General features: G+C 68.1%; 130 protein-coding genes and 2 tRNA genes (2 of these 132 cut by a window edge). 40 read left to right on the top strand and 92 right to left on the bottom strand.

The window, feature by feature from the left end:
- The 3 genes from AC07FA_RS11950 to AC07FA_RS11940 all read left to right on the top strand — a co-directional run.
- On the top strand, nucleotides 1–305 hold the 3' portion of the coding sequence (locus AC07FA_RS11950; protein ID WP_479074919.1) for a hypothetical protein. It extends 10 nt beyond the left edge of the window; only the last 305 of its 315 coding nucleotides appear in the window; its start codon lies beyond the left edge, outside the window; the stop codon is at nucleotides 303–305.
- A 132-nt stretch (nucleotides 306–437) separates the two neighbouring features.
- Nucleotides 438–1,556 (top strand): lipid II:glycine glycyltransferase FemX, encoded by a 1,119-nt coding sequence (locus AC07FA_RS11945; RefSeq protein ID WP_479074917.1) that lies wholly within the window; start codon nucleotides 438–440, stop codon nucleotides 1,554–1,556.
- A 130-nt stretch (nucleotides 1,557–1,686) separates the two neighbouring features.
- Nucleotides 1,687–2,718 carry an alanine racemase gene (locus tag AC07FA_RS11940; RefSeq protein WP_479074915.1) on the top strand — a complete coding sequence of 344 codons (1,032 nt, stop codon included), beginning with the start codon at nucleotides 1,687–1,689 and terminating at the stop codon, nucleotides 2,716–2,718.
- Between the two features lie 24 nt (nucleotides 2,719–2,742).
- Here AC07FA_RS11940 and AC07FA_RS11935 read toward each other — a convergent pair whose 3' ends face one another.
- Together AC07FA_RS11935 and AC07FA_RS11930 are read right to left on the bottom strand one after the other, a co-directional pair.
- The gene (locus tag AC07FA_RS11935; protein ID WP_479074914.1) at nucleotides 2,743–4,245 is read right to left on the bottom strand and encodes a glycosyltransferase family 87 protein; all 1,503 of its coding nucleotides are present in this window, start codon (nucleotides 4,243–4,245) and stop codon (nucleotides 2,743–2,745) included.
- Nucleotides 4,246–4,401: 156 nt separating this feature from the next.
- A complete protein-coding gene (locus AC07FA_RS11930; protein ID WP_479074912.1) occupies nucleotides 4,402–6,762 on the bottom strand; it encodes a transglycosylase domain-containing protein in 2,361 nt (786 codons plus the stop codon).
- Nucleotides 6,763–7,479: 717 nt separating this feature from the next.
- On the opposite strand from AC07FA_RS11930, the gene AC07FA_RS11925 reads away from it, so the two are divergent.
- From AC07FA_RS11925 to AC07FA_RS11915, 3 genes are all read left to right on the top strand, one after another.
- The gene (locus AC07FA_RS11925) at nucleotides 7,480–8,187 is read left to right on the top strand and encodes a PadR family transcriptional regulator (protein WP_479074910.1); all 708 of its coding nucleotides are present in this window, start codon (nucleotides 7,480–7,482) and stop codon (nucleotides 8,185–8,187) included.
- Between the two features lie 62 nt (nucleotides 8,188–8,249).
- Nucleotides 8,250–9,332: an inositol-3-phosphate synthase gene (locus AC07FA_RS11920; RefSeq protein ID WP_479074909.1), complete on the top strand. Its 1,083-nt coding sequence runs from the start codon at nucleotides 8,250–8,252 to the stop codon at nucleotides 9,330–9,332.
- A gap of 122 nt (nucleotides 9,333–9,454) precedes the next feature.
- The gene (locus AC07FA_RS11915) at nucleotides 9,455–10,735 is read left to right on the top strand and encodes an MFS transporter (RefSeq protein WP_479074907.1); all 1,281 of its coding nucleotides are present in this window, start codon (nucleotides 9,455–9,457) and stop codon (nucleotides 10,733–10,735) included.
- A gap of 90 nt (nucleotides 10,736–10,825) precedes the next feature.
- Here AC07FA_RS11915 and AC07FA_RS11910 read toward each other — a convergent pair whose 3' ends face one another.
- Entirely contained in the window at nucleotides 10,826–12,268 is a 1,443-nt protein-coding gene (locus AC07FA_RS11910; protein WP_479074905.1) for a CCA tRNA nucleotidyltransferase, read from the bottom strand.
- A gap of 183 nt (nucleotides 12,269–12,451) precedes the next feature.
- On the opposite strand from AC07FA_RS11910, the gene AC07FA_RS11905 reads away from it, so the two are divergent.
- The 7 genes from AC07FA_RS11905 to trxA all read left to right on the top strand — a co-directional run bounded on the left by AC07FA_RS11905 (nucleotide 12,452) and on the right by trxA (nucleotide 21,925).
- On the top strand, nucleotides 12,452–14,746 hold the full coding sequence (locus AC07FA_RS11905; protein WP_479074903.1) for a DUF6049 family protein: 2,295 nt from the start codon (nucleotides 12,452–12,454) through the stop codon (nucleotides 14,744–14,746).
- A gap of 49 nt (nucleotides 14,747–14,795) precedes the next feature.
- A complete protein-coding gene (gene murJ / locus AC07FA_RS11900; RefSeq protein WP_479074902.1) occupies nucleotides 14,796–16,952 on the top strand; it encodes a murein biosynthesis integral membrane protein MurJ in 2,157 nt (718 codons plus the stop codon).
- A 129-nt stretch (nucleotides 16,953–17,081) separates the two neighbouring features.
- Nucleotides 17,082–18,779: a protein kinase family protein gene (locus tag AC07FA_RS11895; RefSeq protein ID WP_479074901.1), complete on the top strand. Its 1,698-nt coding sequence runs from the start codon at nucleotides 17,082–17,084 to the stop codon at nucleotides 18,777–18,779.
- 25 nt (nucleotides 18,780–18,804) lie between these two features.
- The gene (gene sigM, locus AC07FA_RS11890) at nucleotides 18,805–19,509 is read left to right on the top strand and encodes an RNA polymerase sigma factor SigM (RefSeq protein WP_479074899.1); all 705 of its coding nucleotides are present in this window, start codon (nucleotides 18,805–18,807) and stop codon (nucleotides 19,507–19,509) included.
- Entirely contained in the window at nucleotides 19,506–20,450 is a 945-nt protein-coding gene (locus AC07FA_RS11885; RefSeq protein WP_479074898.1) for a hypothetical protein, read from the top strand. Before sigM ends, AC07FA_RS11885 begins: the two co-directional genes overlap by 4 nt.
- A gap of 124 nt (nucleotides 20,451–20,574) precedes the next feature.
- Nucleotides 20,575–21,546, top strand: coding sequence for a thioredoxin-disulfide reductase (trxB, locus tag AC07FA_RS11880; RefSeq protein WP_479074897.1), 972 nt, complete (start codon nucleotides 20,575–20,577; stop codon nucleotides 21,544–21,546).
- Between the two features lie 46 nt (nucleotides 21,547–21,592).
- Nucleotides 21,593–21,925, top strand: coding sequence for a thioredoxin (trxA, locus tag AC07FA_RS11875; RefSeq protein WP_328911253.1), 333 nt, complete (start codon nucleotides 21,593–21,595; stop codon nucleotides 21,923–21,925).
- A gap of 77 nt (nucleotides 21,926–22,002) precedes the next feature.
- Here trxA and AC07FA_RS11870 read toward each other — a convergent pair whose 3' ends face one another.
- From AC07FA_RS11870 to rpmH, 9 genes are all read right to left on the bottom strand, one after another.
- Entirely contained in the window at nucleotides 22,003–22,620 is a 618-nt protein-coding gene (locus AC07FA_RS11870) for a GNAT family N-acetyltransferase (protein WP_479074895.1), read from the bottom strand.
- A 304-nt stretch (nucleotides 22,621–22,924) separates the two neighbouring features.
- Nucleotides 22,925–24,010 carry a ParB/RepB/Spo0J family partition protein gene (locus tag AC07FA_RS11865; RefSeq protein WP_479074894.1) on the bottom strand — a complete coding sequence of 362 codons (1,086 nt, stop codon included), beginning with the start codon at nucleotides 24,008–24,010 and terminating at the stop codon, nucleotides 22,925–22,927.
- Nucleotides 24,007–25,083 (bottom strand): ParA family protein, encoded by a 1,077-nt coding sequence (locus AC07FA_RS11860; RefSeq protein WP_479075173.1) that lies wholly within the window; start codon nucleotides 25,081–25,083, stop codon nucleotides 24,007–24,009. Before AC07FA_RS11860 ends, AC07FA_RS11865 begins: the two co-directional genes overlap by 4 nt.
- Before the next feature lie 304 nt (nucleotides 25,084–25,387).
- Complete coding sequence (rsmG, locus tag AC07FA_RS11855) at nucleotides 25,388–26,104, bottom strand: 16S rRNA (guanine(527)-N(7))-methyltransferase RsmG (RefSeq protein ID WP_479074892.1); 717 nt, start codon at nucleotides 26,102–26,104, stop codon at nucleotides 25,388–25,390.
- Between the two features lie 109 nt (nucleotides 26,105–26,213).
- Nucleotides 26,214–26,723: a Jag family protein gene (locus AC07FA_RS11850; protein ID WP_479074891.1), complete on the bottom strand. Its 510-nt coding sequence runs from the start codon at nucleotides 26,721–26,723 to the stop codon at nucleotides 26,214–26,216.
- Between the two features lie 14 nt (nucleotides 26,724–26,737).
- Nucleotides 26,738–28,015 carry a membrane protein insertase YidC gene (gene yidC / locus AC07FA_RS11845; protein WP_479074889.1) on the bottom strand — a complete coding sequence of 426 codons (1,278 nt, stop codon included), beginning with the start codon at nucleotides 28,013–28,015 and terminating at the stop codon, nucleotides 26,738–26,740.
- Nucleotides 28,016–28,018: 3 nt separating this feature from the next.
- A complete protein-coding gene (yidD, locus tag AC07FA_RS11840; protein WP_479074888.1) occupies nucleotides 28,019–28,378 on the bottom strand; it encodes a membrane protein insertion efficiency factor YidD in 360 nt (119 codons plus the stop codon).
- The gene (gene rnpA, locus AC07FA_RS11835) at nucleotides 28,375–28,746 is read right to left on the bottom strand and encodes a ribonuclease P protein component (RefSeq protein WP_479074887.1); all 372 of its coding nucleotides are present in this window, start codon (nucleotides 28,744–28,746) and stop codon (nucleotides 28,375–28,377) included. The genes yidD and rnpA overlap by 4 nt, the downstream gene beginning before the upstream one ends.
- Before the next feature lie 19 nt (nucleotides 28,747–28,765).
- Nucleotides 28,766–28,903, bottom strand: a complete 138-nt coding sequence (gene rpmH / locus AC07FA_RS11830; RefSeq protein ID WP_003967884.1) for a 50S ribosomal protein L34 — start codon at nucleotides 28,901–28,903, stop codon at nucleotides 28,766–28,768.
- A 380-nt stretch (nucleotides 28,904–29,283) separates the two neighbouring features.
- Between rpmH and dnaA the strand changes: the two genes are divergently transcribed.
- From dnaA to AC07FA_RS11775, 11 genes are all read left to right on the top strand, one after another.
- Nucleotides 29,284–31,071, top strand: a complete 1,788-nt coding sequence (gene dnaA, locus AC07FA_RS11825; RefSeq protein WP_479074885.1) for a chromosomal replication initiator protein DnaA — start codon at nucleotides 29,284–29,286, stop codon at nucleotides 31,069–31,071.
- Between the two features lie 917 nt (nucleotides 31,072–31,988).
- Complete coding sequence (dnaN, locus tag AC07FA_RS11820) at nucleotides 31,989–33,119, top strand: DNA polymerase III subunit beta (RefSeq protein ID WP_383789515.1); 1,131 nt, start codon at nucleotides 31,989–31,991, stop codon at nucleotides 33,117–33,119.
- 130 nt (nucleotides 33,120–33,249) lie between these two features.
- Nucleotides 33,250–34,128: a phosphogluconate dehydrogenase (NAD(+)-dependent, decarboxylating) gene (gene gnd, locus AC07FA_RS11815; RefSeq protein WP_479074884.1), complete on the top strand. Its 879-nt coding sequence runs from the start codon at nucleotides 33,250–33,252 to the stop codon at nucleotides 34,126–34,128.
- A gap of 46 nt (nucleotides 34,129–34,174) precedes the next feature.
- Complete coding sequence (gene recF / locus AC07FA_RS11810) at nucleotides 34,175–35,305, top strand: DNA replication/repair protein RecF (protein WP_479074883.1); 1,131 nt, start codon at nucleotides 34,175–34,177, stop codon at nucleotides 35,303–35,305.
- A complete protein-coding gene (locus AC07FA_RS11805) occupies nucleotides 35,302–35,922 on the top strand; it encodes a DciA family protein (RefSeq protein ID WP_479074881.1) in 621 nt (206 codons plus the stop codon). The genes recF and AC07FA_RS11805 overlap by 4 nt, the downstream gene beginning before the upstream one ends.
- 411 nt (nucleotides 35,923–36,333) lie before the next feature.
- Nucleotides 36,334–38,403, top strand: coding sequence for a DNA topoisomerase (ATP-hydrolyzing) subunit B (gene gyrB / locus AC07FA_RS11800; RefSeq protein WP_479074880.1), 2,070 nt, complete (start codon nucleotides 36,334–36,336; stop codon nucleotides 38,401–38,403).
- A 46-nt stretch (nucleotides 38,404–38,449) separates the two neighbouring features.
- Nucleotides 38,450–41,065 (top strand): DNA gyrase subunit A, encoded by a 2,616-nt coding sequence (gyrA, locus tag AC07FA_RS11795; RefSeq protein ID WP_479074878.1) that lies wholly within the window; start codon nucleotides 38,450–38,452, stop codon nucleotides 41,063–41,065.
- A gap of 105 nt (nucleotides 41,066–41,170) precedes the next feature.
- Nucleotides 41,171–41,752, top strand: a complete 582-nt coding sequence (locus AC07FA_RS11790; RefSeq protein WP_479074877.1) for a DUF3566 domain-containing protein — start codon at nucleotides 41,171–41,173, stop codon at nucleotides 41,750–41,752.
- Nucleotides 41,753–41,822: 70 nt separating this feature from the next.
- A tRNA-Ile gene (locus tag AC07FA_RS11785) sits at nucleotides 41,823–41,896 on the top strand.
- Nucleotides 41,897–42,695: 799 nt separating this feature from the next.
- Nucleotides 42,696–43,472, top strand: a complete 777-nt coding sequence (locus tag AC07FA_RS11780; protein ID WP_479074875.1) for a hypothetical protein — start codon at nucleotides 42,696–42,698, stop codon at nucleotides 43,470–43,472.
- A gap of 390 nt (nucleotides 43,473–43,862) precedes the next feature.
- Nucleotides 43,863–44,102, top strand: coding sequence for a helix-turn-helix domain-containing protein (locus tag AC07FA_RS11775; RefSeq protein WP_479074873.1), 240 nt, complete (start codon nucleotides 43,863–43,865; stop codon nucleotides 44,100–44,102).
- Nucleotides 44,103–44,119: 17 nt separating this feature from the next.
- On the opposite strand, the gene AC07FA_RS11770 is transcribed toward AC07FA_RS11775, so the two are convergent.
- From AC07FA_RS11770 to AC07FA_RS11760, 3 genes are all read right to left on the bottom strand, one after another.
- Nucleotides 44,120–44,773 carry a class I SAM-dependent methyltransferase gene (locus tag AC07FA_RS11770; protein WP_479074872.1) on the bottom strand — a complete coding sequence of 218 codons (654 nt, stop codon included), beginning with the start codon at nucleotides 44,771–44,773 and terminating at the stop codon, nucleotides 44,120–44,122.
- A 78-nt stretch (nucleotides 44,774–44,851) separates the two neighbouring features.
- The gene (locus AC07FA_RS11765) at nucleotides 44,852–45,343 is read right to left on the bottom strand and encodes a hypothetical protein (protein ID WP_479074870.1); all 492 of its coding nucleotides are present in this window, start codon (nucleotides 45,341–45,343) and stop codon (nucleotides 44,852–44,854) included.
- A 266-nt stretch (nucleotides 45,344–45,609) separates the two neighbouring features.
- On the bottom strand, nucleotides 45,610–45,759 hold the full coding sequence (locus AC07FA_RS11760) for a hypothetical protein (RefSeq protein WP_479074868.1): 150 nt from the start codon (nucleotides 45,757–45,759) through the stop codon (nucleotides 45,610–45,612).
- Between the two features lie 196 nt (nucleotides 45,760–45,955).
- On the opposite strand from AC07FA_RS11760, the gene AC07FA_RS11755 reads away from it, so the two are divergent.
- From AC07FA_RS11755 to AC07FA_RS11745, 3 genes are read left to right on the top strand one after another with little or no spacing between them, the layout of a single operon-like run.
- The gene (locus AC07FA_RS11755; RefSeq protein WP_479074867.1) at nucleotides 45,956–46,210 is read left to right on the top strand and encodes a hypothetical protein; all 255 of its coding nucleotides are present in this window, start codon (nucleotides 45,956–45,958) and stop codon (nucleotides 46,208–46,210) included.
- Nucleotides 46,188–46,718, top strand: a complete 531-nt coding sequence (locus tag AC07FA_RS11750; protein WP_479074866.1) for a DUF6879 family protein — start codon at nucleotides 46,188–46,190, stop codon at nucleotides 46,716–46,718. Before AC07FA_RS11755 ends, AC07FA_RS11750 begins: the two co-directional genes overlap by 23 nt.
- Nucleotides 46,719–46,737: 19 nt before the next feature.
- Nucleotides 46,738–47,589 (top strand): helix-turn-helix domain-containing protein, encoded by an 852-nt coding sequence (locus AC07FA_RS11745; RefSeq protein WP_479074865.1) that lies wholly within the window; start codon nucleotides 46,738–46,740, stop codon nucleotides 47,587–47,589.
- 58 nt (nucleotides 47,590–47,647) lie between these two features.
- Here the strand turns inward: AC07FA_RS11745 and AC07FA_RS11740 are convergent, their stop codons facing one another.
- The 39 genes from AC07FA_RS11740 to AC07FA_RS11550 form a co-directional block, all read right to left on the bottom strand.
- On the bottom strand, nucleotides 47,648–47,905 hold the full coding sequence (locus AC07FA_RS11740) for a hypothetical protein (protein WP_479074864.1): 258 nt from the start codon (nucleotides 47,903–47,905) through the stop codon (nucleotides 47,648–47,650).
- 23 nt (nucleotides 47,906–47,928) lie between these two features.
- The gene (locus AC07FA_RS11735; RefSeq protein WP_479074863.1) at nucleotides 47,929–48,159 is read right to left on the bottom strand and encodes a holin; all 231 of its coding nucleotides are present in this window, start codon (nucleotides 48,157–48,159) and stop codon (nucleotides 47,929–47,931) included.
- 36 nt (nucleotides 48,160–48,195) lie between these two features.
- A complete protein-coding gene (locus AC07FA_RS11730; RefSeq protein WP_479074861.1) occupies nucleotides 48,196–48,501 on the bottom strand; it encodes a hypothetical protein in 306 nt (101 codons plus the stop codon).
- 11 nt (nucleotides 48,502–48,512) lie between these two features.
- Entirely contained in the window at nucleotides 48,513–49,397 is an 885-nt protein-coding gene (locus tag AC07FA_RS11725; protein ID WP_479074860.1) for a peptidoglycan-binding protein, read from the bottom strand.
- Nucleotides 49,397–49,597, bottom strand: a complete 201-nt coding sequence (locus AC07FA_RS11720) for a hypothetical protein (protein ID WP_479074858.1) — start codon at nucleotides 49,595–49,597, stop codon at nucleotides 49,397–49,399. The genes AC07FA_RS11725 and AC07FA_RS11720 overlap by 1 nt, the downstream gene beginning before the upstream one ends.
- 102 nt (nucleotides 49,598–49,699) lie before the next feature.
- A complete protein-coding gene (locus AC07FA_RS11715) occupies nucleotides 49,700–50,194 on the bottom strand; it encodes a hypothetical protein (RefSeq protein ID WP_479074856.1) in 495 nt (164 codons plus the stop codon).
- Nucleotides 50,191–50,643 (bottom strand): hypothetical protein, encoded by a 453-nt coding sequence (locus tag AC07FA_RS11710; RefSeq protein ID WP_479074854.1) that lies wholly within the window; start codon nucleotides 50,641–50,643, stop codon nucleotides 50,191–50,193. The genes AC07FA_RS11715 and AC07FA_RS11710 overlap by 4 nt, the downstream gene beginning before the upstream one ends.
- 11 nt (nucleotides 50,644–50,654) lie before the next feature.
- Complete coding sequence (locus tag AC07FA_RS11705) at nucleotides 50,655–53,090, bottom strand: hypothetical protein (RefSeq protein WP_479074852.1); 2,436 nt, start codon at nucleotides 53,088–53,090, stop codon at nucleotides 50,655–50,657.
- Nucleotides 53,091–53,093: 3 nt separating this feature from the next.
- The gene (locus tag AC07FA_RS11700; protein WP_479074850.1) at nucleotides 53,094–56,717 is read right to left on the bottom strand and encodes a hypothetical protein; all 3,624 of its coding nucleotides are present in this window, start codon (nucleotides 56,715–56,717) and stop codon (nucleotides 53,094–53,096) included.
- 106 nt (nucleotides 56,718–56,823) lie between these two features.
- Nucleotides 56,824–57,357, bottom strand: coding sequence for a hypothetical protein (locus AC07FA_RS11695; RefSeq protein WP_479074849.1), 534 nt, complete (start codon nucleotides 57,355–57,357; stop codon nucleotides 56,824–56,826).
- A gap of 8 nt (nucleotides 57,358–57,365) precedes the next feature.
- Nucleotides 57,366–57,878: a hypothetical protein gene (locus AC07FA_RS11690; RefSeq protein ID WP_479074847.1), complete on the bottom strand. Its 513-nt coding sequence runs from the start codon at nucleotides 57,876–57,878 to the stop codon at nucleotides 57,366–57,368.
- An 11-nt stretch (nucleotides 57,879–57,889) separates the two neighbouring features.
- Entirely contained in the window at nucleotides 57,890–58,876 is a 987-nt protein-coding gene (locus AC07FA_RS11685) for a phage tail tube protein (RefSeq protein ID WP_479074845.1), read from the bottom strand.
- A gap of 4 nt (nucleotides 58,877–58,880) precedes the next feature.
- Nucleotides 58,881–59,096, bottom strand: coding sequence for a hypothetical protein (locus tag AC07FA_RS11680; RefSeq protein WP_479074843.1), 216 nt, complete (start codon nucleotides 59,094–59,096; stop codon nucleotides 58,881–58,883).
- Nucleotides 59,097–59,127: 31 nt separating this feature from the next.
- Complete coding sequence (locus AC07FA_RS11675; RefSeq protein WP_479074841.1) at nucleotides 59,128–59,595, bottom strand: hypothetical protein; 468 nt, start codon at nucleotides 59,593–59,595, stop codon at nucleotides 59,128–59,130.
- Nucleotides 59,595–60,407 (bottom strand): hypothetical protein, encoded by an 813-nt coding sequence (locus tag AC07FA_RS11670; protein ID WP_479074839.1) that lies wholly within the window; start codon nucleotides 60,405–60,407, stop codon nucleotides 59,595–59,597. The genes AC07FA_RS11675 and AC07FA_RS11670 overlap by 1 nt, the downstream gene beginning before the upstream one ends.
- 10 nt (nucleotides 60,408–60,417) lie before the next feature.
- Nucleotides 60,418–60,882, bottom strand: coding sequence for a hypothetical protein (locus tag AC07FA_RS11665; protein ID WP_479074837.1), 465 nt, complete (start codon nucleotides 60,880–60,882; stop codon nucleotides 60,418–60,420).
- Nucleotides 60,882–61,286 carry a hypothetical protein gene (locus AC07FA_RS11660; RefSeq protein WP_479074835.1) on the bottom strand — a complete coding sequence of 135 codons (405 nt, stop codon included), beginning with the start codon at nucleotides 61,284–61,286 and terminating at the stop codon, nucleotides 60,882–60,884. The genes AC07FA_RS11665 and AC07FA_RS11660 overlap by 1 nt, the downstream gene beginning before the upstream one ends.
- 67 nt (nucleotides 61,287–61,353) lie before the next feature.
- Nucleotides 61,354–62,595 (bottom strand): phage major capsid protein, encoded by a 1,242-nt coding sequence (locus tag AC07FA_RS11655; protein WP_479074834.1) that lies wholly within the window; start codon nucleotides 62,593–62,595, stop codon nucleotides 61,354–61,356.
- A gap of 77 nt (nucleotides 62,596–62,672) precedes the next feature.
- Complete coding sequence (locus tag AC07FA_RS11650; RefSeq protein WP_479074832.1) at nucleotides 62,673–63,485, bottom strand: HK97 family phage prohead protease; 813 nt, start codon at nucleotides 63,483–63,485, stop codon at nucleotides 62,673–62,675.
- Nucleotides 63,482–64,726, bottom strand: a complete 1,245-nt coding sequence (locus tag AC07FA_RS11645) for a phage portal protein (RefSeq protein ID WP_479074831.1) — start codon at nucleotides 64,724–64,726, stop codon at nucleotides 63,482–63,484. The genes AC07FA_RS11650 and AC07FA_RS11645 overlap by 4 nt, the downstream gene beginning before the upstream one ends.
- A gap of 262 nt (nucleotides 64,727–64,988) precedes the next feature.
- Nucleotides 64,989–66,536 carry a terminase gene (locus AC07FA_RS11640; RefSeq protein WP_479074829.1) on the bottom strand — a complete coding sequence of 516 codons (1,548 nt, stop codon included), beginning with the start codon at nucleotides 66,534–66,536 and terminating at the stop codon, nucleotides 64,989–64,991.
- Entirely contained in the window at nucleotides 66,496–66,744 is a 249-nt protein-coding gene (locus tag AC07FA_RS11635) for a hypothetical protein (RefSeq protein ID WP_479075172.1), read from the bottom strand. Before AC07FA_RS11635 ends, AC07FA_RS11640 begins: the two co-directional genes overlap by 41 nt.
- 270 nt (nucleotides 66,745–67,014) lie before the next feature.
- Nucleotides 67,015–67,455, bottom strand: a complete 441-nt coding sequence (locus AC07FA_RS11630) for an AAA family ATPase (protein ID WP_479074828.1) — start codon at nucleotides 67,453–67,455, stop codon at nucleotides 67,015–67,017.
- Nucleotides 67,456–67,459: 4 nt separating this feature from the next.
- The gene (locus tag AC07FA_RS11625; protein ID WP_479074826.1) at nucleotides 67,460–67,984 is read right to left on the bottom strand and encodes a hypothetical protein; all 525 of its coding nucleotides are present in this window, start codon (nucleotides 67,982–67,984) and stop codon (nucleotides 67,460–67,462) included.
- A gap of 2 nt (nucleotides 67,985–67,986) precedes the next feature.
- Nucleotides 67,987–68,271, bottom strand: a complete 285-nt coding sequence (locus tag AC07FA_RS11620) for an HNH endonuclease (protein ID WP_479074825.1) — start codon at nucleotides 68,269–68,271, stop codon at nucleotides 67,987–67,989.
- Nucleotides 68,272–68,288: 17 nt separating this feature from the next.
- Nucleotides 68,289–68,765 (bottom strand): hypothetical protein, encoded by a 477-nt coding sequence (locus AC07FA_RS11615; RefSeq protein ID WP_479074823.1) that lies wholly within the window; start codon nucleotides 68,763–68,765, stop codon nucleotides 68,289–68,291.
- Nucleotides 68,766–69,686: 921 nt separating this feature from the next.
- Nucleotides 69,687–70,091 carry a hypothetical protein gene (locus tag AC07FA_RS11610; RefSeq protein ID WP_479074821.1) on the bottom strand — a complete coding sequence of 135 codons (405 nt, stop codon included), beginning with the start codon at nucleotides 70,089–70,091 and terminating at the stop codon, nucleotides 69,687–69,689.
- A 143-nt stretch (nucleotides 70,092–70,234) separates the two neighbouring features.
- A complete protein-coding gene (locus AC07FA_RS11605) occupies nucleotides 70,235–70,627 on the bottom strand; it encodes a hypothetical protein (RefSeq protein ID WP_479074820.1) in 393 nt (130 codons plus the stop codon).
- Nucleotides 70,628–70,777: 150 nt separating this feature from the next.
- Entirely contained in the window at nucleotides 70,778–71,146 is a 369-nt protein-coding gene (locus AC07FA_RS11600; protein WP_479074818.1) for a hypothetical protein, read from the bottom strand.
- A 152-nt stretch (nucleotides 71,147–71,298) separates the two neighbouring features.
- Nucleotides 71,299–71,670 carry a hypothetical protein gene (locus tag AC07FA_RS11595; protein WP_479074816.1) on the bottom strand — a complete coding sequence of 124 codons (372 nt, stop codon included), beginning with the start codon at nucleotides 71,668–71,670 and terminating at the stop codon, nucleotides 71,299–71,301.
- 147 nt (nucleotides 71,671–71,817) lie between these two features.
- The gene (locus tag AC07FA_RS11590) at nucleotides 71,818–72,027 is read right to left on the bottom strand and encodes a hypothetical protein (protein ID WP_479074815.1); all 210 of its coding nucleotides are present in this window, start codon (nucleotides 72,025–72,027) and stop codon (nucleotides 71,818–71,820) included.
- 5 nt (nucleotides 72,028–72,032) lie between these two features.
- The gene (locus tag AC07FA_RS11585; protein WP_479074814.1) at nucleotides 72,033–72,374 is read right to left on the bottom strand and encodes a hypothetical protein; all 342 of its coding nucleotides are present in this window, start codon (nucleotides 72,372–72,374) and stop codon (nucleotides 72,033–72,035) included.
- Between the two features lie 4 nt (nucleotides 72,375–72,378).
- Nucleotides 72,379–72,501, bottom strand: coding sequence for a hypothetical protein (locus AC07FA_RS11580; RefSeq protein WP_479074813.1), 123 nt, complete (start codon nucleotides 72,499–72,501; stop codon nucleotides 72,379–72,381).
- Nucleotides 72,502–72,582: 81 nt separating this feature from the next.
- Entirely contained in the window at nucleotides 72,583–72,753 is a 171-nt protein-coding gene (locus AC07FA_RS11575; protein WP_479074812.1) for a hypothetical protein, read from the bottom strand.
- Between the two features lie 89 nt (nucleotides 72,754–72,842).
- Entirely contained in the window at nucleotides 72,843–73,445 is a 603-nt protein-coding gene (locus AC07FA_RS11570; RefSeq protein ID WP_479074811.1) for a hypothetical protein, read from the bottom strand.
- Nucleotides 73,442–73,945 (bottom strand): hypothetical protein, encoded by a 504-nt coding sequence (locus tag AC07FA_RS11565; protein ID WP_479074810.1) that lies wholly within the window; start codon nucleotides 73,943–73,945, stop codon nucleotides 73,442–73,444. Before AC07FA_RS11565 ends, AC07FA_RS11570 begins: the two co-directional genes overlap by 4 nt.
- Nucleotides 73,942–74,508 (bottom strand): hypothetical protein, encoded by a 567-nt coding sequence (locus tag AC07FA_RS11560; protein WP_479074808.1) that lies wholly within the window; start codon nucleotides 74,506–74,508, stop codon nucleotides 73,942–73,944. Before AC07FA_RS11560 ends, AC07FA_RS11565 begins: the two co-directional genes overlap by 4 nt.
- A complete protein-coding gene (locus tag AC07FA_RS11555; protein ID WP_479074807.1) occupies nucleotides 74,505–76,046 on the bottom strand; it encodes a hypothetical protein in 1,542 nt (513 codons plus the stop codon). Before AC07FA_RS11555 ends, AC07FA_RS11560 begins: the two co-directional genes overlap by 4 nt.
- A gap of 11 nt (nucleotides 76,047–76,057) precedes the next feature.
- The gene (locus tag AC07FA_RS11550; protein ID WP_479074805.1) at nucleotides 76,058–76,510 is read right to left on the bottom strand and encodes a hypothetical protein; all 453 of its coding nucleotides are present in this window, start codon (nucleotides 76,508–76,510) and stop codon (nucleotides 76,058–76,060) included.
- A 140-nt stretch (nucleotides 76,511–76,650) separates the two neighbouring features.
- On the opposite strand from AC07FA_RS11550, the gene AC07FA_RS11545 reads away from it, so the two are divergent.
- The 4 genes from AC07FA_RS11545 to AC07FA_RS11530 all read left to right on the top strand — a co-directional run bounded on the left by AC07FA_RS11545 (nucleotide 76,651) and on the right by AC07FA_RS11530 (nucleotide 78,668).
- Nucleotides 76,651–76,902 (top strand): hypothetical protein, encoded by a 252-nt coding sequence (locus AC07FA_RS11545; protein WP_479074804.1) that lies wholly within the window; start codon nucleotides 76,651–76,653, stop codon nucleotides 76,900–76,902.
- Nucleotides 76,903–76,965: 63 nt separating this feature from the next.
- On the top strand, nucleotides 76,966–77,301 hold the full coding sequence (locus AC07FA_RS11540; RefSeq protein WP_479074803.1) for a DUF6233 domain-containing protein: 336 nt from the start codon (nucleotides 76,966–76,968) through the stop codon (nucleotides 77,299–77,301).
- A 26-nt stretch (nucleotides 77,302–77,327) separates the two neighbouring features.
- On the top strand, nucleotides 77,328–77,528 hold the full coding sequence (locus tag AC07FA_RS11535; RefSeq protein WP_479074802.1) for a hypothetical protein: 201 nt from the start codon (nucleotides 77,328–77,330) through the stop codon (nucleotides 77,526–77,528).
- 636 nt (nucleotides 77,529–78,164) lie between these two features.
- Nucleotides 78,165–78,668: a hypothetical protein gene (locus AC07FA_RS11530; protein WP_479074801.1), complete on the top strand. Its 504-nt coding sequence runs from the start codon at nucleotides 78,165–78,167 to the stop codon at nucleotides 78,666–78,668.
- A 17-nt stretch (nucleotides 78,669–78,685) separates the two neighbouring features.
- Here AC07FA_RS11530 and AC07FA_RS11525 read toward each other — a convergent pair whose 3' ends face one another.
- The 32 genes from AC07FA_RS11525 to AC07FA_RS11370 form a co-directional block, all read right to left on the bottom strand.
- Entirely contained in the window at nucleotides 78,686–79,039 is a 354-nt protein-coding gene (locus tag AC07FA_RS11525) for a hypothetical protein (protein ID WP_479074799.1), read from the bottom strand.
- Between the two features lie 78 nt (nucleotides 79,040–79,117).
- Nucleotides 79,118–79,309 (bottom strand): hypothetical protein, encoded by a 192-nt coding sequence (locus AC07FA_RS11520; protein ID WP_479074797.1) that lies wholly within the window; start codon nucleotides 79,307–79,309, stop codon nucleotides 79,118–79,120.
- Between the two features lie 151 nt (nucleotides 79,310–79,460).
- Entirely contained in the window at nucleotides 79,461–79,631 is a 171-nt protein-coding gene (locus tag AC07FA_RS11515) for a hypothetical protein (protein WP_479074796.1), read from the bottom strand.
- 100 nt (nucleotides 79,632–79,731) lie between these two features.
- Entirely contained in the window at nucleotides 79,732–80,478 is a 747-nt protein-coding gene (locus AC07FA_RS11510) for a hypothetical protein (RefSeq protein ID WP_479074794.1), read from the bottom strand.
- 92 nt (nucleotides 80,479–80,570) lie between these two features.
- Nucleotides 80,571–81,080: a hypothetical protein gene (locus AC07FA_RS11505; RefSeq protein WP_479075195.1), complete on the bottom strand. Its 510-nt coding sequence runs from the start codon at nucleotides 81,078–81,080 to the stop codon at nucleotides 80,571–80,573.
- A 152-nt stretch (nucleotides 81,081–81,232) separates the two neighbouring features.
- A complete protein-coding gene (locus AC07FA_RS11500) occupies nucleotides 81,233–81,484 on the bottom strand; it encodes a hypothetical protein (protein ID WP_479074792.1) in 252 nt (83 codons plus the stop codon).
- Nucleotides 81,481–81,654: a hypothetical protein gene (locus tag AC07FA_RS11495; protein WP_479074791.1), complete on the bottom strand. Its 174-nt coding sequence runs from the start codon at nucleotides 81,652–81,654 to the stop codon at nucleotides 81,481–81,483. The genes AC07FA_RS11500 and AC07FA_RS11495 overlap by 4 nt, the downstream gene beginning before the upstream one ends.
- Nucleotides 81,647–82,213, bottom strand: coding sequence for a hypothetical protein (locus AC07FA_RS11490; RefSeq protein ID WP_479074790.1), 567 nt, complete (start codon nucleotides 82,211–82,213; stop codon nucleotides 81,647–81,649). The genes AC07FA_RS11495 and AC07FA_RS11490 overlap by 8 nt, the downstream gene beginning before the upstream one ends.
- Nucleotides 82,210–82,647 carry a hypothetical protein gene (locus AC07FA_RS11485; RefSeq protein ID WP_479074789.1) on the bottom strand — a complete coding sequence of 146 codons (438 nt, stop codon included), beginning with the start codon at nucleotides 82,645–82,647 and terminating at the stop codon, nucleotides 82,210–82,212. The genes AC07FA_RS11490 and AC07FA_RS11485 overlap by 4 nt, the downstream gene beginning before the upstream one ends.
- Nucleotides 82,648–82,717: 70 nt before the next feature.
- Nucleotides 82,718–83,251 (bottom strand): 3'-5' exoribonuclease domain-containing protein, encoded by a 534-nt coding sequence (locus AC07FA_RS11480; RefSeq protein WP_479074787.1) that lies wholly within the window; start codon nucleotides 83,249–83,251, stop codon nucleotides 82,718–82,720.
- Between the two features lie 11 nt (nucleotides 83,252–83,262).
- Nucleotides 83,263–83,961: a VWA domain-containing protein gene (locus tag AC07FA_RS11475; protein WP_479074785.1), complete on the bottom strand. Its 699-nt coding sequence runs from the start codon at nucleotides 83,959–83,961 to the stop codon at nucleotides 83,263–83,265.
- The gene (locus tag AC07FA_RS11470; protein ID WP_479074783.1) at nucleotides 83,958–84,581 is read right to left on the bottom strand and encodes a hypothetical protein; all 624 of its coding nucleotides are present in this window, start codon (nucleotides 84,579–84,581) and stop codon (nucleotides 83,958–83,960) included. Before AC07FA_RS11470 ends, AC07FA_RS11475 begins: the two co-directional genes overlap by 4 nt.
- The gene (locus tag AC07FA_RS11465) at nucleotides 84,578–84,766 is read right to left on the bottom strand and encodes a hypothetical protein (protein WP_479074782.1); all 189 of its coding nucleotides are present in this window, start codon (nucleotides 84,764–84,766) and stop codon (nucleotides 84,578–84,580) included. The genes AC07FA_RS11470 and AC07FA_RS11465 overlap by 4 nt, the downstream gene beginning before the upstream one ends.
- On the bottom strand, nucleotides 84,766–85,065 hold the full coding sequence (locus tag AC07FA_RS11460; RefSeq protein ID WP_479074781.1) for a hypothetical protein: 300 nt from the start codon (nucleotides 85,063–85,065) through the stop codon (nucleotides 84,766–84,768). Before AC07FA_RS11460 ends, AC07FA_RS11465 begins: the two co-directional genes overlap by 1 nt.
- Nucleotides 85,066–85,081: 16 nt before the next feature.
- On the bottom strand, nucleotides 85,082–85,591 hold the full coding sequence (ssb, locus tag AC07FA_RS11455; protein ID WP_479074780.1) for a single-stranded DNA-binding protein: 510 nt from the start codon (nucleotides 85,589–85,591) through the stop codon (nucleotides 85,082–85,084).
- 59 nt (nucleotides 85,592–85,650) lie between these two features.
- Complete coding sequence (locus AC07FA_RS11450) at nucleotides 85,651–86,103, bottom strand: hypothetical protein (RefSeq protein WP_479074778.1); 453 nt, start codon at nucleotides 86,101–86,103, stop codon at nucleotides 85,651–85,653.
- A gap of 115 nt (nucleotides 86,104–86,218) precedes the next feature.
- Complete coding sequence (locus tag AC07FA_RS11445; RefSeq protein ID WP_479074777.1) at nucleotides 86,219–86,686, bottom strand: zinc finger domain-containing protein; 468 nt, start codon at nucleotides 86,684–86,686, stop codon at nucleotides 86,219–86,221.
- Nucleotides 86,686–87,384: a hypothetical protein gene (locus tag AC07FA_RS11440; protein WP_479074775.1), complete on the bottom strand. Its 699-nt coding sequence runs from the start codon at nucleotides 87,382–87,384 to the stop codon at nucleotides 86,686–86,688. The genes AC07FA_RS11445 and AC07FA_RS11440 overlap by 1 nt, the downstream gene beginning before the upstream one ends.
- Nucleotides 87,381–88,370 (bottom strand): hypothetical protein, encoded by a 990-nt coding sequence (locus tag AC07FA_RS11435; protein ID WP_479074773.1) that lies wholly within the window; start codon nucleotides 88,368–88,370, stop codon nucleotides 87,381–87,383. Before AC07FA_RS11435 ends, AC07FA_RS11440 begins: the two co-directional genes overlap by 4 nt.
- Before the next feature lie 66 nt (nucleotides 88,371–88,436).
- Nucleotides 88,437–89,282, bottom strand: coding sequence for a DUF2303 family protein (locus tag AC07FA_RS11430; protein WP_479074772.1), 846 nt, complete (start codon nucleotides 89,280–89,282; stop codon nucleotides 88,437–88,439).
- Nucleotides 89,282–89,668, bottom strand: a complete 387-nt coding sequence (locus tag AC07FA_RS11425) for a hypothetical protein (protein WP_479074771.1) — start codon at nucleotides 89,666–89,668, stop codon at nucleotides 89,282–89,284. The genes AC07FA_RS11430 and AC07FA_RS11425 overlap by 1 nt, the downstream gene beginning before the upstream one ends.
- Nucleotides 89,669–89,744: 76 nt before the next feature.
- A complete protein-coding gene (locus AC07FA_RS11420) occupies nucleotides 89,745–90,032 on the bottom strand; it encodes a WhiB family transcriptional regulator (protein WP_479074769.1) in 288 nt (95 codons plus the stop codon).
- A complete protein-coding gene (locus AC07FA_RS11415; RefSeq protein ID WP_479074768.1) occupies nucleotides 90,029–90,307 on the bottom strand; it encodes a hypothetical protein in 279 nt (92 codons plus the stop codon). The genes AC07FA_RS11420 and AC07FA_RS11415 overlap by 4 nt, the downstream gene beginning before the upstream one ends.
- Nucleotides 90,304–91,782, bottom strand: a complete 1,479-nt coding sequence (locus AC07FA_RS11410; protein ID WP_479074767.1) for a UvrD-helicase domain-containing protein — start codon at nucleotides 91,780–91,782, stop codon at nucleotides 90,304–90,306. The genes AC07FA_RS11415 and AC07FA_RS11410 overlap by 4 nt, the downstream gene beginning before the upstream one ends.
- A 73-nt stretch (nucleotides 91,783–91,855) precedes the next feature.
- Entirely contained in the window at nucleotides 91,856–93,247 is a 1,392-nt protein-coding gene (locus AC07FA_RS11405) for an AAA family ATPase (RefSeq protein ID WP_479074766.1), read from the bottom strand.
- The gene (locus AC07FA_RS11400; protein ID WP_479074765.1) at nucleotides 93,244–93,543 is read right to left on the bottom strand and encodes a hypothetical protein; all 300 of its coding nucleotides are present in this window, start codon (nucleotides 93,541–93,543) and stop codon (nucleotides 93,244–93,246) included. The genes AC07FA_RS11405 and AC07FA_RS11400 overlap by 4 nt, the downstream gene beginning before the upstream one ends.
- Entirely contained in the window at nucleotides 93,540–93,794 is a 255-nt protein-coding gene (locus tag AC07FA_RS11395; RefSeq protein ID WP_479074764.1) for a hypothetical protein, read from the bottom strand. The genes AC07FA_RS11400 and AC07FA_RS11395 overlap by 4 nt, the downstream gene beginning before the upstream one ends.
- Nucleotides 93,794–94,438, bottom strand: coding sequence for a hypothetical protein (locus AC07FA_RS11390; RefSeq protein WP_479074763.1), 645 nt, complete (start codon nucleotides 94,436–94,438; stop codon nucleotides 93,794–93,796). Before AC07FA_RS11390 ends, AC07FA_RS11395 begins: the two co-directional genes overlap by 1 nt.
- Nucleotides 94,438–95,187: a BN159_2729 family protein gene (locus AC07FA_RS11385; protein ID WP_479074762.1), complete on the bottom strand. Its 750-nt coding sequence runs from the start codon at nucleotides 95,185–95,187 to the stop codon at nucleotides 94,438–94,440. The genes AC07FA_RS11390 and AC07FA_RS11385 overlap by 1 nt, the downstream gene beginning before the upstream one ends.
- Nucleotides 95,184–95,492, bottom strand: a complete 309-nt coding sequence (locus AC07FA_RS11380) for a hypothetical protein (RefSeq protein WP_479074761.1) — start codon at nucleotides 95,490–95,492, stop codon at nucleotides 95,184–95,186. Before AC07FA_RS11380 ends, AC07FA_RS11385 begins: the two co-directional genes overlap by 4 nt.
- A complete protein-coding gene (locus AC07FA_RS11375; RefSeq protein ID WP_479074759.1) occupies nucleotides 95,489–96,085 on the bottom strand; it encodes an RNA polymerase sigma factor in 597 nt (198 codons plus the stop codon). Before AC07FA_RS11375 ends, AC07FA_RS11380 begins: the two co-directional genes overlap by 4 nt.
- Before the next feature lie 79 nt (nucleotides 96,086–96,164).
- Nucleotides 96,165–96,671, bottom strand: coding sequence for a hypothetical protein (locus AC07FA_RS11370; RefSeq protein WP_479074757.1), 507 nt, complete (start codon nucleotides 96,669–96,671; stop codon nucleotides 96,165–96,167).
- Nucleotides 96,672–96,882: 211 nt separating this feature from the next.
- Between AC07FA_RS11370 and AC07FA_RS11365 the strand changes: the two genes are divergently transcribed.
- From AC07FA_RS11365 to AC07FA_RS11355, 3 genes are all read left to right on the top strand, one after another.
- Nucleotides 96,883–97,314, top strand: a complete 432-nt coding sequence (locus AC07FA_RS11365) for a helix-turn-helix domain-containing protein (RefSeq protein WP_479074756.1) — start codon at nucleotides 96,883–96,885, stop codon at nucleotides 97,312–97,314.
- Nucleotides 97,315–97,525: 211 nt separating this feature from the next.
- On the top strand, nucleotides 97,526–97,693 hold the full coding sequence (locus tag AC07FA_RS11360) for a hypothetical protein (protein WP_479074755.1): 168 nt from the start codon (nucleotides 97,526–97,528) through the stop codon (nucleotides 97,691–97,693).
- A gap of 13 nt (nucleotides 97,694–97,706) precedes the next feature.
- Entirely contained in the window at nucleotides 97,707–99,068 is a 1,362-nt protein-coding gene (locus tag AC07FA_RS11355) for a tyrosine-type recombinase/integrase (RefSeq protein WP_479074754.1), read from the top strand.
- Between the two features lie 484 nt (nucleotides 99,069–99,552).
- Here the strand turns inward: AC07FA_RS11355 and AC07FA_RS11350 are convergent, their stop codons facing one another.
- On the bottom strand, nucleotides 99,553–99,909 hold the full coding sequence (locus AC07FA_RS11350; RefSeq protein ID WP_479074753.1) for a DUF6344 domain-containing protein: 357 nt from the start codon (nucleotides 99,907–99,909) through the stop codon (nucleotides 99,553–99,555).
- Between the two features lie 272 nt (nucleotides 99,910–100,181).
- Between AC07FA_RS11350 and AC07FA_RS11345 the strand changes: the two genes are divergently transcribed.
- The 3 genes from AC07FA_RS11345 to AC07FA_RS11335 all read left to right on the top strand — a co-directional run bounded on the left by AC07FA_RS11345 (nucleotide 100,182) and on the right by AC07FA_RS11335 (nucleotide 102,333).
- Complete coding sequence (locus AC07FA_RS11345; protein WP_003958712.1) at nucleotides 100,182–100,316, top strand: DLW-39 family protein; 135 nt, start codon at nucleotides 100,182–100,184, stop codon at nucleotides 100,314–100,316.
- Nucleotides 100,317–100,573: 257 nt separating this feature from the next.
- Nucleotides 100,574–100,996 carry a hypothetical protein gene (locus AC07FA_RS11340; protein ID WP_479074752.1) on the top strand — a complete coding sequence of 141 codons (423 nt, stop codon included), beginning with the start codon at nucleotides 100,574–100,576 and terminating at the stop codon, nucleotides 100,994–100,996.
- Nucleotides 100,993–102,333: a hypothetical protein gene (locus AC07FA_RS11335; RefSeq protein WP_479074750.1), complete on the top strand. Its 1,341-nt coding sequence runs from the start codon at nucleotides 100,993–100,995 to the stop codon at nucleotides 102,331–102,333. The genes AC07FA_RS11340 and AC07FA_RS11335 overlap by 4 nt, the downstream gene beginning before the upstream one ends.
- A gap of 33 nt (nucleotides 102,334–102,366) precedes the next feature.
- Here the strand turns inward: AC07FA_RS11335 and AC07FA_RS11330 are convergent, their stop codons facing one another.
- Together AC07FA_RS11330 and AC07FA_RS11325 are read right to left on the bottom strand one after the other, a co-directional pair.
- The gene (locus AC07FA_RS11330; RefSeq protein ID WP_479074749.1) at nucleotides 102,367–103,791 is read right to left on the bottom strand and encodes a serine/threonine protein kinase; all 1,425 of its coding nucleotides are present in this window, start codon (nucleotides 103,789–103,791) and stop codon (nucleotides 102,367–102,369) included.
- A gap of 72 nt (nucleotides 103,792–103,863) precedes the next feature.
- Complete coding sequence (locus AC07FA_RS11325; protein WP_479074747.1) at nucleotides 103,864–104,412, bottom strand: helix-turn-helix domain-containing protein; 549 nt, start codon at nucleotides 104,410–104,412, stop codon at nucleotides 103,864–103,866.
- 170 nt (nucleotides 104,413–104,582) lie between these two features.
- Between AC07FA_RS11325 and AC07FA_RS11320 the strand changes: the two genes are divergently transcribed.
- A tRNA-Ala gene (locus AC07FA_RS11320) sits at nucleotides 104,583–104,655 on the top strand.
- 185 nt (nucleotides 104,656–104,840) lie between these two features.
- Here the strand turns inward: AC07FA_RS11320 and AC07FA_RS11315 are convergent.
- From AC07FA_RS11315 to AC07FA_RS11305, 3 genes are all read right to left on the bottom strand, one after another.
- Nucleotides 104,841–105,230, bottom strand: coding sequence for a peptidase inhibitor family I36 protein (locus AC07FA_RS11315; RefSeq protein WP_479074745.1), 390 nt, complete (start codon nucleotides 105,228–105,230; stop codon nucleotides 104,841–104,843).
- 157 nt (nucleotides 105,231–105,387) lie between these two features.
- On the bottom strand, nucleotides 105,388–106,341 hold the full coding sequence (locus tag AC07FA_RS11310) for a hypothetical protein (protein ID WP_479074743.1): 954 nt from the start codon (nucleotides 106,339–106,341) through the stop codon (nucleotides 105,388–105,390).
- Between the two features lie 355 nt (nucleotides 106,342–106,696).
- On the bottom strand, nucleotides 106,697–107,407 hold the full coding sequence (locus tag AC07FA_RS11305; protein ID WP_479074741.1) for a DUF5324 family protein: 711 nt from the start codon (nucleotides 107,405–107,407) through the stop codon (nucleotides 106,697–106,699).
- A 270-nt stretch (nucleotides 107,408–107,677) separates the two neighbouring features.
- On the opposite strand from AC07FA_RS11305, the gene AC07FA_RS11300 reads away from it, so the two are divergent.
- Nucleotides 107,678–108,205, top strand: coding sequence for a peptidylprolyl isomerase (locus tag AC07FA_RS11300; RefSeq protein ID WP_479074740.1), 528 nt, complete (start codon nucleotides 107,678–107,680; stop codon nucleotides 108,203–108,205).
- A 154-nt stretch (nucleotides 108,206–108,359) separates the two neighbouring features.
- Nucleotides 108,360–108,977, top strand: partial view of a rhomboid family intramembrane serine protease gene (locus AC07FA_RS11295; protein ID WP_479074739.1) — the 5' portion only. 273 nt of this gene lie beyond the right edge of the window; the window shows 618 of its 891 coding nt (coding positions 1–618); it begins with the start codon at nucleotides 108,360–108,362; its stop codon lies off the right edge, out of view.

Below are 108,977 nucleotides of genomic sequence, written 5' to 3'. Positions count from 1 at the left end.
CAATGCGACGCCGTTCTTCCGTCTCCCTCTTCGCCACAGACGGCAAGGTTCATCCACTCCAGGACAGCCTCGTGGCGGTGACCCTGGTGCTGGGGGCCCTCGCCTTCGTGACGGCGATGTTCCACCACCTGCACCTGATCAGCTCGTGGGCCGGACTGATCGGAATCCTTACGGGTGCCTACGGGCAGTACGTCTCGGTGACCACACGCGAGAGGTTCCCGCTGATCATCGGACTCGGTGCGTCGGCCATCGGGTTCTTCCTCGGTATGGCTCACGGCGGCCTCTTCGGCGGCGTGATCGGCTGAGGGGTCTCTCACCCGGCTGCCGAGCCGGGCCCGTAGTGCCGTCAGACGGGGCGCTCCCCGGTCACAGTAGGCTTCGGCGCGAGAGCCGGAGCCCCTGACCGATGGGGACACACCTGCCGAGGAGCGCCCCGCATGAGCCTGACCCTGAGGACCATCAGCCGAGAACAGCATCTGGCGTACATCCAGAGCCTGCCCTCGGCCAGTCACTGCCAGGTCCCGGCGTGGGCTGACGTGAAGACCGAGTGGCGCTCGGAGAACCTGGGATGGTTCGACAAGAGCGGGGAGATGGTCGGCGCCGGCCTGGTCCTGTACCGCCAACTCCCCAAGATCAAGCGGTATCTCGCGTACCTCCCCGAGGGCCCGGTGATCAACTGGTACGCCCCGAACCTGGACGACTGGCTCCAGCCGATGCTCGCCCACCTCAAGCAGCAGGGTGCCTTCTCCGTGAAGATGGGCCCGCCCGTCGTCATCAGGCGCTGGGACTCGGCCGCCATCAAGTCCGGTATCCAGGACCCCGAGGTGAAGCGCCTGCGCGACGTCGAGGCCACTCACATCGAGCCCCGCGCCTTCGAGGTCGCGGACCGGCTGCGCAAGATGGGCTGGCAGCAGGGCGAGGACGGCGGCGCCGGATTCGGTGACGTACAGCCCCGCTACGTCTTCCAGGTGCCGCTGGCCAATCGCTCCCTCGAGGACGTGCTCAAGGGCTTCAACCAGCTGTGGCGCCGCAACATCAAGAAGGCCGACAAGGCCGGTGTCGAGGTCGTCCAGGGCAGCTACGAGGACCTCGCCGAATGGCAGCGGCTCTACGAGATCACCGCGGTCCGCGACCACTTCCGGCCCCGCCCGCTCTCCTACTTCCAGCGCATGTGGAAGGTCCTCAACTCCGAGGACCCCAACCGCATGCGGCTGTACTTCGCGCGGCACAACGGGGTGAACCTGTCCGCGGCGACGATGCTCGTCGTCGGCGGGCACGTCTGGTACTCGTACGGCGCGTCCGACAACATCGGGCGTGAGGTCCGGCCCTCGAACGCGATGCAGTGGCGCATGCTGCGCGACTCGTACGCGATGGGCGCGACGGTCTATGACCTGCGCGGCATCAGCGACTCGCTGGACGAGACCGATCACCTCTTCGGTCTGATCCAGTTCAAGGTCGGCACCGGCGGCGAGGCGGTCGAGTACGTCGGTGAGTGGGACTTCCCGCTCAACAAGCTGCTGCACAAGGCACTCGACATCTACATGTCGCGCCGCTGATCCCGGCGGCGGAGCCGGCACCGCTGCCGAATCCGGTGTCATTTCGCTTCAATGGACGCTTCAGCAAGTTCCCCATAGGTTCCCCATACCTCTGATACACCGCAGCCACAAGAAAGGTTCCGGGCCGGCCATGGCGCTCTCCCTCTACGTAGACTCCGCGCGCTGGCGGGCGCACCAGAAGTCCGTGCTCGACCAGTTCCCCGGTCTCGTACCGGTCTGCAAGGGCAACGGATACGGCTTCGGCCACGAGCGGCTCGCCGACGAGGCGATCCGCTTCGGATCCGACACGCTCGCCGTCGGAACCACCTACGAGGCAGCTCGTATCAAGGACTGGTTCAGCGGCGACCTGCTCGTCCTGACTCCTTTCCGCCGGGGCGAGGAGCCGGTACCGCTCCCCGACCGCGTCATCCGCTCGGTCTCCTCCGTGGACGGTGTGCACGCGCTCGTGGGTGCGCGGGTCGTCATCGAGTGCATGAGCTCGATGAAGCGCCACGGTGTGAAGGAGGAGGAGCTGGGGCAGCTGCACGCCGCCATCGAGGACGTACGGCTCGAAGGCTTCGCCCTGCACCTGCCGCTGGACCGTACGGACGGCTCGGACGCGGTCGAAGAGGTCATCGGCTGGATGGACCGCCTGCGCGCGGCCAGGCTGCCGCTGCACACCATGTTCGTCAGCCATCTGCGGGCCGAGGAACTGGCACGCCTGCAGCAGCAGTTCCCGCAGACCCGCTTCCGCGCCCGCATCGGTACGCGGCTGTGGCTCGGCGATCACGAGGCGACCGAGTACCGGGGTGCCGTCCTCGACGTCACGCCGGTCGTCAAGGGTGACCGTTTCGGCTACCGCCAGCAGAAGGCCGCGTCCGACGGCTGGCTGGTCGTCGTGGCCGGCGGTACGTCCCACGGCGTCGGCCTGGAGGCCCCCAAGGCCCTGCACGGCGTGATGCCGCGTGCCAAGGGGGTGGCCCGTGCCGGCCTGGCCACGGTCAACCGGAATCTCTCGCCGTTCGTCTGGGCGGGCAAACAGCGCTGGTTCGCGGAGCCCCCGCACATGCAGGTGTCGATCCTGTTCGTGCCGTCGGACGCGCAGGAGCCGAGGGTCGGCGACGAGCTGGTGGCCCATCTGCGTCACACGACCACCCAGTTCGACCGCCTCGTCGACCGCTGATCCAGGAGGCCCGGCCGCCACGCCTCAGTCGGCGGCCGGGCCCCGCGCGGTTCCCCACTCCACGCGCGGCGCCTGGGCCATGTGGGCCGCGTGCCGTGCCGGATGCGGCGCCTCTCCGAGTACGAACACGTCCGGCGCGTTGTCGAACACACCGCCCGACGGATCGTCCGATCCGTCGCGCCGTACAGGATCGCGTTCCGGCATGAGAATGTCCCGGACGACGACGGCGCAGATGTACAGCGTCCCCAGCAGGTGCAGGACGATCGCGATCTGATAGCCCTCCTCCGGCAGCCCCTGGTGCTTGTCGCCGCTGGTCGTGTACGCGAGGTACAGCCAGATCCCCAGGAAGTACATGCACTCGCATGCCTGCCAGATGAGGAAGTCGCGCCAGCGCGGCCTGGCCAGCGCGACCAGCGGAATGAGCCAGAGCACGTACTGCGGTGAATACACCTTGTTCGTCAGGACGAACGCCGCGACCAGCAGCAGCGCGAGCTGCGCGAAACGCGGACGGCGCGGGGCGGCCAGGGTCAGCCCGGCCAGCGCCAGGAGCGCCACCATCATCAGCAGCGTCGAGCCCAGGTTCACCATCTCGACATCGATGGCCACGCCCGTGCGCTGGGTGATGATCAGCCAGAAGGACCCGAAGTCGAGCGGCCGTTCCTGGTTGAAGGTGTAGAACTTCTTCCACCCCTCAGGGGCGAACACCATCACGGGCAGGTTCACCGCCAGCCAGGCGGCGGCCGCGCCCAGCGCCGCATGGAAGAACGCCTTCCATTTCCCCGCCCGCCAGCACAGCAGCAGGACGGGCCAGAGCAGCAGCGCTGGATAGAACTTCGCGGCCGTTGCCAGGCCGATGAGGACGCCGAACGCGAGGGCGCGCCCCCGGGACCACATCAGCATCGCCGCGGCCGTCAGGGCGACGGCCAGCAGGTCCCAGTTGATCGTGGCGGTGAGCGCGAGGGCGGGCGCCAGGGCGACCAGCAGGCCGTCCCAGGGGCGACGCCGGTGCGTACGGGCGACGCACACCGCGGCGATGACGGCGCAGACCATCAGCATGCCCGCGTTGACCATCCAGTACATCTGCTCGCGCTGCTGGGCGGGGTCGCTGTCGGGCGTCAGCGTCAGCCACGCCGCGACCTGCATGAACAGGCCGGTCAGGACCGGGTACTCGAGGTACTTCATGTCGCCGGGAAGCTGATCGAAGTACGGCAGGAGGCCTTCGGCGAAGCCGCGTCCGATGTACAGATGCGGAATGTCGGAGTAGCAGGCGTGCGTGTACTGCGAGGTGGTGCCTCTGAACCAGGCCCATTCGTAGCAGGGGATCTTCTGCACCATGCCGAGCGCGAACATCCCGATCGCGACCAGCGCGATGACCCGCACGGGCGTCAGCGGGCCCTTGCCGAGCAGCGCCCAGCGTCCCACTCGCCCACCGATCAGCTCGCTGCCGGCCGCGGCGATCTCGTCCTGACGCGTGGGCCGTACGACGGGCCGCTCCGGATCCACGCTCGTGTCTTCTGCGCTTGGCATGCCGCACATCCTGCCGTACGGGACTGTGCGCGAGGGGTGGCCCGCCCCGGGACACGGCGAGGGCCGCCGCACCGGGTGGTGCGGCGGCCCTCGTTGTCGTCCTGGGCACGCCCGGCTGCCCTCCAGGGGAGCAGCCGGGTGCTGTCCTGTCGGTGGCTATCCGCCGCCCCCGAAGAACCCGCCGTTCCCGTTGCCGTTCGCACCGTTCTCGTTGCCGTCCGTGGTCTCCCCGGTCGCCCCGGTCGTATCGGCTCCGTCGGTGGTTCCGGCCGTATCGCTTCCGTCGGTCGTCCCCTCGGTGGTGCCACCGTCATCCGTACCGGCGTTGGCACCGCCGTTGTCCTTGCAGTCCTCTGAGCCCCAGATGCCGCAGGTGTCACTCGGCTTGGGGGTCGGGGAAGAGGACGACGGCGAAGGAGACGCGGTCGTCGGATCGGCGGAAGGCGTCGGGGAAGCGGTCTTGGTCGGCGTCGGCTTCGGGCTGGCGGCACCGCCGCCGTACATCTTTTCGCCCCACGGCTGCGGCTTCGGGAAGTTCTTGACCTTCTGGCCCTTCATCGCCTCGGCCATGTAGTCGTGCCAGATCTGCGCGGGGAACGAGGCACCGTGGATCTTCTCCTCACCACCGGTGCCGAACATCTTCAGGAACTCTCGCTCCTTGTTCTTCTCGTTGTCGTCCAGGCGGAACATGCTGATGGCGGTGGACAACTGCGGCGTGTAGCCGACGAACCACGCCGACCGGTTGCCATCGGTGGTACCCGTCTTCCCCGCCACGTCGCGGCCGGGCAGCTGTGCCGGCGTACCCGTTCCGTTCTCGACGACGTTCTTCAGCACATCGGTGACGTTGTCCGCGATGATCGGGTCGAGCGCGCGCTTGGGCCGCGACTTGTGCTGGAAGATCGGCGCGCCCTCCTTCTTCACCTCGGTGACCGAGAAGGGCTCGCGCTGCATGCCGCTGGTGGCGAACGTCGCGTAGGCACCGGCCATCCGGATGGCGCTCGGTGAGGACGTACCGATGGAGAACGACGGAACGGTCGAATCAGCCATGTAGTCGTCGTCGCGCAGCCCGACAGCCATGGCGACGTCCTTCACCTTGTCGGTTCCGACGTCCATACCCAGCTGTACGTAGGGGGAGTTGGCGGACTGCTCCATGGCCTTCCGCAGGTCGATGTCACCGTAGGACCAGTCGCCGTCATTGGTCTGGTGCCAACTGTCCCCGTCTTCGTTCTTCCACACCTCGCCGTTGTACTTCTTGATCTCCAGCAGGTTGTCACCGTTGTAGATGCTCTTCGGGGAGACCGGCGTACGGTCCGACGCGCTCTGCTCCTCGCCGAGCGCGGGGTTGCGCTTCCCGTACTGCATCGCGGCGGCCAGCACGAACGGCTTGAAGGTCGAGCCGACCTGCGCACCGGTCGGGTCGGCGTTGTTGGTGTAGTGCTCGGTCGCGTCCCGGCCGCCGTAGGTGGCCACGATGGCACCGGTGCTCGGGTCGACCGACGCACCGCCGAACTGGACGTGGGTGTCCTTGGTGGGGCGCTTCTTTGGGTCGATGTGCGCGGCGTCCACGTCCTCGACCGCCTTCTTGAGCTGCTCGACCTTCTCCTTCTGGAAGGTCGTGTGGATCTCGTAGCCGCCCTGGGCGAGTTCGTTGGAGGTGACGTCGGTGTTGTTGAGGACGTACGACTTGGCGAGGTCGACCAGGTAACCGGTCTGACCGCCCAGCTGAGCGTTCTGGCGGGGCGGAAGCGGCATGGGGAACGTGTCGTACGTGGCGCGCTCCGCCTGCTCCATCCTGTTGTCCTTGACCTGCTCGTCAAGGATCCACTTCCAGCGGTCCTCCGCCCGCTTCCTGTTCTTCTCCTTCGTGGCCTTCACCGGGTCGACCTCGGGAGCGCCGGCCGGGTCGAAGTAGGTCGCGCCCTTGAGCAGCGTGGCCAGGAAGGCGCACTCGCTCGGGTCCAGGTCCTTCGCGTCCTTGTTGTAGTACGTACGGGCCGCGGCCTGGAGTCCCCAGGCTCCGCGGCCGTAGTACGAGACGTTGAGATAGCCGGCCATGACGTCCCGCTTGTCCATCTCCCCGCCGACCTTGAGGGTGATGAAGAGTTCCTTGAACTTGCGGCTGAGGGTCTGGTCCTGGGAGAGCATCGAGTTCTTCACGTACTGCTGGGTGATCGTCGAGCCGCCCTGGGTCTCACCGCCCTTGGCCATGTTGAACACGGCGCGGGCGATACCCATCGGGTCGATGCCCTTGTCGTCGTCGAACGTCTTGTTCTCGGCCGAGATGACGGCGTCCCGCATGGCCTCCGGGATCTGCTCGTAGCTGATCTCCTGGCGGTTGACCTCACCGCCGGTAGCGACCAGCTGCGTGCCGTCCGCCCAGTAGTAGACGTTGTTCTGCGCCTTGGCGGCATCACTGACCTTGGGCGGCACGACCATCGCGTACGCGACTCCGGCAATGCCCATCAGCAGGCCGAGGAAGCTGAGGCACACACCGGAGACGAGCTTCCACGACGGCACCCACCGGCGGAAGCCGTACTTCCCGGAGCGCGGGTAGTCGATGAAGCGCTTCTTGCCCGGGCGGTCACCGCCTCCCCCGCGGCCGGGACCTTCGTGGCCACCTCCGGCGCCTCCACCACCGCGGCGGCGTCCGCCGCCGCGCTGGGCGGCGCGGCGCGCCTCGGCGCGGCTGCCGTACTGGCGTTCCTCGCCATACCCATCAGCAGGTGACCCATTTGTAACACTGCGTGACGACGCTTCGCGACGTCCTGCAGGCTGGGCGGCTCGTCTGGCCGCTGCGCGTCCGCCACCTTGCGGTTGCGACGTTTTGCGACGGTGCTCGCTCATCGAACGACTACTCCTCGGGCAGGCGAGAGCGCCTGGAAGCGGCAGTTGAGATCCGGTCCCCCCGAATTACGGACAAACCCTGCGGAGGGCTCACCCGCAGCGCATCCGGCAGTCCGCGAAGACTGACGCTCGGGAGCGCCGCACGGTTCCCGGTGGTCTGCATGCCGCCCAGACTACGCACGGTCAAAACGCTCCTAGCGCCGAAGTTCACCCCAAATGACGCAAGTCGCTTCCTACGAATTGGCGATGTGACGCCGCTCACGAAGGCCCCCCTTGTCGAAGCGAGCCGGTCGATCTATCGTGCTGATGTATCGAGTCGATACATCAGCACGGCATACGTTCCACTCAAGAGCTCCGCGGGAGCATCCGGAGAAGGAAGAGGAGGCGAAGGTGAGCAGACGCTCAGGCATCCTCGAATTCGCCGTTCTCGGTCTGCTCCGCGAGTCCCCCATGCACGGGTACGAGCTGCGCAAGCGCCTCAACACCTCCTTGGGGATCTTCCGCGCCTTCAGTTACGGCACTCTCTATCCCTGCCTCAAGACGCTGGTCGCCCATGGCTGGTTGATCGAAGAACCGGGAAATGCTCCGGCAGACCTTCCTCCCACCACGGGCCGGGCGGTCGCTCCCGCGTCTTCACTCGCAGGACGCCGCGCCAAGATCGTCTACCGGTTGACGGCAGAAGGTAAGGAGCACTTCGAGGAGCTCCTCTCGCACACCGGCCCGGACTCCTGGGAGGACGAGCACTTCGCCGCTCGCTTCGCCTTCTTCGGGCAGACGGAGCGCGAGGTGCGGATGCGCGTGCTGGAGGGCCGTCGCAGCAGGCTCGAGGAGCGTCTTGAGAAGATGCGCGCCTCGCTCGCCCGCACCCGTGAACGACTCGACGACTACACGCTTGAGCTGCAGCGACACGGCATGGAGTCCGTGGAGCGCGAAGTGCGCTGGCTGAACGAGCTCATCGAGAGCGAGCGCTCTGGACGGGACCAGCGAAGGTCCCCGACCGAGGGTTCGTCTCAACAGGACACATCAGGAGAGACGGGCGGCCTGCCCCGGCACCGGGATTCCACCCGGCCGGATCCGTCCGACGACACCACCAAGTGAAACCCCCGCAGGACCGCGAGGTCCCACCGGGGAACACCGAGAACACACAGGGAGCAATCGGCATGGGTTCGGTTCGCGTAGCCATCGTTGGTGTAGGCAACTGCGCCGCCTCGCTGGTGCAGGGCGTCGAGTACTACAAGGACGCCGATCCGGCCGGCAAGGTGCCCGGTCTGATGCACGTCCAGTTCGGCGAGTACCACGTCAGCGATGTCGAGTTCGTCGCCGCCTTCGACGTCGACGCGAAGAAGGTCGGCCTCGACCTCGCGGACGCCATCGGCGCCAGCGAGAACAACACCATCAAGATCGCCGATGTGCCGAACACGGGCGTGACCGTTCAGCGCGGCCACACCCACGACGGTCTGGGCAAGTACTACCGCGAGACGATCGAGGAGTCCACCGAGGCCCCGGTCGACATCGTCCAGACCCTCAAGGACAAGCAGGTCGACGTCCTCGTCTGCTACCTGCCCGTCGGTTCCGAGATCGCTGCGAAGTTCTACGCGCAGTGCGCCATCGACGCCAAGGTCGCATTCGTCAACGCTCTCCCGGTCTTCATCGCCGGCACCAAGGAGTGGGCCGACAAGTTCACCGAGGCCGGTGTCCCGATCGTCGGCGACGACATCAAGTCCCAGGTCGGCGCCACCATCACGCACCGCGTGATGGCGAAGCTCTTCGAGGACCGCGGTGTCATCCTGGACCGCACGATGCAGCTGAACGTCGGCGGCAACATGGACTTCAAGAACATGCTCGAGCGTGAGCGCCTTGAGTCCAAGAAGATCTCGAAGACGCAGGCCGTCACCTCGCAGATCCGTGACCGCGAGCTGGGTGCGGACAACGTCCACATCGGCCCGTCGGACTACGTGGCGTGGCTGGACGACCGCAAGTGGGCGTACGTGCGCCTTGAGGGCCGCGCGTTCGGAGACGTTCCGCTGAACCTCGAGTACAAGCTCGAGGTGTGGGACTCCCCGAACTCCGCCGGTGTCATCATCGACGCCGTGCGCGCAGCGAAGATCGCCAAGGACCGCGGCATCGGTGGCCCGATCCTCTCCGCGTCCTCGTACTTCATGAAGTCCCCGCCGGTGCAGTACTTCGACGACGAGGCCGCCGCCAACGTCGAGAAGTTCATCGCGGGCGAGGTCGAGCGCTGAGCAGCCGTTCACGGCGTACAGCCTGACCGGGGTGATAAGCGTTAGCGCTCCTCCCCTTCCACATGTTGAGGGTCCCTGGGCAATCCGCCCAGGGACCCTCAACATGTGTGACGCTTGCTCACATGCCTGTCGTGCGTGACCTGCGCGTACTTCTGCGCCTTCGGAACTTCCGTCGTCTCCTCGCCGTACGGCTCCTTTCCCAGTCGGCCGACGGCGTCTATCAGGTCGCTCTCGCCACGCATGTCGTCTTCTCCCCGGAGAACCAGGCGACACCCGGCGCCATCGCCTCCGCCATGGCGGTGCTGCTCCTGCCGTACTCGTTCGTCGGCCCCTTCGCCGGCGTCCTCCTGGACCGCTGGCCGCGCCGTCAGGTCTTCCTGTACGGGAACCTGCTCCGGGCCGGGCTCGCCTGTTGCACGGCCCTGCTGATTCTCAGCTCCGTACCCACCTGGCTCTTCTACGTCTCCGCTCTCTGTGTCACGGCTGTCAATCGCTTCGTGCTCGCCGGCCTGTCGGCGTCACTCCCGCGCGTGGTGGACGCCGACCGGCTCGTCGTCGCCAACTCCCTCTCACCGACAGCCGGCACGCTGGCTGCGACCGCGGGTGGCGGCCTCGCCTTCGCCGTACGCCTGCTGGCCGACGGGTCCGACGCCGCGGTGGTCCTGCTGGGTGCGACGCTCTACCTCGTATCGGCGGTGGCTTCACTGAGCCTGCCGCGAAGACTTCTCGGCCCGGACGCCGACGTGAACCACCTACGGCTGCACGAGGCGCTGGCCACCACCGCCCGTGGGCTGGCAGCCGGCCTGCGCCATCTGGCCGAACGGAGGGAAGCGGCCCGCGCTCTCGCCGCTGTGACGGTGATGCGCTTCTGCTACGGAGCGCTGACCGTGATGGTGCTGATGCTGTGCCGGTACGCGTGGTCCGACACCGAGTCGGATGGGCTGGCCCTGTTGGGGCTGGCCCTGGGGGCCTCCGCGACGGGGTTCTTCGTGGCTGCGGTGATGACCCCCTGGGCGGTGGGGCGGCTGGGCCGGTTCGGCTGGATGGCGTTGTGTGCGGGCGCCGCCGCCGTCCTGGAACCGGCGCTGGGGCTGTCCTTCGTACTTGAGCCGATGTTGATCGCGGCGTTCGTACTCGGGCTTGTCACGCAGGGCGCGAAGATCGCCACGGATACGGTGGTGCAGACGTCGGTGGACGATTCCTTCCGCGGCAGGATCTTCTCCCTCTACGACGTGCTGTTCAACGTCGCCTTCGTCGTCGCTGCGGCGTTGGCCGCTCTGCTGCTGCCCGCTGACGGACGTTCGGTCGCCGTGGTGACGGGAGTGGCCGCCCTCTACGCGGCCGTCTCCGTAGCGGCCTTCCGATGGGGGCGCACCGGGGGAGTGCTGCGCGGAACGCCGTAACGCCGAAGGGCGCTGTTTCACGTGAAACAGCGCCCTTCGATGCACCCAGTGCCGGTCATGTTTCACGTGAAACATGACCGGCAACCGGTTTCAGCTCTGCGTTGCCCACCACTCCTTGAGTGCGGCGATGGCCGCACCGCGCTCCATCGGACCGTTCTCCAGACGCAGCTCCAGCAGGAACGTGTACGCCTTTCCGATCACCGGCCCCGGGCCGACGCCCAGGATCTCCATGATCTCGTTGCCGTCCAGGTCGGGCCGGATCGAATCCAGCTCCTCCTGCTCCTGCAACTGGGCAATGCGTTCCTCAAGGCCGTCATACGTCCGCGAGAGAGCGTTCGCCTTGCGCTTGTTCCGCGTCGTGCAGTCCGAACGCGTCAGCTTGTGCAGACGCTCCAAGAGGGGACCGGCGTCGCGCACGTACCTGCGAACCGCGGAGTCGGTCCACTCCCCGTCGCCGTAACCGTGGAAGCGCAGATGCAGCTCAACGAGCTTCGAGACGTCCTTGACCATGTCGTTGGAGTACTTGAGGTCGGTCATCCGCTTCTTGGCCATCTTCGCGCCGACCACCTCGTGGTGGTGGAACGAGACACGACCGTCCTTCTCGAAACGGCGCGTCCTCGGCTTGCCGATGTCGTGCAGGAGAGCGGCAAGCCTCAGTACGAGGTCGGGCCCGTCCTCTTCCAGGTCGATGGCCTGCTCAAGGACGGTGAGTGAATGCTCATAGACGTCCTTGTGGCGGTGATGCTCGTCACTTTCCAGACGCAGCGCGGGAAGCTCCGGCATCACATGGGCCGCCAGGCCCGTATCGACCAGCAACCCCAGTCCCTTGCGCGGGTGCGCGGAGAGAAGGAGCTTGTTGAGCTCTTCGCGGACCCGCTCGGCAGAGACGATCTCGATACGGCCGGCCATGTCCGTCATCGCTGCGACCACATCGGGAGCGACCTCGAAGTCCAGCTGCGCGGCGAACCGCGCCGCACGCAGCATGCGCAGCGGGTCGTCGGAGAAGGACTCCTCCGGAGTGCCAGGGGTGCGCAGGACGCGCTCCGCGAGGTCCTTCAAGCCGTCGTGCGGGTCGATGAACTCCTTCCGCGGCAGCGCGACGGCCATCGCGTTGACCGTGAAGTCCCGGCGCACGAGGTCTTCCTCGATGGAGTCGCCGTAGGAGACCTCGGGCTTGCGCGAGGCCCTGTCGTACGCCTCCGACCGGTAGGTCGTGACCTCGACCTGGTATCCGTCCTTCTGGGACCCGACCGTGCCGAAGGCGATCCCGACCTCCCACACCGAGTCCGCCCACGGCCGGACGATCTTGAGTACGTCCTCGGGGCGGGCGTCGGTCGTGAAGTCCAGGTCGTTTCCGAGCCTGCCGAGCAGGGCGTCGCGGACCGAACCACCGACCAGGGCGAGGCTGAACCCAGCCTCCTCGAATCGGCGGGCGAGGTCGTCGGCGACCGGGGACACTCGCAGCAATTCACTGACTGCGCGGTGCTGCACCTGGCTCAGTGCACTGGCGTTGTCTTCGTTGGCGTTCGGCACAACAGAAAAGGGTACGTGCACCGACCGGCCCGAGCGTCATCGTTTCTTGTGACCCTGCGAGACTCTCCCGATCATGTGGCGCAGTCCCCAGCACTTAGCTCCGGCGCACATCGTTACCATGCGGGGACGCAGGGACGGACAACGATCGACAGCAGTTGACAACGACGAGGGACGGGTAGGCGCGTGGCCGAGGCGGCAGACTTTCAGGGGATGAGTCCCGCTCCTGCCCGCCGGTGGTTGCGGCGCACGGCCTCCTTGCTCGTCGGGGCACCGCTGCTGGCCGGCCTCCTCGGCGGTCTCACGGCACCCGCGGCGCAGGCGGCGGGGCCGGCAAAGGCCCCCGCCAGCAGCACCGTCGCAGTGTCGCTCGACACACTGACTCCCAGCGCGCCGGTGAAAGGGGACACCCTCACCATCTCCGGCACGCTGACGAACACCGGCAGAGAGACGATCACCGGCGCGAAGATTGACCTGCGGGTGGGACCCACGCTGTCCGGCAGGACCGCGATCGACGATGCCGCCAAGCGCACGGGGTACGTACCGGGAGTCGATCCGGCTCCGCTCGGCGGCAAGTACACGGTGAAGACCGCGAACCTGCGGTCCGGGCTCAGCCAGGACTTCGAACTCTCCGTGCCCGTCGGAAAGCTGCCGCTCGACGACGCGGGGGTCTACCAGCTCGGCGTCTCGCTCTCAGGTCAGACCGCCCGCGCGCGCTACGACCACGTGCTGGGCATCCAGCGCACCTTCCTTCCCTGGCAGCCCAAGGAAAGCGCCGCCAAGACGAAGCTGACCTACCTCTGGCCGCTCATCTCCTCGGCCCACGTCAGCGCCGAGACGGGCTCGGACGAACAGCAGACCCCGGTCTTCGCCAACGACGATCTCGCGGCCGAGCTCGCCCCGGGTGGCAGGCTCGAACAGATGGTCTCGCTGGGCAGCCGCCTCCCGGTGACCTGGGTCATCGACCCGGATCTGCTCGCCACGGTCGACGCGATGACGAAGAACTACCGGGTCAAGGTCGGGGACACCACGGTCGCGGGAAAGAACCAGGACGTCGCCAAGGAGTGGCTGACGGCACTCGAGACGGTGGTGGAGGACGGCAAAGTGATCGCGCTGCCGTTCGCCGACCCCGACCTGGCATCGATCGCACACCGTGGCAAAAGCGTCTCGGGCACCCTCAGCCATCTGCAGACCGCCACCGAAGTGGCGACTGCGACGGTGGAGACCGTCCTCCATGTGAAGCCGTCCACCGACTTCGCCTGGCCCGTGGACGGCGCGGTCGATCCCTCGATCGTCGACGTCGCCACCTCGGCCGGCGCACACAACGTGATCGCCCGCAGCGACAGCCTCGCGGAGACCAACAGCCTCCCCTACACACCGACCGCGGCCCGGCCGATCGGCGGCGGCACCACCGCCGTCGTGGCGGACTACCGGCTCTCCACGGCGTTCAAGGGCGACATGTCGCAAGCCGGGGACTCCACGCTCGCCGTCCAGAAGTTCCTGGCGCAGACGCTGGCACTCACTGAGCAGGACCCCAAGAAGCAGCGCAGCATCGTCGTCGCCCCTCAGCGGACCCCCAGTGCCTCCCAGGCCCAGTCCATGGCCGACGCCCTGCACACGCTCACCGACGAGCGGTGGACACAGCCTCTCGATCTGGCGGCCGCGGCCGAGGAGAAGCCCGACGCGCAGGCGACGGCCAGGGTGCCCCGCTCCTCCCAGTACCCGAAGAAACTGCGCAGCCAGGAACTCCCCACCCAGGCGTTCCAGGACATCAGGACCACCAAGGACTCGCTCAACAGCTTCCAGGTCATCCTCACCCAGCCCGACCGGGTGGTGACCCCCTTCGGCAACGCGATCAATCGCTCCATGTCGACCTCATGGCGCGGCAGGCCGCTGGAGGCGCAGCGGTACCGTGACGCGGTACGCATGTATCTGCGTAGTCTCACCAGCGAGGTGCAGCTCATCGCGAAGTCGGATGTCACACTGTCCGGCCGGAGCGCGACGATTCCCGTCACGGTCCAGAACAAGCTGGTGCAGGGCGTCGACAACCTGGTCCTCCGGCTGACGTCGGAGAACGCGACCCGGCTGAAGCTCAACGACGACGGCGCCGTGGCGGAGCAGCCCGTCAAGATCGCGGGCGGCCACAGCCAGTCCGTGAAGTTCGACGCCGCCGCCAATGTCAACGGGCAAGTGCAGGTCACGGCAAGGCTCTTCACCGAGGACGGCACACCGTACGGCGAGGAAATGACCTTCACGGTGAAGGTCTCGGAAGTCACGCCGACCGTGCTGCTCGTCATCGCCGGCGGACTGCTGCTGCTGGTCCTGGCAGGCATCAGGATGTACACACACCGCAAGCGCACCATCGCAAGCGACACAACGGAGGACAACGGCGGCGAACCCGAGCAGCCGAGTGACCCGACGCCGGACACTGGTCCGGAAAGCGGGGACCCGTCAGGAACGGGTGAGAAAGTGGACCGTTGAGCGATGTCTGTCGTGGCCGGTCGGCCGGGGACGATGAGGTGGGGTTTCGATGAACGCGCCGTACGACGGTGACCGCGGCCAGGGCGCGGGCGGAGGTGGGTCCCCCGGTGGGCCTGCGGTCCCTCAGGACGGCTACGAGAGCCCGACGCCCCCCGATCCGTATCTTCAGCAGGCCTACGACCATGATCCCTACCAGGCCCAGGATCTCGCGGCCCAGGACCCGGTGACCGAAGCGCTCTACGACCGCGCCTCGCACCCGCCGCCGCCTCCGGGCACGTTCCAGGAGCCGCAGCCCCTCTACCAGCAGCCGCCTGCGGCCCCGTACGCGCCCGATCCGCGGCTGTGGGCCCAGACGCCGGCCCCGGAGCCCTCGGGCCCCTCCCGGCACCTCCCGTACGGCGACAACGCGGCGACCACCCAGTTCGTCGGAGTGGACGACCTGGTCACCCGCGCGTCCGACGACCGCGAGGAGCCGGATGCCTTCGCCCACCTCTTCCGGGACCAGGAGGGTTCGGGAAAGCCCCCGGGTCCGCCTTCGCCCGAACCGGCGCCGGCTCCCGTACCGCCCAAGTCCGGCGGCCGCGCCTCCGGCCTGCTGAAGTCCAGTGCGCTCATGGCGGCCGGCACCCTGGTGTCACGGCTCACCGGCTTCGTACGCAGCCTGGTGATCACCGCCGCGCTGGGCGCGGCGACGCTCGGTGACGCCTTCACCATCGCGTACACCCTGCCCACCATGATCTACATCCTCACCGTGGGCGGCGGACTGAACTCGGTGTTCGTCCCCCAGCTCGTCCGGTCCATGAAGGAGGACGAGGACGGCGGCGAGGCGTTCGCGAATCGCCTGCTGACCCTCGTGATGGTCGCCCTCGGCGTGATCGTCGCGCTAGCGGTGTTCGCCGCCCCCTGGCTGATCGGCATGATGTCGCGGACGATCGCGACGAACGCCGAAGCCAACAGCGTGGCTGTCACCTTCGCCAGGTACTGCCTGCCGACCATCTTCTTCATGGGCATCCATGTCGTGATGGGCCAGATTCTGAACGCCCGCGGAAAGTTCGGCGCGATGATGTGGACCCCGGTCCTCAACAACATCGTCATGATCTTCACGTTCGGTCTGTTCATCTGGGTCTACGGCACCTCGGCCGAGTCAAAAATGGGCGTGGCCACGATTCCCGACGAGGGCATCCAGCTCCTGGGCGTCGGCACACTGCTCGGACTGGTCGTCCAGGCCCTCGCCATGATCCCGTACCTGCGCGAGGCGGGCTTCCGTTTCCGCCCGCGCTTCGACTGGAGGGGACACGGGCTCGGAAAGACGATCAAGCTGGCCAAGTGGACCGTCCTGTTCGTCCTGGCCAACCAGGCCGGCGTACTGGTCGTCACACAGCTGGCCACCTCGGCGGGCCACGCGTCCGGCAAGGACGGCGCCGGTTTCCTCGCCTACTCGAACGCCCAGCTGATCTGGGGCATGCCGCAGGCCATCATCACCGTCTCGGTCATGGCCGCGCTCCTCCCCCGTATCTCCCGGGCCGCTCATGACAACGACCCCGGTGCGGTCCGCGACGACATCTCGCAGGGCCTGCGCAACTCGGCCGTGGCCATCGTGCCGGTCGCCTTCACCTTCCTGGCGCTCGGCCTCCCCATGTGCACCCTGCTGTACGCGTCCAGCGGCACCGAAGCCGCCCGGTCCATGGGCTTCATCCTGATGGCGTTCGGCCTCGGCCTCATCCCGTACTCCGTGCAGTACGTCGTGCTGCGCGGTTTCTACGCGTACGAGGACACCCGCACCCCCTTCTACAACACCGTCATCGTCGCCGCCGTCAACGCTGCGGCCTCCGCCCTCTGTTACGTGGTCCTTCCGGCCCAGTGGGCAGTCGTCGGCATGGCCGCCTCGTACGGGCTGGCCTACGCGGTCGGCGTCGGTATCGCCTGGCGCCGCCTGCGCAACCGGCTGGGCGGCGACCTGGACGGCGCCCACATCGTGCGCACCTACGCCCGTCTCTGCCTGGCGGCGGTGCCTGCCGCCGTCGTCGGCGGCGGCGTCGGATACGCCCTCCTGACGGCCCTCGGCGAGGGCGTCCTCGGTTCGCTCGCCGCCCTGGTCTGCGGTGGTGTCGTGCTGCTGGGAGTCTTCTTCCTGGCAGCGAAGAAGATGCGCATCGAAGAGCTCAACGGCATGGTCGGCATGGTCCGGGGGCGGCTCGGACGGTAACGGGGAACCGGACCGCACAACCATCGCCCGACACCGCGTGTCGTGCATAGCGCCGGAGTGTGGGCACAATTGGCGTGACTGTGCAGAGCCGGCTGGCATCGCTCAACGGATGGGGAGGCAGGAACGACGGTGGCGGAACGTAGCACGGCTGCCGTCGACGTGGCCGACAACAGCGGCGACGAGCCGCTGACCGCCAAGGCGGACGAGGCCACGACCGACGGGACCGCGGAACCCCAGGACACAGCAGGCGCGAGCCCCGAGGACGCGGATGGTGGGCGAGAGGGCTCACATGGCATTCCTCCGGCACCCGATTTGCACAGTGGCCACAAACTCGCCGGACGCTATCGCCTCGAAGAGTGCGTCACCCGTCTGGACGGATTCAGCAGCTGGCGCGCTGTGGACGAGAAGCTGCGCCGTGCGGTGGGAGTGCATCTCCTCCCCGCCGACCACCCGCGTGCCCGCTCCGTGCTGGCCGCCGCCCGGTCCTCCGCTCTGCTCGGTGACCCGCGCTTCGTGCAGGTCCTGGACGCCGTCGAGGAGGACGACCTCGTCTATGTCGTCCATGAATGGCTTCCGGACGCCACCGAGCTCACCGCTCTGCTGGCCTCGGGACCGCTGGAGGCCCACGACGCCTACCAGCTCGTCAGCCAGATCTCCCAGGCGATGGCAGCCGCTCACCGTGAGGGTCTCGCCCATCTGAGGCTCACTCCCGGAGCCGTGCTGCGCAGTTCGACCGGGCAGTACCGCATTCGCGGCCTCGCCGTGAACGCCGCCCTGCGCGGCATCACCGCGGAGCGCCCGCTGCGCACGGACACCGAAGCCATCGGGGCGCTGCTCTATGCCGCACTGACCCATCGCTGGCCCTATGAGAACGATGCCTACGGGCTCTCGGGGCTCCCCAAGGGCGTCGGGCTGATCGCTCCCGACCAGGTGCGGGCCGGTGTCCACCGCGGGCTCTCGGAAATCGCCATGCGGGCGCTCGCCAACGACGGCGCGACCGCCTCCCGGCAGGAGCAGCCCTGCACCACTCCGGACGAGCTGGCCAAGGCCGTCGCGGCCATGCCGCGCATCCTGCCGCCGGAGCCGACGTTCACCGCACCGCCCGAGTACCAGCGCACGACGTACCAACAGGGCACCTACGGACGCCCGTCATCCCGTCCGACCCGTACGACGCAGCCCGTCATGGCGCCGCCTCCCCCGCTGCAGAGCCGCACCGGCAGGGCCCTGAAATGGGCCGTGTCCGCTCTGCTGATCGCTGCGCTCGGCCTGGGCAGCTGGCAGCTGGCCGAGACCGTCCTCGACCGGGGCAAGGACCCCGTGGACCCGGGCACGACGCAGACGACGCCGGAAGACGACGAGAAGAACAAGGTGATCGAAGGCGGCAAGCCCCTCTCCATCGCCGGGGCCAGGGACTACGACCCGCTCGGCGTGGACGGGTCGGAGAAGCCCGCCGCCATAAGGAACGTGCACGACAGCGATCCCAGCACCTTCTGGCACACGGACGGCTACTACACCGCCGACTTCGGCAGGCTCAAGGAAGGCGTCGGGGTCGTTCTCGACCTGGGCAAGGTCCAGCAGGTCGGCACCGTGGACGTCTCCTTCCTCGGAGGCACCACGTCGGTCGAACTCCGGACGACAGAGAGCTCGTCCGTGCCGGCGCTCCCGGGTGATTTCACCAAGGTCGCCGACGGATCAGGTACGAAGGTCTCCCTCAAGCCCGACGAACCGGTGAAGGCACGGTACGTTCTGGTCTGGCTGACCAATCTGCCGTTGAGCGACGACGGAAGATTCCGCGGCAAGGTCTCGGACATCAAGATCACCAGCTGACGGCACCAGGGGAGGGGGCTCACCGTTGGACAACGCCAGATTCGCCGACACGAACGACCAGGACCTCCTGGCCCAGCACGTCGCAGGCGATCCGGATGCCTTCGGCGAGCTCGTACGGCGGCACCGTGACCGGCTCTGGGCCGTGGCACTGCGCACGCTCGGCGACCGCGAGGAGGCAGCTGACGCGGTGCAGGACGCCCTGATCTCCGCCTTTCGCGCCGCCCACACCTTCCGGGGCCACTCCGCCGTCACCACGTGGCTGCACCGCATCACCGTCAACGCCTGCCTCGACCGTGCACGCAAAGCCGCCTCGCGAAAGACAGCCCCGGTCGACGATGCCGAGCGGCTCGACCAGCTCCTGGAACCGCATGAGTCCGCCGAGGCACCCGCCGTACGCCAGGATCTGCACCGTGAGCTCCTGGCCGCGCTGGCCAAGCTGCCGGCTGAGCAACGCGCCGCGCTCGTCCTCGTCGATATGCAGGGCTACCCGGTCGCCGAGGCCGCCCGCATACTCGATGTCCCGACCGGCACCGTGAAAAGCCGCTGTGCCCGGGGCCGCGCGAGATTGGTCCCCATGCTCACTCATCTGCGCGGTGATGCCGGGGATAGCGGCGACCGCACGAGGGGAAGGAACCGCTCGCAGGGGGCATCCGTCCCACCGGCGTCGGGACCTAGAGATGCAGGGGCAAATGATCCTGCTGCTGCGAAGGGAGGAGGTGGGCGCTCGTGACTTCCACGGCCGACATGGATCAGCATCCGGACGTCTCGGAGATCTCAGATCTCACTGAGGGACTCCTCTCCGCCTCCCGCACGGCGGACGTCCGTCATCACATCGACGGCTGCGCGCTCTGCGACGAGGTCCAGAGCTCGCTGGAAGAGATCCGCAGCCTTCTCGGGACCCTGCCCGGTCCCCCACGGATGCCCGACGACGTCGCCGGACGTATCGACGCCGCGCTCGCCGCCGAAGCACTCCTCAACTCCACCGCGCCCGCTGAAGCGGCCTCTGTTTCACGTGAAACGGAGCCCGCTGCCGAGGAGTCGGCCACATCGAAGACCGGGCCGGGGGACCGCCCCGCCGGGCATCCCCGGGGCGCGACCGGCCCCAGCCGCCGCTCCGCCCGCCGTCGGCGTCGCACGGCAGTGCTCGGTGCGGCCTTCGGTGCAGCAGTTGTCGGTGTGAGCGTCTTCCTGCTGCAAGCGGTTCAGCCCTCCCAGAACTCGGACTCGGCCTCCAAGATGGCGGACAGCAGCTCCAGCGCAGCCGAGGACGGTGCCCACACCTTCTCGGAAGGCACACTGGAGGGTCGCGTCGACGCGCTTCTCAGCAAAGCGACGGCATCCGAGCTTCCGGGCGGCGAGAAGAGGGAGCCGACCGCCGACTCGCAGTTGACCCCCGAGGTGTCGTCTGCGGACCCCTCCTCGCCCACGAACCCTCTGCGCACGCCCGCCGTGCCCGTGCCCTCTTGCGTACAGCAGGGCACCGGCCGCAGCACACCACCGCTGGCCGTGGAGCAGGGCACTTACCAGGGAACCGACGCCTACCTCGTCGTGCTGCCCCACACGACGGACGCCTCGCGCGTGCAGGCGTACGTCGTCGACGCGGCCTGTGTGGACGACACCCCCGCGGCAAGCGGAAAGTTGCTCCTCACTCACTCCTACACCCGCTCCTGAGCCCTGCGCCCACTGCCGCGGCACGTCGGGAATGCATGGCCCGTAGGATCCGTTGGGTGGGGTGAGAGTCGTTGAACCGGCCCCAGTAGGCAGTAGGCAGTCTGCAGAGACGAGGAAGACACCAGTGAGCGACGTCCGTAATGTGATCATCATCGGTTCCGGGCCGGCCGGTTATACCGCCGCCCTGTACACGGCTCGTGCGTCGCTGAAGCCGCTGGTGTTCGAGGGCGCCGTCACCGCCGGTGGTGCTCTGATGAACACCACCGACGTGGAGAACTTCCCGGGATTCCAGGACGGCATCATGGGCCCCGAGCTCATGGACAACATGCGCGCCCAGGCCGAGCGCTTCGGCGCGGAGCTGATCCCCGACGACGTGGTCGCCGTCGACCTGACCGGCGACATCAAGACCGTCACCGACACGGTGGGTACGGTCCACCGGGCCAAGGCCGTCATCGTCACCACCGGTTCCCAGCACCGCAAGCTCGGCCTGCCCAACGAGGACGCCCTCTCCGGACGCGGCGTCTCCTGGTGCGCGACCTGCGACGGGTTCTTCTTCAAGGACCAGGACATCGCTGTGGTGGGTGGCGGCGACACGGCCATGGAGGAAGCGACCTTCCTTTCCCGCTTCGCCAAGTCGGTCACGATCGTCCACCGTCGTGACTCGCTCCGCGCCTCCAAGGCCATGCAGGAGCGCGCCTTCGCCGACCCGAAGATCAAGTTCGCGTGGGACAGCGAGGTCGCCGCGGTCCATGGCGAGCAGAAGCTGTCCGGCCTGACGCTGCGCAACACCAAGACGGGCGCGACCTCCGAGCTCGCGGTGACCGGCCTGTTCATCGCAGTCGGCCACGACCCGCGCACGGAGCTCTTCAAGGGCCAGCTCGACCTGGACGACGAGGGCTACCTCCAGGTTGAGGCCCCCTCGACGCGCACCAACCTGTCGGGCGTATTCGGCGCCGGAGACGTGGTCGACCACACCTACCGGCAGGCCATCACCGCCGCCGGTACCGGATGCTCCGCCGCTCTCGATGCCGAACGCTTCCTTGCCGCGCTCAGCGACGAGAAGCTCGCCGAACCGGAGAAGACCCCCGCGGTCTGACCCACGTCACCCCCACCTCACACCCCGCGAAGTTAAGGAGGCCGCCGTGGCCGGCGACCTGAAGAACGTGACCGACGACACCTTCGACGAGGTAGTCCTCAACAGCAAGAAGCCCGTACTGGTCGACTTCTGGGCCGCTTGGTGCGGTCCGTGCCGCCAGATCGCCCCCTCGCTGGAGGCCATCGCGGCTGAGCACGGGGACCAGATCGAGATCGTCAAGCTCAACATCGACGAGAACCCGGCCACCGCCGCCAAGTACGGCGTGATGTCCATTCCGACGCTCAACGTCTACCAGGGCGGCGAGGTGGCCAAGACCATCGTCGGCGCGAAGCCGAAGGCCGCGATCCTCCGCGACCTCGAAGCCTTCATCGGCGAGTAGTAGGCAGCGCACTCTGTTTCACGTGAAACGGGCCCACCCCTCAGGGGTGGGCCCGTTTCTGTGTGTGCGCCGTCTGCTCAGAGAGGCCGCAGCGCCGGCTCCTTCTGAACAGCGCCCAACAACTTGTCCAAGGCCAACTCCACGTCTTCCTTCCAGGACAGCATCGTCCGCAGTTCCAGTCGCAGACGTGGGTACTTGGGATGCGGCCGTACGGTCTTGAAGCCGACCGCCAGCAGGTGATCCGCCGGCAGTACGCAGGCCGGCTCCTTCCACCGTGCGTCTCCGAACGCCTCGATCGCCTTGAACCCGCGCCGCAGCAAATCCTTCGCGACCGTCTGCACCAACACCCGCCCCAGCCCTTGCCCCTGATAACCGGGCAGGATCAAAGCGGTGATCAGTTGCACGGCGTCAGGAGACACAGGGCTCGTGGGAAACGCCGTCGCGCGGGGCACATAGGCAGGCGGTGCGTAGAGAACGAAGCCGACCGGCACATCGTCCACGTAGACGACTCGGCCGCAGGAGCCCCACTCCAGCAGGACCGCGGAGATCCAGGCTTCCTTTTCCAGTTCGGGTCTGCCCGCCTTTACCGCAGCTTCCCCGCTGACCGGGTCAAGCTCCCAGAAGACACACGAGCGGCAGCGTCTGGGGAGATCCGGAAGGTTGTCCAAGGTGAGCGGTACGAGCCGACGCCCCATGAAGGCGATTCCTCACTTCCTTCGCCCGCCGCATCGCGTGCGGCTGTCAGCGCACTCCGTTCACGAAACAAGCTGCCGACGAACCCTCCGACGGCTCCCAAGCCCAAGCCGACTGTCACCAGTCGGCTGCGGCTCACTGTTCGCATACCCCCGACCTCCTCCGAGGTGGCATCAAGGTGGGTGCGCCATACCAGAACGCATCGTATCCACCCAGACGTGCCACGGAAACCGGGAGAGAGCAAAGGGCGAGCTGTGGTCCGGCAATTGCCTGGACCCCAGCCCGCCCTCAGTCGGCTGTGGGAGATCAGTCCTCGTCGCCCTCGGAGGGCTCTTCGGAAAGTCCTCGGTCCAGCACCCGGCCCTCACCCGGAGCAAGGCTGCCGAGAATGCGGTCCAGATCCTCCATCGAGGCGAACTCGACGACGATCTTGCCCTTCTTCTGACCGAGGTCGACCTTCACTCGGGTCTCGAAGCGGTCCGAAAGCCGGGTGGCCAGATCACTCAGAGCCGGGGACAGCCGACCCCCCGCACGCGGACCCTTCGGCTTGGCGGAGCTCGTAGGGGTGGACCCCAAAAGCGTCACGATCTCCTCCACCGCCCGCACCGACAGCCCTTCGGCGACGATGCGGTGGGCGAGCCGGTCCTGCTCCTCCGAGTCGTCCACCGACAGCAGCGCCCGCGCGTGGCCGGCCGACAGCACACCCGCCGCGACCCTGCGCTGCACCGGCGGCGACAGCCGCAGGAGACGCAGCGTGTTGGAGACCTGCGGACGAGACCGGCCGATCCGGTCGGCCAACTGGTCGTGCGTGCACTTGAAGTCCCTCAGGAGCTGGTCGTACGCCGCCGCCTCTTCCAGGGGGTTCAGCTGGGCACGGTGAAGGTTCTCCAGGAGAGCGTCGAGAAGCAGCTTCTCGTCGTCGGTCGCCCGCACAATGGCCGGGATGCGCTCCAGACCGGCCTCACGGCAGGCCCTCCATCGCCGCTCACCCATGATGAGCTCGTAGCGGTCCTCCGCCACCTTGCGTACGACGACCGGCTGGAGGAGACCCACCTCCTTGATCGAGGTGACCAGCTCAGCGAGAGCATCCTCGTCGAACACCTCACGCGGCTGCCGGGGGTTGGGCGTGATCGATCCCAGAAGAACCTCGGCGAAGTACGCTCCAGCCGCATCCCTCGTCTCAGCAGCCGCGTCCGTGTCAGGGGCGCTGGGCTCCGGCACCACCGGAGCAGCAGGCAACGTGGTCACCTTCGCCGCAGCCACACCGCGCTCCGCTGTCAGTACCGGAACGGCACCCGGCCCGGACGCGGGGGACCCTACCTGCCGCTCCTGCGGAGCAGCGGGGATCAGCGCACCGAGCCCACGTCCCAGCCCTCTACGACGCTCACTCACTGGATGCCCTCCGAAACGCTTTGCTGGCTGTTCTGACTGCCCGTCTGGGCATGCTGGGCCTCGTAGTGCACCCCGACGCCCCTCAAGGCGATCTCACGGGCGGCCTCGAGGTACGACAACGAACCGCTGGACCCGGGGTCGTACGTCAGCACCGTCTGCCCGTAGCTCGGCGCCTCGGAAATGCGCACCGACCGCGGGATGCTCGTCCGCAGCACCTCCTTGCCGAAGTGGCTGCGCACCTCCTCCGCTACCTGGGAAGCGAGCCGGGTCCTGCCGTCGTACATGGTGAGCAGGATCGTCGACACATGCAGATCCGGGTTGAGATGCCCTCGCACCAGGTCAACATTCCTCAGCAGCTGCCCCAGGCCCTCCAGCGCGTAGTACTCGCACTGGATGGGGATCAGTACCTCGGCTCCGGCAACGAGTGCGTTGACCGTCAGCAGGCCGAGAGAGGGCGGGCAGTCGATGAGGATGTAGTCGAGCGGCTGCTCGTACGCCTGAATCGCCCGTTGCAACCGGCTCTCCCGTGCCACCAGTGACACCAGCTCGATCTCCGCACCGGCGAGATCGATGGTGGCGGGAGCACAGAAGAGACCTTCGATGTCCGGGACGGGCTGGACCACTTCGGAGAGCGGCCTGCTGTCGACGAGGACGTCATAGATGGAGGGGACTTCGGCGTGGTGGTCGATCCCCAGAGCCGTGGAGGCGTTCCCCTGCGGGTCGAGGTCGACCACCAGGACGCGAGCACCGTGAAGCGCCAGGGAGGCTGCAAGGTTGACCGTGGAGGTCGTCTTGCCCACCCCGCCCTTCTGATTGGCCACCACCATGACGCGCGTCTGGTCAGGGCGGGGCAGCCCCTCGCCGGCGCGGCCGAGGGCCTCGACCGCCAGCTGGGCCGCACGACCGATGGGTGTGTCGTCCATCGGAGACGGTGTTTCACGTGAAACACCGTCCCCCGCAGACTCGGTTCGGGGACCGGGGACCGGATCGGTCATCGGTCCCGCGATGTTGGCGTCGGACCGCAAGGATTCACTCTCCTCGACTTCAGGCTCGCAATGCACAGAGCCTGCCATGCTTTCGGGGTCGTGAACCAGCGAGGCCCGCTCTTCTGTGGATGAATCCACTTCTGTGGACAACTCGGCAACCCGTACGAGCTTGCGGTCGCGCGGCGTGGCAGCCGCACGACCGCGGCCGATGATTCCCTGCAGCAGAGAGCGACGTTTCACGTGAAACACGATGCCCGCGAAGCGCCACTAGCTCCCTACGACACTCCGTACCAGGTACGTATGGCTGCTTGTATGGAGCATCACTGACAGAAGGTATGAGCACGGCGCAACGCCGTGAAACAGGCAGTCGGCGCTACGTCGGCGCTGCGGTTCAGCGGCGCCGACGGGTGCGACCGACCCTCGCCGCCTTGGCCCTCTTTGCGGCGAACCTCACACCGCCGGGGCTCTCTCCGACCACCACGCGCACCACCGTGGTCGTCGGATCGACCACGCCCTCGCCGACGTGCAGCACTTCGGTCTCCACCACACCGAGCTTGCTGAGCGCCGCGCGAGCCCCGTTGATCTCCTCCTCGGCGGTGTCGCCCTTGAGCGCCAGCATTTCCCCGTACGGGCGCAGCAACGGAACGCCCCATCCCGCGAGGCGGTCGAGCGGAGCCACGGCGCGAGCCGTCACCACGTGCACCGGCGGCAAGGACCCGAGAACCTCCTCGGCCCTGCCGCGCACGACCGTCACATGATCAAGCCCCAGCAGCTCGACGACCTCCTGGAGGAAATTGGTCCGGCGCAGCAACGGCTCCAGCAAGGTGATCTTCAGATCCGGCCGCACCAGCGCCAGCGGGATACCGGGCAGACCGGCCCCGGACCCCACGTCGCACACGGTGACACCCTCCGGAACCGCCTCGGAGAGCACCGCGCAGTTCAGCAGGTGCCGCTCCCACAGCCGCGGTACCTCGCGGGGGCCGATCAGCCCTCGCTTGACCCCCGCGTCCGCAAGCAGTTCCGCGTACCGGACAGCCTCTGGGAAGAGCTCACCGAATACCGCCTGCGCCTCCTCAGGCGCCTGGGGGAGCTCTGCTGCCTCCGTCACGGGGACCGTCCTTCCGTACCGCACTAGCGCACTGTGGGTGGCTGACTATCAGGCTGACAAAGATCGGCCCCGCCTGCGAACAGACGGGGCCGACAGTACAAGGGTCCGGTCAGGCCGGCAGAACGACGACGAAGCGCTGCGGCTCCTCGCCCTCGGACTCGCTGCGCAGACCCGCTGCCGCTACCGCGTCGTGCACGACCTTGCGCTCGAACGGCGTCATGGGGTCAAGCTTCACCGGCTCACCGGAGGTCTTGACCTCGTTCGCCGCCTTCGCACCGAGCTCGGCAAGAACCTCGCGCTTCTTGGCCCGGAAGCCGCCGATGTCCAGCATCAGACGGCTGCGGTCGCCGGTCTCCCGGTGGACGGCAAGACGCGTCAGCTCCTGCAGCGCCTCCAGCACCTCACCGTCGCGCCCCACCAGCTTCTGCAGATCACGTGCCGACTCGCTGATGATCGAGACCGCCGCCCGGTCCGCCTCGACATCCATGTCGATGTCGCCGTCGAGGTCGGCGATGTCGAGCAGGCCCTCAAGGTAATCAGCCGCGATCTCACCCTCCTGCTCAAGGCGGGTCAGAGTGTCGCTGCCCTCAGCGGCCGCGGTCACGGTGCCTTCCGTCACGGATGGACTCCTTCTTACTTCTTGGACGGGTGCTTGGGCCGCTGCGGGCCCTTGCGCTGTCCGGACTTGGCTTGGCGTGAGGAACCGGAAGCGGGCTTGTCCGCCGGCTTCGGCTGGTCGTCCTGCGCTACGTCCTGCGAGGCATCCCGCTTCTCCAGCGAGGTCTTGGCTTCCGGCTCGGTGGAACCGGATTCCTTGGCCCCGCCGGGCTGGGCGGCACCCGTGTGACGCTTCGCCTTGGTCTGGCGCTTGGGCTGCTGACGCTTCGGCGCGGGCGCACCCTCCGCCTCGGCGATCGCCGCGTCGCTCTTCGCGACGGTGCCGTCCTCCTGAGCCGCGAGGCCCATCTTGGCCAGACCGGTGATGAACTTGCGCTCGATGTCGTTACGGTCCGTGCCCTTGGCCACGACCCGCTTGACGGTGTTGCGCCGAGTCCGTCCGCGTACCTCTCCATGAGCGGTGACGCTCTTCAGCAGACGCCCCAGGTACTGCTCCTGCGCCTTGCTGCCCGGCGTCGGGTTCTGGTTGATCACGTACATCTGCTGACCCATGGTCCAGACGTTGGTGGTCAGCCAGTACACGAGGACACCGACGGGGAAGTTGATGCCCATCACGGCGAAGATGATCGGGAAGATGTACATCAGCATCTTCTGCTGCTGCATGTACGGGGTCTTCACCGTCAGGTCGACGTTCTTCGTCATCAGCTGGCGCTGCGTGAAGAACTGCGAGGCCGACATCAGCACGATCATGATCGCGGTGACGACACGGACGTCGGTCAGCGAGGCACCGAGCGCCTGGACCTTCTCCTCGGTGTCCATGAACTTCGCGGCCAGCGGAGCGCCGAAGATGTGCGCCTGACGTGCGCTGTCGAGCAGCGGCTGGTCGATTTCGCCGATCGTCTTGCCCGAAGCGATGGACGAAAGCACGTGATAAAGGGCAAAGAAGAACGGGGACTGCGCCAGGATGGGAAGGCACGAGGAGAGCGGGTTGGTGCCCGTCTCCTTGTACAGCTTCATCATCTCTTCGGACTGACGCTGCTTGTCGTTCTTGTAGCGCTCCTGGATCGCCTTCATCTTCGGCTGGAGCACCTGCATGTTCCGGGTCGACTTGATCTGCTTAACGAAAAGCGGGATCAGACAGATCCGGATCAGGACCACCAGGGACACGATGGACAGGCCCCAGGCCCACCCCGTGTCATCACCGAAGAGCGAGCCATAGACCTTGTGGAACTGGACGATGACCCATGAGACAGGCCAGGTGATAAAGCTGAACAGACTGGCAATCGTGTCCACTAATCAGGCTCCTTGAGCATTGGGCGAGGTCTCTGTGGCCGGGCTCAGGGGTTCGGAGGCCGATCCCCTGGGAGGCACATCAGCGGCGGAGTCCCCGCCCTTGCCGCCGCGCAAAGAACTGCGCAGCAGTTCGTGCCAGCGCGGACGTTTGCGTGGCGGAACATGATCCACACCGCCGGGTGACCACGGGTTGCATCGGAGAATGCGCCATGCGGTCAGCGCCGTTCCCTTGATCGCACCGTGCCGGTCGATCGCCGTATATCCATAGTGGGAACACGACGGGTAGTAGCGGCAGACAGGCCCGAGAAGTGGGCTGATCGTCCACTGATACAGCTTGATGAGAGCCAGCAGCGGGTACTTCATCGCGCGCCCCCTCCCAGGAGCCGCTGAAACGCGGCATCCAGGTCTCGGGCCAGCTGTGGATGGTCGGCGTCGCCCGATCCGGGCAGCGCTCGTACGACAACAAGGCTACCGGGGGGCAGCTGAGCCAGCCGTTCGCGGACCAGATGGCGAAGCCTTCGCTTCACCGCAGTGCGTACGACCGCGCCACCCACAGCTTTGCTGACAACGAAACCCGCACGCGGCGGGGGAGCACTCTCCCCAGTCACGTGCGGGTCCGTTGAACCGCTGCTTAGATGGACGACGAGTAGCGGGCGACCGGCCCTGCGTCCTCGTCGTACCGCGGTCGCGAAGTCCTCGCGCCGCCTCAGCCGATTCTCGGTAGGCAGCACGTCATGAACCTGTTAGCGATCAGGCGGACAGGCTGCTGCGGCCCTTGCCACGGCGGTTCGCGAGAATCGCACGGCCGGCACGGGTACGCATACGCAGGCGGAAACCGTGGGTCTTGGCACGACGACGGTTGTTCGGCTGGAAGGTGCGCTTGCTCACTCGGGGGCTCCAGAAATGATCGTGTATTGGCGGGACATCGCCTGGCTGTCACCGTGCGCCCACGAGGAACTCGCGTAAACGCCTTAGTGCACCGCTTCACAATCACAGATCGTGATCTTTGCCCATCGGAGGCAGGCGGCAGCAGCCATCGACAACTCGACCTGGTCACGGTACGCGCGGCCGCACCATCCGGTCAAACCGGCTCCGCGCGACCCGCCACTGTGCACAGCCTGTGGACAACAACTTGAACCGTGCGGGTCGGCCTGACTACCGTGGCTGAACTCCGGTTCTTTTCCTTCCCGACTGCCGGGCCTCACCCGACCCGACCCATCCCGTCCCGAGAACCACACATTCGTGGGACCTGCGAGAGAGCGTGCCTTGTGGCTGACGTACCTGCCGATCTTGCCGCAGTGTGGCCACGCGTGCTGGAGCAACTGCTCGGGGAGGGGCAGCAGGGCATCGAGCCGAAGGACAAACAGTGGATCGAGCGCTGCCAGCCCCTGGCACTTGTCGCCGACACCGCACTGCTCGCCGTCCCGAACGAATGGGGCAAGCGCGTCCTGGAGGGCCGGCTCGCGCCGCTCATCAGCGAGACGCTCACCCGTGAGTGCGGCCGTCCGATCCGTATCGCGATCACCGTCGACGACTCGGCGGGCGAACCGCCGTCTCCGCCGGCGCCCCCGATGCACCAGTCGCACCAGGGCCAGCAGTCCCATCGCTACCAGGGGCCCCAGCGCGACGACCCCCAGCACGAGGACTCGTACGACACCTACGGTCGCCGGCCCTCCGACGACGGCATGCCGACGGCTCGCCCGGCCTACCCGGACTACCAGCAGCAGCGCCCCGAGCCCGGAGCGTGGCCGCGCACCCAGGACGACCTCTCCTGGCAGCAGCCCCGGCACGGCGGCTATCAGGACCGCGACCCGTACGCGAACCCGCGTCCCCAGCAGCCGCAGCACGACTACCGCCCCCAGCCGCCGGAGCGCCAGGGCTACGAGCAGCAGCGCCCCGACCGCCAGGACATGCAGGAGTCGCAGCCCCAGCACCGCCAGAACGGCCCGGGCACCGGGCGCAGCGGCGGCGGTCCCGGCACGATGGGCGGGCAGTCGTCGCCCGCGCCGCGCCCCGGCGAGCCGCAGGCCCGGCTGAACCCGAAGTACCTCTTCGACACCTTCGTCATCGGTGCGTCGAACCGGTTCGCGCACGCCGCGGCCGTGGCTGTCGCCGAGGCTCCCGCGAAGGCGTACAACCCCCTCTTCATCTATGGGGAGTCGGGGCTCGGCAAGACTCACCTGCTGCACGCCATCGGGCACTATGCGCGGAGCCTCTATCCGGGGACCCGGGTGCGGTACGTGAGCTCGGAGGAGTTCACCAACGAGTTCATCAACTCGATCCGCGACGGCAAGGGCGACACCTTCCGCAAGCGCTATCGCGACGTGGACATCCTGCTGGTCGACGACATCCAGTTCCTGGCGAGCAAGGAGTCGACGCAGGAGGAGTTCTTCCACACCTTCAACACGCTCCACAACGCCAACAAGCAGATCGTGCTGTCCTCGGACCGGCCGCCCAAACAGCTGGTGACCCTTGAGGACCGGTTGCGTAACCGTTTCGAGTGGGGTCTGACCACCGATGTGCAGCCGCCCGAGCTGGAGACGCGCATCGCGATCCTCCGTAAGAAGGCGGTGCAGGAGCAGCTCAACGCCCCGCCCGAGGTGCTGGAGTTCATCGCCTCCCGCATCTCCCGGAACATCCGGGAGCTGGAGGGCGCCCTGATCAGGGTGACGGCCTTCGCCAGCCTCAACCGGCAGCCGGTCGACCTGGGCCTGACCGAGGGCGTACTGAAGGATCTGATCCCTGGCGGCGAGGACGCGGCCCCCGAGATCACCGCGCCGGCCATCATGGCGGCGACCGCCGACTACTTCGGTCTGACGGTGGAGGATCTCTGCGGTTCGTCGCGCAGCCGCGTGCTGGTGACGGCCCGGCAGATCGCGATGTACCTGTGCCGTGAGCTGACGGATCTGTCCTTGCCGAAGATCGGCGCCCAGTTCGGCGGCCGTGACCATACGACGGTGATGCACGCGGACCGGAAGATCCGGGCGCTGATGGCGGAGCGGCGCTCCATCTACAACCAGGTCACCGAGCTCACCAACCGCATCAAGAACAGCTGACGGGCCGGGCATTCGGCTCCTGTACGACGAAGGGCGCCCCAGGAAGGACCGCAAAAGGTCTCCTGGGGCGCCCTTCGTCGTTCCGAAGAGGCACCTGGAGCCGCTCGAAACCCTCCGCGACCACCGGCCGCCCCCCTCGTCCGCGTCCCCTCTGTTCGAATACGAGCGCGCTGAGGGCACTTCTCCACAGATCTACGGGGAATCTGCCGTCCACAGCCTGGGGACCACGAAGTTGTCCATAATGCGTCCACAGGCCTGTCTCCCGATACTTCATCAGGCCAGGTCAGGAGGCTGGGGATTTGTGGTCAACGTTGATCCACAGCCTGTGGACAACTTATTCGTCCACAGGGGGCGGTTTGGGTTGTCCACCGGCGGCCCACAGGCTGGGTGATGTTGTCCCCAACTTCTCCACACCCCTGTCCACTGTTCGGCAACGCAACACACGCCCTCACCGCCCGGAGTGAAAGGCGTCACACCAAGAGGGTCGGTTGGGCTGTGGGGAACGTGGGTAAAGCTGGGGACGGCCCTGGGGAGAAGTGACCGGCTCCTGTGCATCGGGTGTGCAGAACTTTCGCGTGTCCACAGAAGCCCTCGGTTGTCCACCGGCACCGCCCACAGGGCCGGTGGACAAAAAACGGGGTCTGACCTGCGAAAACAAGGTTATCCACGGTTTCCACAGGCCCTACTACTACTGCCACACATAGTTAGCCAGGAATCCGCTTCGAAGTGGGGCCTGTGCACAACTTCGGCCGGGCCCGCTCCGGACCTCTCGTCGCGACTTGACCCCGAGCAGCAACGAGTGTCGGTGCCGTACGTCAGACTGGACCCCGGCGTCCTCCCCAGCCCCACGGCAGGAAGACCCCGACCAGACGACGAAGGCCAGCAGGGCGAGCGAGCAACAGCAGGAGGCGGTTCCGGTGAAGATCCGGGTGGAGCGCGATGTACTCGCGGAGGCGGTGGCCTGGGTGGCCCGAAGCCTCCCGGCCCGTCCGCCGGCGCCCGTTCTCGCGGGCCTTCTTCTGAAGGCTGAGGACGGAGCCCTCAGCTTCTCCAGCTTCGACTACGAGGTCTCGGCCCGGGTCTCGGTGGACGCGGAGGTCGACGAGGACGGCACGGTGCTCGTCTCCGGCCGGCTCCTCGCCGACATCTGCCGCGCCCTTCCGAACAGGCCGGTGGAGATTTCCACAGACGGTGTACGGGCGACCGTGGTCTGCGGCTCGTCGCGATTCACACTCCACACCCTTCCTGTGGAGGAGTACCCGGCACTGCCGGAGATGCCGACGGCGACCGGCACCGTTCCCGGTGAGGTCTTCGCCTCGGCCGCCGCCCAGGTCGCCATCGCCGCGGGCCGCGACGACACGCTGCCCGTGCTCACCGGCGTCCGGATCGAGATCGAGGGCGACACCGTCACCCTCGCCTCCACCGACCGCTACCGCTTCGCCGTCCGCGAGTTCCTGTGGAAGCCGGAGAACCCGGACGCCTCGGCGGTGGCCCTCGTGCCCGCCAAGACGCTCCTGGACACCGCCAAGGCGCTGACCAGCGGTGACACGGTCACGCTCGCGCTGTCAGGTTCCGGTGCCGGTGAAGGGCTGATCGGTTTCGAGGGTGCCGGACGCCGTACGACGACGCGTCTGCTCGAAGGCGACCTGCCGAAGTACCGGACGCTGTTCCCCACCGAGTTCAACTCGGTCGCGGTCATCGAGACCGCCCCGTTCGTCGAGGCCGTCAAGCGCGTGGCCCTCGTCGCCGAGCGGAACACCCCGGTGCGGCTCAGCTTCGAGCAGGGCGTGCTGATCCTGGAGGCCGGTTCCAGCGACGACGCACAGGCTGTGGAGCGCGTCGACGCCGTGCTCGACGGCGACGACATCTCGATCGCCTTCAACCCGACGTTCCTGCTGGACGGGCTCAGCGCGATCGACTCCCCCGTCGCCCAGCTCTCCTTCACGACGTCCACCAAGCCCGCCCTGCTGAGCGGCCGCCCGGCCGTCGACGCGGAGGCGAACGACGCGTACAAGTACCTGATCATGCCGGTCCGCCTCTCCGGCTGACCGGGCGATCGACCTGTCACGGCAGCATCCGGCGGGCACGCTCGACGCTGAGCAGGCCCGCCTCGCTGTCCCCGGCCGGGCGTAGGCTCGGCTTTGGGTACGAATCGGCACAACGCTTAAGGAATCTCTGATGGAGCTCGGTCTCGTCGGCCTCGGCAAGATGGGCGGCAACATGCGCGAGCGCATCCGCCGCGCAGGCCACACCGTCATCGGTTACGACCGCAACCCGGATGTCTCGGACGTCCAGAGCCTCGAAGAGCTCGTGGGCAAGCTCAAGGGCCCGCGCGTCGTCTGGGTGATGGTTCCGGCGGGTGCCGCGACCCAGTCCACCGTCGACGAGCTGGCGGCTCTGCTGTCGCCCGGCGACATCGTGGTCGACGGCGGGAACTCGCGCTGGACGGACGACGAGAAGCACGCGGTCGAGCTGGGCATCAAGGGCATCGGCTTCGTCGACTGCGGAGTCTCCGGCGGCGTCTGGGGCCTGGAGAACGGCTACGCGCTGATGTACGGCGGCGAAGCCGAGAACGTCGCGAAGGTCCAGCCGATCTTCGACGCACTCAAGCCCGAGGGTGACTTCGGCTCCGTGCACGCGGGCAAGGTCGGCGCCGGGCACTTCGCGAAGATGGTTCACAACGGCATCGAGTACGCCATGATGCAGGCGTACGCCGAGGGCTGGGAGCTCCTGGAGAAGGTCGACTCCGTCACCGACGTGCGCGAGGTCTTCCGCTCCTGGCAGGAGGGCACGGTCATCCGTTCCTGGCTGCTCGACCTGGCGGTCAACGCGCTGGACGACGACGAGCACCTCGACAAGCTGCGCGGTTTCGCCGCCGACTCCGGTGAGGGCCGCTGGACGGTGGAGGCCGCCATCGACAACGCGGTGCCGCTGCCCGCGATCACCGCCTCGCTCTTCGCGCGGTTCGCCTCGCGCCAGGACGACTCCCCGCAGATGAAGATGATCGCCGCGCTGCGCAACCAGTTCGGCGGCCACGCGGTCGAGAACAAGAAGTAGATCGAGCAGTACCAGCACGGAGCAGGAAATCGGGAGGTCGGCGCACATGCACGTCACGCATCTCTCGCTGGCCGACTTCCGCTCGTACGCCCGGGTCGAGGTTCCACTCGACCCGGGCGTCACCGCGTTCGTGGGTGCCAACGGCCAGGGGAAGACCAATCTCGTCGAGGCCATCGGCTATCTCTCGACGCTCGGCAGCCACCGCGTCTCGTCCGACGCGCCGCTGGTGCGGATGGGGGCGGAGCGGGCCGTGATCCGGGCCGCCGTCACCCAGGGCGAGCGGTCACAGCTGATCGAGCTCGAACTGAACCCGGGGCGGGCCAACCGCGCCCGGATCAACAGGTCGTCGCAGGTCAGGCCCCGTGACGTGCTGGGCATCGTACGGACCGTGCTGTTCGCTCCGGAGGATCTGGCCCTGGTGAAGGGTGATCCCGGTGAGCGGCGCCGCTTCCTCGACGAGCTGGTCACGGCGCGTTCGCCCCGGATGGCTGGGGTCCGTTCGGATTACGAGCGGGTGCTGAAGCAGCGCAACACCCTCCTGAAGTCCGCGGCCATGGCCCGCAGGCACGGTGGCCGTTCGATGGATCTGTCGACGCTGGACGTCTGGGACCAGCATCTGGGCCGGGTGGGCGCGGAGCTGCTGGCGCAGCGGCTGGATCTGATCGCGACGCTGGAGCCGCTCGCGGACAAGGCGTACGGGGACGTCGCGCCGGGTGGCGGCCCCGTGACCCTGGAGTACCGGAGCTCGATCGGTGCCGGGGTGGAGCCCGCGCGGACGCGCGAGGAGCTGTACGAGCAGGTGATCGCCGCGCTCGCGGAGGTCCGCAAGCAGGAGATCGAGCGGGGCGTGACCCTGGTCGGACCGCACCGTGACGACCTGCTGCTCGGGCTGCGCGGAATGCCGGCGAAGGGCTACGCGAGTCATGGCGAGTCCTGGTCGTACGCGCTGGCGCTGCGCCTGGCCTCGTACGAGCTGCTGCGCTCCGAGGGCAACGAACCGGTGCTGATCCTGGACGACGTGTTCGCGGAGCTGGACGCGCGGCGCCGGGAGCGGCTGGCGGAGCTGGTGGCTCCGGGCGAACAGGTGCTGGTGACGGCTGCCGTGGACGACGACGTTCCGGGTGTGCTCGCGGGTACGCGGTACGGGGTGTCCGCGGGCGGGGTGGAGCGGGTATGAGCGGCCGCAGAGGGACATCGGGGGCCCCGGGCCCCGGTTCGGGTGGCACCGAGCCCTCGCTGGACTCCGTGGGTGAGCCGGATGTACGTGAACGAGTGGCGAAGCAGCCGGAGGTCTCGGGCGTCGACCTGGCGCGTGTGGCCCTGCGGGCGGCGAAGGAACAGGCTCGTGCGCGTGGTGCTGCGGCGCAGCAGAAGAAGCAGGCCAGGCGTGGCGGCGGGCTGCGTTCGGGGGCGCGGTCCGACGGTCGTGATCCGTTGCCGCTGGGTTCGGCGATCAACCGGCTGATCACCGAGCGCGGGTGGGAGACGCCCGCGGCGGTGGGCGGTGTGATGGGGCGGTGGCCGCAGATCGTCGGCGACGATCTGGCGAATCACTGCGTGCCGTTGCGGTACGACGAGGCTCCGGCCGAGCGCGTGCTGACCGTGCAGTGCGATTCGACGGCGTGGGCGACCCAGCTGCGGCTGCTGGCTCCGCAGCTGGTGGCACGGCTGAACACGGATCTCGGGCAGGGCACGGTGAGGTTGATCAAGGTGCTGGGGCCGACGGGTCCGCAGCGCCGCTTCGGTCCGTTGCGCGCACCGGGGAGTACGGGTCCCGGGGACACGTACGGCTGAGGCTGAGCTGGGGTTTTCCCGCTCCGTGCTGGTGGTGCCCCGGCCTGTGCCGGGGCTTTTCACTTCGTCTTCCTTCCGGTGGCGCTGCACTCCCGGTGCCGCCCGCTGCTCCCGGGTTGTGCAGTTATGTACAGGTTGGCGGTCACCGGCCGGAGTGCGGCGTCCCTCACCGTAGCGGGAGGTTGACAGGCCGAAGCGCTCAACGCCCGTGTGAGCCTCCTTGGCCCCCTTCCCGGATATGGGGAGTCGGCAGGCGCTGGTTCAGGGCGGCACATGCGGACTCAGGTACCGGCAAACCCCCATTCATGTCGGCGCTACCGGTAGACTGGTGCGTAATCCCGTCCCTGTGCGGGATTCGTCGATACAAGCCGAACGACGCAGCCGCTCCCGCCTGTCCGGAGAACGCGGCCTGTGCTGTGCCAGAAAGGGCGCTTCGTGGCCGATTCCGGCAACCCCAACGAGAACAACCCGTCCGCGACCGGTGAGAACGGCGAGGTCACGTCTTCGTACGACGCCAGTGCGATCACCGTGCTCGAGGGCCTGGACGCGGTCCGCAAGCGGCCTGGCATGTACATCGGTTCCACCGGTGAGCGCGGTCTCCACCACCTCGTGCAAGAGGTTGTCGACAACTCGGTCGACGAGGCGATGGCCGGGCACGCGGACACCATCGACGTCACGATCCTCGCCGACGGCGGGGTGCGCGTCATCGACAACGGCCGTGGCATCCCGGTCGGCATCGTGCCGTCCGAGGGCAAGCCGGCCGTCGAGGTCGTGCTCACCGTCCTGCACGCGGGCGGAAAGTTCGGAGGCGGCGGCTACGCCGTGTCCGGCGGTCTGCACGGCGTCGGTGTCTCCGTCGTCAACGCCCTCTCCACGCGGGTGGCCGTCGAGGTGAGGACGGACGGATACCGCTGGACCCAGGACTACAAGCTCGGCGTCCCGACCGCCCCGCTGGCCCGTCACGAGGCCACGGACGAGACCGGTACGACGGTCACCTTCTGGGCCGACGGGGACATCTTCGAGACCACCGAGTACTCCTTCGAGACCCTCTCGCGCCGCTTCCAGGAGATGGCGTTCCTCAACAAGGGCCTCACGCTCAAGCTCACGGACGAGCGCGAGTCGGCGAAGGCGACGGCGGGCGCGGACAGCGTCGAGGCGGTCGACGTTCCCGACGAGGAGCCGGCCCGGACGGTCACGTACCACTACGAAAACGGCATCGTCGACTTCGTGAAGTACCTGAACTCCCGCAAGGGCGACGTCATTCACCAGTCGGTGATCGACATCGAGGCCGAGGACAAGGAGCGACTCCTCTCGGCCGAGATCGCCATGCAGTGGAACACGCAGTACAGCGAGGGTGTCTACTCCTTCGCCAACGCGATCCACACGCACGAGGGCGGCACGCACGAGGAGGGCTTCCGTGCGGCGCTGACCTCGCTGGTCAACCGGTACGCGCGCGAGAAGAAGCTGCTGCGCGAGAAGGACGACAACCTCACCGGTGAGGACGTCCGCGAGGGTCTGACGGCGATCATCTCGGTGAAGCTGGGCGAGCCGCAGTTCGAGGGCCAGACGAAGACCAAGCTGGGCAACACCGAGGCCAAGACCTTCGTGCAGAAGGTCGTGCACGAGCAGCTGACGGACTGGTTCGACCGGAATCCCAACGAGGCCGCCGACATCATCCGTAAGGGCATCGCCGCGTCGACCGCCCGGGTGGCGGCCCGCAAGGCCCGTGACCTGACCCGTCGCAAGGGGCTCCTGGAGAGCGCCTCGCTGCCGGGCAAGCTCAGCGACTGCCAGTCCAACGACCCGACGAAGTGCGAGATCTTCATCGTCGAGGGTGACTCCGCCGGTGGTTCGGCGAAGTCCGGCCGTAACCCGATGTACCAGGCCATCCTGCCGATCCGGGGCAAGATCCTGAACGTCGAGAAGGCCCGGATCGACAAGATCCTGCAGAACACCGAGGTCCAGGCCCTCATCTCGGCCTTCGGTACCGGGGTCCACGAGGACTTCGACATCGAGAAGCTCCGCTATCACAAGATCATCCTGATGGCGGACGCCGACGTCGACGGCCAGCACATCAACACCCTGCTGCTGACGTTCCTGTTCCGCTTCATGCGGCCGCTGGTCGAGGCCGGGCACGTGTACCTCTCGCGCCCGCCGCTCTACAAGATCAAGTGGGGCCGGGACGACTTCGAGTACGCGTACTCGGACCGTGAGCGCGACGCCCTGGTCGAGCTCGGCAAGCAGAACGGCAAGCGGACCCGGGAAGACTCGATCCAGCGATTCAAGGGTCTCGGCGAGATGAACGCCGAGGAGCTGCGCATCACGACGATGGACGTCGACCACCGGGTGCTCGGTCAGGTCACGCTGGACGACGCGGCGCAGGCCGACGACCTGTTCTCGGTGCTGATGGGTGAGGACGTCGAGGCACGGCGCTCGTTCATCCAGCGCAATGCCAAGGACGTCCGCTTCCTCGACATCTGAGTCGGCCGTACAAGCAAGCCGCAGCTCGAAAGGACTTTGACCAGCAATGGCCGACGAGAACCCCACTGTCACACCCGAAGAAGAGCCCGTTGTCCCGGGCATCGGTATGCGTGTCGAGCCCGTCGGGCTCGAGACGGAGATGCAGCGCTCCTACCTCGACTACGCGATGTCCGTCATCGTGTCGCGTGCCCTGCCGGACGTGCGGGACGGCCTGAAGCCCGTCCACCGCCGCGTGCTGTACGCGATGTACGACGGCGGCTACCGCCCCGAGAAGGGCTTCTACAAGTGCGCCCGCGTCGTCGGTGACGTCATGGGTACGTACCACCCGCACGGCGACTCCTCGATCTATGACGCGCTCGTGCGACTGGCGCAGCACTGGTCGATGCGCATGCCGCTGGTGGACTCCAACGGCAACTTCGGTTCCCCGGGCAACGACCCGGCCGCGGCGATGCGGTACACCGAGTGCAAGATGATGCCGCTGTCCATGGAGATGGTCCGTGACATCGACGAGGAGACCGTCGATTTCAAGGACAACTACGACGGCCGTAACCAGGAGCCGGTCGTCCTCCCGGCGCGTTTCCCGAACCTGCTGATCAACGGCTCGGCGGGCATCGCGGTGGGTATGGCCACCAACATTCCGCCGCACAACCTGCGCGAGGTCGCGGCCGGCGCGCAGTGGTATCTGGAGCACCCCGAGGCTTCCCACGAGGAGCTTCTGGACGCGCTGCTGGAGCGGATCAAGGGACCCGACTTCCCGACGGGCGCGCTCGTCGTGGGCCGCAAGGGCATCGAGGAGGCGTACCGCACCGGCCGCGGCTCCATCACGATGCGGGCGGTCGTGGCGGTCGAGGAGATCCAGGGCCGCCAGTGCCTGGTCGTCACGGAGCTCCCGTACCAGACCAACCCCGACAACCTCGCGCAGAAGATCGCCGACCTGGTGAAGGACGGCAAGGTCGGCGGGATCGCCGACGTCCGCGACGAGACGTCCTCGCGGACCGGTCAGCGCCTGGTCGTCGTGCTCAAGCGTGACGCGGTCGCCAAGGTCGTACTGAACAACCTGTACAAGCACACCGACCTGCAGACGAACTTCGGCGCGAACATGCTGGCGCTCGTCGACGGTGTGCCCCGCACGCTGTCGATCGACGCGTTCATCCGGCACTGGGTGACGCACCAGATCGAGGTCATCGTCCGGCGTACGAAGTTCCGCCTGCGCAAGGCCGAGGAGCGGGCGCACATCCTGCGCGGTCTGCTCAAGGCGCTGGACGCGATCGACGAGGTCATCGCACTCATCCGGCGCAGCAACACGGTGGAGATCGCGCGCGAGGGCCTGATGGGCCTCCTGGAGATCGACGAGATCCAGGCGAACGCGATCCTGGAGATGCAGCTGCGCCGGCTGGCCGCGCTGGAGCACCAGAAGATCACCGCCGAGCACGACGAGCTCCAGGCGAAGATCAACGAGTACAACGCGATCCTGGCGTCGCCCGAGCGGCAGCGGCAGATCGTCAGCGAGGAGCTGGCGGCGATCGTCGAGAAGTTCGGCGACGACCGGCGTTCCAAGCTGGTGCCGTTCGACGGTGACATGTCCATCGAGGACCTGATCGCCGAGGAGGACATCGTCGTCACGATCTCCCGCGGCGGCTATGTGAAGCGCACGAAGACGGACGACTACCGCTCGCAGAAGCGCGGCGGCAAGGGCGTGCGCGGTACGAAGCTCAAGGAAGACGACATCGTCGACCACTTCTTCGTGTCGACGACGCACCACTGGCTGCTGTTCTTCACGAACAAGGGCCGCGTGTACCGGGCGAAGGCGTACGAGCTTCCGGACGCCGGCCGGGACGCCCGTGGCCAGCATGTCGCCAACCTGCTGGCCTTCCAGCCGGACGAGCAGATCGCCGAGATCCTGGCGATCCGCGACTACGACGCCGCGCCCTATCTGATCCTGGCGACGAAGGGCGGTCTCGTGAAGAAGACCGCGCTCAAGGACTACGACTCGCCCCGTTCCGGCGGTGTCATCGCGATCAACCTCCGGGAGACCGAGGACGGCAGCGACGACGAACTGATCGGTGCGGAGCTGGTCTCGGCCGAGGACGACCTGCTGCTCATCAGCAAGAAGGCCCAGTCGATCAGGTTCACTGCGACGGACGATGCGCTGCGCCCCATGGGCCGTGCCACCTCGGGCGTCAAGGGCATGAGTTTCCGCGAAGGCGACGAACTGCTCTCGATGAATGTTGTCCGGCCGGGTACGTTCGTGTTCACTGCCACCGACGGTGGGTACGCGAAGCGGACTCCCGTCGACGAGTACCGCGTTCAGGGTCGGGGCGGCCTGGGTATCAAGGCCGCCAAGATCGTGGAGGACAGGGGCTTGCTCGTCGGTGCGTTGGTGGTGGAGGAGACGGACGAGATCCTTGCCATCACGCTCGGCGGCGGTGTGATTCGCACGCGAGTCAATGAAGTCAGGGAGACGGGCCGTGACACCATGGGCGTCCAACTGATCAATCTGGGCAAGCGTGACGCCGTCGTCGGCATCGCGCGCAACGCCGAGGCCGGTCGTGAGGCAGAAGAGGTCGATGGGGCCGATGATGCCGAAGGCGAGACGGTCGAGGCTCAGGCCGAGAGCGTGGTCGAGGGCACTGCCGAGGGCACGGAGCCTTCGGCCGGGTAGCACGAGGAGTAGAGCGTGAGTGGAGCCACGGGCGCCGGTTCGGCCGCTTCCGGAGCTGGAGCGAACGGTGCCCGTGGCCCTGCCACGGACTCCCAAGGGGGCACTGTGACGGACACTCGGGGGCCACAGCCCCAGTACGAGGGCTATGCGACCGGGCCGTTGCCCGGTGAGCGTGAGCCCGCGCAGGGGAAGGCGGGCCCCTATCACCCGCCGCAGGCCTACGCGGCGCCTGTGGGCGGCACGCAGGGCGGGGGCGGCACCGCAGGGGGCGCGCAGGCCATGCGCCTGCCCCGGACGGGCGCACGGACCACTCCGCGTACACGCAAGGCGCGACTGCGGGTGGCCAAGGCCGATCCGTGGTCGGTGATGAAGGTCAGCTTCCTGCTCTCCATCGCGCTGGGCATCTGCACGGTGGTGGCGGCGGCGGTCCTGTGGATGGTGATGGACGCGATGGGCGTCTTCTCCACCGTGGGCGGCACGATCAGCGAGGCCACCGGTTCGAACGAGAGCAACGGCTTCGATCTCCAGTCGTTCCTGTCGCTGCCGCGTGTCCTCGTCTTCACCTCGGTCATCGCGGTGATCGACGTGGTGCTGGCCACCGCGCTGGCGACGCTGGGTGCCTTCATCTACAACTTGTCGGCCGGCTTCGTGGGCGGAGTGGAGCTCACTCTGGCCGAGGACGAGTAGCTCTCCAGGTATCGATTTTGGGACTGGCCCCGACGTGCGCTAATCTTCAGAAGTCAGCGCACAGCGCGGCGGGGCTATAGCTCAGTTGGTTAGAGCGCATCCCTGATAAGGATGAGGCCACAGGTTCAAATCCTGTTAGCCCCACAGCGGCGTAACGCCAGGTCAGAAGGCCGGTAGATCCCCAGGATCTACCGGCCTTCTACATTTGTTGATCTTGTTACCCCGCTACTGCCCCGTAACTTCCTGCTGGCGCAGGCCCGTACCGCCTGGCGGATTGCCGGATTACTCTTTGCAGCGCGACGCCCCCTGCCGCTTGTTTCGGCAGGGGGCGTCGCTTGCTCCGGTCTTGGGCCTCCCGATCCTTGACCGGCGATCAGGGTGGGGCGTCTCAGCCCCAGCCGACATCGGTCGGCTGAGCGGGGGGAGGCGGCGTCGGTGACGGCGTTGGGTCCGCAGGTGGGGTTCCCCATCCGACGTCCCCGGCCGCGGACTCTGGCAGGCCGTCAGCGGCCGCGGTTGCCGCGGTTGCCGCGGTGGCTGTGATTGCGGCGAGTGCCAACAGGGCGCCCGCCAACGCGGCCCGGGCTCTGATTCTGGACACGGCTACACCCCTCCCCTCACTTCGAACGTGCGTTCGTAGTAACGCTGCTGTATGTAGGCTGCCATGCCCAGACCGTGACACCAAGCGGCCCGCCGTGCTGAAATCCGCACGTGCGTTTTTTTGCTCATGACAAAGGGGGCGGACATGGGAAAAGCGGGAGAAGAAGGTCGGCCTCTACTCGCGGAGACCGACCTAGATACATACCGGTCGGTCGCTGCTGGGAACGGAACGCCGGCCCCGGAGGCGGTTGAGACCCTTATTGATCTCAGTCTCGTCACCCCTGACCCATACCGGCCTGGCCAGTACATCGCCCAGGACCCGCGCGCCGTCGCCCAGGACCTCATGACGTCGGCCCTCGCCGACCTGGCCGGAACCATCGACCGCCTCAGCCAGATCCCCACAGTCGAGGCGCTGGCCGCCGACTACGACCCGCACCGCTGGTACGGCGGTCCCGGCTCGGAGTACCTCGGGACCCCCGCCCTGATGAACGCCCGAATCCTGCCACTGACCGACGCCGCAGCGTCGGAGGTCTACAGCGCCCAGCCCGGAGAGCCGGCCGACCGGGACCCAGAGATTCTCCGAGTCGGCGCCGAACGAACAATGGGTGCCTGCCGCCGCGGTGTCCGGGTCCGCTCCCTCTACAACGCCCGCGCTCACGACCATGACCAGACCCGTGCCCACGTCGACGGGCTCGTGGCGGCCGGTGCCGAAATCAGAGTCCTCGGAGATGCGTTCCCCCGAATGGTCGTGCTGGACCGATGTCACCTGTTCATCGACAACCTCGTCGTCGAGGGGTCCGAGACCCACTCCGGATGGCACGTCTCCGACCGCAGTGCCGTCATGTGGGGCCGATCGATCTTCAATCTGTACTGGGACCGCGCTACCCCCTGGCAGGCGCTCAACAGGTCACCAGGGGCCGCCATCACAACGGCACGGCAGCGCGCCATGCTGCGCGAGCTGGAAGCCGGCTATTCGCAGCAGCAGGCCGGGCGGCGCCTGGGCCTGGCGGACCGAACCGTGGCCAAGGAAGTCGCCGCACTCAAGGCTGCGCTCCAGGCGCGCAGCCTCTACCAAGTGATGGCCTGGTGGGGCCGGTCGGCGGAGCGTGAGCTTCCGTAAATCGCACACGGTGTCATGACCTTGTGCACACACCGCCCACAGCCTGTGGATCACGGGCCTCCGTGCGTAGAGTCAGGGTGGGGAGGCCGGCGGATTCCCCCACCCGCTCGTCTGACGCACAACCCCAGTACAGGCCCGGCCCGGATGCTCGGGAGGCTCCGGGTCGGAAGGCGCCCCCTGCCGAGAAGGTCGGCAGGGGGCGTTGTGCTGCAAAGCGTAAACCGCCCCACCCCGCATACGGGATGGGGCGGCGCAGCCCGGCCGAATATGGCCGGACTGGTGCGGTCGATGTAGGACGCACATCACAACTCGACCGCACGTGCACCCATGATCGCCAGATTTACCCAGCCAGGTAAAGACAAGGCGTCATGATCAACTGAGCGTTGAAGGGTGACAACCGACCCGCTCCCGGACTGGGTGCTACCCCGCCGTCAGCAGATCGGCCAGGTCTTGCGCAGGGCCCGCGAAGACGCGGGCCTGACACAGATACGGCTCGGCGAGCTCGCGGGCATAGACCACAAGACCGTCCACCGCATCGAGTACGGCACCAGCGACCCGAGCCTCACCATGCTCCTCCGCCTCGCCGCCGCACTCGACATGCCACTCGGCAACCTCCTCGACCCGCAGTAGGACGCCAACTGCTGTACTCAGATAACGGCCCGGACAAGCAGGGTCCCGATGTGACCGGGTTCCGGGGCATCGATGATGCGGGCCTCGATGTCGCGGAATCCGTGCCGTTCGAGGAGCCCGGCCCACCGGCGGGGCGTGTAGCTGTAGCGGTAGGTGAACATCGCCTTCCCGGCGAAGCCGCCCTTGTACATGCCCTGCGGGCCGTAGGCGCCGGGGATGGCCGGCGGATGTGAGAAGGCGAGGACGCCGCCTGGGTTCAGCCGCTCGGCGACGAGGGGCAGGAGCTTGGTCGGGTCGGTGAACCAGGCCGCACCGAAGATCGAGTAGATGGCGTCGTATGTCTCGGTGCTCTCGCGCAGGTGGTCGAGGACTTCGGCGCAGATGAAGTCCACGCCCGACGGGCCCCACCGCTGCGTCGTCTGCTTCACCATGGCGGGGGCCAGGTCCAGGCCGGTGGCCTGGATGCCGCGCTGGGCGAGGTAGGCGAGCGCGCGGCCGGTGCCGCATCCGATTTCCAGTACCGTCCGGGGGCTGCCGAGGAGCTCCGGCCCGGGGCCGTGTCCTGCGTACTGGGTCCAGTGGAACACCGGCTCCATGCTCTCCTTGAAGGCGCTTCCCGCGTAGGCGTCCCAGAGTTCGGTCTCGGCTGCGATGTCGTGTCGTGCGGGCACGGCACTCCCTTCGTGGGCGGAACTGGTGAAGCCCCTGCCCTCCTCGGGGGGAAGAGGGCAGGGGCAGCCTAGGGCTGGTCAGTGACTGTCGGGGACCTTGCTGTCACAGGGCGAGCAGTTCGCGCCGTCGATGGCCCAGAGCTCGTCGTCGACGTCCCAGCCGTCGGCGCGCAGGAAGTCCGCAGTCCGCAGGCACAGGCCGTCGCTGCGGCGCTGGATGAACGGTGCGTGGTGCTTGTACGCGCCGCTGTTGTGGACGTCGCAGAGGGCGAAGTACACGGGGGTGTCAAGGATGAGCTGGTGGACGCCGATGTCGACGAGCTTGCCGACGCCGAGGTGGACGTCCGGGTGTTCCATGGCGGCGATCGTGTACATCACTGCGTTGGCCAGGATGCGTTCGGCCATGCTGCGGACCATGACGTTGTCGCGGAGCAACAGTGCGATCTCGCGCTCCCAGATGGTGCCGCCGTCGGTCACGTTGATGGTGAGGTTGCGGATGTGCGGCTGCACGTTGTTGAGGATGGTCTGCGGATCACGGGTCCGCGTCTGTGCCTGAACTACTGTGCTCATCAGGGCAATTCCTCCTGCACGTTGGTGGTGCGACGGACTTGCGGGCCCACCCCGTCGAGGCGGGAGTGATTGGGACTTCTCGGTGGCGTTGCAGCAAGGGCCGGCCCACACCTCGGTGTCGAGAACGTGAGCACCGAGCCGCTCGCGGATCGTCCCCGCGGAAACGGCCCCGGTGGTCAGCAGTCCCCGGCACCAGACGCAAGCGCGGCCGGCGGCCTGGTCCCCGGTCAACGTGTCCAGCGTGGGTAGCGGCCGGGCGGGGGCGGTCATGACGGCGCCGCGCATCGATCGCACTGGCAGGTCGGATAGGCGGAGCTCGGCTCAGCGGATTCCAGCGGGACGACCTCGGCCTCCGGGCGCACGACGCGCACGGAGCCCTCTCGGTTCACCTCGTACACCTTGAGCGTCATCGCCATGACCATCTCCCCGTCGCGGTAGGTGAGGGATGTCGATGACCGTAGGGACGCCCTGTGCGCGCACGCCAGCAATGTGCATGAGTGTGCACGCATCCCCTCCAACGGGTGGCGAAGTCCGAGACGCGCTCTTGACCCGCAAGCCCCGGCCCGTCAGGTTGGTGCACATCAGTGCACTGACCTAACGCCGGAGGCAGCAGTGAACTTAGAGTTCGTCGGGATCGACCCCGACACGGGGCAGAGCGGCTCTCCCACAGTCTGGGTAGACCCGGAGACGCGGGACATCGTGATGCAGAGTTACAAGGCCGACGCGGCGACGCTCGAAGAATGCGCCCACAACACCGCTCCTGGCCACGCGCACGGAATCCCCGACCACGAGACCGTCATCCGCATTCCGGCCCGCATGGTGCCAGCGCTGAGGGAGGCCTGCGATGCCGCCGAACGTCAGCTTTAACGAGCTCCTCGCCGCCGCCCAGCAGTCCGCCGTCCACCTTGAAATGCGCGACGCCTACGGGGTCGGCGACGAGGCCGACGATTTCGAGCACTGGAAGCGCACCGGCGACCGCGACGCCGACCCGGCGTCCGCGTACTGGGCGCCCTGGGTCGACCTCATTCAGCAGGCCACCGCCCGCGGCGTCACCGTGCGCCGAGCCCGCATCGTGTCCGAGCCCGTCACTGACTACATCCGGTACGAGCACGCCGGCACACCCGTCAACCTCCACGCCGGGGAACATGTCCGGTGGCTGCCCCGCCGTCGCGCGTCCGACCTCATGCTGCCCGGCAACGACCTGTGGATCTTCGACGGGCAGACGCTGCTCTTCAACCACTTCACCGGCGAAGGGAACTGGGCCGAGCCCGGACTCGAACTTCGCACCGAACCCCACATCGTGAAGCAGTGCGCCGACGCATTCGAAGCAGTGTGGGACCGGGCCGTACCCCACGGTCAGTACCTCCTCCTCTGACAGGAAGCACCGCACCAGCATGTCCATCTCACCGTCGTCCTCCGCCCAGGCCGCCCGCGAAGGTGTGGCCCGGCAGCTCCGCGAGCTCCGGCAGGACGCCGGCCTGACCGTCACCCAGCTGGCCGCCAAATGCGGCTGGCACCACGCGAAGACGTCCCGGATCGAGAACGCGAAGACGCCCCCCTCGGCCCGGGACATCCGCGACTGGTGCGGCACCTGCCAGGCACCCGCCCGCGCGGACGATCTGATCGCAGCGTCACGACATGCCGAGACGCTCTACACCGAGTGGCGGCGCCGGGTCCGCACCGGACTGCGGCAACTCCAGGACAGCTACGTGCAGCTGTACCGGTCGACCCGCGTGTTCCGCGTGTACTCACCGACGCTCGTCCCTGGCCTTGTCCAGACTGAGGGCTACGCCGCGGCGCTGCTCAGCGCGAATGCTCGACTCCTCGACATCCCTGACGATGGGGCGGAAGCGGCGGCGGCCCGGGTCGAGCGCTCCCAGGTGATCCACGAATCAGGTCACAGGTGCCTGCTCCTCATCGAGGAGTCGGTGCTGCACTTCCAGCTCGGGGCCGCCGACGCTGCTGCAGCCCAGCTCGGGCACCTGCTGTCCGTCGGGGCGCTGCCTGCCGTCTCGTTGGGCATCATCCCGATGGCGACGCGTGAGCGGGCGCTGTGGCCGCAGGAGACGTTCCACGTCTACGACGACACGCTCGTCTCGGTGGAGCTTCTGTCCGCGCAGGTGAACATCACGCAGCCCAGCGAGATCGCTCTCTACCTCTCCGCTTTTGAGCAGCTTCGGGGAATGGCCGTGTACGGGGCAGATGCGCGCGCCCTGATCGTGAAGGCCATCGACGCGCTGGACTGACCCCAGACGCACGAAGGCGCCCCCCGTCCCGGCCGTAGCCGGAACGGGGGGCGTTCGTCTATCCGCCGAGCATGGTCGCGAGGATGCCGCCGCCGGCGCCGAGGGCGGCGGCCACACCTGACGCCGTCCACACCCGGCGCTCCAGCGCGGTGACGCGGATTGCCAGGGCAGCAGCCGCTGTCTCCGCCGCAAGCAGGCGCTCGCCCGTGTGCATGTTCCGCTCGACCAGCACATCAAGTTTGCCGTCGAGCTGAGTCAGCCCTTTGTCGAACGTCCCGCGCATTCGCTCCAGCTCTACAGCTACCGACTGCCCCATAGCCGGGGCCGCCTCCGGCGGCATCACTCGCGGGTCCGTACGGTCTCGGTGATGCCCGGCCCCTCCGTCCCGCCGGACGTGGCGATCCCGGTAAGCACGGCCAGGAGCGCGGCGCCCCCGGCGAGAGACAGGCCCTGGCCCCAGTCGACGTCCAGGACGCCGAGAGTCTCCAGGCCGAGGGCGGCGACGAGGGTCTGCGCGGCGGTACGTACAGCGCGCTCAGAGGTGGCGCGCCAGAAGGCAACAGTCAGCATGGTGATTTCCATTCTTTGAAGTGAGATGAGGCGAGGTCAGGCGTTGATCCACTGACCGTTGCGCACCCAGCCGTGCAGGCCACAGCAGGACCACAGCAGCGACGGCTCAAGGTGCAGCGGCTCGCGGGACACGAGCGTGTGCACGCTCGTCCCGGCAGCCACCCACCGCCCGTTCACCGTGTGCTCCACCGGAACGTCGGCCAGGGCTGAGCACCAGTGCCAGAACGTGGGGTTGGATTCCGCGGCCAGCCAGCCGAACTGAATGTCGTCGGTCAGGGCGACCAAGCCGACCATCTCCAGCCCTGGCCAATCCGAGGGCGGTCCATCGCGGGCAGTGGACATCGGCCGTCCTTTCAGGACCAGAGGAGGTGCCAGGTCAAGGGACCGGGGAGGCCATCGGCGTCACCGCGCAGCTGCCTGTGCGAGCGCTGGAAATCAGCGACGTTCTTGCGGTCGGCCTCGCCCCAGGAGGTGGAGGGGCCGACGCGGTAGTGCCGGCCGAAGCCGCGGCGTACAAGCTGCTCGCCGAGCCGCCTGATCGCGGTGCTCGACTTGCCCGGCCCGAACGCCGCGCGGCCGGGGTACGGCGGACGGACGGGCGGCTTCGGCTTCGGTGGCTTGGGCTTCACCGGCGGGATCGGCTTGCCGTCGACCAGGCGCCCGTCGACCCGGGCGCGCATCGTGGTCATCGAGAACCCGCGGGGGTCAACCTTGCCGGGCTGCCACTCAAGGTGGCCGATGACTGACTCGGCGTCCCACCGGTGGTACCGGCAGACGGCGGCGGCCGCGCGCTCAATCGCTTCGAGCTGCACGTCCGGCCAGGGGTCCTCGCCGTCGCCGAGGTTCTCGCACTCGAACCCGTAGAAGTACCGGTTGCCATCGGTGTTGGCCTCGTTGTCCTCGGGTGTCGGCCGCTCGTCGATGACCGCCTGGAGGACGTCGTCGTCGCCGAGGCCGGCGTGGTTCGTGCGCCCGTAGCCGACGAGGTGGACGGTGCCATCCTTCGCGATCACCCCATGGCAGAGGGGACCCGGCAAGCTCGCGTGCCCATCGCGGCAGAGCTCGACGGTGCGGGCGGTGCCCTTGGTCACCGTGTGGTGGATCATCACGCCGTGCACCGGGCCCCAAGGGCCCTTGTGGTTGCGGTTATGGGTACGCCAGTCGCCGACCTGAACGACCGTGAGCCCTTCGCCCAGAAGAGCCTGGAGGAAATCTCCCGCGCTCATCGGGGCGGACATCAGGCGCCCTCCACATCGGCGGAACTCGTGACGGCGGCCAGGAGCACCGCACAGTCCTTCGCCTCGCGCAGCTTCCGCAGCGCCATCGTGAGCTCCGGGTCATCCGGCAGAAGATCGATGACCTGCTCGGCGAGCTCACTGAACGGTCCGCTCACCTTCCGGAGATGAGCCGGCAGGTGGTCGTACGCGAATCCGCGCACAGCCTGAACCGTGCTGGGGTGTCGACCGCTGGTGTCCATGAATGCCTCCAGACATGCAAAAGGCCCCGGCCATCTGGCAGGGGCGGCGTGGGTGTGTGTGGCTCAGACGGCAGTCTCGTAGGTGAGGGCCAGCGTCAACTTGGCGTTGGCAGCCCAGGTGATGGGTACGGTTGCGGTGGCGAATGAGAGCTGTGTGGGGTTCGCCGTGGTGGGGAAGAAGAGCTGCCCTACAGAGGCGCCGCCGCTGATGTTCATGTGGCCTGCGACGCGCAGCGACATGAGCGCGTGGATGATCCCGTTCTGCACACCAGTGGGGGAAGCGGCGAACGGCAGGCCCAGGGCCCAGCCGCCTGATCCGTACGTGGTTGTCGATCCCATGGTCAGGTCGACGCGCACGTGACACGTCCGGCCCACTTTCATGTAACGGCCGTTCATGATCCCGTTGCCAAGGCCTGGGTTAGTCGTGACCGCAGTCCAGCTCGGGGCGTACGGAGTCCATGCGTCGAAGATCGCGTTGAACTGATCACGGACCTCCACGTTGAACGTCGTACCGGTCGGGACTTCGCCGCTGAACCAGGTGCGTGGGGTGGTTGTCACGGTTGCGGCTCCTCGGGCCCGGGCTCCTCCGGCGGGTTCGGGTTACGCGGGTCGTCGGGGTGCCACCAGAACCGAGAGGCCAGGGTCAGCGCCTCTGCCTCCGCAGCCGGGATGTCGACTGGGACGATGAGCGGCACCCAGTCCCGCCGGCATTCCACGCACCCGAACCGGGGGTCGAGCACGGACACGATCCACGCGGCCCGGCAGGCGTCGCACTCGGCGAGCCAGCGCCCGTCATCGATGCGGGCGTACAGGCCAGGGTGATCCGGGACTGTCGTAGTTGGGACGGGCATGCGGCGGCCGAGCCGGTACTCGGCCCACTTGTAGATGAGCTCCGCACCGGGGACGTTCGACCAGTCCTGGGCAGGTTGGCTGCGCCGCGGTGGAGGGGGCAGGTAGTACGTCTCGGCCTGCACAATCGTGTTGGCGGGCAAGGTGTTAGCAGCCACGGGATATCCGATCAGTAGGCGAGGCGGGTGGTGATGCCGAGCTGTCCGTACGCGGGGTCGCCGATGACCCACACGGAGTCGGTCGAGGACGCCGACGTGCGGAACTGGATGCTGTGCGATTTCTCTTTGATCGTCTCCGTGTAGCCCTCGACCGTGACCCGCATCTCAGCCGCCGTAGCTTCGTCGGGCAGGTCATACACGGTGAAGTAGCTGCTGATGTCCGCGTCGAGGATGTCCAGGTACTCGGCCATCGTGTACGCCTCGATCGGAACCTCGCGCAGCTCCGGATCGGGGTCGGCGTAGCGGGACACCGTCCAGTACGCAGCGTCCAGAACGGAACTGTCGCTCACTTTGAGGAGGTTCATCTGCTTCGGGTACGGACCGAACGCCGACACGGACGCCGGTGCGGACACCGTCTGTGTCGCACCGCCCGGCCGCGACGCCTCGACCGAGTTGACCAGCTTCTGATCGTCATCGGCGAGCTGCACGTTCGAGGTTTCCAAGTCCGCGTAAGCGATCGTGAAGACTTCGGACGCGGGTTCAGGGTTGTACCGCAGGTCGCGGGACTGGTAGGCCAGCCCGTACCAGTCGCGCTCCGCATACAGGCGGCCCGACTCGGTGGATTCGACCTCCCGCATCCTGGCCACCACAGTGGTGCCGCCCTCGCCCTGCTCGGCCACCGGGTCATGGGTCGCACCGAGGATGGTCACGGACGTCAGGCCCGCGTATTTCGCGAGGCGGGTGATGCGTTCGTCCGCGGCCTCGCCAGCGAACGCGGTGACGCCCGCCGTGTAGTGCTCGGCCAGCGTCGGACCCAGCGGTGTGTGCGTGCCGTACAGCGCGACGTACCCGATGGTGCCTGACCACAGCCGCGCGTTCTTGAACCCGCCGACGTTCAGAATCCGGGTGAAGTACATGGGCGGAACTTCATCAGCGACATCAACGAGGGCTCCATCGATGTAGACCTCCCTGGTGATCTCGTCGTAGACCAGGTGATGCAGCACCCCATCAGCCAAATTGCCCGTGGCCACCGAGTCGACGATGCCGTCGCCGTACTCGATCTGAAGGGACCCGCCCGCTGACAGAGCGAACACGAGCCGGAACGTTGCTGCCGCGTCGATGGACGACACAGCAACGAGCACGCGTCCGGGCGTTGATGTGGAAAACCAGCACTCCATGGCATCCGAGGAAGCCGTCGTCTCCCCCTCGAACGCCGGCCCCAGATCTGCCGTCAGGTACTTTCCGGCCGAGGTCGAGACCGGGGTGAACACTGGCAGCGGCTCGACCGCTGCCGCTGGCCCAGGGGTGGCGCTGAACGCGATGGTTCCGCCGGACCCGACCTGGGTGATGGCGAGCGCCCCTGTCGCGCTGCCGGACTGGTCGCCGGCCGACGTGGCCCCAGCGGGTTCGGTCAGCGGGTAGTAGGCCAGCGGGCCATCCGCGAAAATCTCCTCTTGCAGACACGTTCGCAATGCGGGCAGTTTGTTGAGGCGCTTGAACAGGTCAGTCGCGCTGATCGAGACCGAGGAGTGCAGGCCTTCCCAGCCGACGGGCCACTCGTTGACCACGCCCCAAAAACGGGAACGGATGAACGCATTGGCGAGCTGGAACTCCACATGATCGGCTGTGCCGCCGGTGCGGGTGCCTACGATCTCCATGACCACCGGGCCCGTGCCAATCCAGGCCGGGGTGGCCAGTGTGCGGCGCACTGTGTAGGCGACGCCGTCTCCCGACGTCTCCCAGTAGAACGTCCCGGACGCCTCACGGACCCGAACCCACAGATGATCGATCGGGCTGTATGTCAGGGTTGTCGCGCCTGCATCGAAGTACCCAGTCTCGTTGACGCAGCGCAGAGTTCCAGCGACCGGGTCGTACGTGAACCCGATTCGGGTCCCGGCCGTGGTGCTGTTAGCCATGATGCTGACCGCGGCCGACGAGGACCCGTTCGCCCCTGGCAAGGTCGCGAACTTGATCCGGAAGTGGCCGCCGGTCAAGGTCCACTGCCGGCCAGACTGGAACGCAGCGAACCCACCAGGGGTGACCGGGATACGGGCGTATCCGTCCGCTTCAGACACGCCACCGTAGGAACCGGACCACAGCACCGGATCAATCCGGCCGTCCGCGAAGTCGTCGGACAGCCGGATCAACGGCCACGGCGGATTCCCGCTGCGGGCCAGCAGAACCGGGACGCTGACCCTGATCGGCGCATTGCGCCGCACGAACGGGCGGTAGGGCGACGACGGGCTGCCTGGGGTGAGCGCGCCGTCGCCGTTGTCCAGGGTCAGGGTGCATGTCCCCGGCTGTGCCTCCGACAGCTCGTCGGATGCACCGCGGTTGATCGTCACCCCCACCTTCATGTCCACCCGGGGTGTGATGTCCGTCCACGTGATCGACCACGGGTACTGGATCAACCCGCCCCAGCCCATTTCCACCAGCACTGACGACACTGGTCACCCCACCTTCAGACTGACCGTGGCGCCCTGCGCCCTCCCGAATTTGACCAGCACCCGCTGTAGTTCCCGGCCGACTGCGACCGGGTCCATCGCTTGCTCGACGAGGACGTTGATGTTGTAGACCACACCTCCGCCGCCTCCCGTGAATGCGGGCCGACCGATGACTGGCCGCGTGGAGGCCACCCGGGCAGTGACCGCACCAAGCGCACGGTCGAGGAAGGGCATCCCCTCGACCAGACCGACAGCCAGGCCGCGGACGGAGTTCACTCCGTCCGGGATGAGCTTCTTTGCAGGGGAAGAGATGCCGAGTGCCTTGCGGATCGCTTTCTGCATCCCCTTGGCGATCTTGATCATCTGCTTCTCGATCGCGTCCTGCTGGCCCTCCAACCCCTTCAGGAACCCGCGGCCCGCGTTCTTCCCGCTGTCGTACATGGCATCCGCGCCGATCTTGCCGAGCGCATCCGCACCGTGGTTGATCTGGCCCTCGATGGAGTTGATCGCCTTGAAGGTGGCCGAGTCCGCACCGGCCAGGGCCGAGGCGTACGCGTACCCCTGCTCGGGCCCCATCTCCAGCACCTGGCGCAGCAGCGATTTGTTGAGGCCGCGCTTCGCGAGCGTCTTGATGTAACCGGTGAACTGCTTCAGCTTGGCGAGCTTCTGGGCGAGACCCGCCTTGATGCTGCCCGCAGAGACGTTCTGCTCCTCGATGCCGAGGCTGCCCAGGGAGGCGTCCTGCCGGGCCCCGGCGGTGACCGACTTCGCGAAGTCCCTTGCCGCCTTGATCCGCGTGGCCAGGGCGTCACGCTGCGACGCCAACTTCTGGAGCTTCTTCGTATCGCGGGTGACCATCGCGACCAGGCTTGAGTCCTTCGTGGACTTGCTGCCCTTCCACGCCGCCCAGATGTCTTTGACCAGGTCCTTCGCCGTCGCGGCGATAGCGGCCTTGTTGCCGGTGAGACCGATCAGCATTCCCTTGCCCGCGTCCTTCGCGAGCGCCTTCGTCTTCTTCGACGGGGACGCGATCTCCAGCTCGGCCCGGATGCCCGTGAGGACCGCCGCGCCCATGCCACGCCCGGATGCCTCGATGTCACCGTGGGACGTGGACATGCCCTGCCGCAGGCCGAGGCCCGCATTCCTGCCAGCGGTGGCCGCGTCGGCAACCATCGCCATGCTGTCCCCGTGGGAGTAGATCTCCGTCCCGCCGGACCCGAACCGCATCAACTCCGGTCCGCGCTCACCGACCCACGCCAACTCACCCGGTCGCGGCTTGCCCCCGGAGGCGTAGCCACCGATGCTCTTCGCGAAGTCCGATCCGCCTGAGTGCGAGGCCCGGTACTGAACCATGACGCTGACCGTCTTGCCCTGTACCGACCCGATCGCGGTCTTCGCGGCGGCGATCTTCCGCTGGAGATCCGAGATCTCACCACGGATGGACGCCGTCTTGGAGGACGGCGCCTTAGCCAGACGACTCTTCGCGTCGGCCAGCTTGGACTGAAGATCTTGCAGGTTCCCCTTGAGGTACGCCGTCTTGTTCGGCGTCCGCATGATCTGACCCGCGAGCCGTACGGCCTCGCCGCGGTTCAGGCCCATCGCGTCAGCCGACCGGATGATCGCGTCCCGGCCTCGGTCAAACTGGCTCTTCGCGTAGTCCCACGACTTGCCGCTGTTGCGCGCCGAGGACACGTTCTCCTCGGTCTTGCGCGCCAGCTCGGTCAGCATGGCGGTCGCGGCTCGGCCCTTCTCCGAGCCCTGGTCCAGTTCACCGTTCACGTATCGCAGGGCGTTGGCGTGGGCTGCTGTGCCCTTGGCGGCGGCGTCGATCGCCGCTTCCATGCCCGCGCGCCCGTCGAGAGCCTGACGGTTGACCTCGTTCAGCGCGATGAGGCTTTGCCTCAGGCCGTCGGTGCTGGCCTTCTGGGCGTCCAGCTTCTGCTGAACCTGCTGGGCCTGGGCGCCGAGGAGCCCCATGGACTGCGCGGCCAGCTGCTGCTCGAAGTTGGCGTTGGCCAGGGCGTCCTTGTAGCCCCCGAGGCTGCCCTTGATCTTCTCAACCTGCTCCGGGCTCATGCCCTTGAGCAGGTTCTTCAGCGCGGCCGCCGCTAGGTCAGCCTTCCCGGACGACACCAGGTTGGCCAGGGACTCATCGACCGAATCGAGCTGGGTCTTCAGCTTCTCCGTTGCGTCGCCGGGTGCCAGGAATCCGCCGGTGAGGTCGGAGCCCCAGTTGTTGAACGACTCAGCCCACGACGGGTCCATCACCAGACCGAGCTGGTCCCTCAGCTTCCCGAGGTCCTTCCCGAGAACGGACGCGGCCTCGCCTGAGATTCGGCCCGTGGCCCCGAACCGGCCGAGCGAAGAGGTCAGCTTGTCGACGTCCGGCGCAGCCTCCTCGCCGCCCTGCGACAGCTCGCTCAGGGCAATGACCAGCAGGCCGATGCCGGTGCCGGCCAGCGCGAGCTTCGCACCACGGGACAGGGTTCCGATCGCTGCGGTGACACCAGCCAGGCGCCCCGGTGCGGCAGCCGCAGCCACCTGCATCGCCATCAGCGACGCACCGAACGCTGCCATCGCTGTACGCGCGGCGGCCAGGCCAACCGCAGCCAGGCCAACCAGTCTGATCGCGATCGCCAGTTGCAGAATCATCGCGAGCGCACCGGGCGGGATCGCGGACACGATGCCGGCCAGGGCGTTGACGATCTGGAGCAGGCCGACACCGACCTGGGACCCGGCGTTGAGGATGTTCATCAGCGCCGTGGCGACGTTGCGAAGCGTCGCCGCCGCGAGGGGGCCCTGCGAGCGGGCGTAGTCCATGAACTCGCTCGCGCCTGATCCGACCTTGCCCGAGCCTCCGGTCCGCATCAGGGACACCAGGCCGTCGTTGAGGCGGCGCAAGGTGCCTGTGGTGAACCGCTCGAAGCGACCGTTCATCTGGTCAAAGCCGGGGGTGGCCATGGCGCCGCCGACGTTCGTGACCAGACGGTCCAGCTCGCGGCCCGTCCCCTTCACCAGCCCGGTCGTCGTGGGCAGCAAGCCGTTCAACAGCCCGATGCCCTTGGTGACCGGCGTCATGGTGTCGTCGGCCAGCTCGTCCGACCACTGCGCGTACGAGTCCTTCAGGACGCCAAGCGATGCGGCCGCACGCCGTGTCTCAGGAGGAAGCTCAGCGATCTTCCGCTGATACTCCGCCTGCGCCGTGATCGCGGCCTCCGACGTCCCGCCCGACGTCTCGACGGCTTCCTGGTACTTCTTCTCCGCGTCGGCCGCGTCCGACAGGGCACCGATCTGCGGGATCAGCGCCGCCGTGAAAGCGATGCTGGCGAGCGCGACCGCGCCGGCCCCCGCGGCGATCGGCGCCAGGGATGCGGCAGCCGGGATTGCCGCAGGGGTCAGGCTGATCAGCGAGGCCTTAAGGGCTGAGGCAGCCTTCGCCCCGAGGTTGGTGTCCCGCTGCATCCCAGCCATGTGCGAAGTGGTCGAGTTGCCGAGGCGGCGCATCGCCGCGTCACCGTTGATGGATGCCGCCAGCAGACGGCGGCCGAGCCGGTCCGAGGCGTCCCCGGCCCGGTCCAGAACGCGCGACAACTGGTCACGGCCGTCGAGCACAAAAGAGAGGCGCGTCACGATCACTCACCTCCGGATTGCTGTGCCTGCTGGAAGGCGTCCATCCAGATGACGAGCGCATAGAAGTCGTCGACGAGCAGCCCGTCGACGACCGACGGCGGCATGCTCAGGAGGTGGGCGAAGAGTCCGAGGTACTGAGCTCTGAGATCGACGATGTCGAGCTCGCAGATGCCGTCGGCTCGGGAGCGGAGTCCGCTGACACTGCTGCTGGGCTGAGGTCTTTTCCCTCAGCCTCGACCCGCTGCTTCTCGATGAAGTCCCGTGCGTGGTCAGGGTCAGCGGCTGCGTCTGGCACCTCGCGCAGTGCAAACACGACCTGATCGAGAGAGATGTCGGCGTCGGCGGCCCGAATCGCAAACGCCCCGCGGACCCACTCCTCGACCTCGCGCTTGTCGTAGCGCGTAACCATCTCGTCGACCCCGGGATCGAACTCGCCGAACCGAAGCTGGAGGTTGGCGCGCTTCTTCAGAATCCAGACCACGCCGCGCATCGAGTCGAGGTCCTCGTCCGTCAGACCTTCCTTGACCGCCGGCCACTTCTGGTCGATGGTCCGCGCGACGATCGACGCCTCGGACGACAGAAGGTCGCGGGCGTCGTAGTGCTCCGGCTCCCCGCCCTTGGGCGTGTAGACGATGATCACGGGTGCTCCTACTCAATCTGGCGGCGCACGTCATCGACGACGCGCGCCACTTCGGCGGTCATGCGAGGGGTGTGATTGCGGACGGCCTCGTCCCACCACAGAGGTGGCGCGGTCTGCTGCGCCCAGCGGCGGCGGTTCCCGAACACCGGGTGGCGCCACCGGCCGTCGTTGATCGCGGCCGGCATGTTGCGTAGGTCGGGTGGCAGTCGGCCCTTGTCGATCCAGACTCGGGCGCCGGGGTTCCCCGATACGCGGACGCTGATGCGGATTGCTTCGGCGATGGTCGCGCGGAGCGGCCTGGTCGTCGGGGAGGGGCCGCCCCGCTTGCCGGAGCCGCGGCCTGCCGACCGGATCGGCAGGCCGCGGACGGTGTTCTGTAGCTCATCTCGGAGTGGCTCAGCGGCCCGCCGGATACGGCGTTGCATGTTCCGCTGCACCGGCGCCCCAGATGCAGAGCGCAGTCGGCGGGAAAGCTCCAAGAGCTGGCCGGTGCCCAGAATCTGCACCGAGGCGGTAGCCACGGGCCACCTCCCTACAGCGCGATGTCCGTGGACATGTACTCGATCGCGACCGGGTTTGTGCCGTCGTAGAGCCCGGTGAAGCTCATCGTGGGCTTGATGACATCGAAGCCTTCGACCACCGGCGGTGCGTCGTCGATGCGGATGGCCGGCACCTTGAACGTGATGCGCTCGAAGTGCGTCGCCGCAATGAGCGGGCCGGTGAAGTCCCACACGAAGCTGGTCGCCGCGTCCGAGGTGTGCAGGTCATCGAGCAGCGTGGAGACGTAGTCGCCTTCGAGGCTGCCGGTGATCTTCACCTGGTCGTTCGAGATGGGCTCCTTCTTGAGCCCGGCCTGCCCGGCGTAGAACCGCTCGGTTGCCTGGGGCCTCTCGATTTTCAGGCTGACCTTGCGGATGCCGTCGAGCGCCACTTCCGTCCCGTACGCGCCGGTCTTCACCGACATCTGCCCGAAGTGGAACGGCGACATCGACGGGTACGTCGCGACCGCCAGCGTCTGTGTCTCGTCGCAGTCCTTGCTGTCGATCTCGAAGGAGACGGTCAGCATCCCGCCGACCTCGCACGAGAATTCAGCGCTGATGATTTTGCAGCCGAGGAAGGTCTTGTCCGTGACGACACCGGTCGTCAGCGGCACACACTTCTGGATGACCAGCGATTTCCCGGCGGTGTCGACGAGGAGGTGACTTTGCAGGTACGCCGCGGTTGCCGCCTGCTGAGCGGGAGTCACTGACGTGCCCATGAGCGTCTGCAACAGCACGCCCATGCCCTTGTTGGTGACCTCCATCTCCAGCGAGCCGGCTGCCTGCCGCTGGGTGACCACGCGCCGCGAGGACAGCGGGATCAGCCGACCCGCCGCGATGCCGGCGCTTTGGGCCGTCGTCTTCTTGAGCTGGAGGGATTCCTTCGTGAACTCGATGAACTTCGTCGGGGCGAGGAACGTCCCGTACGACGCTTCTGCCGCGATGCCGATCTGGGCGCCGAGCCCGGAGCCAATGGCCATGTCGTCACAGCTCCTTCGCTGCGGACTTCGCCGCGGTAGTGGTGGCCTTCTTCGGAGCGTCGGCCTTCGGCTCCTCGACTGCCTCCCACGTATGGGGCTGGCAGACGTAGCCCTCGTATCGCTCGTCGGGGACCTCGACCATCTCGTCGGGGTGGATCGTGCGGCTGCCGAGCTCCGGCACGGTGACCGGCTCGGCGCCGATGTAGCGCACTCGCGCCATGGGCGTACTCCCTGCTGTGGTGTTGGGTTGGTCAGATGCGGGCGCGACACGTCACCGTGAAGCCCAGGCCCGCGCGTACGCCTTGGTCGGTGTTGGACTGATGGAGCACGCCCCGGGTCATGTGGGCCCACAGGACCGCGCCGCCGAGAGTCGGCGCCTCCGGGTTCGGTCCGGTCGCCCGGATCGCGTCCTCGACGACGGCCAGGTGCTCGAAGACCCGCTGCCGGCACACCGCGATATCCGAGTCACCGGACCACGTGTCGATCCAGGACGAGATGACGAAGTCCTCGTCGCGCCGCCTGGCGCCCGCCGAGGCGAAGTCCTGCACCGTCTCGGCGGCCTGGTCCCCATCGGGCGCCCAGCCCACGGCCAGGAAGTCCTGGTCGGACATGTCGCCGACCGGCGGCCCGTCGATGACCTCCACCTCGGCCAGGCCCGGTGCGGCACGAAGGATCGTGAGGAGCGCAGCGATCGCGCCGGGTACTGCGGAGGTAGCCATCACGCCATCCCTGGGGGAATCTGGTCCGGGTTGAGCAGCTGCACAGCGCGGTTGGGGATGGCGTAGCCCAGGCCGGGGATCGGCTCGGTGACGTCGAAGTCACCAGTCCCCAGCTGTGGACGGCCGGGGCCCTGCTGGGTTCTCCACAGGTGCTGAAGGATGACGCGCGCGGCTGCGGTGATGTTCGCGTCGATGATGCGGCGCCCGGCCGTGTAGGTGACGCGCACCGGCCCGTACAGGCAGCCCCCGTCCCGGAGCCGGACGATGCCCGTCGACTCGTCGAGATCGAGGTCAGCCACCTCGTACGAGGTGCCACCGGACAGCACCGCAGCCACCGTAGAGATCGCGAGTGCTGGCACCTGGCGAAGCGCCAGCGACTCGACCCGGCGGACCGAGTGAACCTCGGTCACCGGCCGGACGACGACGGGGCCGACGAAATACTCGACGGCCCGCGTCGTCGCTTCGACCCAGAACCGGACCTCATCCCGGTCCGCTGAGCTCTTCTTGTTCAGGTGGTCCATGGCGTCGGACAGCGACAGGATCGACGGAGGAACTGCATCTCGAACGTCGAACGAGTCGGTGTACGCAGCGCCGGGGCCGGCGAAGAGCCAGCGGACGGTATGACGTCCGGCCTGGACCGTGGGGTAGTCGGCTTGGTACTGGCCGGTGACTGTCTCCTCGACAGCCAGTGAGGTGCTCGTGCCGTCGGGGAGTCCGATGGTGAGTACTGCCGTGGCGGCGGTAGTGAGGGTGCCGCCAGGATCTCGGCACTCAGCTGTCAGACGCGCTGTCGCGCCAAGGTCGTACGGCACCCTCGCCCCCTTACCGGGTCTCGATGCCGTCGCGCAGGTCGCCACCGTGCGAGACCTCGGCGGCCAGCTCGGCGTCCTCCTGGTCGGCGGCAGCGCGCGCCTCGTCGTTGGCACGGGCCTGCGCGAGGACGGCCTCCCGCTCCTTTGCGATGCCCGCCCGGTTCTGCCCGGCAGCCTCGACGTCGAGCACCCGCACCGCTTCCTCCTCGCCGACGTCCGCAAGGTAGGCGAGCACCTCGCGGTTGCTGTGCTCGTCCGGGTCGTACGCCTCGACCAGCAGTGGGTCGGCGGCGTCCGGATCGAAGCCCGCCACTACCGGCGGGACCGGCGGCAGGGGCGGAACCTCGGTGGCCCATACCGCGCGATGCCCGTCGGCCCACTTCTCCGCTTCCTCCTTGGCCAGGTCGACGACGTCGCCCGGCTGCCAGGAGAAGTCGAGGCCGGAGATCGCCTCCAGGATTCGGATGCGCGGCATCAGGCGTGCACCACCGGGGCGACCCGCGGGTTCGCCAGGAGCACCGTTGCGCCGAGCGTTCCGCCCGACGTCGTGCCGGCCGCCGCGAGCGCGACCCGCAGGTACCGCTTCTGGCCCTTGTAGCCGATCACGTACAGCTTGTTGTCGTCGGGTGCGGCGATGACCGGCTCCGTGCCCTGGAGCTCGGACGCGGCCACCGAGGACCAGGTGGTGTTGTCGTCGGACTCCTGGACGTCGACGGTGTGGGTTCCGTCGGTGATCACACCGGTGTGCACCACGATCATGGCGTCCTGGAACATCGAGCCGCTGCCGGCCCGGTCCACGCTGGTGCCGTTCGCAGATGCGGTGCGGGTGGCGATCGCCAGGGTCTCCCGCAAGGTGACGTTGTTGTACGCGTCCCTCATGACGCGCTCCTCTCAAGTCGAGCCGGGCCCTGGACCGCACTGGTCCTGGGCCACACAGCGGGATGGATCAGGCGGCCGGGTGCTGGTACAGGCGGACCGCCGAGGAGTCCTGGATCATGCCGTCCATGCGGGCGAACCCGAGGAAGCCGACCTGGAGGTACTCGGCGTACCGCTCGACGAGACGCATCGTCTGCACGTCCTGGACCTGGCGGATGACGTAGCCCGCCTTGAAGTCACCGAACGCGATGCTCTTCGCGCTGGCTGCCGGGGTGGGCATCGAGTTGTCGAGGGTGAACTCGAAGCCGTTGATCGTGGACGGGAAGCCGGGTGCCGGGATCGGCACCCACAGCGGCCGGCCCTGGCCGTCCTTGAGCTTGCGGATGACCTTGAGGGTGGAGTCGTTCATCAGATACCGGGCGTTGGCCCGGTACGCCGAGTCGACGGAGTGCTCTAGGTCGACCAGGTCGTCGTAGATGACTGCGGTGATCTGGCCGGCCGCACCGGTCTTGCCGACGACACCGTTGGTGGTGAGCCCTTCGGGCTGGTCCACGCCCGTGCCGGTGATCCAGCTCCGCGCGGCGCGCCGGCCGATGCGCTCGCCGAGCTTCTTCGGCACCCAGCTGTCGAGGTTGAACGCCGAGTCCTGGAGCAGCTGGAGCGCGACCTTCACCTGCTTCGAGCTGTACGTCACAGCCTTCAGCTTCCGGCCGCCGAGCACCAGGTCCTGCTCCCCGGCAGGCTGGTTCTCACCGAGGATCTCGCCCTCGTTGCCGGTGTCGTCGTTCGTCGGCCACGGCAGGTCCGCACCGGTGCTGGTGGTGATGACGTCGGCCAGGCCGAGCAGTCCGCCGAACGCCTTCATCGTCTCGGTCATGATGTTGCGGAATTCGTCCGGGACGAGGAACCCGCCCGTGGTGTCCACGTTGGTGCCCTGAGCACGAAGGTCGACCTGGTGGTCCATGAGCATGACCCGCTGCTCGCCAGTGAGGCGGTCCATGCCGCCGCGCAGGTAGAGGCCGAACGCCTCCGAGTATCGACGGGCCTGGTCCTCGTCGGTGCCGCGGGGCTCCCCGGTCGGGCCGGACGTGGTGACGATCTGCGACCGGTCGATCTTGTCGAGGGCGGCCATCTTGTTCATGCGGTCGATGTCGCCGGACACCTCAGTGAGACGGGCCTCCGCCTGGTCCCAGTTGCCGCGCTCCTCGGCCGTGAGGTCGCGGCCCTCGGACTCGGCCGCGTTCTGGATGTCCTGCATCCGCTGCCAGGTTCGGTTCTGCTCGTCGATGAGGCGCTTCAGTCGCTCGCTCATGGGGTGGGGCTCTCGCTTTCGGGCGTGCCAAAAAGCCCGGCGTCATGGCCGGGCTGGCGGGTGAGTGTCGGGTGGTGCTAGTTGCGGGGCAGGCCGAACCGTGCGGCCAGGGCCCGCATACGGAGGGACCGCGCATCGCGCTCGTTCCGAGTGGCGTCGGCCGGCTCGGTCAGCTCGTCGATTGCGGTGTCCTCGGTGGTGCTCTCGCGAGTGGACTCACCCGGCTCGCGGTCGATCGTCAGCATGTCGAGGAGCTCGGGCCGGTACTGCGCCCGCTGCTCGATCGCGGCCATGTCGCCGCGGTGCGCCAGAGCCGAAGCCACAGCGCGGAGGGAAGCCACGGTGTCCGTGTACGCAGGGAACGTCACCGCGCTGACCTCGAACAACTTGACCTCCTGGATCGTGCGGAGCTCCGCCTGGACGACCTGGTCGTCCTTCGTCTCCACATCGATCAGCGTCCACTCGTCCTTGACGACCTGGAACCCGAAGCTCATCCCGGTGATGTTGCCGTTCCGGAGATTCGCCTTCAGGTCCTGGACGTAGGACAGGGCGGGGTCGAGGGCCGAGTCGACCGGGAGGCCGCGGGCGTCCTGCGCCAGGGCCAGGCTGCCGGCGGATACTCGGCTGACCACGTAGTAGGTGTCGTGGTCGATCAGCATCCGGGCGTCACCCTCGCTGATCGTCTTGGTGAAAGCGCCGGGCGCGACTTCCTCGTAGAAGCCCCAACGCAGGGGGTTACCGATCGACGTGCGGCTGTTGAACATGGCGGCGTAGCCGAAGAATCGCTCCTCGCCGCCCTCGCCTTCGCCCGCCCGAACCGCAACCTCTGCCGTGGACAACGGCAGATGGCGGCGCTCCTCCTGAACCGTCGTCCTCGTCAGGGTCCTCATGTGGTCTCTCCGGTTTCGTCGGGTGTGTGCATGAGGCGTTGCGCCTCGACCATGAGCGCGGCCGCGCGGGCCGCGTTGCTGCCAGCGGCAGGCGGCGGGGCGCTGTCCTGCCCGGCCAGCGGGTTGAATCCCAGCGGCGCCATGTACATCGGCTGGAGGTGCAGGTCGCCCTCCGGGCCGGTGAGCGGCGGCCGGTCCTCCAACGCCAAGATGTCGTTCGCCGAGTAGGCGCCGACGTCGCGCATTGCCCGGTAGAACGTCGCCCTCGCGGCGCTATCGCCACGGAGCAGGCCGGCCAACTGGTACTTCGCGTACATGTCTTTCGGCAGGAGCTCCTTCGTGACGCGCTGCTCCGTAGGAGCCAGCCACGTCGGAGACAGGTCCCAGGTCACAAACCCGTCCGCCTGCTGCTCCAGCCCCGTCCCCCACGATGTGCTCTTCGAGGTCTCCATCAGCAGGAAGAGCGGGACGCCAAACATCCTCGCCACTTCGCTGACCTGAAACTCTCGCGACTCCAGGAACTGGGCGTCGACGTTCGGCATGGCCACGGGCTTGAAGCTCGCCCCGGAGTCCAGGACAGCTACCTCGTGGGCGTTCCCGACGCCGGACATCTTGGCTTTCCAGCGCTCCTTCAGCGCGTTCGCCTGGTCCGGGTTCAGCCGCTGCTCGGTCTGCAGGACACCGCCGATCATGTTGCCGGAGCCGAACAGCCGGGCCGCAGACATCTCGGCGGCTTGCGCCAGGCTGATGCCCTGGGCGGCCAGCCGGACCGGCGAGCAGCCCGTGATCCCGTCGTACCCCACGCCGGGGATGTGGAGGATCTCGTGCGGCGTGAGGATGTGCTGAGCGCCCCAGTCGTCTGTGACCTGGAAGAGTTTCCCGGACGGCAGGTCATCGTCCGGCCGTACCCGCTCGACCTGGACCCGGTCCGGGGTGATCGGCCACAGCTCCCGGATTGCGCCCGACGGGCTGCGGATCTTTTGCACGTACGTGTTGCCCCACAGCACCCGGTGCACGTACCCGAGTCGCATGACTTCCAGCAGCGTCAGGTCCGGATGCGGATCTGTGAGCAGGTCGAACTGCTTCTTCTCCTTCGTGCCAACCTTGTACGTCGGCAACGGGAGAGCCGCAGAGACGTTCGCGATGACGTTCACGGACCGCCACACCGCCGGCATATGGAGGCTGCTGCGTTCCGTCACCGCCACCCCGGCCGCTGTCGCGCGGCCGCCGAGGTACTCCATCAGCGCGGCGGAGGTGAGCGGCGCCGAAGGGTTCTCTACGCTCCGCCGATCGAAGAGTCCGAACAGACCTGTCACTTCCGCTCACCTCCGTCCCCGCTACCGTCGTGCTGCCCACCAGCAGCACGTCCCGCTGACGCGCGTTCACACGCCAGCACTCCCAGCACCCCGCCCACCAGCAGGGCCGCCGGGAAGCTCCATAGGCCGATGCCCACCACGGCCACCAGCACGAACGCCACCTCTGCGGCGAACAACCACCGTTCGATCACCACAGGTTGGGCGCCCCTTCAGGCTCGATGTCGGCACGTTCCGCGTGGCCCCAGGCGGCGTGTGTGGCCGCGACCAGCGGTGTGATGTCCACGGACACGCCCCGCCTCGACCACGCCCAGCCGTCGCCGACCGGGCGCTTGTCCGCCCCGGCCAGCGCGGTCGCGAGTGGCGCCTGGTCCAGATGCACGAGCGTCTGGTCCGCTACCGCGTCGAAGAACTGGCCGCTCGCCGCCGCCACCTGCCGAGTCGTCATCTCGACGAGCAGGTCCTCGTCGCCGCTGACCTTGTCGTGCCCAGCCGCCGCGAGCGCCTTCTTCACCGCAGGGATCAGCGACGCTGCCGGCCCGCCGGAGTCGACGACGACCGCGCACGGCCGCCACTTCTCCACCAGCTCGACCAGGCGCTCGACGACCCAGCCCGTGCCGGACCGGTGGTCGATCACCTCAACGTGTGTGGCATCGCCGTTCCGGCCGGCCGCGCAGATCGCGCTGTGCGACCGCTCAGGAGTCGTGTCAATGGCGAAGGCCACCGGGTCGCTCATCGCGGACGTACCGTCGGCCAGGGCCCGCCAGGTCTCTTCGTCGATGACCCGCCACGTGTCGCCTTCCTCGGACGGGTAGTCGCCTACACCGAGCCGCTCGCGGGCGAAGATCTCAGGGGACATGGTCAGCCGCTCCCGCTCTGTGTGGGCCAGCGTCAGGCGGTAGCCCAAGGCGGGGTTCGCCTTCGCCACGGACAGTGGTGACAGCGGGTCATCGTGCTCGGTGCAGTCGGGCGCGCACTCGCGTACGTGCGGGTTGATCGACCACTCCAGGTAAGCGAGCGAGGGGTCTGGCTTGCCGGACTCCATGGCCGCGAGCGCGCGGCGCCGCAGACGGGCCAGCTGTACGGACGGTGAGCCGATGCCAGCGCTCCCCAGGTACCAGACCTGCGGGTTCTTCACGGCCGCCATGGTCGGCATCAGGGCGCCCATGGCGTCGTCGCCGAGGATCATGTCCTCGTCCAACATGTTGCAGTCGCCCGTGAACCCTCGACCGCTGCCGCCGGAGCGGGCCAGGAACCGCAACCGCTGGCCGGTCAGGAGCTCGATGGCTTCCTCGCCGGTGGTCCGCCGTACGGCCTTGACCCGTTTCCGCAGCGAGTCCGTGTTTGTGACCAGCGCGACGATCCGCCGGAACGCCTCGACCGACGTCTTGAACTCGTGGGCCGAGTGGATGATCAGGCGCTCGCCCAGGAGGAACAGCCCGGCCAACTCCCTGGCCTCGATGATTCCGCCCTTGCCGTTCTGCCTGGCCACGTTGACTGCGACCTCGAACGCAGACCAGTTGCCGTCCGGCCGTTCCCCGAGCCCCACGTGCATGGCGAACTGCTGCCACTCGTCCAGGCGAAGGCCGGCCACAGCCGCCAGCTCGATGGCCTCCTGACCCGCTGACGACGTGTACGGGGGCGCTGTGAAGACCCGCGGCCGCTGTACGCCCCGCCCGTCCGGGACGTGAACGGGCTCATGCACCACGGCGCGTGGCCCGTCGAGCGGCGAGGTCATCGAGCGCATCCCCCTCGGTCTTGACGGGGGCGAGCTTGCGGAGCTCCTGCATCGTGGCGCGGAGCTCACGGGCCGCGACTGCGATGGCGGTAGGGGCGTCGCTCTCGTCGATCACTTGGGCGAGCTGGATCGCGAGGGTGGACAGGCCAGGGGAGATGTCTCCGACGCCGAGCATTTCGATCTCGTCGCGGGTGCCGTCCTCGACCATGAGCGCCACCCCCGATCACAGAACTGACGTTCCGTCAAGTAGCGGAGAGTGACGACGGTGGTGTCACGCTAAGTGATGGTGATCTTGGGGTCGATTCGAGGATTCGGGTCAAGATCATTTTGTAGGGGGGCTCGCGCAAAAAACCGGGCGACAAGGGCGTTTGGGTCGCCCGCCTCTGAGCTCGACTTTTGATCCACTCTCTCCCCCGCGACCGTGATCGGCAGCCGAAGATGATCACTGTCGGGGTCGGGGCGACCGGTCAGGACTCGGTCACCATGCTCGGGATGCCTGGGTGGTCACTGCGCGTGATCCGCCCTTGCGGCGGTCTCGGTACCAGCGAGTGACGACCGCGTCCATCGCTGGCTGGCGCATGTCCCGAACTCGTTGTCGAACGATCGCTTCGCCTGGGTCGACGGTGATGATCCGTGCGCCGAGCCGCTTGTATCTGGCGCGCGCCTTGGCCTGGGGCATGGTGTGGATGAGGTAGACGTCGAGCAGGTCGGCGAGCTGCTCGGCTTCGTGTACGGCGGCCTGGCGGGCGCGGTAGACGACGCGGAGGAGTTCGGGGCTGTGGTTGTGGTGGTCTGCGCCGGGTCCGGCCATGGCGAGGGCGATGAGGTCGAGGTCGATGACGATGTCGCGCGGCTTGGCGTGCGCTTTGATCCAGCTGGACTTGCCTGCTGCTGGTGGGCCGGTGACGACGATCAGCACGTGGTCACCTCTGGGCGAGCTCGGCGATCACGCTGATCGGTACGTCGACTGACTTGGGTGTGAGGGTGGGGGCGGCTGTCCTGCCGCGCCAGGTGTCGACCACGTCGATGCCGTTGATGGTGTCGACGCGGATCGGGTTGTGGCAGGTGTCGACGTCGACCACGGTGATGTCCTGCTCGATCAGTGGCACGAGGTGCTCGCGCACCAGGGCGGCCCACGGGAAGTCGATCTCGTTGTAGTCGAGGCCGTGGGCTTCGCAGTAGGCGAGCCACTCGTCGGGGTCGTCGCCGTCGTTGAAGCCCCACTTCGAGAGGAGGTCGGCGGCGAAGAGGGTGATGTGTGGCTCGGCTGGGGTCACCTTCGCGGTGGGCGGAAGCTCGGTAGAGAACGCCGCGTTGTGCGTATCGACGTGCGCGCGTACGGGGTCCAGGTCGAGCGACATGGTGGCGTGGGTCAGCCGAACGGGGATGGTGATGGGCTCGTTGCACTCGGGGCATCGGACCCTCGCTGTGGTCTGGCCGATGGCCATGATCACCACCTCCGGGAGGCTCGGGGCTGCTTGACGGCGGTCCGGTTTCCGCGCGCGCTGTTGCAGCGGCGGTGTGCGGACCGGGCGTTGGCAGGGTCAAGGAGGTCGCCGCCACGGGAGAGCGGGACCAGGTGGTCGAGGGTGAACGCGTCGCCGTGCTTGCCCGCGTCGCGGCCCCGGATGTCGTACCGGATGTTGTGGCCGCAGAGCCAGCACGGGAGGCCGAGGGTGCGTTGCCGGGTGCAGAGCGCGCGGTAGCGGCGCCCGTTGCGGGGGTTGCCGGCCACGGGCGCCCCCCTTCAGCTCAGCACTTCTCGTCGAGGAAGTACCTGGCCATGTCGGGTTCGTCGCCTGTCGGCTCGGCGGCGGCATCCGCCATCTCTTGGCCTACGGCCTCGGCCCCGTCGGTCGTAAGACGGTCACAGACGGTCTGCTGCTGCTCTGTGGGCGTCTGGTCCCAGGCCACGTCCCACGCTGTTTCGTTCGCGGCGTCGTCGAGGATGTCGTCCTTGTGTCCCGTGAGCACGTCACCGACGAGGGCCGCGTATTGGTCCTGGCTCAGGTGGGCGCATTCGGGGTCGGTGGAGACGTCGCGGGCAGCGTCAGCGGCGTAGTTGCGCTCCAGCAGGGACTTGCAGTCCTCTGCGTTGTGCTCGGGCGACGGCGAGGCGGTGGTGACGGTCGTGCTTGGCGTCGTCGCCTCGTCGTTGTGGCTGCCGCAGCCGGTGAGGGCGAGCAGGGCGGCGGCGCTGATCGCAGCCGTGGTGATGGTGGTGCGCATGGTCCCCCCAGGGTGTTGCGTGATGTGGGGGACATCATCCTGTGCCTGATGCGCACTTCGCGGTGATGTGGCCGGGCCGTGACATGTGAGCGCCCCAGCCACCCCACGGCGGGTGTAGCGCTGGGGCGAGTCTTGGCCGGATGGCAGGATGCCGTGCCTACGCGGTCGGACCTCTGTTGCTGCGGCTCGACGGCCGAAGCGGCTCTTGTGTCCGGGCACGCCGGACTTGGGGCCAATGATCAGGCACGGTGTGGCAGAACGCAAGCAACCGGCAGACAGCGGGCATGTCGGCCGCTTAGCTGATGGCGTTTCACGTGAAACCTATTCGCTGGGTGCAGACAGGGAACTAGCGGTGTCCTCGCGCGTGTCGAACCGTCCGGCGGTGGCGTTCTCGCAGGTCGCGGCACCTGTCGAGCGCACGTCCGAACGGGGGTGCCGGTAAACCTCTGCCGTGTCCGCCTGTACCCGTAGGATGGCGACTGCCAAACAGATTCCTCCACTGAACTCCTGTCCGCGCGGGCGGAGTTCGTTAGCCACCGGCGCTACGAAGGGTGCCGACTGGAGGATGAAGGGAGGTGGTGTGATGGGTTCGGAGCCAGAGGAGCCTCGCAGGTCGTGGACCAGTGCCGAGAAGGCGCAGGTCTGGGTAGGCGTGGCAGGAATCCTGGTAGCGATCTTCATCGCCCTGGTGGGGTAGTTCGCTCAGCGTCTGGGGGCACCCACGACGAGACCGGTCGGGACCGATGGCGGCTGCACATGCAGCAAGCCCGGTCTGCTGATACGCGACCGGGCTCGTGAACTGCGACGGGGGGCCTGACTCTGGCAGGAGTTGGGTCCTCCGTTGTATTACATGCCAACTAAGTGGTCACTCCACCCTAGCGCACTGTGCCGTGCGTTAAGAGGTGAACGTATGCGGGCAGCTCACTGCTCGGGGGCGCGTCGGTATCCGCGGCGGCTTGCGAGGGCGGTGGTGATGGTGGCGCCGGTCCAGCGGTGCGCGGGACCTTCGGTGTTGTCGGGGGCCGGCCAGCGGCCCTTGGAGACGTCGGCGCGGATCGTGGCGGCCTTGATGCCGGTGGTGGCCGCGATGTCGCGTGCGGTGTAGAGGCGGCGGGGCTCGAAGCTGGTGTCCTCGCGTGCGAAGTGCTCGCGGACGACCTGGTCGACGGCGGCGGGGGCGTAGACGTACGCGTGGCCGCGCTTGCCGACCGGCTCGGGCCAGGCGGGGTGGCGGGACCACTGGGCGCTGAGGGTGTTGTAGGCGCGGCCGTAGCGGGCGGCGATCTCGCGGAGGGTCTCTCCGTCGGCGGGCGGGGTGGCTACCATGGTGGTCTGGCCTTTCTGGCTGGGTGGGACCGGCAGTGTTTCGCGAGCGCCCTTCGGGGTGTCTGGGCTTCGGCCTGGCGCTGCCGGTCTTTTCTGCGTTCAGGGGGGCCGCCCCCGGCTGGGTGCCGGGGGCGACGGTGGTGTTACTCGTTCTCTTCGAGCCAGCGGTCTGCGAGCCAGATGCTGATCTCGCGGATCTTGGTGTCGGCGTCGTCGAGGATGGTTGCGGCGCTAAGTGCGCGGGCGGTGTGGAAGCCGTTGACGATGAGCATCGTGAAGATGTCGACGGCCCCCAGCCAGTAGGCGCAGGCGCTCACGAAGGTGTCCTTCGGGCCCTCGGGGAGCGGCTGCTCCTCGATGAGGTTCATTGCCCGGCGGATTGCGGGGATGGCGTCGACGAGGTCGAGCTCCTTGCCGGTGGGGGCGGGCAGGGTGATCGGGATCGGGAGGCCCGCGCAGATGGCGCTGAGGTCGAGGTAGGCGTGTGCGATCAGCCCGGACAGGTGGCCCTTGGTCTCGTCTTCGAAGTCGGACATTGTCTGCCTTTCGGTTGGGTGGTGGGTCGGGGTTCGCGGCCCCTTCCGTGTGCCTCCAGTATGGCATCAAGGCCATTGAATTGCAACACCTCTGGGGAAGGTGAATGGGAGAGGCCCCCGGCTGGATGTCGGGGGCCTCTCCGGTGGTGATTACTCCTGGTCGGCCAGCCAGACCGTCAGGTCCATCATGTGGTTGTCGGCCATGATGAGAGCGGCGGCCGCCGAGTGCGCGCGGGCGGTGTGGAACTCCTCGCGGTGCAGGAGGCTGTAGCTGTCCATCGCGCCGAGCCAGAATGCGGCGACCGCGAACAGCGTTGCCTGCTGCTCCTCGGGCAGCGGCTGGTCCTCCGTGATGTCCATCAGGCGCCGGATGGCCGGGACGGCCTCCAGGTTGGAGACTGCGCCGTTCGGCAGGGTCACCGGGATGGGGAGGGCGAGGCAGATGGTGACCAGCCCGCTGTAGGTGACGCTGAGGTGGGAGGCGATCGTGTGCATCGCGTGGTCTTCGAAGTCCGACATCGTGTCTGCCTTTCGGTTGGGTGGTGGGTCGGGGTTCGCGGCCCCTTCCCTGTGGCTTGAGTATGGCACGGAACACCATTGAATTGCAACACCTCTGGGCGGGGAAACGGGTACGGCCCCCGGCTGGATGCCGGGGGCCGTGTGGGTGGCGACTAGCTGGACTGCTCCAGCAGCCACGTGCCCAGATCCGTGATGGAGTCCCGGGCGATCATCAGGATGCCGAGCACGCCCGCCGCCCGGACCTCCTGGTACTCCTCCGCAACCAGGAGCATGTAGAGGTCCGTCGCGGCCAGCCAGAGGATCGCGGCCGTGTAGAGCTGTGACTGCTGGTCCGTGGGCATGGGCTGCTCGTCCGCCAGCTGCTCGATGCGCCGGACGGCGGGGATCATCTCCAGGTTGGATACGACCCCGGTCGGCAGTGCGATCGGCAGAGGGAGGTTCTCGCAGCAGGCGACGAGACCGGCGTACGCGCTCGTGAGGCGCTGGGCCGCCAGGGTCATCATCTCGTCTTGGTGATCAGACATGGTGTCCGCCTTTCGGTGGGTGGTGGGTTCGGGTTCGCGGCCCGTTCCCTTGTGTCTCCATTATGGACCCAACGCCATTGAATTGCAACACCTATCGCTAAGGGAATGGCCCCAACCCTGATCCAGGCTGGGGCCGTTGCCGTACGCCTACCGCCGCTGCCACCCGGACAGCCGGTCATCCGGCCCCACGACCGCAGACAGGCGCATCCCTGGGAGCTCCCGCGCCTGGACGCCGACTTCCTCCGCGATCACTGTCGCCGGGTACCGGGCCGGCGCATCCGGGTCCGACGCATCCGCGACGATCTCGGCCTCTCCGCCGATCAGAAGCAGAACCTTCACGTTCACTCGCTCGCTCATGGGGTTCATCCTCGCGGGTTGGTGGGGCAGGGAACGATCAGCTGGACGGGCGGCCGCTCGGTGGCCTCGACGTCGACCACGGCGAGGACCACCCCGCGCCCCTGGGTGTCCACGTCGTACGCAACGGTCACAGCGGTGATGTTGACTGCCACTCCGTAGAGGTCCACGGCGTCGCCTACGCGCGGGGTGTGGATCGGAGCGATGTCGGAGTCGAGCTCGGCGAGCACGGTGTCGCCGTAGCGGAACTCGATCAAGTGGCGAACGGCGAGCACGGTCTGCTCGCGGGCGTCGGAATCGGCGAGGATCTGGGCCAGCGGCATGGGAAGCGTGGTGCTCATCTCGGTCATTTCGTCATCGTCCCGTCTTCTGCTGGCCGTTGGAGGCTGCTCCGCGTTTCTCGGCGTCGCGGGTCGCCTGCGACCGGTCGTTCTTTTTCTTCAGCTCGCCGGTGCTCATGGAGGTCTGGAGTGCCATGCTGTGCGTCCTATCTCTGTGATCGGGATGGGGTCCCGGGCCGGCCGTTCGCCTGGCAGTGATGCGGCCGGTCTCGGGGATCTACTGGGTGCGCTGGCGGGCCATCTCGGCGCGGATGTCGTCGTGCGTGGCGCCGAGAGCGACCGCGCGTTCCATGGCCTTGGTGGCGATGCGCGGGTCGGTTCGCTGCTCCGGGCCGCCGTGGGCGAGTACCGCCTCGGCTGCCTCCTGTACGGCCTGCTGCTGGTTCATTCCGGTCCTCTCAGTAGTGGGTAGACCGGCGGTAAATCCGCCGGGAGATCAGGGGGAGATGCCCGTAGACGGCGGGGTAGACGTGCAGGTCAGGCGGCGGTAGACGCCGTGGGAGACGGGGCCGCGGCCGGGTGGTCGGGGAGGGGCGGGAGCTGCGCCTTGACGACCCCTCTGCTCGCTCCCCGACCGGACGTCTTGAGTCGCATCTCGACGGGGATGCTGAGGGCCTCCAGGCGGGCGCGCAGGTCGGCCACCTTCCAGCCCTTCCCGTGGCCCCGGTCCTGGAGGTGCTGGAGGACGTCGGAGAGGTACATCGAGGGGCGGTCTCCGAGTGCGTCGTAGAGCAGGCGGAGGACCGCGTCGCGAGGGTCCGGCTGAGGCTCTTTGGGGGCGTCCTCTGAGACCTCGATGGGGTGCTGCTCGGCAGGTGCTGCGCGCCACGCGGCGTACGCCCATGCGGCGGCCGCGAGGATCATCAGCCAGCGGGCATGACGGGCCAGCTGGTACGCGCCGAAAGCAACACCCGCGAGGAGCAGCAGGCGGAGCCAGCAGCCGAGGGCTGCCGCGGTTCCGGTGAGGTCGTCGCGTCGGCCGGCCCGCACCCACGCGGTGACCGCGGTGGTGATCCGGGTGGTCAGGACGCTGCTGCCGGTGGCCAGGCGACGCAGGGCCCGCGCGCGTGCGCCCTTCACGTGGTGGTCCCGTTCGCGAGGTCTTCGCCCCAGGCGCCGATCTGGTTGGCGGTGTCAGGCAGCCAGTCCAGGGCGGCCGCGATGCCGGGGAGGAACCCGAGGACGCATCCGGTGATCAGGCCGCCGATGATGCGTCGGCGGTCGAGCTTGCCTGATGCCCGGTGCAGGAGGATCACGCCGACGAGGGCCAGGGCGACGACGATGCCGCCCGCGGGGGTGAGGGTGCCCATGCGGTGGGAGGAGAGGGCTGCGGCGCCGGTACCGATGATGCTGCCGACGGCGGTGTCCCCTGCTCTGGCGGTGAGCCCGGCAATTCCGGCTGCTCCCCAGCCGAGTGCCCCGCCGACGCACACGGTGGCGAGGGAGCCGAGGAGCCACCCCGCGCCGTACGGGATCAGCGCCTTGGGGTCTCTGGTGCCCTTCCACCAGGGGCGGAAGTTCGCCCACATGATCGCGAGCGCGATGGCGACTCCCGCAAGGCTGAGACTGGCGGCGTTCATCGGGTGACTCCTGTGAGCAGGGTGACGATGTCGAAGAGGTCGACGGCGGACAGGGCGCCGATCAGGGCGACGGTGCCGAGCCAGAGGCGGCGCAGCGTGCCGCCATACCGGACGACGCGCAGCACGACCCAGGCAAGGGGGACAGCGGCGAGTGCGTACCCGACCTGGGCACCCCACTCGGCGCGGGCCTCGCTGACGGTGTACGCCCAGATGCTGGCGGCACTGTGCTCGACGCCAGGGACGGGCAGGACGGCGAGGAGCAACGCCCCGCAGATCTGCCAGGGTCGGCCGATGGTCCGCAGCCACGCCCAGAGGCGCTCCCCCCGGGTCGGCTCGGGCGGTGCCTCGTACGGGACGAGGACGTGGACGTGGACCTGGGGAACGGGGAGCGGTGCCGGTGCGGTCGGTGGTGCCGGAGCTGGGGGCGGCGGGGGTGGCGGCACAACGGGGGCGGTGCGCCACGGCGGTACTTCCCCCGGGAGCGGCCCGTGGTCGGGCAGCGGGGTGGGGAGCGGTGTGCCGGCGGGGATGACCCGGGTCGGGGTGATCGGGCGGTCGGTCACGGGGTGGTCACCTCTTCGGGGGCGAGAGCGTCGCGGATGCGCTGGGCCCGTGTCTGGCCGACGCCGTACTGCCGCTTGAGCGCCTTGACGCCGGGGACCCGTGTGCCGTGCTCGGCGCGTACCTGCTCGATCAGCGGGTCCGGGTCGGGTACGTCGCGGTCGCCCTCGGGTACCTCGTCGTCGGGTACCTCGTCCGGCTCGGGTACGGGGTACTCGGGTACCTCGTCCTGCTCGGGTACCCGGGGTACCTCGGGGTCGGGTACGGCGGCGTGCTCGGGCTCGGCCTGCTCGTCCTCGGGAGGGATACGGACGTCGACACGGGGGCTGCGCGCGGCGGCGGCGAGTACGGGTACCCGGCTCTGCGCGTCGGGGTGTACCAGGGCGGTACTCATGAAGTGAAGTTCCAGGCCAGAGCCGGGTACCTCGGGCGCAGCGTCGAGGGCGGGCCGCGCAATGGTGGGCACCTCGGAGGTGACAGCCTTCGGCGCGTTGCCCCCACCGACCGCGATCCTCACCTGTGTCTCGGACACGGGTACCCCGTACTCAACGAGCAGCGCGGCGAGTTCGGACGGCGTTGCCTCGGGGTGCGCGGAACGCACCTGATGCACGGCGGCGAGCGGGTCCATCCGCCGAAGCTGCGCCCCAGTCACACCGAGCGGGGTTGCCGGGTACGGGTCCTCGGGTACGGGGGTACCCGTCCACGGCGACGTCAGGGGTACGGTCGCGAGCTGACCGGAGGTACGCCGGGCGGCGAGCTGCTGTAGCAGGCGGTGGCGCTGCTCGCCGTTCGTGCCGGCCCCGGAGCGGGCGACGGCGGCGGCCAGGCGGCGGCGCCGGTACCCGGCCAGCCGGCCCTTGGGGCTCAGCTCCAGGACAGCGGCGAGGTGCACGGCGCGGGCGGTCGCCCGGTCCCGGGTGATCTGCTCCGCGGTACGGTCCCGGGCGGCGAGGCCGAGCCGGGACAGCAGACGTTCGCGGAGCTCCCGGCCGATGACCGCGGGCAGCCCGGTGGACAGTGCCTCGGGGCGGGCGACGCGGATCTCCAGGCCCATGGCGAGGTGCCACAACAGCCCGGCGCAGACGGGGCCGAAGAAGGCGCGGATCGATCCGCCGACGATGCCAGACGTGGCGTAGCAGGGCACGATGAGGGCGCAGGTGATGACCCAGACGAGGGCCCCAGGGACGCCGGTGGTGCCCGCGACGTCGTCGGTCGAGGTGGCGGTCTTGTTCGCGCGGGCCATGACGGCACAGGCGAACAGGGCGACCTCTCCGGCGGCGAAGAGAACGGCGCGCTCGGTGGTGTCGATCATGCCAAGGCCGTCCCTGGCGAACCGCCAGCTGGTATCGGCACCGAAGCCCGTGCAGACGAGGGCCCCGGCCGCGGCGACGAGGACCGGGCCCGGCGGCCACGTGATGGCGCGGACGGTGCGGATGGTGACCCACAGGGCGCCGCCGAGGATGGCGAGGGCGGCCGCGGTGATGCTGGCGGTCGGCCATGGGTGGTCGACCGCCCAGGTGATGAGCGGGTGGGTGATCACAGGGGTACCTGTCAGATGGTGTGCGGGCGGGCGGAGGTACTGCCACCGGCGGCGACGTCTGCCCAGCGAAGTCCTCGGGCGCGGGCCGTACGGGCCTGCTCATAGTCGGCGGCGGCCGCACGGTGCAGTTCGGCTACGCGCTGCGCCTCGTCGGGGTCACGGCCGGCGCGGGCGCGGAGGAGTAGGCCGTACTCGCCGCGGGTGATGGTCCGGTTGTGGACGCGGGGCATGTGGTGCAGCAGGGCGCGTTCGGCGTTCGCTGCTTCCAGGGTGTCTTCGCCGTGCTCTTCCTCGGCGTATCGGAGGGCGAGGGTGAGGCGGTTGTCCTCGGTGAAGCCGCGGTCCGGGTCGGTACTCAGCTGGTCGGCGATGCGGACGAGGAGCGCGCGGGTGCCAGCGTCGAGTGCGGTCGTCGACCGGCGAAGGGCTTCGTTGGGCTGGTCGAGATCGGTAGGGTCGGACATGCCTGCCCCTTCGTAGTGGTTGAGGGTGGGCGCCCCCGGCCCATATGGCGTTCGCGCGCCGGGCCGGGGGTTTTGTCGTGCAGGCCCCACCGTAGGGAACCTGCTTTACAGTGTCAACAAGGTTAGGGCAGGATGGTGCCATGCCGGAGCGGAATGAGCCGCCACGGAAGGAAGGGGAGCGGGAGCTGATGAACATGTCGAAGCTGGCTGCCGCCCTCGGCGTGACGCGGCAGTGGCTTCACAGGCTGCGCGTCAGCGACCCGAAGTTCCCTGCGGCCGAGCGGCTTCCTGGGAGTACGCGGGAGGTCTGGGACCTGCACGCTGTGCGCGCGTACTACGAGGGGCGCGACATCAGGCCGGGTGAGAGGACTGACCTCAAGCCGAAGGAGTAGCGCGGGCCCCGGCTGGAAGGTCGGGGCTTCACTGTGTCTGTGCTCGCGCGTACACTCGAACATGTGTCCGAAGAGTCAGTGTCGAGGCTGGAGCAGCTCCGCTTCCTTGAGCGTGTCCGCGAGCAAGACCTGGAACGCGCCCGACGCTGGCGCAAGGCCGAGGAGGAGCGTGTCGCGGAAATCGCCGCGCGCCGCCCCCTGCCCCCACCTCCGGACTGGGTCGTCGAGCAGGGCATCGGCGTCGGGCGCCGAGTCGTCGCCGTGCACCAGGGGTGGTGTCCGATGAGTGGGATACGCACCAGGCCCGTCGCTCGCGAAGAGGCGCTGCGCCTGGTCGCCGAGGACACGGGCCGGGCGTGTCAGCAGTGCCGGCCCGACACCGACCTCGGGGTGCTGTGACGGCCGAGCCGTCGCACCCTGGATGTATGTCTGCTGCACCGATCGTCGTGCACCGCCCGTCAGCGACCGGCGGCCGGAGAGTGACCGTGCGCGGACAGATTCTTGGCCTCGCCCACGACGATCGGGACCTCGAAGAGTTCCTGCGCCGGGCTGGCCTGCTGGATGCCGAGACGCTGATCGATGACCCGCGGTGGGTGGAGTGGCGGGGTGGCCGCGCCCACCAATGACTGCGCCTCGATCAGATGGTCTGTAGTAGCTCTCTGGCCCCCCTCACGAATCCAGCTCGGGCTGTACCCACCGTGCTCCCCGCTTGCTCCAAGAGTTCATGGCCGGGTACGGGTGTGCCCTGCACCATGGCAATGCAAGTTGCCATCGTCTCCTCAGCAAGGTCCACCACGGCATCGCTCAAACTCGCAGCGAGCTGGTCCGTCTTCTCATCGGTCAGAAGGGCAAGACGGTCTGAGCAGGCCTGAAGTGCCCGCGTTTTAACTTTGACAACTTCCAGAGCGGCCAGCACTAGTTCCGCTTGACCGCCAGGATGCTCCCTCCGAAGAACGGTGAGAGCGTCTCTACATGCATGTTGGAGGCCGTCGCTGCCAGCCAGAAACGCTTCGCAGACTTGTTGCTGGTGGGCACGCAGCCATTGCCGGTGGGCTTGTGCCCCCTGCACTTTCGCCTGCTTGAGCAAGCCGAGACTTGTAGCGAAGGCTGCGAGGGCTGCTCCCCCTGCCCCGGATGCTCCTGCGATGACTGCGGCAAGTCCTGCGTCCATGCCGTCGAGTGTCCGTCATGACTCTGGCAGTCGGAGCGGAATGAGGATCTTCGTGAACGGCACTGTCACAGCCGGTCGGTAGCCTCGCGCCATGGACTGGGGAGACGCGGCCGGATGGGCTGCATTCGCGACAGCAGGATCGGCGCTGATCGTCAGCATCAGGGCGCAGCGGGACGGCCGGCGTTCAACCAACGCGGCCGTGGCCTCGGTCGAAGAGGCCCGGCTGTCCAGGGTCGCTTCGGAAAAGTCGGCGGCGGTGGCAGAGGAAACACTGGCCGATCAGCGCCGCGAGGCGGCGGAGCGGCGGGCTGCAGAAGAGGAAGCCAGCCGCCCTCGTCCTGCCTTCGCCATCGAGCGTCGCAACCGCAGCAAGTTCTACCTCCGGAACACGGGGACGGGCCAGGCGACCGGCGTGGCGATCAGTGACAGAGGGGGGCCGTACGCCATGGACCGCATTGCGGGCATCGACCTGGCCCCTGCCGAAGCTGTGGACTTCACCATGCTGGGCAGCGCCGGTCAGCCGATTCCCGGAACGCTGTACGTGACCTGGGACGGCCAAGAAGAGGAAGTGCCCGTGGCCGTCCCGAGTCTGTGAGTTGCCGGCTGGTCTCGTCAGCCCTGGTTGCCCAGCGGCAACGAGCGGGCTGCCTGCTGAATCCGCAACGCAATCCGTGTTGCCGCGAGGAAGCGCAGGGCTGCGGCGCCCGTGAGGTAGGCAGGTACTGGCCGAGGCCGGCCGTCGTTGAGGATGAAGCTGGCCTTGTGCGGCAGCGGCCGAGCCCATGCCGTGTCGTAGCTGTCGTGCCACGGAATGGAGTGACCGGTCGGCGGGCAGACCACGTCGGCGAAGACGGTGGCCAGCAGGTGGTGCGTGGCTTCCGGATTGTCCCCGCCAAGGGCTGTCTCGTACGGGTCGGGGAGCACGCGGCCGATGAACTTCGCGGCGTTGACACGGGTGTTGCGCACGTCGTCCTCCTAAGAGGTTCGGGCCCCGCGCCTCTTTGAGCGTAAGGCACGGGACCGACAACGCTCCCCTGGTAGGTCTTAGAAGCCGACGACGCGGCCCGGCTTCCTTCCGTTGTTGGGGCCTTCGAGATCGCGGGCTGCGCTGCGAGCGTCGTCCATGAGGTGGCGGGCGTTGCTGCTCCCTGATGCGTTCACGCCAGCCTCTTCGAGGGCGGCGGCAAGGTCGCGGAGGAGTCGGGCAAGGCGCTGAGGGTCGTTGGCGTAGGTCATCGGGTACTCCTTGGGCTGGGCCGGGTGCTGTCCTAGTTATGTAGGGCAGCTGCCAAATGTTTCGCGATGGCCGGTCACGGTCTGGTGACGCTGGCCAGGCATGAGGAACGCCCGTCACCTGGTGCAGGTGACGGGCGTCTGCACTGCTCAGTCAGTGAGGCTGCGCTGGGGCGCTCACCCATGCGTACGCCTCGGCCAACGTCTTCAGAGCGGAGGCGGTTCCTCCCTGACCCCGGTACTCCGACAAGGCGTTGACGTTCGCCAGGATCTCTTCGTAGAGGGCCTCTTGCGTCTGGGTCTTGATGTGCTGCTGGTCGGCCATGGTGGCGCCTCTCTCGTGGTGGCTCAAGTGGGCTGCTATCAGGGTGACATGGCGCACTGACAACGGTTGCTGCGCGCAAGGGGTGCTTCGGAAAGGGCAGTCAGCTCTGTCCTTGTGTCCAGGTGCGGCCGCAGTCGGTGCAGCGGACGACGGGGGCGGCACCGGCTCCGCCGTGGAGGTCGATCGGGCCGTCGCAGATTGGGCAGCGGATGTCGAGGCGGACGCGGCTGTCACCGATGTCGAGCGCGTTCTCGACGAGGTGGGCTGACGCCTGGGCGACGACGTCGATGCGGTGCTGCTCGTCGGGGGTGAGCGGGCGCCACGGTCCGCGGACTCCTTGGGTGCGGGCGAGGAGCCACAGGGCTGCTTGCGGTGCGGTGCGCTGCCCGGAGTACCGCCAGCGTCGGGGGTCCTTGGACTGGCGAAGGGCGAGTTGGTTGCGCCGGTTGTCGTCGGCCTCTGCCGTACGGCGGGCGCGCGGGTCCGCCGGCCAGGAGCGGCGCGGCGGGGCCGGGGTGATGGGGGCGTGCTGAGCGGCGGCCGCGATCTGGTCGGCGAGCTCGATGAGCGCAGCTTCGACGGTGAGGATGGTGTCGAGGACAGCGATGCGCAGTGGCGCAGCGGTCCACCCCACTTGGTCCGGGCTCCGCTCCAGGAGGCGGAGGGCCGCGGCCCGGTAGCCGGCGGCCTCGCGCTCCTCGGCGGTCTGGTCGCGGGCGCTGACGAGACCGATGCCCATGGTGGGGGGCCAGGTGGTGGGGCGGGTGGCGAGCGCGTCGTCGAGGTCGCGCCAGTGGTAGACGACGGTGAAGAGGTGCCGGTCAGTGGTGGTGCGGGTGGTGTTCATCGTGCGCTCCGTGGCGGGGTGGGGCGTAGGCTGATGATCACCTGGGGGCGCACCCGGTCTTGCCGGACGGAGGGTGCGCCCCTCCTGCATGTTCAGCGCGACGTGCGGCTTGTGACCTCGGGGGTGGGGTCGGCACCTGATGCGCGGCGGCAGTCCGGGTAGTCGCGGGACAGGTGGTAGCGCGGGACCAAGAACTCGTCCTCGCCGGGCTCCGGCATCGGGCCGTTCCAGGTGATCCCTTCGCCGGTGATCGGCTCACGGCAGTGCGCGCAGAGCCGTGGCCGCTGCTCGATGTCAGCGATCCACGCGGCGCAGACGGCGGCGACCTGGACCAGCTCGGCGCGAAGCTGGGCAGGGTCGGACTCGGCGTATGCCTCGGCTACCTCTTCGTCGAGGATGTCCAGCCAGGACACGGAGCCGTTCGCAGCGGCCTTCTGGCATGTCTGCCGTGCCCAGTCGGCTTCCTTCACGCGGCTGCTGTGGCCGGTGCCGTCGGGGTGGTGCTGCTCGCCCCACTTGACGAGCTGCGCCTGGCGCTCGGTGTCGACGAGGCGGGCGAATCGGAGCAGGCCGCGGGTGGCAAGTCGGAGAGGGTGGTACATCGGGGCGGTCTCCTCAGCGGTGGGGATGGTGAGTTGTTCAGGACCGGCGGCACCGCGACTGCCGTTGAACTTGGCTGCGCAGACGGGGCCGATGCCGGCCGCTCTCGACTCGGGGTCGAGGAGCGGCCGGGCACACACCCCGCAGGTGTCACTCAAGGGCTGAGCCCGATCTCGCGCTCGCACTCCGCGCAAAGCGGATGATCGCCGGGCCTGGCTCCGTACGTCCCGCACTTCTCGCACTCGACGGACCGGTTGAACGGCAGGTCGGGGGCGAGCTCGACAAGCCGGGTGATCAGCTCATCGGGCTCGTGGTCGTCCTCCAGGTGCTCGAAGAGGTCGAATTCGGCGACGGTCTCTGGGCAGTCGGTGATGGGGCAAGGCAGAGGGTCGAAGGGGCTGGTCATTGCAGTGCTCCCGTCCAGGAGGCGAGTTCCTCGGTGGTGGTGGCCTGCGCCTGGACCAGGTGTTCGCGCTCGCGGAGCAGGTCCTGGAGTGCGGCTCGCCAGGCGGCGGGGTCGGCGGTGGGGGGCAGCGCCTTGATCTCGGCGAGGCGCTCGTGGGTCATCTCAGACACCGGCGGTCTCCCGGGTGCGATGGGCGGCGCGGCGCTCCGAGGCGCACTTCCCGCAGTAGGACGTCCCGTCCTCCTGGAACTTGCCGTGCACGCCGAGGTCGTGGCCGTGGACGCAGTGGGCGGGGCGGGCGGTGCCGCCGGTGAGGTAGCGGAGCTGCTCGCGGGCCTTCTGCCGGCCGGGCTCGTCCTCGACATGCTCGGGGGCGACGCAGCGGTGGTAGTCGCACTCGGGCAGGACGTAGCCGACCGGGTCCCTGCCAGTACGGATACGGAAGGCGATGGACGCCGCGGTGTACAGCTGCTCCCGGTAGGAGAGGACGGGCGTGCCTGAGCTGCTGCCCCGGGACCCGGTCCACTGGACGTGCCCGCCGTCGACCTTGCGGGTCTTCGTGGCCCACTTCTCTTCGAGGGTGAGCGGCTGGATCGGAACGTTCGGGAGCCCGAGATCGCGGCGGATGATGGCTACGCGGTGCTTGTCGCAGTGCAGCTGTCGGACGATCGCTGCGTTGGACAGGCCGAGGTTGAGGAGGGTGACGATCTCGCCCCGGTCTGCGTTCATCGGCTGCCGCCCGCGGCGGTGTCGAGGTGGACCAGACGCCAACGGTTCGAGGAACGGTCCCACTCGATGTGCTGGGCTCCGGTGCTGTTGCTGATCTCGCCGGTCGGCTCGATGTGGAAGGACTCGCCTGCGTCGACGAGTGCGTTGAGTCCTTCGACTGCGCGGTCCCAGGGGCCGGCGGGCGGGAGGTCGAGTGCGGCGCGGGCGGCCGGGTTGTGACTGCCTGTGGCATCGAGCAGCTGCTCGGCGAGTCTGCCGGTGGCGCGGCGTTCCTTGCTGAGCGCGTCCTCGGCGGCACTTCGGGCGCGGATCGTCTCGATGTGGGAGTCGATCTCCTCGATGAGCATCTGCTCGGCATCGAGGCGGGCCCGGAGGGTGCGGAGGTGTGCGTCGACCTCGTCGCGGAGGCGGCGGCGGGTAGTGAGTCCGAACATGGTGGGTGCTCCTGGCGGTGTGGCCGGGGGCGGGCACCCTGCGGCGCCCCAAGTCCGGTGCGGTGGTAGGTCAGCGGGTGATGGAGTCCATGTACTTCGCCATCACGCGGTTGTGGTGGGCATCAGCGAGGGCGTTGTGGTGGCCCTCTGCCTGCTGCGGAAGGTCGGCGGGGGTGAGGCCGAGCCGCTTCGCTTCGGTCACCAAGTCGTCGGTCTGCATGGGAATGCCGACGGGCAGGTCGGACATCGGGCCGAAGAGCTGCGCCAGAGCAACGTGGTCGTAGGCGGAGTAGAACGCCCAGAGCTGCGGGTCGGGTACGGAGCCGACGAACTGCTGAACCATGCGAGCGATTTGGGCGCGGGGATGAACGTCGGGGTGGGTGACGTCGATGCGGTCCATTCCGCGGTGGCCAGGTGGGTTCTTCACGATCGGCAGGGAGGGCCACACGTTGGCCATAAGCCAGCCGTGTTGGCGGACCGCGCCCTGATTGAACTGGGACGACACGGCGTAGAGCTCGCGGCCGTCCTCGGTAACCATGCCGATGCTGATGAGATCGATGGTGCGGCCATCGTCGAGGAACTCGGTGTCGTAGAAGATGCGCATGGTGCTGCTCCTCAGCGGGTGCGGGTAATGCCGGCGGCGCGGATGGCGGTAAGCCACTGGCCGTACTGGGCGGTGATGCCGTCGTACAGGTCGGCATCGGACACGGTCAGCGGGTTCCGGGCGTGGAAGAAGCTGGCGTTGTCGACGGCCCGGCCGGGCAGGTCGTCGAGGCACTCCAGGAAGCTGATGCGGTTCCCGAAGCCGATGAACGCCCAGAAGATCGGGAGGTCGCTGGCCTCTCGGAGGGCCTGCGCTGCTTCGTTCCGGTTGTCGGGTTCGCCGTCGGATTGGAAGATCACGAGAGCGGGCGTGTTCCCGTTGCGCCCGTGCCGGGCGTACTCGTCTGTGATGTACCCGATGGCCGCGGCGTAGTCGGTGGTTCCCCAGTGGGCCCGGGGGTGGGTGGCGTCGATGATGCCCGCGTAGTTGTCGAGGCGGGCCTCCTCGAACTCCTGGACCTGGTTGCTGAAGTAGATCAGCGGGACGGCGCCGTCGTCGTCGAGGTTGGCGGAGATGCCGAGGGCCTGTTCGGCGAGGTGCTGCACGCTGCCGTTGCGGTAGTACGGGGCCATCGAGCCGGAGTGGTCGAGGACGAGGTAGACGGCGGCGCGCTCGTGGGTCAGGCCGTGCTTCTCCAGAGAGACGGCGGCGGTCTTGGCGAGGTTGATGAGGCCGGGGGCCTGGGCTTCGAGCTTGCTGAGGTTGATCACTTCTGCTGCTCCTGGGTGGTGGGCTGATACTGAGCGAGGACGACGGCGTACCGGTTGCGCTCGGTCGTGTACTTGGCGACGTACTCGGGCTTGTCGTGCTGGGTCCAGGTGGCGATGTGCTCCTCGGCGTGGGCGATGCCGGTGCGGGCGGCGGCGGCGAGTGCGGCCGGGGTGGCCCAGGCGTCGTCGGTGATGAGCGACGTGCCGCGGTGGATGTGGTCCCAGAGATAGCTGTCCACCGTGGCGAGCCGCGCGAATGCGGACCGGTCGTAGAACGCGGCTTTGTAGAACACGGCGACGCGGCGGCGGCCTTGCTCATCGACGACGTAGGACCACATGTCGTGGTCCGACGCCTCGCGGGCCCACCCGGTGGGCAGGGTGGCCGGCATGAACAGCGGGTCGGCAGGGTCCGGCTCACCGAACGTGAAGCCGACGGCCTCGAACGCGGACTGCCCGCCGTCCAACTCCGTCGGCAGGCGGTCGGAGTTGACCAGCTGCTGCTGTCCGGATTTCTCCTGCCCGCTGATGAAGGCGTCGTTGCTGCCGGTGATCAGGGCTGAGGCGAGAAACGTGTCCACGGTGTCGGGGTCCCTCATGCTGCGGGTGGTGTTCTCGATCACGGTTGCTCCAGGTTGGTGGGTGGTGGGAGTTGATCGAGGGCGTCGCCGATGTCGTCGGCGATCTGGCGCCAGCGGGCGGCGAGCTCGGGGGCTCTGTCGTCGCGTACTGCTGCGGCGACGAGGAGGGCTTCGACGATCTCGGAGGCGTCGCGTGTCCCGCCGGGGAGGCGGAGGAGCGCGGCCATCAGTCGTCGTCGCAGTCGTCCAGGTCGAAGTGCCTGCCGGTGCTGCCGCTGCTACCGGTGTTGCCGTGAGGCTTCGACGGCTTGGCAGGCTTCTGCATGGAGGGCTTGGGCTTGGAGCCGGTGGTCCGGCTGCTGCCTCGCCCGCCGGTGGTGCCGCCGGACGGCTTGCCGGGTGCTGCCTGCACGGCGGCGATGGGGGCGAGGGTGTCGAAGTCGCAGTCGTCGGGGTCGTTGGTGCAGGCGGTGAGGGTGGATGCGGCGAGGAGGAACGAGGCCGCAGTGAGGATGGCGCGCTTCATGGGGGTGGTCTCCGGGTTAGAAGGGGGGCTCGTCGCTGTAGCCCTTGGCCTTGTCGCCGGCCCACGGGTCGTCGGCCGGTGGCTGCTGCCCTGTGCGGGTCTGCTGGGCTCGGCCCTGCTGTGCCTGTGCGGGACGCTGGCTGCCCGGCTGCGCACCGTTCGTACCGGTCGCCGCCTTGGTCACCACTGCGGTGGCGAACGCCAGGCTCGGGCCGATACTGCGGATCATGAGCGCGGTCCGCTCGTGCTTCTGGCCGTCCTTCTCCCAGGACTCCGTGCGCAGCTCGCCGGTGACCATCACCTCCATGCCCTTCTCCAGGGTCTCGGCGGCGTGCTCCGCCAGACGCTCCCAGCACGAGCCGCGGACGTACATGACGTCGCCGTCCTCCCACTGATTGGTCTGGGGGTTGAGGCGCCGGCTGTTGAACGCCAGCCGGATGTCCGCGACAGCCTTCGAGGACGGGGTGAAGCGGAGCTCGGGGTCAGCGGTGAGGCGGCCGACGCCGGTGAGGGTGGGCAGTGCCATGTGTTCTTCCTGTTCTCGTGCGCGCGGAACCAGCGGGAACCGGTTCACGCGGTGGGGATCTAGCGGAAAGGGTTGGTCCACGCCTCAACGGCGTGACGGACAGAGTTCGCGAGGCGCCAGTACGGGGCGTAGCCCTCGGGCAGTGGCTGGTCGGCGAGTAGCGCGCGGACGGTGGCGATCACGGCATCCGGGTGGGAGTACCGGCCGAGCTTCGGGAGGAACTCCGGCTCGGTGTTGCCTCCGTCGGGGCGCGGTCGGGCGTACTGCCACTGCTCGGCCGGGTGGTCCCAGAAGAGGCACAGACCGTCGCGACCCTCCTCGTCGTCCTCGTCGACACGGGTGTCGTCCCACAGGAGGACCGCAGTCAGCATCGTGATGCAGCCCGCGTCGTTACCGGTGGCGTAGGGGTCGGTCTCAGCGTCCGACGTCCACCAGGAGGTGGGCTCCAGCCCGGCGGCGGTGAGGGCGTCGGCCACTGCGGCGATGTACGGGTCGTGGGGCAGTTCGGTCATCGGTTCTTCCTTCTGCGGTGGTCGTCGAGTCGGGTGACTCCGACGGGGAGTTCCTGCTGTTCGCGGCGAGCGGGGCACGTTGCGATGTGCGGGAGGTGCAGCCGTTCCCAGCCGGTCAGTGGGAGGTCGGCGGACGGGCGGCGGGACCGGAGGGTGCCAGTTCCGTCGCGCCAGACCGCGGCGTTCCCGGCGGGGTCTGGATCGGGATCGACGGCGAGGGCGCGGCCCGCTGCGGTGCGGGTCCAGCGGATCGGGTGGTGGCAGTCGGAACAGTGGGCGGCTGGTGGGGCCATGGCGGTGTCCGGTGGTTGGCGGTATGGGCGTCGTCAGCGGCAGTGATCCGCTCCGGGTGGGACGCGGCGAGCGGGACGCGGATCGCGCCGGAGGTGGTGAAGCAGTTGCTTCCCGGTGCGGCGGCGCAGGCCGGGCAGGTACTGGTTTCGATGACCCAACTGATGCGGCGGGCGTCGTGGGTCTGTCCGCGCCAGACCGCGCCGGAGGCGGGGTTGGTGCAGAGTTCGCCCTTGGGGGCGTGGCACCAGCCGCAGCGAACGGCGAGCTGGGGAAAGCGGGCGGTACGCATCAGGCGGTCTCCTCGGTGGGCTGGGTGGTCTGGTCGGCGAGGGCTGCGGCAGCGGCGCGGATGCGGTCCTCGGCGGCTAGGTCCTCGGCCGGGTCGATTGCGGGCAGGCCGGCGGCGATCCGGCGGGCGTCGTCGAGGCGGCCGGGGTGCACGTCCTGGCGGCGGCGCCCACGGGTGGTGCAGCTGGTACCGGGCAGGGCCTGGCAGATCCGGCAGCCGATGGCTCGGGGGTTGACAACGCCGTCGCGCACCTTGGGGATCGTCTCGCCGACGGCTGCGCGGGCTGCTGCGGCGCGACCGGCGAACGGGCCGGGGGCTCCGGGCGGCAGGGCCAGGCGGTCACCGGTGCCGAGAGCGGCGGTCGGTGTGCGGGGCGGGAGGTGGCCATCGGCTGCGGCACGGACGAGGGCGCGGCGGGATGCGGCGGACTCAGCACCGGTCTCCAGCGGGTTGCCGTCGTACACGACGGTCGCCAGCTCGATGCGCTCCTCCCGCCGGACCTTGATCTCGGTGACGATTTCGGCCGGGCTGACCCAGGGCTGGCGGCGGGCGACCGCGATCACGGCGGCGCGGGCGTCATCGATGGAGTACGGCTTGAGAATCTCGCCCCAGACGTCGGGGGTGAACTCGCCGAACTTCTGGGCGGGACAGGCCGCGGCAACGTATTCGGCGACCTGGACTGCTTCGTCTTCCGTCACGGTGTGGGTCCTTCCTGGCGAGCGGCGGTGCGGGCGGCGGCTCGGGCGCGGGCGCGGTCGAAGACGGTGTCTCCGGCTGGGGCGGGCTGGCTGCCTGTGGCGGTCCGGCGGGGGCCGGAGTTCATGACCTCGTTGACGACGCTGGGGATGGTGGCGGGGTGGAGGCCGCGGTCCATCCACCGCTGGAGGCCGTGGCGAATCCAGTTCGCGTGGATGTCGTCGTCGAGGAGGGCCTTGATCTCTTTGGAGACCTGGCCGATGACGCGGGTCGGGGGCCGGTCGGTGCATCGCTCCAGCCACTGGCCGACGATCGTCTGCGCGGTGACCGTTTCTGGCTGCTCGGCGGCAGCGTCGTCGATGACCTCGGCGTCGATCACGTCGTCGTCAGGTGCGGCTTGTGCGTCAGCCGATGACGACGGGTCCGGAGAAGAGAGAGGTCTTGTAGAGAGAGGAGAGAGAGTAGGCGTCCGGGATTCCCGGACACTGACGTCCGGGATTTCCGGACACTGAGATCCGTCAGTGTCCGGGTTTTCCGGACACTGGGATTCAGGGTCAGTGTCCGTAGAATCCAGACACTGAGACTTGTCAGTGTCTGGGATTCCCGGACACTGAGTTTCAGTGTCCGGAGAATCCGGATGCTGAGGCGTGTCGTCAGTGTCCGCAGAATCCGGACCCTGGTCGTCGGCATCCACGTCCGGGATTTCCGGACGCTGAAGAGGCAGTACCCGGTACTTCGCAGTCCCGTTCTTCTGGCCCGCCGAAACCCGCTCCAGGCAGCCCTTCTTGATCAGAGCCTTGATCACTTCATAGACCTGCGGGCGGGTCACCTTTCCCCGCCGGAGGTTCTTCGGAGACTCGACGCTCGACCAGGTGATCCGGGTCGTGTCCCGGGCGTCGTCCGCCAGCACCGCGAGGAACAGCTTCTCGCGATGCGTCAGCGTCGTCGGTGCGTAGTCGAGCACCTCGACGTACAGGCGGCTGCCCACGTGCCGGTCTCCTTCAGGTGGTGCGGGGTGCGGCCAGCCGGTAGGGCTGGCCGCACCGGGGGTGGATCAGCGGGAGGCCGGAGCGCCGTTCAGGACGGCCATCGGGACGTCGGAGTCGATGAGCGTCCGGATGTCGTTGAATGCTGCGGCGAGGGTGTCCTCGGGGCGCTCGATCTTGAAGCCGAGCTTCAGCTCGCCCTTCTGGCGGTCGAGGCGGTACCGGAACCGGGCGGTGACCCGGTACGGCTCGGTGCCCTCGAAGGGCTTCAGCGCGAGAACCAGCGTCGCCGGGATGACGATGTCGCCCTTGTGGCCGGCCTTCGCCTGGACGTCCTCGACGTACGAGAACCGGCGCTGCCCGGAGTCGAGGCGCTGCGAGCTCTGGAACTCGGCGGACGTCGTGGCTTCGAAGGACTGGGCGAGCTCCAGCATCGTGGCGGAGTCCGGCTCGACCAGGTCGACGAGGTTGTTCTCGATGAACTCTGCGAACGCGGCCTGCGTCATGAGCTCGTTGTCCGCGCCGGTCCACGCGGTCCAGGCGGGGGTGTGGCGGAGGCGGAGTTCCAGGCGGTGGCTGCCCCAGCGGGCGTCCTCTGCGGTGTGGGCGTCGAGGACTGCCGTGATGGTGCGGCGCTCGACGTCCGCGTACACCTCGGTGTCGTCGTTGCCGTGCTTGTCGAAGTACGCCATGAAGGAGTCGACGTCGCGGACGACGGTGGTGCCGGACTTCCTGGGCGGCTTGCCGGTGTACTCGGGGCCGGTCAGGTCGACCTGGCGGAACTCACCGCGGCCGAGAGCGACGACGTGGATCTTGCCGACTTCGAGGATCTGGGGTGCGACTGCTGCCTGGGCGACGTCGATGATGGCCTGAGTGCCATCAGCCTTGGCTTCGAGGGCGGTTGAGTACGTCATTACTGGGCGCTCCTGAGCGGGGTCTTGCTGGCGGGGGTGGACTCGACTTCGCGGAGGCCGGTGATGACTGGCTGGCGCGGGTCGGTGCGGGAGAGGTTGAAGTCGTCGGTGACGAAGAAGATCGACTTCGGGCGCTCGGTCTTCGGGAGCTTCGCGGCGACGGTGTCAGTGACGGTGAGGGTCCGGCCGTCCGTCCCGGCGATGGGCTTGATGTCGATCTTCAGAGAGATCGATCCGGCCTTGCCGGTCTCCCGGACGGCGGCGATCACCTCGTGCAGCCGGGCGCTGAGCTCGTCGTGCAGCTGGCCGCCGGACTGCTCCAGGAGGAACGCGGCGAACGGCCTGATGACCTGCTCGATGTCCTCGGCGGTGGGCTTGTCGTTCACGATGTGCCTTTCTCGGTGATGCGGGTGGTGGCCTGGTGCGCGGCCGGTGTGGGGTGGCACGGCCGCACACCAGGAGTCAGGCGACGCGCTGCTGTTTCGGCTCGGCCCCGCCGGCACGGCGAGTAGCGCGGCTGTGTCGCTGGCCGGGAGTGAGTCCGCCACGGACCCCGAACCGGTAGTCCCGGCCCCGCCCCTTCTCCTCGCGCATGGCCGCATCAAGGCAGCCGAGCCGGATCGGGCAGCGCTTGCAGGCAACGACAGCGAGAGCGATGTCGGTCTTGTCGTCGGAGCTCTTGGTGTCGCGGAACCACATCTCGGTGTCGGACCCCAGGCAGACCGCGAGCGACCAGTCGACGGAGTTCATCGGGTGCCGTCCTCTCCGGCGTGGGTGGGGGCATCGGGCCAGATCGACCAGCAGTCGATGAGGTCGGCCGAGGAACCACCCGGCTCCGTCTCTCGGTTGGCGTCGACGATCGCCGCGCTCAGGCGCGCAAGACCCTCGACGTATCCCGTGCAGAACTGGTCCGGGTCGGTGCCCTCGTCGCTTCGCAGAGCAATCCAGAGCAGGCCGAGAGCCCAGATGAGGGTGACGAACCAGATGAAGGCGATGACGGCCGCGAACCACTGCGTGTTGTTCATGCGGCGACCGCCGTCACGGAGTCGACCCAGGCCAGTGCCTCGCAGTCGAGCCGCGTACGGGCCCTGGTCACCGCGACGTACGCCAGGCGGCCTTCCTCACGCGGGAGAAGAACGTGCCCGCTGGTCGGGTCCGGCTTCGGGGACCGGAAGTCCGAGTGGATGCGGACTGCCGGCCACTCACGACCCTTCGCCTTGTGCGCAGTGGAGACGACCAGCTCGGCCCGGTCTTCCGACACCAGTGCGTCAGCCGCGGTGAGGATGCGCCCAGTGCCGTGCTCATCGATGAGCCGGACCAGAACCTTCAGCGAGCCGTCCTCCTCCTCGGCGTACTCGCGGACCGCGTCCCACGACGGGAAGCCGAGCAGCTCGGGGTGGTCGGTGGGCTGGCCGGACTGTAGGGATTCCGCAGCCCAGGCCAGCCGCTTGATGTCCGATCCGCCGCCGACCAGCGCGACGTCGCGGCCGGCGGCCAGGCCCTCCAGCACGATGCCCATTGCGCCGCCGTTCGTTCGGCACAGGATCGCGTCCGGGTCCGTGACCGGGCCCACGGTGGAGTCGGCCTGGTCGTAGCCGGTGAGGCGGAGCGGGGCGCCGATGACGTGTAGCCACCGGTTCGCTTCCTCGGCGATCGCCGGGCCGAAGCGGAACGACTGGGAGAGCGTGAGCTCCGGGGCGCCGAGCTCGCGAACGAACTTGGCGAGGGCGTCGTTCGCGCCGCGCCAGCTGTAGATCTGCTGGGCGGAGTCGCCGACCGCGATCCGCTGCGCGTGCTCCTGGTCCAGGAGCACGGCGGACAGGACATCGTTGGTGTCCTGTGCCTCGTCGAGCAGCACCACATCGGTGGCCAGCTTGGGCCCGGACAGTGCCCACATCTTCAGGTAGTGGTCGTGCGACAGCTTGAGCACACCAGCCTCGTCGCACAGGTCGGCCCATGCCGCGTGCGCGACCGGCAGGACCAGGCCGAGCAGTGCGCGGCGAGGTTCGTCGGTGGTGAGGCCGTCGTACTGCGGGACGTGCTTCGCGAGGATCTCGGGGTCGGAGCTGTGGCACCAGCGGGTGATGGTGTCGAGCACGACGCGCATGATCAGCTTTGACGTCATCGCCTTCGGGGCGGTCCCGGCATCGGTTGGGATCGCCGGGGGCGAGCCGATGATGCCGAGGATCTTCTTGACGTCGAGGGCCTGGCCGGCCTGGTGCGCGGTTTGGCGGGGCATGTTGAGGCGGGGCAGGTGCCGGGCGTCGAACGCGAGGCCGTGACCGGTCTTGCACAGCACGGTCGAGGGGAATGAGCGGGCCGCGTCGGCGGCGATCGCCTTGTTGTACGCGACGTACGTCATCCGGCGGCGCGGGTCCGAGCGGGCGATCATTTTCAGCGTCGAGCTCTTGCCACATCCGGCGCCGGCCTGGAGGACACAGTCGATGCCGTCTCCGTACGTGTCGATCGCTTCGCGCTGTTCCGGGGTGGGGTCCACCACTGGGTGTTCCTCCTCTCTGGGGTGGTACGGGCCAGGCCGAGAGTCGGCGGCCTGGCCCACAGTCAGTGATGGATCAGGCGGGAACGGCGAGTGCCTCGGTGGCCAGGGCCTCGACCATGGCGGCGAACTCGACGGAGGCGTTGTTGCGGTCGCCGTAAGCGGTGAGGGTGTCGAGGAGGGTCTTCGCCTCGTCGTTCGTGAGCTCGTTCGCGGAGCTGATCGGGCGGCCGATGATCAGCGATGTCGCGTTCAGCCGCTCGTCGCGCTGGGTCTTGTCACCGAGTCCGACCTTGGTGAAGCAGGCGTGCATCATCCGCATCTGCGGTGCCGTCACCTGATCCGCACCAGGCGTAGTGTCGGGCTGACTCTGCCCCTGCGAGGTAGTGGCCTTGCCCTCCGATGCCTTCTGCGGCGCGGCCCTGAGCGCAGTTCCTCGGGCCTTGATCAGGTCTCCGAGCGTGACCGTGACCGTCACTTCGCCCTCCTGGACCAGGCGTTCGACCCTGAGCCATCCGCCGGATTCCGCTCGGCGGTGCAGCTCGATCGCCCGGTCATACGTCATCGACTCCTCGGCGAGGAGGCGACTGACGACGTCGCCCAGGCGCTCCCGCAGGAGAGCGCCCAACGTGGTCGGCTGCCCCTCGGGGTGGAGGACACCGGCCTCCATCAGGTTGCGACGGGTGGCATCAATGGAAAGCTGGAGCACCGCATCGAGAGTGAGATCGGCAGCGGCCGCATCCACGATTGCGGCGACCGGGTCGATCCCCTGGCCGAGCTGGTCGAGGATCGCCTCCCCGATCTCCTCACCGGGGTGGTGGATGGAGAGGCCGTCGAGGGGCGTGTACCGGGTCTTGGTGACCGTGGCCGTGCCCTCGATCATGTCCATCACGACGTCGAATTCGTACTCAGCGCCTTCGCGTTGGACGGCCTTGACCCCGACCTTGGTGACCTTCTTGCCCTCGATCACGTAGTCGCCCTTGGTGCGCATCGTGACGATGAGGTGGCCCCGGAAGTTCAGGATCGCGTCGAGCATCTGCTGCTCGATGGGGTTGCCGGTACGCCAGCCGCCGAAGGTGCCGCCGCTGCCCGCCTTGGCTCCGGCGGTCTCGACGATCTCCAGCAGGCCGCCCTTGCCGTTCCAGAAGTGGCTGTAGGAGTCGATGATGAGGACCTCGACGCCGATCTCCTCGGCCTGGCGGACGAGGTCGATCAGATGCCGGGGGTCGTGGGTGTCCATCTCGACATGCTTGAAGCGGTGGCCGCCGAGGTCCGGCCGTCCGGGGACGGGGGCGTACTTCTTGGCGGAGCCGCGCTCGGTGTCGGCGAGGGCGACTACGCCGTTCTTCGCGAGCCCCTCGGCCAGGCGGAGCGCGGTCTTCGTCTTGCCGCACCCGGCGGGGCCCTGGATGGCGATGCGGGCCTTCGCGGTCTCGCGGGTGGCGTCGGTGAAGGTGAAGGTCGTCACGTGGTGCTCCGGTGGTTGCGCTGGCGCGGGGTGGTGGTGAGGCGGCCGGTCTTGGTGGCGTCGATAACCCACTGGGCGGCGTCGCGGACCGCGCCGAACCGCCTGGTCCGGGTGCGTGCGATGGCCTTGGAGTCGCCGGGCTGCTTCTGGCCGTACTTCTCGGTGGCGCGGGCGAGGAGGCCGGCGGACAGCTCCGCGCCCGTCTCGCTCCGGAGCTCGCCGAGGAGGTTTGCGGCTTCAGTGGCGGACATGCCGCCCTCGACGAGGCCCCGGTAGGCCCGGGAGTAGGCGCTCATCGGCCACCGCCGACGCGGAGTTCGGCGAGCGCGGACCCATACGCGGCGCAGTCCCAGGAGCAGAACAGCCGCTTCGGCTCGCTACTCCCGACGACCTCGACCAGCACCCAGCCGGGGAGGCGGCGCACCCCTCCGGGCTGGGCACCACAGCCGGTCGTCGCGCACCGGGCGGTCGTCTCGACGGCGCGCGGCGGCGTCGGCTCGCCGACCATGCCCTTGTTCCAGGCCTGCGCGGTCGTCTTGGCCGCCATCAGGCACCGTCCTTGGGCTGGGCGAGGAGGAAGTACCTGCCATCGGCAGGGCCGTGGACGGTGAGGAGGTCGCGGGCGGCGAGTTCGTGTAGGTCGCCCCGGGCGTTGTGGCGGCGGCCGCGCTTCGGGTAGCCGAGCTCCGCGTACAACTGCTCCGCGCGCCCGGTTGTCCAGCGAGACCCAGGCGCATCGCGTACGTGGGCGAGCAGTTGCTGAGCCCGGTAGCTGAGCGCCGGAACGTCCCACGTCCCCGCGGTCATGCGGGCCACGATCTCGGCGCGCTCCTCGGCGGCGTCCGCGCACTGCACGCACAGCCAGTCGTTACCGCGCCGAACCCACCCGCGCTCTTCCGCCTTGCCCGACCACTCCCCGAAGGAGCAGCGAGTAGCGGCGCACCGAATGGACTCGCCGAGCGGTCGGGCCTTCCTTGCCTCGGCGTCCAGCAGGCGGCGCAGCACGGGAGCGATGCGCTCACCCATGAACGCGGCAAGGTTGGCGCAGTGGATGTCTTCCCACGTCGGGTGCTCGTGCTCCCGGCAGTCCCGTACGGCCTCAGCGAATGAGAGGAGCACGGAGTCGCTGGCGGGTCGCACCTCACCGATCAACGCGGAGATCGCTTCGAAGTCGAGGGATTCCTTCGACATCAGTGCTCACCACCCTGCGCGGCAGCGACTGGCTCGCGGATCGGGAGGAGGGGGCCGACCATGTCGGCGATCGCGGCGAGCGTGCACCGTTCGGGCCGGCCGTCCTGCGTCAGCAGCGGCATACCCTCCGGCGTCTCGTCGCCCTGGAAGTACCAGACGTCACCGGTGATGTCCTTCTGGCCCACGGCCAGGTCGTAGATGACCCCTGCGTGACGGAACGGGCGACGAGCGCGCGCCTGCTCGACGAGCTGGAGCTCCGGCAGGTCGTACGCCAACACGCTGAGGGGGACCCCGTCCCACGTCGTCCGGCCGCACACGACGTAGTCGAGGCTGGTCAGCTGGTGCTCGGTGATTCCCAGGGTGGACATCCACCCGGCCCACCGGGACAGGTCGGTGATGTGCAGGCTGATGAGCACGGTGTCGCGGTCGGCCCGGACACCAGCGACGTCCGGCTCAGGCGAGTAGGCGGTGCGCATCAGGTCGGCCAGGTGGCGGGCGCGGTCGCACGCTGTGTCCCAGTCGCTGGCCGTTGACTCCAGCTCCGTGAGGGTGGGCTCGGCAGGCTGGGCGGCGGGGGCAACGGGCACCCAGCCGTGCGGCGACCGGCGCAGCACCGTGCCGTACGTCCGCGCCGGGTCGACGAGGAGGCCCGCTCCGTCCAAGGTGTGCGCGATGGACGCGGCGACGTCGCCGGGGCCGTCGAGCAACCCGCGAATGGTGGCGATGGTGTTGGGGAGGTTGCTGTTCACGCCGTCGCCTCCGTGGTCGAGGCGGACGGCAGGACGGTCCAGACCTTCACGGTGACGTCGCCAACGGAGATCCGCATCGTGAGCGTGTCCTGGCTGCTGGAGAAGGCAACGTCGTCCGTGGAGACGCCGAGCTGGTGGCGCCAGGTCTCAAACTCGTTCGGAAAGTCGAGGAGGACGGACACCTCATTACCCAGGCAGCCAGCGCAGATTGTGTAGCCACTCGGCAAGTCGGGGTACCTCACGGCCAGCGAGAGCAGGGCCGTGAACTGGGCGGCCTGGGCGCTGAGCTTCGGGGCCTTGTTCATGCCGCCACCGGCCCATCCATCAGGGCACGGTGCATCGCCTGGAGTGCGCGGAACGTCAGCTGCTTCACGGCGCCCGGGGTGCGGTGGGCCATGACCGACGATTCGGAGATCGACATGCCGTCGAGGTAGCGGAGGCGCACGCACTCGGCCTGCTCCGGCGTGAGTGCCAGCATTGCCGTCTGCACGGTTGACCGTGCTTCGACTGCGGCCAGCTCCCGCAGACCGTCGCTCTCCGCACTGGGCCCGGCGTCGTCGGCGCCGAGCATGTCGCCCGAGGCGATCTCCAGACGGGTCCGGCTCGACTTGAAGTGGTCGACGACCAGGTTGCGGGCGATCGTGGCGATCCACGCCTGGATGTGCTTGCCCTGCCAGGCGAACCCGCTGATCGACCGGAACGCGCGGAGGAAGGTCTCCTGCGTCAGGTCGTCGGCGAGGGCCTTGTCCCGGACACGCGCCGCGATGTAGCGGTACACGAACGGCCGGTGCTCGTTGTACAGAGCGGCGAACGCTTCGAGGTCGCCCGTACGGGCGGCGGAGACGAGCTCCGGCTCCGGCCCCGGCGGGTTGATCTTGGGGCTAGCCTGTGAGTTCACGGCCTGCCTCCTGTCTCTCTGCTGGTGGTGGGTAGTGCTGGGGTCGCGCCGGGTGCATCCGGCGAGGCCCCGTTTTGCGTCAGGCGGAAAGCCGTTCGCGCTGCTGTCGCATCCCGGTGAGGACTTCGTGCGGGTCGAAGCGCCGGCTGCGGCCGACGTAGACCAGGCCCGGCCACTCCGGGTCGCCCTTGATCTGGGCGTCGACCCAGGACATGGACTTCCGAAGGAAGCGGCACAGCTCGCGCTGGTTCATGAGCTGCTCTGGCAGCGGGCGCTTCGACCGCGACTTCCGAAGATCGGCAGTTGCGGATCTGCTTGTAGATGTAGATTCGACGATCGTGAGAAAGATCGGCTCGAAGAGGTCAGTGACCTCCTGGCCAAGCGCCTCGGCGATCAGTCTGGCGGCCCGGTCGGAGCAGTCCTCGCGGGCGCTCTTGCCGCGTCCGGCGATGAAGCCGACGTATGCGGGGCTCAGCCCCTTGCCGGTCGGGTCCAGCTCCTTCGTGCGGGCGGCGAGGTGCGGGATGTCCAGTCCGGCGGCCCTTATGGCGGCGCGGAGCGGGGCTCCTTTGTCCAGTCGTCGCATGGGTGTCCTCCGGCGAGTGGCCGAATAGGGGTTACGCGGGCCGTTCTGACCTGCGGTATCTACAGTCTGCATGTAGATGCATATCGAGTCAAGGGGGCTCACCCGGGGCGTGGGCACGTCCAGCGGGGGCGTGCAGGGGTTATGTAGGTGCGCCGGTGCACTGTCAACAACGGGTCAATCACCTCCGATCTACTTGCGCATGTAGATGCAGATGGACGATCCTGCCGGTGTGACTACAGGCCCGCACTACCCCGGCGACTCCGCCGCCGAGGACCCCGCCCCCAGCGGCGAGGACCTGGCAGCACTCCTAACGCGCCTCCTCGGAGAGGCCGGCAGGACCCAGAAGGAACTGGCCGCCGAGGCGGGCATCAAATACCCAACGCTTAATGCCTGGGTGAAGCGCACGCGCGGCACCTCGCGCATCGACGCTGACGACCTGCGCGCACTGACCAACATCCTCCGCCGCTGGAGGGTTGATGTGACGCCCGCGCAGATGTTCAGGGCGGCCGGACGCAAGGTCCCCGGACCCACGGACGAAGAACGCGAGCAGCGCCTGCTGCGGATCTATCGTGATCTTCCAACTGATGGGCAGCGAGCGCTAATTCAGACGGCCGAGGCCATGCGTGCAGCCAGTAGACGGTAGCTAAGGGTTGCCTTAGACAGGAGGAATATCTTCTTCCGAATGCATATGCCTAATCACCTCCACAACACCGCCACACACAGGTAACGTCAGCCACCCGCTGTCCTCCCGCTGCGGAAAGTAACCGCTTGCCCGTCCTGGGGGGATACCTGTGTGCACGATCATTGCCGTTGCCGACGACCAGTCGGAGACCGCCACTTGGGACCCGGACGAAGTGACTATCACCGTCCAAGGGGGCACCCACCCGCACGACCTGATCAGAGACCTCGCGGCTCTCCTGGGCGACCTCGGCGCATCCACCACCGCCACCGGCGGCCTCGCCTGCTTCTGCGGTGACCCCATCACCATCCCGCACGAAGCGCTCGCCGCCGGCACGCTCTGATCAGGAGTCCGCCGTGCAGAAGACGCAGACCCGCAACCCGCGCCCCAACCCGTCCATGAGGTGCGGCTGCCCGCCGTGCCTGGCGAAGTACCCCGGCACCCGCCCGCCGACCGACGAGCACATCGGCTCGTGGGAGGCCCGGTACACCGACCCGCAGGGCAAGGGCCGCAGCAAGAACTGGCCGACCGAGGCGAAGGCCATCGAGTTTCTGGAGCAGATCCGCACCGAGATTCGCCAGCGGACGTGGCTGGACCCGACCCGGTCCGAGATCACGCTCTGCGCCTGGCATCGGCTGTGGTGGCCGACACAGACCGGCGAGGAGACGACCCTCGACCGCGACAGTCGCAGCTACCGCAACCACATCGAACCTCACTTCGGGAGCCTCCGCCTGTACGAGTTCAGCTGGCTCGGTATCCAGACGTGGGTGAACCAACTGCACGACGCGAACGGCGGACCACTCGCCGCGAGCAGCGTCGTGAAAACGTTCCAGATCCTCGACCGCATGCTGGAAGCGGCGAGGCGCGACCGACGCATCCCCTTCAATCCGGCCGAAGGCGTGAAGCTCCCGACGGTGAAGAAGAAGCACCCCGAGGATCGGCGGCCGCCGTCGTACGCACAGTTGTGGCTGATCCGCGCGCACCTCCCCGACTACATGCACGCGCTCCAGATCGTGGCCCAGGAAACTGGCCTTCGGTGGGGCGAGCTCGCTGGCCTCCGGTGGTGCAACGTCGACCTGGTCCGCCGCGTCATTCACGTCCGCGAGGTGCTCACCGAGGTAAAGGGGCGGATCAAGCGGAAGGTCTACCCCAAGAGTGATGCCGGCCTGCGCACCGTGCCCATCACCGGTCTCGCGCACCGGATGCTCCGTGAGCTGCTGGCCGACGAGCCCGACGCGAGCACCGCCAGGTCCGAACCCAAGGACGGCCTCCGCGAGAACGAGCTCGTCTTCCACGGACGGAACAAGGTACGGCGCGGCACGAAGAGCGAGGCGTACCGGGCGCCCCTTCGCCGCTCAGCGTTCCGCCGACTGTGGACCACGGCGCTTGAAGACTCCGGTGTCGGCAGGAAGAAGACGAAGCAGGTGGTCGTGGAGAAGGCAGACCCGGAGACCGGCCGCAGGCGGAAGGCCACGGAGGAGCGGACGGAGTGGTGGCCGCGGTTCCATGACCAGCGGCACTCCTTCGCGTCACGTCTGCACGACCGCGGCGTACCGGAAGTCATCGCCCAGGAGATCCTCGGGCACGAGCGGGCGGGCAAGGTCACCTGGCTCTACACCCACGCCGCGGCCGACTATGCGGGCCAGGTGCTCGCCGCCCTGGAGGAGAAGAAGCCGGGCCGGACCGGCGCGAAGCGGCCGTTGCGGCTGGTCGCGTAGGTGCTGGCCTACCCCGTGGCTACCCCAGCATTACCCCAGCAGCCGCGCAAGTTGAGCAAGGGTCTACAAATGCTTGAAGATGTAGATTCGTGTAGCGCGGCTCTCACCTGGGACGCCGGGTGACCTGGGCTTCTCCCCTATATAGGGCCGGGTCCTGATAAGGATGAGGCCACAGGTTCAAATCCTGTTAGCCCCACCAGTACAAAGGCCCCCAACCATTCGTGGTTGGGGGCCTTTGGCGTATCCGGCCGATGCGCGTTTCCTCGGGAGCTGCTCGGTGGTGCTTGGTGTTGGCGGGCGGTACCCGGGTGTGGGGTGCCGGGTGGTGGCCGGTGGTGCCGGGTATGGGGTGCCGGGCACAGGCACGGGCGCGGCAGGGGCCGGTGTGGCGGGGTTCCGCGGGCTCATGGGTGTGGGCACACGGAAAAGGCCCCTGCCCGGTGTGAACCGGACCTGGGGCCCTGTGTGTCGGTCGTGGGCGCTCTCAGGGCGGGAGGAGCGAGGAGTCGCCCGCAGGGGCGCCGTGGGTGGTGCGTGCGCCGTCCGTGGTGATCGTGGCGTCCGTCGTGTCCGCGGACAGATGGCGGGTGGCCGGCGAGGAGCCGTGGGCCTCGGCGCGGATGCGCTGCTTCATCGTGGGTGGCAGCGCCCTGTCACGCGGAAGGGTCCATCGCACGGCGGGGGCTGTCGGGGTTGCCGTGGTGGCACCCGTGTGCTCCTGGGTCGTGACCGTCGGCTCGGCGGCCGTGGCGTTGCTGGTGGCGAGCCCCAGTGACGCGAGGAGCGCGAAGAAGGCGGTGATGAAGGCGGTCCAGATGCTCTTGACCCTGAAGGTGCTCATGGCCCCTCGCTTTCAGGTGGTCCGGTTTGCTTACCTTTCCGATGATGTGGATTCGGCCCGCGATTTTGGTGACCGACGCCCCCGGTACGCCGATCTTCAGATGAACACCACTCGTATGGTTCAACCGGTCCGGAAAATGCCGTTTTCGGTGGTCGGGAGAGGCGGATGGCCGAGCGGCAGTTGCGTTCCAGGCAGGTCACCGATCGGTATCGGCCGGTGTGTATAGTCGAGCGGCAGAAGTCCCTTACGCCAAGGAAAGACGAGGTCGCGCGGTGAAGAAGCTTCTCCTGGTCGCACTGGCTGCCATCGGCGGGCTCCTCGTGTACCGCCAGATCCAGGCGGATCGCGCCGAGCAGGACCTGTGGACGGAGGCGACCGACTCCGTGCCCGCAGGTTCGGGTGTGTGAGACGGAACAGTCCGTCGCGAGCCCCGGTCGCTGAGCGGCCGGGGCTTCGTGCTGCCCGGGGGCCTTGCTCGCTTTCGCGGGAACTGCTTGCTGTTGCGGGAACGTGACGACGGTGCTCTTGAGTTCACCCACGCAAATCGCTAGCTTGCGAGAGCAAACTCGCGGCGATTTCGGCCTAGGGGGGCACGGGTGACGGCACGGGTGACGGCACGTAAGCATCGCCGTATCCCGAGTGGGACCAGCAGGACCGTTACGACGTGGAGTTTGCCAACGAGCCGACGGTGAAGGGCGTTTCCACGACCTATTCGTACGGCGGGACGCAGTGGTTCACCCCGGCCCGCTTCCCCCTCGGCAACGGGAGTGGCGAATTCCCCGCGACAGCGCTGTACAGCGGCCGTCCCGCCGCGATCGGAATGGGGTCGGTCCCGGTCGCCTGGACCAATCGGTACGAGTACGGCTCGGTCGTCCAGCCGGGGAAGAGCACGGGCGGGCAGGGCGACAAGGCGAACAATCAGGGCAATTCCACTGTGGCCGAAGACAGCGGCGGCGCGGGCGGGGCAGGATGGACCGGCATCGCGGCCGCTGCCGGAGCGGGCGCCGTGGTGGCTGTGATCGCGGGGCTCGTGTGTGTACGCAGTCGGCGCAGGGCGGCCACGCAGACGACGAGGGGAAGCGCGTGAAGAGGCAGCGCAACAGGGGCCGGGTGACGCTCGCGTCCATGGTGGCGATGTGCGCGGTGGCGGCGCTGCCGGGGCAGGCGTACGCGGCCGACGACCCGGCTCCGTACGCCTTCGATCCCGAGGCGAAGACGGTACGGGGCACGGAGACGAACGCCGAGGCGTCGGAGCTCACGTCCGGCTCGGTCTACAGGAGTGCGATCAAGCCGGGCCAGAAGCTCTACTACCGGCTGAACCTCGACGACGAGACCAACGCCTACGTCTCCGCGGTCGTGGTGCCCGGGCCGGGCGGCCAGGTCGCCTACGGGGACGGCATCACGGTCAGCATCAGGGACGTCGACGACACGCAGTGCAGCTCGGAGGACGCGATCTTCGGGTCGGCGGAATTCGCCCGCCCGATCACCGCGTACGCGCACCGGGTCATCGAGAAGGGCAACAGCACCTGCCGGGAAGGCGGTGAGTACAACGTCCTGATCGAGCGGAAGAGCGACGCGACGTCGTCACCCGGCGAGTGGGACCTGGAGCTGCGGTACGCGTCGGAGCCCGAGGCGAAGGGCGCTGACGCGCAGGCGACCGAGGCGCCGGAGAACTGGTCATCGGCCTCACCCACCCCTCCCGCCGGTGTGCGGAAGCGGTCCGGCGGCAACAGCTTCTACGAGGCCACCGGTCTGGAGACCGGCGAGTGGCACGACAACATCGCTCCTGGCCAGACGCGTTTCTACCGGGTGCCGGTGGACTGGGGGCAGCAGATCTTCGCCAGCGCCGCGCTCAGCAACAACAACAAGTCGACCGAGTACCTGGGCAACGCGCTCGCGCTGTCGCTGGAGAACCCGGCTCAGGGCCATGTCGATGACACGACGCTCTCGTACTCGGGGAAGCCGGCCTCCGTCGCCCTGGACCCGCTGCCTCCGGTGGACTACCGCAACCGGTTCGACTCCGCTTCGGATGTCAGCGCCATGCGCTTCGCCGGCTGGTACTACCTGTCGGTGACGCTGAGCCCAAAGGTCGCGGAGTTCTACGGCGGCGAGGCGATCCCGGTGACCCTGAAGGTCAACGTCCGCAATGACCCGAAGGCATCGCCGTACGCGGGAGCGGCCGGAATCTTCGGCGTCAGCGACGCGGACAAGGACATGGCGAAGAGCGGGCAGAGTGCCCCGCAGGCGGCTCGGAGCGACACGATGAAGCTGGTGGCCGCTGCCGGAATCGGCGCGGGTGCCGTGCTGGTGCTCGGGCTCGGGGCGTGGACGCTGCTGGCCAGGCGCCGCACGGCTGCTACCGCTGTCCCGGTGGCCGCGGGCGGGCAGCAGCCGCCGTACGGCGGGCCGCCGCAGAGCTGGTAGATCGGGGCCGGGCAGGCCGAGGCCGCCTGCGGATCAGGCCTGGGTCAGTGCCCAGACACCCACCGCGAAACAGAGCAGAGCGACGAGCAGGACCGGGATCGCCACCTTCGGGGGCGGTCCCGGACGCGTCTGGCGGGCGGGGGCGCCGTGGTGGGGCGAGGCGGCAGGTGAAACCGGCGCGCCGGGATGGGGAACCTGCGCGTGCTGTGCGGTGTAAGCACGCGTAGGAGACGGATCGTGCTGCACCGCGGTGGTCGGGGCCTGGGCGAGATCCGGCGCGGCAGCGGGGAAGGGGGAGCCCGTATGCGCCTGGAGCGGAGAGTGCGAGGCGGCCGGCTGAGCCGTGGGAGGCGGTGTCGCGGTCTGCTGGGGAGGCGGCGCGAGGTGGAAGCTGCCCGTCTCCGACATGGATGCGGGGAGGGGCGTGGACGGGCCGGACGGCTGGATGCCGGACGGCTGGGCGTACGGCTGCTGTGAGTAGGGCTGCTGGGCGGAGCGCTGTGAGGCCTGTGCGTCCTGCTGAGGGTTCTGGGGCGCACTGGCCTGGAGGGGCGCCTGCTCGGGCGTCTGACGGCCGGTGAGGGGTCCTGCGGGGCCGAATCCGGCCGGCAGCGGCCCGATCTGGTCGAAGACCTCCACCGGCTCCTCACCCTCGGCCGGCTCCGGCAGCATCTCGGCCGCCGCGGTAAGGGCCTTGCGCGCGCCCGTGGCCGTCCGGAAGCGGGCCTGGGGGTCGGGTTGCAGCAAACCAGCCAGGACCTGCCACAGCGGCTCGGGGATTCCCTGCGGGGCACTGGGAGTTCCGTACGAGGCGAAGTGCTCGACGAGCGCCTGGGAGTCGGGCTTCTTGCCCTGGAGCAGATAGAGCGCGACGAGACCGACCGCGAACAGGTCGGCGGGGAAGTCGGGCTCGGCGCCCATCATCTGCTCGGGCGCGAAGTAACCGGGAGTGCCCACGACGTAGTTGGTCTCGGTCAGGCGGGGCTCGCCCTTGCGCATGGAGATCCCGAAGTCGGAGAGCCGCAGATGCGGCCTGCCCGTTCCGGTGGCCTCCATGAGGATGTTGGCCGGCTTGATGTCGCGGTGCACGACGCCTTCCGCGTGCACCGTCGACAGTCCGGACAGCAGCTGATCGAGGAGCATGCAGACGAAGCGCGGGGGCAACGGGCCGTAGTCACCGATGACATGGGCCAGCGAGCCGCCGCTGACGAGGTCCATGGTGAACAGGACCTTGTCGTCATCGGCGGCCCAGCTGGCGGGAGCCAGTACATGGGGATGCTCGATCCGCAGGGCCTGTTCGCGTACGAAGCGCAGCAGCGTATGCGCGTCGCTCTGCTGAAGGACCTTGGCCGCCACGTAGCGGCGGCGTCTGTGGTCCCAGGCACGCCAGACGGCACCGACCCCACCACGTCCGATCGGATCGATCAGTTCGTACCGACCAGCGAAGACCTCACCCATTGCGCTGCGTCCGCTCCCAGTTCTCTTTCGGCCCGTGCCCGGTTCCCGGGAGATGTCTCCCGGGCCGGGTTGTCAGCTCTGGTGTCCTTCGTAGTGCGCGACCGCGTCGGCGGTGCGCCCGGCGCCGTACACCTTGAGGAACTCTGCCAGTTCCGGGTGACTCGGGGCGAGGGAGTCCGCCGCATCGATGATGTCGCCCGCCGCGGAGACCGACCGCAGGAGGGACTGGATCTCGCGTACGACGCGCCTGACGGTGGGCGCTCCGCCCGTGGTCGCGGTCTGGCCGGTGGAGGTCAGGACCGAGCCGCCCTGCGACTTCTTGATCTCTTCCATCCGGTCGGTCGCCTCTCCCGCACTGACACTGCCGTCCGCGACCTGGCTGGCCAGTTCCTGAAGCGCCTGTACACGCTGGACGACAGCGGGGTTTCCGATCTTGGCGCGCTGGCCGCTCATCAGCTGGGAGAGCATGGGAGCCGACAGCCCGAGCACCGCGGCGAGCCTGGCCTGGTTCAGGCCGAGATCATCTATCAGCCGGCGGAAGAGCGCCCCCAGCGGCTCTCCGTACCAACTGCGCTGAAGCTCTCTGGCTCTCGCCGTCGCCTCTTGCTGCGCTGCGTCCATTGCGTCTCCCCTTCGCTGCGGCTTCGCTGCTGCGAACCTCGTCGTGCATCTTACGGAGCGTGGTTGCCGACCGGGAGTCCCAATCCTTTTGCAGGTTTCAGGGGGTCACCCGGTACTCTGGTCTGCGACGGTCGCCGCGACACGGACGTGTTCGGTGCTGTCCACTTTTCGGGGCCTTAGCTCAGTTGGTAGAGCGCTGCCTTTGCAAGGCAGATGTCAGGAGTTCGAATCTCCTAGGCTCCACATCCCAGAGGTCCCCTGACCTGCGGAAACGCAGGTCAGGGGACCTCTCTGTGTTCATTGCCGGAGCGCTTCGGCCTCGTGTCCGCGGCGCACGGGCTCCCTGTGCCTGTGGGGCTCGTCAGCCAGCGGGGACGGGGCTTGCTGTCCGGCACAGGGTGCAGGCTTGAACCCCGTCCAGCCGAGACTCAGCCGCAGGACACTCGGGCGAATTCGACGGAGGCGTTCTGGTTGTACGTGTCGACCAGGTTCCCGGACTGGTTGTAGCCGAACGTGTCCCACGCGCCTCCATAGTTGGAGTAGTAGAACACCGTCACCGGGCAAAGCGTCTTGTTCCATGCCGACGCGGCGTTGTTCTTCACGTACTGGCCCTGGCCTGCGCCGGTAGTCGTGAACTTGTATCCGGCGAGGTCGCTGACACTGTTGTTCAGCGTGAGGCGTGAGCCGCCCAGACCCGAGTTGTAGTAGAGGCAGAAGCTGCCCGACGCGCAGGTGGCGGCCTCGGCCGACGTAGCCAGTATCGGGACGAGCAAGGTGGCTCCGAGCGCTGCGGCAACTGAGGAAACGATACGCTTCATAGCGATTACTCCGTAATCTTCGAAACTCGGCATGGCTCGGCACAAGGGGTCGACCCGGTTGCGCCGGTCCTCTCACTTTCCTGCGCGAATGGCGTGGAGTGAAAGAGTTCATGGTGTGAGCGCGCTGACGGCTGGGTGTGTGATGTCATCCCGCTCGTCAACGGCTCTCGAGAGCGGAAGCCGCCCTGGCGAGTTGGCTGTTCTTCAACTTGAGCGCTGAAGAGAAGTCCGACTTCTTGCGTGCGATCATGTCCTTCTGCAGAACTGCTTCCGCGTCGAACCAGATCCCGACGAGATTCGTTCTCCGCTTGCACTCGACATCAGTCCGTGCCGTCCCACGTTCTTTCGACGTGGGCGACTTCCCCTGGAAGCCGGGATCGCTCATCGCGGCCAGCGGGTCGGGGTACGCGTAGCCTTTTTCCTTCATGCACGCGGACCAGGCACCGAGTGCCTGTACGACGCGGGAGTCGGACCGGGAAGCGTTGAAGCTCTCGAAATTCGTGCTCCGAGCCACCTCGCTCGGTCCGAGCTGCTTGGACGCCCCGGCGATTCCTGCCGTGGCCTCACCGGCGCAGCCGCCTGCTGGAACTGGCACGCCGTTTACGCGGAGCCCGTGCGAGTCACCCGTTTTGGCCTCGGTTTCCCCTTGCAGGGCCTCCATGAGCTGCGCCTTCTGCGGGGCGGTCAGGGACTTCATCTGGGAGGCGAGAGATCGCGGGCGCGGAGCGTCAGTGTCGCTGAGGCGGTATCCGTTGACCTTCGCTTCGCCCTCGTGCGCTATCCCGTACCGGCGCTCCATGAGACTGCGCGGACCAGGCGCGGGTCCGGGCGATTCGATGCGGAAACTCAGCCCCAGACGCCGCAGACACTTTCCGATGAGCAAGAAACGAGCTTCGTCCAGTCGGGCCATCTCTGCGCGCGAAAAGAGGTAGTCCTCTACGGGGAGATGCAGATCCTCAGTATGTGCCAGGGCGGGGGCGCGCTCTTCAGCGCTGTTTCCGGAACTCGGGCCGGTCGATGAGCAGCCGGTCGCCGATATGACGAGGACCGAGACGAAACCGGCCAGAGTCACACGTAAGGGTTTATCTGTGAAACGTTTCTTCGCACCCATGGTTGAGTCCCCCGACGGTCTCTGACCGGTAACCGACCTACTGGCTTATGGCCAGGAGGTAACGCCAGGATGCGCACCGATCAATCGCGTCGGGCATCCACGCCGGCGACTCTCTCGCCGCACCGGAATATCAACCCCCCCGGGCTCTTTCCTCATCCAAGCATGCTGCCGACCCATGATCAAACACATGGGCCGTAACTCCGCAGAGGGAAGGTCTGATCGCGCCATTTCCTCACAGGGCCCGCTTGACCGACCGGTTCGGTCGCTGAACCGGGACAACGAGAGGGGCGCCGGAGACCATGTGGTCTTCCGGCGCCCCTCTCGTCCGGGCGGGCCTGCTGCGTGCCCGGCCGGGTCAGGTGCGGTCGGTGCCGTCCTGGCCGTTCGCCTCGGCGTCGGACTGCTTGGCCTGGAGATCAGGGTCGAACGTCGTCTGACCACTGCCGTCGACCGAGGTCAGCGGCGCGCGGTCGTCGGACACCTCCGTGGGGGCGGGCGGTTCGACGAGCCAGTCCGGGTTGGCCTGCTTGTCCCACCACCTCCAGGCGGCGTAGGCGCCACCGGCCACGATTCCCAGCACCGTGAGATTCCTGGCCAGCCGGCCGGCCTTGGCCCGCCGCTCGTGCTTCTTGACCAGCTTCCGGATTTCCTTGGCCGTCACCTGGCCACGCAGTGCCGCGAGCGCCGCCGCACTGCGTGCGGTGGCCTCCTCGGCCATCGGCTGCGCGATGGACACCGCGTGCTCGACGCGCGGCACGGTGTAGTCCGCGGCGCTCCGGGCGACGCGGCGGGTCCGGACCGCCGCGCGCTGTGCGGCCACGTCCACCTTGGGCGGCACATGCGTACGTGCCTGTTCGATGTGTGGTGCCAGATGTGCCACGTACTGGACACGGGCCTGGTGGGCCGCCTGGGACATCTTGGGCGCGAGCCGCACACGCGCCTCGTGTGCGTAGTGCGCTGCCTGTTCCTTGGCCGTGTCGGCATAGGGCGCCACCACTTCCGCGGCGTGCTGCGCGCTCTCCTTCGCCGAGTCGGTTGCGGCGCGCACGCTGTCGATGCGGGTCACGAGATCCTCCTCCTTGGTGGCGGGTAGTACTCCGCCTTTCCACCCATTTCGAAATCATGCCTGCCGGCGCCCTGCGAAGCATGCGGGGCGGGCATCCGGGTCATGAATCTCTTCTCGGGCATTGCGGTGCAAGGCGAGCGTGGAGCCGACCATGCCACGGTTCGGGCCGTGGCGCGCCGCATCGTCGCGCACTTGGCCGCATTGATTCCGGGGACACACCTCCGTGCGAGGATCGGTGGACGTCAGTGAGGACTTACGGGAAGGCAGAACGTGGCCGAGCAGCTGTACGCCACCTTGAAGACCAGCCAAGGCGACATCGAGATCCGGCTCCTGCCGAACCACGCGCCCAAAACGGTCAAGAACTTCGTCGAACTCGCCAAGGGTGAGCGTGAGTGGACCCACCCGGCGACCGGGCAGAAGTCCACGGACAAGCTGTACGACGGCACCGCCTTCCACCGGGTCATCAGCGGCTTCATGATCCAGGGCGGCGACCCGCTCGGTAACGGCACGGGCGGCCCGGGATACGAGTTCGGTGACGAGTTCCACCCGGACCTCAACTTCAACAAGCCCTACCTGCTGGCCATGGCCAACGCGGGCCCGGGGACCAACGGCTCGCAGTTCTTCCTGACCGTGTCGCCCACCGCGTGGCTGACCGGCAAGCACACGATCTTCGGCGAGGTCTCCGACGAGGCCGGCAAGAAGGTCGTGGACGCCATCGCGGCCGCGCCGACCAATCCGCGTACACACCGCCCGATCCAGGACGTGCTGATCGAGTCGGTCGTCATCGAGACCCGCTGACTCCGGACCGAGGCCCGCCGCTGTGCGCTTCCGGCTCCACGGGGAACCAACGGCCCCGCCCGTCCGTACTGTTACATAGCGGACGAGCAGAGCGTCGGCATGTCCCTCGCCGCCCGCCAGGACCGGAACCAGGACCGACCGAGGGCGAGGACCGATGGACCAGCAGCCGCCAGCAGGCCAGGATCCGACCGCGGTCTCCGGCGGTCCGCCCACCTGCTACCGCCACCCCGGCCGGGAGACGGGGATCCGCTGCACCCGCTGCGAGCGGCCGATCTGCACCGAGTGCATGGTCGACGCGTCCGTCGGTTTCCAGTGCCCCGGCTGCGTCCGGGAGGGCTCCGGCACCGGACACCACCCGGCCGCGAACCAGCCTCGTACGCTCGCGGGCGGCACGGTGGCCGCGGACCCCCGGCTGATCACCAAGATCCTGCTCGGCATCAATGTGGCGGTCTTCATCGCGGTGTGGGGCAGGGAATGGCTGCTCGACGATCTGCTGCTGTTCGGCCGGGCGTATTCCTCCGACGGGCTGGAGGGTGTCGCCGAGGGGCAGTGGTATCGGCTGGTGACCTCGATGTTCCTGCACCAGGAGGTCTGGCACATCGCGTTCAACATGCTGGGACTGTGGTGGCTCGGCGGACCGCTGGAAGCAGCCCTGGGGCGAGCCCGCTACCTCGCGCTCTATCTGCTCTCCGGGCTGGCGGGCAGTGCGCTCACCTACGTGATCGCCGCGCCCCAGCAGGCATCGCTCGGCGCCTCCGGCGCGATCTTCGGT

It is taken from the genome of Streptomyces sp. NPDC045968 (assembly GCF_056430475.1).
Note: the sequence above shows the minus strand (reverse complement) of the source record. Positions and strands in the feature narration are given on the sequence as shown.

What these genes read in the sequence shown, in the direction of transcription:
- AC07FA_RS11945 (WP_479074917.1), top strand. Translation starts at nt 438, where the DNA reads ATGAGCCTGACCCTGAGGACCATCAGCCGAGAACAGCATCTGGCGTAC.
- AC07FA_RS11940 (WP_479074915.1), top strand. Translation starts at nt 1,687, where the DNA reads ATGGCGCTCTCCCTCTACGTAGACTCCGCGCGCTGGCGGGCGCACCAG.
- AC07FA_RS11935 (WP_479074914.1), bottom strand. Translation starts at nt 4,245, where the DNA reads ATGCCAAGCGCAGAAGACACGAGCGTGGATCCGGAGCGGCCCGTCGTA.
- AC07FA_RS11920 (WP_479074909.1), top strand. Translation starts at nt 8,250, where the DNA reads ATGGGTTCGGTTCGCGTAGCCATCGTTGGTGTAGGCAACTGCGCCGCC.
- AC07FA_RS11915 (WP_479074907.1), top strand. Translation starts at nt 9,455, where the DNA reads ATGCCTGTCGTGCGTGACCTGCGCGTACTTCTGCGCCTTCGGAACTTC.
- murJ (WP_479074902.1), top strand. Translation starts at nt 14,796, where the DNA reads ATGAACGCGCCGTACGACGGTGACCGCGGCCAGGGCGCGGGCGGAGGT.
- AC07FA_RS11870 (WP_479074895.1), bottom strand. Translation starts at nt 22,620, where the DNA reads ATGGGGCGTCGGCTCGTACCGCTCACCTTGGACAACCTTCCGGATCTC.
- AC07FA_RS11860 (WP_479075173.1), bottom strand. Translation starts at nt 25,083, where the DNA reads ATGGCAGGCTCTGTGCATTGCGAGCCTGAAGTCGAGGAGAGTGAATCC.
- yidD (WP_479074888.1), bottom strand. Translation starts at nt 28,378, where the DNA reads ATGAAGTACCCGCTGCTGGCTCTCATCAAGCTGTATCAGTGGACGATC.
- gnd (WP_479074884.1), top strand. Translation starts at nt 33,250, where the DNA reads ATGGAGCTCGGTCTCGTCGGCCTCGGCAAGATGGGCGGCAACATGCGC.
- recF (WP_479074883.1), top strand. Translation starts at nt 34,175, where the DNA reads ATGCACGTCACGCATCTCTCGCTGGCCGACTTCCGCTCGTACGCCCGG.
- AC07FA_RS11805 (WP_479074881.1), top strand. Translation starts at nt 35,302, where the DNA reads ATGAGCGGCCGCAGAGGGACATCGGGGGCCCCGGGCCCCGGTTCGGGT.
- gyrA (WP_479074878.1), top strand. Translation starts at nt 38,450, where the DNA reads ATGGCCGACGAGAACCCCACTGTCACACCCGAAGAAGAGCCCGTTGTC.
- AC07FA_RS11780 (WP_479074875.1), top strand. Translation starts at nt 42,696, where the DNA reads ATGACGTCGGCCCTCGCCGACCTGGCCGGAACCATCGACCGCCTCAGC.
- AC07FA_RS11765 (WP_479074870.1), bottom strand. Translation starts at nt 45,343, where the DNA reads ATGAGCACAGTAGTTCAGGCACAGACGCGGACCCGTGATCCGCAGACC.
- AC07FA_RS11760 (WP_479074868.1), bottom strand. Translation starts at nt 45,759, where the DNA reads ATGGCGATGACGCTCAAGGTGTACGAGGTGAACCGAGAGGGCTCCGTG.
- AC07FA_RS11750 (WP_479074866.1), top strand. Translation starts at nt 46,188, where the DNA reads ATGCCGCCGAACGTCAGCTTTAACGAGCTCCTCGCCGCCGCCCAGCAG.
- AC07FA_RS11745 (WP_479074865.1), top strand. Translation starts at nt 46,738, where the DNA reads ATGTCCATCTCACCGTCGTCCTCCGCCCAGGCCGCCCGCGAAGGTGTG.
- AC07FA_RS11740 (WP_479074864.1), bottom strand. Translation starts at nt 47,905, where the DNA reads ATGGGGCAGTCGGTAGCTGTAGAGCTGGAGCGAATGCGCGGGACGTTC.
- AC07FA_RS11735 (WP_479074863.1), bottom strand. Translation starts at nt 48,159, where the DNA reads ATGCTGACTGTTGCCTTCTGGCGCGCCACCTCTGAGCGCGCTGTACGT.
- AC07FA_RS11730 (WP_479074861.1), bottom strand. Translation starts at nt 48,501, where the DNA reads ATGTCCACTGCCCGCGATGGACCGCCCTCGGATTGGCCAGGGCTGGAG.
- AC07FA_RS11725 (WP_479074860.1), bottom strand. Translation starts at nt 49,397, where the DNA reads ATGTCCGCCCCGATGAGCGCGGGAGATTTCCTCCAGGCTCTTCTGGGC.
- AC07FA_RS11685 (WP_479074845.1), bottom strand. Translation starts at nt 58,876, where the DNA reads ATGGCCATTGGCTCCGGGCTCGGCGCCCAGATCGGCATCGCGGCAGAA.
- AC07FA_RS11680 (WP_479074843.1), bottom strand. Translation starts at nt 59,096, where the DNA reads ATGGCGCGAGTGCGCTACATCGGCGCCGAGCCGGTCACCGTGCCGGAG.
- AC07FA_RS11675 (WP_479074841.1), bottom strand. Translation starts at nt 59,595, where the DNA reads ATGGCTACCTCCGCAGTACCCGGCGCGATCGCTGCGCTCCTCACGATC.
- AC07FA_RS11665 (WP_479074837.1), bottom strand. Translation starts at nt 60,882, where the DNA reads ATGCCGCGCATCCGAATCCTGGAGGCGATCTCCGGCCTCGACTTCTCC.
- AC07FA_RS11660 (WP_479074835.1), bottom strand. Translation starts at nt 61,286, where the DNA reads ATGAGGGACGCGTACAACAACGTCACCTTGCGGGAGACCCTGGCGATC.
- AC07FA_RS11655 (WP_479074834.1), bottom strand. Translation starts at nt 62,595, where the DNA reads ATGAGCGAGCGACTGAAGCGCCTCATCGACGAGCAGAACCGAACCTGG.
- AC07FA_RS11650 (WP_479074832.1), bottom strand. Translation starts at nt 63,485, where the DNA reads ATGAGGACCCTGACGAGGACGACGGTTCAGGAGGAGCGCCGCCATCTG.
- AC07FA_RS11645 (WP_479074831.1), bottom strand. Translation starts at nt 64,726, where the DNA reads ATGGAGTACCTCGGCGGCCGCGCGACAGCGGCCGGGGTGGCGGTGACG.
- AC07FA_RS11640 (WP_479074829.1), bottom strand. Translation starts at nt 66,536, where the DNA reads ATGACCTCGCCGCTCGACGGGCCACGCGCCGTGGTGCATGAGCCCGTT.
- AC07FA_RS11635 (WP_479075172.1), bottom strand. Translation starts at nt 66,744, where the DNA reads ATGGTCGAGGACGGCACCCGCGACGAGATCGAAATGCTCGGCGTCGGA.
- AC07FA_RS11625 (WP_479074826.1), bottom strand. Translation starts at nt 67,984, where the DNA reads ATGGCCATCGGCCAGACCACAGCGAGGGTCCGATGCCCCGAGTGCAAC.
- AC07FA_RS11615 (WP_479074823.1), bottom strand. Translation starts at nt 68,765, where the DNA reads ATGCGCACCACCATCACCACGGCTGCGATCAGCGCCGCCGCCCTGCTC.
- AC07FA_RS11610 (WP_479074821.1), bottom strand. Translation starts at nt 70,091, where the DNA reads ATGGTAGCCACCCCGCCCGCCGACGGAGAGACCCTCCGCGAGATCGCC.
- AC07FA_RS11605 (WP_479074820.1), bottom strand. Translation starts at nt 70,627, where the DNA reads ATGTCCGACTTCGAAGACGAGACCAAGGGCCACCTGTCCGGGCTGATC.
- AC07FA_RS11600 (WP_479074818.1), bottom strand. Translation starts at nt 71,146, where the DNA reads ATGTCGGACTTCGAAGACCACGCGATGCACACGATCGCCTCCCACCTC.
- AC07FA_RS11595 (WP_479074816.1), bottom strand. Translation starts at nt 71,670, where the DNA reads ATGTCTGATCACCAAGACGAGATGATGACCCTGGCGGCCCAGCGCCTC.
- AC07FA_RS11590 (WP_479074815.1), bottom strand. Translation starts at nt 72,027, where the DNA reads ATGAGCGAGCGAGTGAACGTGAAGGTTCTGCTTCTGATCGGCGGAGAG.
- AC07FA_RS11585 (WP_479074814.1), bottom strand. Translation starts at nt 72,374, where the DNA reads ATGACCGAGATGAGCACCACGCTTCCCATGCCGCTGGCCCAGATCCTC.
- AC07FA_RS11580 (WP_479074813.1), bottom strand. Translation starts at nt 72,501, where the DNA reads ATGGCACTCCAGACCTCCATGAGCACCGGCGAGCTGAAGAAAAAGAAC.
- AC07FA_RS11575 (WP_479074812.1), bottom strand. Translation starts at nt 72,753, where the DNA reads ATGAACCAGCAGCAGGCCGTACAGGAGGCAGCCGAGGCGGTACTCGCC.
- AC07FA_RS11565 (WP_479074810.1), bottom strand. Translation starts at nt 73,945, where the DNA reads ATGAACGCCGCCAGTCTCAGCCTTGCGGGAGTCGCCATCGCGCTCGCG.
- AC07FA_RS11550 (WP_479074805.1), bottom strand. Translation starts at nt 76,510, where the DNA reads ATGTCCGACCCTACCGATCTCGACCAGCCCAACGAAGCCCTTCGCCGG.
- AC07FA_RS11545 (WP_479074804.1), top strand. Translation starts at nt 76,651, where the DNA reads ATGCCGGAGCGGAATGAGCCGCCACGGAAGGAAGGGGAGCGGGAGCTG.
- AC07FA_RS11535 (WP_479074802.1), top strand. Translation starts at nt 77,328, where the DNA reads ATGTCTGCTGCACCGATCGTCGTGCACCGCCCGTCAGCGACCGGCGGC.
- AC07FA_RS11530 (WP_479074801.1), top strand. Translation starts at nt 78,165, where the DNA reads ATGGACTGGGGAGACGCGGCCGGATGGGCTGCATTCGCGACAGCAGGA.
- AC07FA_RS11520 (WP_479074797.1), bottom strand. Translation starts at nt 79,309, where the DNA reads ATGACCTACGCCAACGACCCTCAGCGCCTTGCCCGACTCCTCCGCGAC.
- AC07FA_RS11515 (WP_479074796.1), bottom strand. Translation starts at nt 79,631, where the DNA reads ATGGCCGACCAGCAGCACATCAAGACCCAGACGCAAGAGGCCCTCTAC.
- AC07FA_RS11510 (WP_479074794.1), bottom strand. Translation starts at nt 80,478, where the DNA reads ATGAACACCACCCGCACCACCACTGACCGGCACCTCTTCACCGTCGTC.
- AC07FA_RS11505 (WP_479075195.1), bottom strand. Translation starts at nt 81,080, where the DNA reads ATGTACCACCCTCTCCGACTTGCCACCCGCGGCCTGCTCCGATTCGCC.
- AC07FA_RS11500 (WP_479074792.1), bottom strand. Translation starts at nt 81,484, where the DNA reads ATGACCAGCCCCTTCGACCCTCTGCCTTGCCCCATCACCGACTGCCCA.
- AC07FA_RS11490 (WP_479074790.1), bottom strand. Translation starts at nt 82,213, where the DNA reads ATGAACGCAGACCGGGGCGAGATCGTCACCCTCCTCAACCTCGGCCTG.
- AC07FA_RS11485 (WP_479074789.1), bottom strand. Translation starts at nt 82,647, where the DNA reads ATGTTCGGACTCACTACCCGCCGCCGCCTCCGCGACGAGGTCGACGCA.
- AC07FA_RS11480 (WP_479074787.1), bottom strand. Translation starts at nt 83,251, where the DNA reads ATGCGCATCTTCTACGACACCGAGTTCCTCGACGATGGCCGCACCATC.
- AC07FA_RS11465 (WP_479074782.1), bottom strand. Translation starts at nt 84,766, where the DNA reads ATGGCCGCGCTCCTCCGCCTCCCCGGCGGGACACGCGACGCCTCCGAG.
- AC07FA_RS11460 (WP_479074781.1), bottom strand. Translation starts at nt 85,065, where the DNA reads ATGAAGCGCGCCATCCTCACTGCGGCCTCGTTCCTCCTCGCCGCATCC.
- ssb (WP_479074780.1), bottom strand. Translation starts at nt 85,591, where the DNA reads ATGGCACTGCCCACCCTCACCGGCGTCGGCCGCCTCACCGCTGACCCC.
- AC07FA_RS11450 (WP_479074778.1), bottom strand. Translation starts at nt 86,103, where the DNA reads ATGACCGAACTGCCCCACGACCCGTACATCGCCGCAGTGGCCGACGCC.
- AC07FA_RS11445 (WP_479074777.1), bottom strand. Translation starts at nt 86,686, where the DNA reads ATGCGTACCGCCCGCTTTCCCCAGCTCGCCGTTCGCTGCGGCTGGTGC.
- AC07FA_RS11430 (WP_479074772.1), bottom strand. Translation starts at nt 89,282, where the DNA reads ATGACGTACTCAACCGCCCTCGAAGCCAAGGCTGATGGCACTCAGGCC.
- AC07FA_RS11420 (WP_479074769.1), bottom strand. Translation starts at nt 90,032, where the DNA reads ATGAACTCCGTCGACTGGTCGCTCGCGGTCTGCCTGGGGTCCGACACC.
- AC07FA_RS11415 (WP_479074768.1), bottom strand. Translation starts at nt 90,307, where the DNA reads ATGAACAACACGCAGTGGTTCGCGGCCGTCATCGCCTTCATCTGGTTC.
- AC07FA_RS11400 (WP_479074765.1), bottom strand. Translation starts at nt 93,543, where the DNA reads ATGAGCGCCTACTCCCGGGCCTACCGGGGCCTCGTCGAGGGCGGCATG.
- AC07FA_RS11395 (WP_479074764.1), bottom strand. Translation starts at nt 93,794, where the DNA reads ATGGCGGCCAAGACGACCGCGCAGGCCTGGAACAAGGGCATGGTCGGC.
- AC07FA_RS11390 (WP_479074763.1), bottom strand. Translation starts at nt 94,438, where the DNA reads ATGTCGAAGGAATCCCTCGACTTCGAAGCGATCTCCGCGTTGATCGGT.
- AC07FA_RS11380 (WP_479074761.1), bottom strand. Translation starts at nt 95,492, where the DNA reads ATGAACAAGGCCCCGAAGCTCAGCGCCCAGGCCGCCCAGTTCACGGCC.
- AC07FA_RS11370 (WP_479074757.1), bottom strand. Translation starts at nt 96,671, where the DNA reads ATGCGACGACTGGACAAAGGAGCCCCGCTCCGCGCCGCCATAAGGGCC.
- AC07FA_RS11365 (WP_479074756.1), top strand. Translation starts at nt 96,883, where the DNA reads ATGGACGATCCTGCCGGTGTGACTACAGGCCCGCACTACCCCGGCGAC.
- AC07FA_RS11350 (WP_479074753.1), bottom strand. Translation starts at nt 99,909, where the DNA reads ATGAGCACCTTCAGGGTCAAGAGCATCTGGACCGCCTTCATCACCGCC.
- AC07FA_RS11330 (WP_479074749.1), bottom strand. Translation starts at nt 103,791, where the DNA reads ATGGGTGAGGTCTTCGCTGGTCGGTACGAACTGATCGATCCGATCGGA.
- AC07FA_RS11325 (WP_479074747.1), bottom strand. Translation starts at nt 104,412, where the DNA reads ATGGACGCAGCGCAGCAAGAGGCGACGGCGAGAGCCAGAGAGCTTCAG.
- AC07FA_RS11315 (WP_479074745.1), bottom strand. Translation starts at nt 105,230, where the DNA reads ATGAAGCGTATCGTTTCCTCAGTTGCCGCAGCGCTCGGAGCCACCTTG.
- AC07FA_RS11310 (WP_479074743.1), bottom strand. Translation starts at nt 106,341, where the DNA reads ATGGGTGCGAAGAAACGTTTCACAGATAAACCCTTACGTGTGACTCTG.